Origin of the sequence: Paenibacillus sp. S02 (assembly GCF_019454065.1) — a bacterium.
GTDB lineage: Bacteria > Bacillota > Bacilli > Paenibacillales > Paenibacillaceae > Paenibacillus > Paenibacillus polymyxa_B.
Map to the genome: position 1 here is coordinate 5,387,844 of NZ_CP073682.1, position 115,343 is coordinate 5,503,186.

83 protein-coding genes (1 of these 83 only partly in view) are annotated in these 115,343 nt (G+C 45.2%); 11 read left to right on the forward strand and 72 right to left on the reverse strand.

The window, feature by feature from the left end:
* Nucleotides 1-114 precede the first annotated feature (114 nt).
* Nucleotides 115-1,524 (reverse strand): DNA-binding protein, encoded by a 1,410-nt coding sequence (locus tag KAI36_RS24035; RefSeq protein WP_220026195.1) that lies wholly within the window; start codon nucleotides 1,522-1,524, stop codon nucleotides 115-117.
* A 256-nt stretch (nucleotides 1,525-1,780) separates the two neighbouring features.
* Between KAI36_RS24035 and KAI36_RS24040 the strand changes: the two genes are divergently transcribed.
* A complete protein-coding gene (locus tag KAI36_RS24040) occupies nucleotides 1,781-2,164 on the forward strand; it encodes a helix-turn-helix domain-containing protein (RefSeq protein ID WP_220026196.1) in 384 nt (127 codons plus the stop codon).
* Between the two features lie 207 nt (nucleotides 2,165-2,371).
* Nucleotides 2,372-2,692 carry a DDE-type integrase/transposase/recombinase gene (locus KAI36_RS27760; RefSeq protein WP_258297603.1) on the forward strand — a complete coding sequence of 107 codons (321 nt, stop codon included), beginning with the start codon at nucleotides 2,372-2,374 and terminating at the stop codon, nucleotides 2,690-2,692.
* A 193-nt stretch (nucleotides 2,693-2,885) separates the two neighbouring features.
* Here KAI36_RS27760 and KAI36_RS24045 read toward each other — a convergent pair whose 3' ends face one another.
* The 8 genes from KAI36_RS24045 to ftsE form a co-directional block, all read right to left on the reverse strand.
* Entirely contained in the window at nucleotides 2,886-6,950 is a 4,065-nt protein-coding gene (locus tag KAI36_RS24045) for a glycosyl hydrolase (RefSeq protein WP_220026197.1), read from the reverse strand.
* Nucleotides 6,951-7,254: 304 nt separating this feature from the next.
* Nucleotides 7,255-7,638 (reverse strand): hypothetical protein, encoded by a 384-nt coding sequence (locus tag KAI36_RS24050; protein WP_220026198.1) that lies wholly within the window; start codon nucleotides 7,636-7,638, stop codon nucleotides 7,255-7,257.
* A 273-nt stretch (nucleotides 7,639-7,911) separates the two neighbouring features.
* On the reverse strand, nucleotides 7,912-8,469 hold the full coding sequence (locus KAI36_RS24055; protein WP_071643247.1) for a class I SAM-dependent methyltransferase: 558 nt from the start codon (nucleotides 8,467-8,469) through the stop codon (nucleotides 7,912-7,914).
* A gap of 177 nt (nucleotides 8,470-8,646) precedes the next feature.
* Nucleotides 8,647-9,963, reverse strand: coding sequence for a PDZ domain-containing protein (locus tag KAI36_RS24060; protein ID WP_220026199.1), 1,317 nt, complete (start codon nucleotides 9,961-9,963; stop codon nucleotides 8,647-8,649).
* Nucleotides 9,964-10,127: 164 nt separating this feature from the next.
* Nucleotides 10,128-11,594: a S41 family peptidase gene (locus KAI36_RS24065; RefSeq protein ID WP_220026200.1), complete on the reverse strand. Its 1,467-nt coding sequence runs from the start codon at nucleotides 11,592-11,594 to the stop codon at nucleotides 10,128-10,130.
* Between the two features lie 206 nt (nucleotides 11,595-11,800).
* Nucleotides 11,801-13,084 (reverse strand): M23 family metallopeptidase, encoded by a 1,284-nt coding sequence (locus tag KAI36_RS24070; protein WP_023990619.1) that lies wholly within the window; start codon nucleotides 13,082-13,084, stop codon nucleotides 11,801-11,803.
* Between the two features lie 86 nt (nucleotides 13,085-13,170).
* A complete protein-coding gene (gene ftsX, locus KAI36_RS24075; RefSeq protein ID WP_013312238.1) occupies nucleotides 13,171-14,088 on the reverse strand; it encodes a permease-like cell division protein FtsX in 918 nt (305 codons plus the stop codon).
* Complete coding sequence (ftsE, locus tag KAI36_RS24080; protein ID WP_023990620.1) at nucleotides 14,078-14,764, reverse strand: cell division ATP-binding protein FtsE; 687 nt, start codon at nucleotides 14,762-14,764, stop codon at nucleotides 14,078-14,080. Before ftsE ends, ftsX begins: the two co-directional genes overlap by 11 nt.
* A gap of 224 nt (nucleotides 14,765-14,988) precedes the next feature.
* Here ftsE and KAI36_RS24085 point away from each other — a divergent pair, with 224 nt between their 5' ends.
* Nucleotides 14,989-16,407: a VanW family protein gene (locus KAI36_RS24085; RefSeq protein ID WP_220026201.1), complete on the forward strand. Its 1,419-nt coding sequence runs from the start codon at nucleotides 14,989-14,991 to the stop codon at nucleotides 16,405-16,407.
* A 71-nt stretch (nucleotides 16,408-16,478) separates the two neighbouring features.
* Here KAI36_RS24085 and KAI36_RS24090 read toward each other — a convergent pair whose 3' ends face one another.
* On the reverse strand, nucleotides 16,479-17,630 hold the full coding sequence (locus KAI36_RS24090; RefSeq protein WP_220026202.1) for an S-layer homology domain-containing protein: 1,152 nt from the start codon (nucleotides 17,628-17,630) through the stop codon (nucleotides 16,479-16,481).
* Between the two features lie 266 nt (nucleotides 17,631-17,896).
* Here KAI36_RS24090 and KAI36_RS24095 point away from each other — a divergent pair, with 266 nt between their 5' ends.
* On the forward strand, nucleotides 17,897-18,685 hold the full coding sequence (locus KAI36_RS24095) for an alpha/beta hydrolase (RefSeq protein ID WP_220026203.1): 789 nt from the start codon (nucleotides 17,897-17,899) through the stop codon (nucleotides 18,683-18,685).
* Nucleotides 18,686-18,760: 75 nt separating this feature from the next.
* Here KAI36_RS24095 and KAI36_RS24100 read toward each other — a convergent pair whose 3' ends face one another.
* The 13 genes from KAI36_RS24100 to argC form a co-directional block, all read right to left on the reverse strand.
* Nucleotides 18,761-20,395 (reverse strand): glycosyltransferase family protein, encoded by a 1,635-nt coding sequence (locus tag KAI36_RS24100; RefSeq protein ID WP_220026204.1) that lies wholly within the window; start codon nucleotides 20,393-20,395, stop codon nucleotides 18,761-18,763.
* Nucleotides 20,396-20,498: 103 nt separating this feature from the next.
* Complete coding sequence (locus tag KAI36_RS24105; protein WP_220026205.1) at nucleotides 20,499-22,100, reverse strand: ArnT family glycosyltransferase; 1,602 nt, start codon at nucleotides 22,098-22,100, stop codon at nucleotides 20,499-20,501.
* Nucleotides 22,097-22,516, reverse strand: coding sequence for a GtrA family protein (locus KAI36_RS24110; RefSeq protein WP_023990626.1), 420 nt, complete (start codon nucleotides 22,514-22,516; stop codon nucleotides 22,097-22,099). The genes KAI36_RS24105 and KAI36_RS24110 overlap by 4 nt, the downstream gene beginning before the upstream one ends.
* Complete coding sequence (locus tag KAI36_RS24115) at nucleotides 22,479-23,486, reverse strand: glycosyltransferase family 2 protein (protein ID WP_023990627.1); 1,008 nt, start codon at nucleotides 23,484-23,486, stop codon at nucleotides 22,479-22,481. Before KAI36_RS24115 ends, KAI36_RS24110 begins: the two co-directional genes overlap by 38 nt.
* A 23-nt stretch (nucleotides 23,487-23,509) precedes the next feature.
* Nucleotides 23,510-25,969 (reverse strand): cyclic di-GMP-binding domain-containing protein, MshE-related, encoded by a 2,460-nt coding sequence (locus KAI36_RS24120; RefSeq protein ID WP_220026206.1) that lies wholly within the window; start codon nucleotides 25,967-25,969, stop codon nucleotides 23,510-23,512.
* Nucleotides 25,962-26,213 carry a hypothetical protein gene (locus KAI36_RS24125; RefSeq protein ID WP_023990629.1) on the reverse strand — a complete coding sequence of 84 codons (252 nt, stop codon included), beginning with the start codon at nucleotides 26,211-26,213 and terminating at the stop codon, nucleotides 25,962-25,964. Before KAI36_RS24125 ends, KAI36_RS24120 begins: the two co-directional genes overlap by 8 nt.
* Before the next feature lie 516 nt (nucleotides 26,214-26,729).
* Entirely contained in the window at nucleotides 26,730-28,142 is a 1,413-nt protein-coding gene (gene argH, locus KAI36_RS24130) for an argininosuccinate lyase (protein ID WP_220026207.1), read from the reverse strand.
* Between the two features lie 85 nt (nucleotides 28,143-28,227).
* Nucleotides 28,228-29,463, reverse strand: a complete 1,236-nt coding sequence (locus KAI36_RS24135) for an argininosuccinate synthase (RefSeq protein WP_013312249.1) — start codon at nucleotides 29,461-29,463, stop codon at nucleotides 28,228-28,230.
* A gap of 60 nt (nucleotides 29,464-29,523) precedes the next feature.
* On the reverse strand, nucleotides 29,524-30,480 hold the full coding sequence (gene argF, locus KAI36_RS24140; protein ID WP_220026208.1) for an ornithine carbamoyltransferase: 957 nt from the start codon (nucleotides 30,478-30,480) through the stop codon (nucleotides 29,524-29,526).
* 48 nt (nucleotides 30,481-30,528) lie between these two features.
* Nucleotides 30,529-31,791 (reverse strand): acetylornithine transaminase, encoded by a 1,263-nt coding sequence (locus KAI36_RS24145; protein WP_220026209.1) that lies wholly within the window; start codon nucleotides 31,789-31,791, stop codon nucleotides 30,529-30,531.
* A 53-nt stretch (nucleotides 31,792-31,844) separates the two neighbouring features.
* Nucleotides 31,845-32,684 (reverse strand): acetylglutamate kinase, encoded by an 840-nt coding sequence (gene argB, locus KAI36_RS24150; RefSeq protein ID WP_220026210.1) that lies wholly within the window; start codon nucleotides 32,682-32,684, stop codon nucleotides 31,845-31,847.
* Nucleotides 32,685-32,802: 118 nt separating this feature from the next.
* Entirely contained in the window at nucleotides 32,803-34,029 is a 1,227-nt protein-coding gene (gene argJ, locus KAI36_RS24155; RefSeq protein WP_220026211.1) for a bifunctional glutamate N-acetyltransferase/amino-acid acetyltransferase ArgJ, read from the reverse strand.
* A gap of 103 nt (nucleotides 34,030-34,132) precedes the next feature.
* Entirely contained in the window at nucleotides 34,133-35,182 is a 1,050-nt protein-coding gene (gene argC / locus KAI36_RS24160; RefSeq protein ID WP_220026212.1) for an N-acetyl-gamma-glutamyl-phosphate reductase, read from the reverse strand.
* A 417-nt stretch (nucleotides 35,183-35,599) separates the two neighbouring features.
* On the opposite strand from argC, the gene KAI36_RS24165 reads away from it, so the two are divergent.
* Nucleotides 35,600-36,517 carry an SMP-30/gluconolactonase/LRE family protein gene (locus tag KAI36_RS24165; protein WP_220026213.1) on the forward strand — a complete coding sequence of 306 codons (918 nt, stop codon included), beginning with the start codon at nucleotides 35,600-35,602 and terminating at the stop codon, nucleotides 36,515-36,517.
* Nucleotides 36,518-36,524: 7 nt separating this feature from the next.
* Here the strand turns inward: KAI36_RS24165 and KAI36_RS24170 are convergent.
* From KAI36_RS24170 to hpf, 5 genes are all read right to left on the reverse strand, one after another.
* Nucleotides 36,525-37,300 (reverse strand): IS5 family transposase gene (locus KAI36_RS24170; protein ID WP_220026214.1). Its coding sequence is split into 2 segments (ribosomal slippage): nucleotides 36,525-36,973 and nucleotides 36,973-37,300, totalling 777 coding nucleotides; the frame shifts between segments, so codons are not numbered across the junction.
* A 182-nt stretch (nucleotides 37,301-37,482) separates the two neighbouring features.
* Nucleotides 37,483-38,382 (reverse strand): YitT family protein, encoded by a 900-nt coding sequence (locus tag KAI36_RS24175; RefSeq protein ID WP_013312256.1) that lies wholly within the window; start codon nucleotides 38,380-38,382, stop codon nucleotides 37,483-37,485.
* A 97-nt stretch (nucleotides 38,383-38,479) separates the two neighbouring features.
* A protein-coding gene (prfB, locus tag KAI36_RS24180; protein ID WP_220026215.1) for a peptide chain release factor 2 occupies nucleotides 38,480-39,593 on the reverse strand; the annotation gives its coding sequence in 2 pieces (ribosomal slippage) (nucleotides 38,480-39,520 and nucleotides 39,522-39,593; 1,113 coding nt in all).
* Between the two features lie 518 nt (nucleotides 39,594-40,111).
* Nucleotides 40,112-42,562, reverse strand: a complete 2,451-nt coding sequence (gene secA / locus KAI36_RS24185; RefSeq protein ID WP_220026216.1) for a preprotein translocase subunit SecA — start codon at nucleotides 42,560-42,562, stop codon at nucleotides 40,112-40,114.
* 413 nt (nucleotides 42,563-42,975) lie between these two features.
* Complete coding sequence (hpf, locus tag KAI36_RS24190; RefSeq protein WP_023990642.1) at nucleotides 42,976-43,536, reverse strand: ribosome hibernation-promoting factor, HPF/YfiA family; 561 nt, start codon at nucleotides 43,534-43,536, stop codon at nucleotides 42,976-42,978.
* Nucleotides 43,537-43,969: 433 nt separating this feature from the next.
* Here hpf and KAI36_RS24195 point away from each other — a divergent pair, with 433 nt between their 5' ends.
* Entirely contained in the window at nucleotides 43,970-55,045 is an 11,076-nt protein-coding gene (locus KAI36_RS24195; protein WP_220026217.1) for a DUF7507 domain-containing protein, read from the forward strand.
* Nucleotides 55,046-55,204: 159 nt separating this feature from the next.
* Here KAI36_RS24195 and KAI36_RS24200 read toward each other — a convergent pair whose 3' ends face one another.
* From KAI36_RS24200 to KAI36_RS24265, 14 genes are all read right to left on the reverse strand, one after another.
* Nucleotides 55,205-55,402 carry a cold shock domain-containing protein gene (locus tag KAI36_RS24200; RefSeq protein ID WP_013312263.1) on the reverse strand — a complete coding sequence of 66 codons (198 nt, stop codon included), beginning with the start codon at nucleotides 55,400-55,402 and terminating at the stop codon, nucleotides 55,205-55,207.
* Nucleotides 55,403-55,685: 283 nt separating this feature from the next.
* On the reverse strand, nucleotides 55,686-56,870 hold the full coding sequence (gene pseC, locus KAI36_RS24205) for a UDP-4-amino-4,6-dideoxy-N-acetyl-beta-L-altrosamine transaminase (RefSeq protein WP_220026218.1): 1,185 nt from the start codon (nucleotides 56,868-56,870) through the stop codon (nucleotides 55,686-55,688).
* 30 nt (nucleotides 56,871-56,900) lie between these two features.
* A complete protein-coding gene (locus tag KAI36_RS24210; RefSeq protein ID WP_220026219.1) occupies nucleotides 56,901-57,848 on the reverse strand; it encodes a dTDP-glucose 4,6-dehydratase in 948 nt (315 codons plus the stop codon).
* A 26-nt stretch (nucleotides 57,849-57,874) separates the two neighbouring features.
* Nucleotides 57,875-58,906 (reverse strand): pseudaminic acid synthase, encoded by a 1,032-nt coding sequence (gene pseI / locus KAI36_RS24215; protein WP_220028199.1) that lies wholly within the window; start codon nucleotides 58,904-58,906, stop codon nucleotides 57,875-57,877.
* Nucleotides 58,907-58,910: 4 nt separating this feature from the next.
* Nucleotides 58,911-59,384, reverse strand: a complete 474-nt coding sequence (locus KAI36_RS24220; RefSeq protein WP_220026220.1) for a GNAT family N-acetyltransferase — start codon at nucleotides 59,382-59,384, stop codon at nucleotides 58,911-58,913.
* Nucleotides 59,385-59,399: 15 nt separating this feature from the next.
* A complete protein-coding gene (gene pseG, locus KAI36_RS24225) occupies nucleotides 59,400-60,443 on the reverse strand; it encodes a UDP-2,4-diacetamido-2,4,6-trideoxy-beta-L-altropyranose hydrolase (protein ID WP_220026221.1) in 1,044 nt (347 codons plus the stop codon).
* Nucleotides 60,440-61,174: a cytidylyltransferase domain-containing protein gene (locus KAI36_RS24230; protein WP_220026222.1), complete on the reverse strand. Its 735-nt coding sequence runs from the start codon at nucleotides 61,172-61,174 to the stop codon at nucleotides 60,440-60,442. The genes pseG and KAI36_RS24230 overlap by 4 nt, the downstream gene beginning before the upstream one ends.
* A 26-nt stretch (nucleotides 61,175-61,200) precedes the next feature.
* A complete protein-coding gene (locus KAI36_RS24235; RefSeq protein ID WP_220026223.1) occupies nucleotides 61,201-62,196 on the reverse strand; it encodes a UDP-N-acetylglucosamine 4,6-dehydratase family protein in 996 nt (331 codons plus the stop codon).
* A gap of 21 nt (nucleotides 62,197-62,217) precedes the next feature.
* On the reverse strand, nucleotides 62,218-64,020 hold the full coding sequence (locus tag KAI36_RS24240; protein ID WP_220026224.1) for a motility associated factor glycosyltransferase family protein: 1,803 nt from the start codon (nucleotides 64,018-64,020) through the stop codon (nucleotides 62,218-62,220).
* A gap of 102 nt (nucleotides 64,021-64,122) precedes the next feature.
* A complete protein-coding gene (locus tag KAI36_RS24245) occupies nucleotides 64,123-64,467 on the reverse strand; it encodes a hypothetical protein (RefSeq protein ID WP_220026225.1) in 345 nt (114 codons plus the stop codon).
* The gene (fliS, locus tag KAI36_RS24250) at nucleotides 64,467-64,850 is read right to left on the reverse strand and encodes a flagellar export chaperone FliS (RefSeq protein WP_160788496.1); all 384 of its coding nucleotides are present in this window, start codon (nucleotides 64,848-64,850) and stop codon (nucleotides 64,467-64,469) included. Before fliS ends, KAI36_RS24245 begins: the two co-directional genes overlap by 1 nt.
* A 17-nt stretch (nucleotides 64,851-64,867) precedes the next feature.
* On the reverse strand, nucleotides 64,868-66,382 hold the full coding sequence (gene fliD / locus KAI36_RS24255; RefSeq protein WP_160788495.1) for a flagellar filament capping protein FliD: 1,515 nt from the start codon (nucleotides 66,380-66,382) through the stop codon (nucleotides 64,868-64,870).
* A 12-nt stretch (nucleotides 66,383-66,394) separates the two neighbouring features.
* Complete coding sequence (locus KAI36_RS24260; RefSeq protein ID WP_220026226.1) at nucleotides 66,395-66,766, reverse strand: flagellar protein FlaG; 372 nt, start codon at nucleotides 66,764-66,766, stop codon at nucleotides 66,395-66,397.
* A gap of 179 nt (nucleotides 66,767-66,945) precedes the next feature.
* Nucleotides 66,946-67,713, reverse strand: coding sequence for a flagellin N-terminal helical domain-containing protein (locus tag KAI36_RS24265; protein ID WP_220026227.1), 768 nt, complete (start codon nucleotides 67,711-67,713; stop codon nucleotides 66,946-66,948).
* Nucleotides 67,714-67,985: 272 nt separating this feature from the next.
* Between KAI36_RS24265 and KAI36_RS24270 the strand changes: the two genes are divergently transcribed.
* Nucleotides 67,986-69,386 (forward strand): carboxypeptidase-like regulatory domain-containing protein, encoded by a 1,401-nt coding sequence (locus tag KAI36_RS24270; protein ID WP_220026228.1) that lies wholly within the window; start codon nucleotides 67,986-67,988, stop codon nucleotides 69,384-69,386.
* A 113-nt stretch (nucleotides 69,387-69,499) separates the two neighbouring features.
* Here the strand turns inward: KAI36_RS24270 and csrA are convergent, their stop codons facing one another.
* The 7 genes from csrA to KAI36_RS24305 all read right to left on the reverse strand — a co-directional run bounded on the left by csrA (nucleotide 69,500) and on the right by KAI36_RS24305 (nucleotide 74,189).
* Nucleotides 69,500-69,742: a carbon storage regulator CsrA gene (csrA, locus tag KAI36_RS24275; protein ID WP_220026229.1), complete on the reverse strand. Its 243-nt coding sequence runs from the start codon at nucleotides 69,740-69,742 to the stop codon at nucleotides 69,500-69,502.
* Nucleotides 69,742-70,191 carry a flagellar assembly protein FliW gene (gene fliW, locus KAI36_RS24280; protein ID WP_160788490.1) on the reverse strand — a complete coding sequence of 150 codons (450 nt, stop codon included), beginning with the start codon at nucleotides 70,189-70,191 and terminating at the stop codon, nucleotides 69,742-69,744. The genes csrA and fliW overlap by 1 nt, the downstream gene beginning before the upstream one ends.
* Nucleotides 70,192-70,270: 79 nt before the next feature.
* Nucleotides 70,271-71,179, reverse strand: coding sequence for a flagellar hook-associated protein FlgL (gene flgL / locus KAI36_RS24285; RefSeq protein ID WP_160788489.1), 909 nt, complete (start codon nucleotides 71,177-71,179; stop codon nucleotides 70,271-70,273).
* Between the two features lie 23 nt (nucleotides 71,180-71,202).
* Nucleotides 71,203-72,783 carry a flagellar hook-associated protein FlgK gene (flgK, locus tag KAI36_RS24290; protein ID WP_160788488.1) on the reverse strand — a complete coding sequence of 527 codons (1,581 nt, stop codon included), beginning with the start codon at nucleotides 72,781-72,783 and terminating at the stop codon, nucleotides 71,203-71,205.
* A 15-nt stretch (nucleotides 72,784-72,798) separates the two neighbouring features.
* Nucleotides 72,799-73,296, reverse strand: coding sequence for a flagellar protein FlgN (locus KAI36_RS24295; protein WP_160788487.1), 498 nt, complete (start codon nucleotides 73,294-73,296; stop codon nucleotides 72,799-72,801).
* A 10-nt stretch (nucleotides 73,297-73,306) separates the two neighbouring features.
* Nucleotides 73,307-73,582 carry a flagellar biosynthesis anti-sigma factor FlgM gene (flgM, locus tag KAI36_RS24300; RefSeq protein ID WP_220026230.1) on the reverse strand — a complete coding sequence of 92 codons (276 nt, stop codon included), beginning with the start codon at nucleotides 73,580-73,582 and terminating at the stop codon, nucleotides 73,307-73,309.
* Nucleotides 73,583-73,778: 196 nt separating this feature from the next.
* The gene (locus KAI36_RS24305; protein ID WP_023990675.1) at nucleotides 73,779-74,189 is read right to left on the reverse strand and encodes a TIGR03826 family flagellar region protein; all 411 of its coding nucleotides are present in this window, start codon (nucleotides 74,187-74,189) and stop codon (nucleotides 73,779-73,781) included.
* A 531-nt stretch (nucleotides 74,190-74,720) separates the two neighbouring features.
* Here KAI36_RS24305 and KAI36_RS24310 point away from each other — a divergent pair.
* The gene (locus KAI36_RS24310) at nucleotides 74,721-74,903 is read left to right on the forward strand and encodes a hypothetical protein (RefSeq protein ID WP_258382221.1); all 183 of its coding nucleotides are present in this window, start codon (nucleotides 74,721-74,723) and stop codon (nucleotides 74,901-74,903) included.
* A 33-nt stretch (nucleotides 74,904-74,936) separates the two neighbouring features.
* On the opposite strand, the gene KAI36_RS24315 is transcribed toward KAI36_RS24310, so the two are convergent.
* The 7 genes from KAI36_RS24315 to KAI36_RS24345 all read right to left on the reverse strand — a co-directional run bounded on the left by KAI36_RS24315 (nucleotide 74,937) and on the right by KAI36_RS24345 (nucleotide 84,276).
* Nucleotides 74,937-75,404 carry a LysM peptidoglycan-binding domain-containing protein gene (locus tag KAI36_RS24315; RefSeq protein WP_220026231.1) on the reverse strand — a complete coding sequence of 156 codons (468 nt, stop codon included), beginning with the start codon at nucleotides 75,402-75,404 and terminating at the stop codon, nucleotides 74,937-74,939.
* Between the two features lie 381 nt (nucleotides 75,405-75,785).
* Nucleotides 75,786-76,352, reverse strand: coding sequence for a ComF family protein (locus tag KAI36_RS24320; protein WP_220026232.1), 567 nt, complete (start codon nucleotides 76,350-76,352; stop codon nucleotides 75,786-75,788).
* 347 nt (nucleotides 76,353-76,699) lie between these two features.
* Complete coding sequence (locus KAI36_RS24325) at nucleotides 76,700-78,814, reverse strand: ATP-dependent helicase ComFA (protein WP_220026233.1); 2,115 nt, start codon at nucleotides 78,812-78,814, stop codon at nucleotides 76,700-76,702.
* A gap of 200 nt (nucleotides 78,815-79,014) precedes the next feature.
* Nucleotides 79,015-79,455 (reverse strand): hypothetical protein, encoded by a 441-nt coding sequence (locus tag KAI36_RS24330; protein ID WP_025719114.1) that lies wholly within the window; start codon nucleotides 79,453-79,455, stop codon nucleotides 79,015-79,017.
* Between the two features lie 168 nt (nucleotides 79,456-79,623).
* Nucleotides 79,624-80,346 (reverse strand): response regulator, encoded by a 723-nt coding sequence (locus tag KAI36_RS24335; RefSeq protein WP_007432713.1) that lies wholly within the window; start codon nucleotides 80,344-80,346, stop codon nucleotides 79,624-79,626.
* A gap of 4 nt (nucleotides 80,347-80,350) precedes the next feature.
* Nucleotides 80,351-81,511, reverse strand: a complete 1,161-nt coding sequence (locus tag KAI36_RS24340) for a sensor histidine kinase (RefSeq protein ID WP_013312293.1) — start codon at nucleotides 81,509-81,511, stop codon at nucleotides 80,351-80,353.
* A 47-nt stretch (nucleotides 81,512-81,558) separates the two neighbouring features.
* A complete protein-coding gene (locus tag KAI36_RS24345) occupies nucleotides 81,559-84,276 on the reverse strand; it encodes a stalk domain-containing protein (RefSeq protein WP_220026234.1) in 2,718 nt (905 codons plus the stop codon).
* A 267-nt stretch (nucleotides 84,277-84,543) separates the two neighbouring features.
* Between KAI36_RS24345 and KAI36_RS24350 the strand changes: the two genes are divergently transcribed.
* The 3 genes from KAI36_RS24350 to KAI36_RS24360 are packed head-to-tail and all read left to right on the forward strand — an operon-like array spanning nucleotide 84,544 to nucleotide 90,025.
* Nucleotides 84,544-85,953 (forward strand): efflux RND transporter periplasmic adaptor subunit, encoded by a 1,410-nt coding sequence (locus KAI36_RS24350; RefSeq protein WP_025722450.1) that lies wholly within the window; start codon nucleotides 84,544-84,546, stop codon nucleotides 85,951-85,953.
* On the forward strand, nucleotides 85,950-89,066 hold the full coding sequence (locus KAI36_RS24355; protein WP_220026235.1) for an efflux RND transporter permease subunit: 3,117 nt from the start codon (nucleotides 85,950-85,952) through the stop codon (nucleotides 89,064-89,066). Before KAI36_RS24350 ends, KAI36_RS24355 begins: the two co-directional genes overlap by 4 nt.
* Before the next feature lie 56 nt (nucleotides 89,067-89,122).
* The gene (locus KAI36_RS24360; protein WP_220026236.1) at nucleotides 89,123-90,025 is read left to right on the forward strand and encodes a TetR/AcrR family transcriptional regulator; all 903 of its coding nucleotides are present in this window, start codon (nucleotides 89,123-89,125) and stop codon (nucleotides 90,023-90,025) included.
* A gap of 129 nt (nucleotides 90,026-90,154) precedes the next feature.
* Here the strand turns inward: KAI36_RS24360 and metK are convergent, their stop codons facing one another.
* The 16 genes from metK to KAI36_RS24440 all read right to left on the reverse strand — a co-directional run.
* Nucleotides 90,155-91,357, reverse strand: a complete 1,203-nt coding sequence (metK, locus tag KAI36_RS24365; protein ID WP_013312298.1) for a methionine adenosyltransferase — start codon at nucleotides 91,355-91,357, stop codon at nucleotides 90,155-90,157.
* 333 nt (nucleotides 91,358-91,690) lie between these two features.
* Nucleotides 91,691-91,981 carry an alpha/beta-type small acid-soluble spore protein gene (locus KAI36_RS24370; RefSeq protein WP_071643325.1) on the reverse strand — a complete coding sequence of 97 codons (291 nt, stop codon included), beginning with the start codon at nucleotides 91,979-91,981 and terminating at the stop codon, nucleotides 91,691-91,693.
* Between the two features lie 141 nt (nucleotides 91,982-92,122).
* Entirely contained in the window at nucleotides 92,123-92,701 is a 579-nt protein-coding gene (locus KAI36_RS24375) for a hypothetical protein (protein ID WP_220026237.1), read from the reverse strand.
* A gap of 45 nt (nucleotides 92,702-92,746) precedes the next feature.
* Nucleotides 92,747-94,282: a stalk domain-containing protein gene (locus KAI36_RS24380; RefSeq protein ID WP_220026238.1), complete on the reverse strand. Its 1,536-nt coding sequence runs from the start codon at nucleotides 94,280-94,282 to the stop codon at nucleotides 92,747-92,749.
* Nucleotides 94,283-94,381: 99 nt separating this feature from the next.
* The gene (locus KAI36_RS24385) at nucleotides 94,382-96,754 is read right to left on the reverse strand and encodes a copper amine oxidase N-terminal domain-containing protein (RefSeq protein WP_220026239.1); all 2,373 of its coding nucleotides are present in this window, start codon (nucleotides 96,752-96,754) and stop codon (nucleotides 94,382-94,384) included.
* Nucleotides 96,755-97,297: 543 nt separating this feature from the next.
* On the reverse strand, nucleotides 97,298-98,644 hold the full coding sequence (locus KAI36_RS24390; protein WP_220026240.1) for an efflux RND transporter periplasmic adaptor subunit: 1,347 nt from the start codon (nucleotides 98,642-98,644) through the stop codon (nucleotides 97,298-97,300).
* Between the two features lie 19 nt (nucleotides 98,645-98,663).
* Nucleotides 98,664-101,801 (reverse strand): efflux RND transporter permease subunit, encoded by a 3,138-nt coding sequence (locus tag KAI36_RS24395; RefSeq protein WP_220026241.1) that lies wholly within the window; start codon nucleotides 101,799-101,801, stop codon nucleotides 98,664-98,666.
* A gap of 352 nt (nucleotides 101,802-102,153) precedes the next feature.
* On the reverse strand, nucleotides 102,154-106,173 hold the full coding sequence (locus KAI36_RS24400) for an S-layer homology domain-containing protein (protein ID WP_220026242.1): 4,020 nt from the start codon (nucleotides 106,171-106,173) through the stop codon (nucleotides 102,154-102,156).
* Between the two features lie 190 nt (nucleotides 106,174-106,363).
* A complete protein-coding gene (locus KAI36_RS24405) occupies nucleotides 106,364-107,494 on the reverse strand; it encodes a glycosyltransferase family 4 protein (protein WP_013312307.1) in 1,131 nt (376 codons plus the stop codon).
* A gap of 137 nt (nucleotides 107,495-107,631) precedes the next feature.
* On the reverse strand, nucleotides 107,632-108,393 hold the full coding sequence (locus tag KAI36_RS24410; protein ID WP_081047531.1) for a WecB/TagA/CpsF family glycosyltransferase: 762 nt from the start codon (nucleotides 108,391-108,393) through the stop codon (nucleotides 107,632-107,634).
* 8 nt (nucleotides 108,394-108,401) lie between these two features.
* Nucleotides 108,402-109,538 carry a polysaccharide pyruvyl transferase CsaB gene (csaB, locus tag KAI36_RS24415; RefSeq protein WP_220026243.1) on the reverse strand — a complete coding sequence of 379 codons (1,137 nt, stop codon included), beginning with the start codon at nucleotides 109,536-109,538 and terminating at the stop codon, nucleotides 108,402-108,404.
* On the reverse strand, nucleotides 109,514-111,529 hold the full coding sequence (locus KAI36_RS24420; protein WP_220026244.1) for a DUF5693 family protein: 2,016 nt from the start codon (nucleotides 111,527-111,529) through the stop codon (nucleotides 109,514-109,516). The genes csaB and KAI36_RS24420 overlap by 25 nt, the downstream gene beginning before the upstream one ends.
* 259 nt (nucleotides 111,530-111,788) lie before the next feature.
* Nucleotides 111,789-113,507, reverse strand: a complete 1,719-nt coding sequence (locus tag KAI36_RS24425; RefSeq protein ID WP_220026245.1) for a phospho-sugar mutase — start codon at nucleotides 113,505-113,507, stop codon at nucleotides 111,789-111,791.
* A 98-nt stretch (nucleotides 113,508-113,605) separates the two neighbouring features.
* Nucleotides 113,606-114,052, reverse strand: a complete 447-nt coding sequence (gene fabZ, locus KAI36_RS24430; RefSeq protein WP_013312312.1) for a 3-hydroxyacyl-ACP dehydratase FabZ — start codon at nucleotides 114,050-114,052, stop codon at nucleotides 113,606-113,608.
* A 901-nt stretch (nucleotides 114,053-114,953) separates the two neighbouring features.
* Nucleotides 114,954-115,166 (reverse strand): DNA-directed RNA polymerase subunit beta, encoded by a 213-nt coding sequence (locus KAI36_RS24435; RefSeq protein WP_028542171.1) that lies wholly within the window; start codon nucleotides 115,164-115,166, stop codon nucleotides 114,954-114,956.
* 10 nt (nucleotides 115,167-115,176) lie between these two features.
* Nucleotides 115,177-115,343: the end of a flagellar hook-basal body protein gene (locus KAI36_RS24440; RefSeq protein ID WP_220026246.1), read on the reverse strand. The gene runs 661 nt beyond the window's last position; 167 of the gene's 828 nt are visible here — the last part of the coding sequence; its start codon lies beyond the right edge, outside the window — the gene reads right to left on this strand; it ends in the stop codon at nucleotides 115,177-115,179.

Sequence of the window (115,343 nt, forward strand, 5' to 3'; positions counted from 1 at the left end):
TCCCTTTAACGGGATGAATCAAAAAACCAGCCTTACTGAGGCTGGTTTTTTGATAACTATTAAGCTCCAGTTCCATGTCCAAAAACAGTAATAGTATGGGACAATTCAAAGAAACTAAAAAGCCCTATAATTAGCATGTATTTCAGGTTTTTTACTTGCATTGATTAAAACCTCCTCCATGATACTTTCATATTCTGCTTTTTGGTCTTTCGTGGCCTCAAGTCTGAATCTTTCGAACAAAGCTGTACAGACCATACACTTTTCTTTGTTATTGATTTCCAGATATTTTCTTAAGCTTTTTAAAATATAATAAACACCTTTCTCATGGAAAAGGTTATTAAACATATATATGGCCAGTTGGTAACACAAATCAGCATAAGTGTCATAACTAAATGATTGCTTATAGTAACTCGTACCAACAGATAATTCAGTATTAAAGGACGTAAGTTCGTTAGAAAACTGCTGTAAAATATGTTCTATCAAAAAATCATACTTGTTAGCCGACTCTACTATCGTTAATAACCCCAATAAAATTTCGGGAGGGTTGCTTTTAAGAAATTGAATATACATTGGCAAACTACTTGTATCACCCATAAGAATATTCAAGTTAAGTTGATTAGCATTTGCCCAAAGTGTGAACCTTTGCACTTCTTGCTGCCCAATTTCCCCTAAATCTTCAAACCAACTCAAATCGGCATAGCCAGAAATAAACTGCATGGCCTCTTCATATTTCCCTTGTTTTTCCAAAGCATTTCCCTTCGTCAAGTAACCTTGACCATAGTAGACAACTAAATGTCTCTCAGTTTTCAATGTAGAATTCTTTTTATTAGTTTCTCTACTTTTACATACAATAGTTGCAAGCGCTCTTAATTCATCTGCATAACGCTCTGCTTCTTTCCAATGATGCAAGTTGTAATAAAGATTTGACAGTTTAAGCAGACCATCTAAATGATAATCTAAGGGTACCCGATTTCTAAAGGGTACGAATCTTAGTGCAGCTTCCAAATTTATCTTCATATGTTCACTAACAGATATTGAAAAAATTCTATAGTGACTGATAGCCAACCTCTCGGAATGTTGGTATTTCTCATTTTCAATGACACATTCATAGAAAGGAATTGCCTCTTTTAACTTCCCTTCTTCATAAAGCTCCTCTGCCAAAGCAAAGATTGTTGGAATGTGGTTAAGATCTTCCATTAAGCGTGAGAGCACTTTCTCCACGCATCGCAGATTTCCTACTTCAACACAACGAATCAGGAACGGCTTGACCCTTTTCCAATGTGGTCTTCCATCATAAAAACATTCATCCACATACAGGTCATACAACCAGCCTTCTGGATAATTAAACGCTTTGGTAATCAGGTCCATTTGTCTTACCGAGATAGGTTTAGGCGGATTGCCGTTAAGCATAGCACTAAAGATGCCCCGGTTAAGCCCCGTAGCTTGTCCAAAACTATTAAAAGTGTAGCCACCAAGTTTTAGTTCTTTTTCAATTTCCGAACGGATCGTGGTTGCATTTTCCAATAAAAACACCCCCGGCGTATTCAGATGATTTAAAAAAATCACCCTCCTCGACAATCAATTACAATATACTAGAAATTATATGAATAAATTGGATGACGGTCAACCCCTTTTCTACACTGATTTATTATATTATGGAATTTGATGTTTATTAAAATAGTTCTTACAAGAACTAAATATTGAATAATTAAGGCAATTTAATTACCTCCACGCTTAATCCAGCTTTGTCTACACTCTTACTATAGGAGTGTGGGTGTCTATGGAAACAACGAAACTATTAGGAACGAAAATCCGTCAATTTCGAAAATTGCGGGGTATTACACAAGAACAGTTAGCAGAAGCATCCGATTCAACAGGTTCCTATATCGGCAAGTTGGAGCGCGGTGAGGTCAATGTGCAGATCAAGACATTGGAGAAAATAGCAGAGGCACTAGACACAAACGTATTCGCATTTTTTGACTATAATCCATATGAAGAACTCAAAAGCCAGCCCTGGATTTGGGAATGCATTCATATACTTTCCCAGCAGAATGAAGCAGGGCAAAATAAAGCTTATCGCATATTGAAGGAACTGTTCACCTCTTCAGAGGGCGAGCTTTTAGACAAAAAATCAGATAAGTCGGATGAACATGGGAAATTTTAATTTGTCCCCGTTTGCTATGTACTTAAAGTAAAATCCCTACTTGGGACTGGGGGGATTGACCCCATAACGTGGGATACATCAAAACACTTTCAAGAGAATGTAACCCTGTCGTAAGCTTAGGAGGTAACCTTGGAGGTGTTTTTGCGTTGACAACTGGAGTGAGTTACCCCTTAGAAATAAAGATGAAAGCGGCAATTTTATGCAGAGATGCCCCTATGTAAGCTCGTCACGTGCATCATTTATTTACCTTCTGGCGGTAAAATCCTGTACTTCTCCAGTACCCTAAAACTGTACACTGGGGAAATTGCAGCTTACGGTATAGCGGACAAGCAAGATACTTCCTTTGTTTTGGTTACACTGAATCAACTTCCAGAACGAGCAAGTATTCCGTTCCACAGCGATCAAGACAGCGCATATACATCTCAGGTATACCCAGCTGTAGGAAAGGGAAAAGGCATTACCATGAGCATGTCCCGTAAAGGAGCGCCCACTGATCATCCCCCCATATCTCGAGAATCTCATGTGTAAAACGACTGCCAATCGTTGTATAGACCGTTCGAGGTTATATCACTTTCTGTAACTCAATTGGGATTCAAGCGAAACTAAATAACCAGTCACTGGTGGGTTTCCAGCGACTGGCTGCTCGCTACAACTGCTCTACGCACCGCGTTCCTTCTCCACACTTGTAAGAGATGCTCTCGCGGATTTCGTAAAATCCTCCTTAATTAGCTGTCGGTTCGGTTCCCCAAACAAGTACGCCATTATGATACAACGTAGCTTTCGTATGATCGGCATATGAAGTTTGCGTGCCTTTATACGAGTAATCGTCACTTTCATTATAGTTCGACCAGTCTGTTTTATGAATACGGGTTTGAATTTCGCCCGTGCTTCCTCCAGAGGCTAACACGCCTGCATCCGAGTTGAAGCTGACTTCCAAATAATAATCAGCACCGGTTGCAGCTTTATCCATTTTAACCAGCTTACCATTCAGCTTCGAGCAGCTCAGCGTCGCATAGTCGCAGTTGAATGTCTGCGCGCGGTCGCCGTCGATCGTGTAGTAGTAGCGAATTTTCAACTCGTTGATCGGTACAGATGCTGTGCCTTTGTTTACAATTTGGAAATGCGGGTTCAAGTGATTGTCGTTCACATTTGTATTCGCTGTGCGATACTGGAGCACCAGTCCCGTTGTTGGCTGCTGAGTATCCGCCTTCGGCGCTGCGCTAGCCGTGTTCGAAACCGTTTGACCTGCATCATTCTTCGCTACGACTTGGTAATAGTACATCGTGTCTGCTGTTACGGCTGTGTCGGTGTAGCTGCTTCCGTATACATCGCTCGCTACTGTGGCGAACGCGCCGTTTTCAGCCGTCGAACGCTTCACTTCATAGCTTGCTGCATTCGCTGATGCTGTCCAGCTCAGCTTTACTTTCGCCGTTTCGCCCGCTGCGTTCAGCGTGAAGCTGCCCGGTACTGATGGCTGCTCGGTAATGCCATACGTTTTTAAGTTAGTCGGGAGTTTTTCAAGCGTAATGACGTTCGGATGATTATACACTTTTTTCAGATGCTCAAGACTGTTTTGTTTGCCGTCTCTCAAGAAATCCCCATACCATGTAGCGAACCAGCTCCAATGGGCTTGATACGCCTTCATCAGGTCAGGATCCGGGATAGGTCCGTTTTCGCTCATGGCAACTAACTTTTTGTCCTTGCCTAATGTAACAAGGTCTTCATATTTTGCAATTTGCGGGCTGTAGTCGCCTGCTTGCGGATAAGAGTCGAAGCTCAAAATATCCACATACTCATCTCCCGGATACCAGTCGGGAGCAACAGAGTTCCAGACCCAGATCAGATTGTTCAATTTGTGCACTTTAGTCAAACGGTCATGCATTAAAATATACAATTTTTTAACAGGCTCAGGGCCTTTGGCGCCCCACCAGAACCATTTGCCCTCCGCTTCGTGCAAAGGACGGAACAGGACTGGAACTTTCGCATCCTGCAACTTCTTCAATTGCCCTGCAATCACATCGATGTCGCGAATAAGCAATTTATAATCTTCGGACTCTGGATGATTCATCGCAAATTCTATATCGAATGTAGTCGAATCGGCATAGAAGCCTCTCCACCATTCTTTTCCCTGCGTATCGATCAGACCTTTCGGCGCGTTCCAGTGCCATGCAAAGGTAACGATGCCCCCTTGCTTATCCCATTCAATCGCCTTTTCCGTCTCTGTGGAACTAAGACCGTGTTCTGCTCTGCTTGGCGAATAGTCGATTAGGTCAAGCGCTGCAATAGCCGGCTTTTTACCTACATTTGCTTGAAGCCAATCAATTTCGGGCATATCCTCTTGACCGGAGAGCATATTCTTGCCGTATTGATCAACCAGGTAGTTCATCAATGCTTTTGCTTCTACCGTCGCATTCGGATTGATGAGCGTTTTGGTTACCGCATGCGGTGGACGGTCAGCAGCTGGCTCCAGCTTGACATAGTCGATATCATACCAGCCCCAGCCTGTTTCAAAACCGATCGTATTCGCCCCTGCATTCAACAGAACCTTACCACCGGAAGTTTCTTTAAAATCAGCCGTTTTCCAAAGTACTAGCTCGCCAGACGCTTTCCCGTTTAAAGAGAAATTCGTGCGTTTGTCATCATAAGGAGAACGGTAGCCGATTGTAAGATTGTACAAGCCTGCCGCCTCTGCCTGAATCGTCATCGTCAGGGAATCCCCTGCATTGTGGAAATTAGTTACATAACCAGTACCGGAGAAGCCGGTCCCGCTGGATTCCACAATGGTTCCCTTCAGCGTGCCATCTTCGGCTTCATAGCGATCCTGTCCGTCTACAGGCGTTCGCGGAACCGCTTTCAAAACATTGGATTCGCTCGTTCCCGCCTTTGTTTTTGCGGTTATTTTATAATAATAAGAAGTGCCGTTCGTTACGTTAGTATCCGTATAAGACGTTTCGACCAAGTTGGATGCTACAGCAGCAAAAGGACCGTTTTCATATGTTGCCCGCTGTACACTGTAACTTACAACTTCGCTGGAAGCGTCCCAGGATAAATCGACTTTCCCATCGCCAGCCTCAGCCCTCAGCTCAAAGCTTTCAGGACCTTCCACAGGTGGCACAGACGTATCATTGCCAGCAGTCAACACGATGTGATAAGCCGTCAAAGGCGGTACTGTATAGGTAAAGCGGTTGCCTGAAATTTGCGTGATTGGCGCTGCTTCCTTAATTTGCGAGCTATTTTTGTCGAAGCCCCATACTTTACCGGAACCGTAAGTCGTCTCGCCGGAAAGATCAAATTGGGCGTCGAATGCACTGTCCATGCTTTTATTCATGACAACGAGGTGCAGTTCTTTGTAGGATGCATCCGTTACGGAAGCATGCACCGAGCTATTAACAATATCCGACGTTTGCGCATGAACGCTGATATCACCGAAAGTAGAGCTTTTTCCGTCATAATTGCGGTAAAGCTTGTAAGCGGCACTAACGTAGTTGTTGGCACCCTCCTTTAACTTCCAGTAGTTTGCCATATAAACGTCGTTTTTGCCCAAGATGCCCAGCACATCAGTCATAGCGATACCGCCGGAAATATCATTTTCGCCACCATAGCTATACTCAGTCAAAGCCAGCTTGGTTCCTGGGTAATACTTATCCACCGACTGCTTTAATCGAGGCAGTATAGGCAAGAATTCGCTGTTCCATTGAGCAATCCAGCTATCTTCCTTGTAGGTCGGATCCCACAAAGTACGAGGCGCTTGCATTCTGGCTTTCTTCGTTTCGTCGTTGCCTACCTCATTTGTAATTCGTATGCCTCCGCCCATCGCTTCAGGATACCAGTGTACATCGAAGACATCCAGCAATCTCTTGCCTTCTGCTTGCGAGCTGAGACGCATTTGATCCAGGTAATAGTCCACGAACCAGCTGTAGTTGCCTTTTACAGAGTTCCAATCAGGTGCAGTTTGAAGATCTTTATAGGCGCCAAAACCGTAAAGAACGGGTCCAAAAATTTCCGCACCCGCGTCAACTGCTTTAACAGCTTTGGATAAACTTACCGACCGGTCTACCAACTCTTTCGCTCCAACCTTTTCACCATGAATGCGCGGATGCGTATGCGACCAGAGAGCGGGTTCATTGTCGAGCGAGTATCCTTTCACACCTGTTTTTGTTGAAGCAGAGCCATACTTTTTCACTAAAAGGTTGACGAATTCATCCGCATAAACCTGATTGTCTTTCAGATCAGGCTGCAATTGAAACGGCGCATTTTTAGCGTTTACGACCTCATTCCACCGAGCGGAAGGAGCCTTTTCGCTTTCCTGCACACTTCCGTTTCCATCCTTGGCCACATAACCGGCCATCGGCAGTGTGACTAAAGAATATGTGCCCTGCTTCAGCGATTGATCGTGAAACGAGGTTGCCACCGCACCTGGCTTTTCACATTCGGCTTTTGTCAATCCGGCGTTGTCGCATAAATAGCTATCGCTGGACTGCATCCAGTCGCTTCCTGCATTGGACATATTGTTTTCCCAGTTATATCCGGTCATTCGATTGCCACCAAGTCGTCTGGCAGTCAGATTCTCATCGCCTGCCAACTCCTGATTCGTACCGTAAATATAAGGGCTAATAGGCTTACGATCCTTGGATGTATCGACTTTAATGGTAACAGTCTTTGCCGTTTGACCGTGAACTACAGTTGGAGTCGGTAGAGCACCCCCTACTATAATCGTGCATGCCATGACGACAGGCAGCCATTTGGAACGTTTGGACCAAATAGTACTACTATTTTTTGCCTTCATGCCGCTTTCCTCCCTTCAATTTAAAAAGAGCGGCACCCATACGAATGCCCCTCCTTGAGGCTTTAAGGCCCCTTCCCTGTCCCCAAACGAGCTTATCGTTCCGTTGCAGCATCATATCCGTGCTTGAAGTGTTCCAGCCGAAAACAACACCCTCTTTCTTTGAAACTGGATTTATAATATTACCTTAACACAAAGGTATATTGACATTTTTAACTATTGTTTTAATTTGCTAGTATTAATTTCTTAAATAACCATATAGTTTGAGGTATCCCACTAGCTCTTGCTCATCCACAACTCGTCTTCCCTAGCGCACTTTATGCTTTTGAATAAGCTTATAATAGATGCGTGCAGGCTCTGACTCTCCAGTGGATAAAATGTATTCTGCCAAAGGTGCGCACAGTTTTTGGAGATAGAAGGAGTATAGCAGCTCGGCCGTGTCAAAATGAAATTTCAACACTTGCTTCATCAAGCCTTCGAATTTGGAGTAATCCAGTTCTTCCGGGGTAATATCAAACGGGTACTCAGGAAAGGTTTTTTTCTGAATTTCAACAAACTGCTCCCTAAGCTTCGGTTGATTGCCTGAACGGGCAGCCGAGAAATTCATCATAAAAAAAGATACAAAATCCGTTTCACGGTCACTTAACTCATAGTACTCACACCAACGCATGAATATCAGCGGTTTTACCATATATAAATCTCCTTTAACAAAAGTTCAGATTTATCATGAATCTTACAAAAATCTAGCAGGTTCCATCTTATGTAATATATAGGTTAAGCCCCATTTTAAAATATGATTCCTTAAATGAATTTTGCTTTTTAACATATCCCCTTCTTATATATCCATAAAAGTGCACAACAAAAAAAGACCGTTTCAGCATCTCAATGACGCTGACCAAGTCTTCTCATAATCATCCGTATAATCGCATTCGTATTTATTCTAATCTTCTACATAGCTGCAAGGTTACAGGCTGCAAGTGAACACATAAGCGGGCGGGACATTGTAGTTTACCTTTTTAATCTGAATGTCAGCAAAAAAGGTGCGGAAAAAATTGTGTTTGACCTTGCTGTACTGGAACGTAATAAATTTGCCTTCCTGGCCCAAAACCTCAGCCGTTTGTCCCAAAATGAGGCTGGATAATGCAGCGGGCAAGCTGGTGAAAGGGAGCCCTGACACGATATAATCCACTTTTGGGACCTCATACTGTCGTATATACTGAGCTACATGCTCAGCCGATCCATGAATGATGTGTACCTTCTCCAAGTGTCCGTACTTGCTTTGTAGTGTTTTGTAAAACGATTCATTAGCTTCAATCACTAAAAGTAGCGTTTCTGGACGCTTGTTCAAAATCAGCTCTTGCGTAAACACACCGGTCCCTGCACCATATTCAATAATGCACGATGCTTTGTCAAAGTAAATCGGTGTGGCAATTTGTTTGGCCAACTGTCTTGAGCTGGGTATAACAGCGCCTACGCTACGTGGATGCCTGATGTACTCTCGAATAAAGTGAATCGCGTTCATCTTTTCCTCTCCCTGCTTGACACACATGATAGGCATTCGGTTCATCAATGCTTCTTATTACATATTCATTGTATACCGATCAGAATATTGATTTCAAGCAGGCTACTGTCGGCATATAAAAAGAGCGTAGCCTTATTCGACTCTAATCAAATAATGACTACCCTCTTGTTGTAACATCTATTTGTTCATGGTATCCAACTGTGTACCCTCTGCCTGCGATGCCTGTCCAGCTTTACGTCGTCGTGCGCCTATATGCATGGCAACAATCCGATAGATGGAGGCCGGCTGTATGGATACGGCCCAGCTCGCGTCTGCATCCGGTGCAAGCACGACCCCTAGCTGGTGATGATCGCCATCGTACATGCCTCGCTGCACAAACTTGCTCTCGCCTTGCAGATTGCGTACCTCCAGCTTGCAAAAAGCAGAGTTGATCCGCAAGGCCTGGTGTAGCTCGGCACGGGTATTCACAACAACTCCATTCACGCGATAAATGGCCTCGCCCGGCAGTATGCCCATGGCTGTCGCTGGACTGTCTGGCAGCACAGCGAGAACACGCATCCCTTGCTCCGGATGGACAAACATCGGGCTAAGACGACTTTCCTCTATATTACCATACCAGATCAGCGCCTCATGAGCCAGAAAGGAGAATAACGCTGCTAACAATATCAGCGGACTCCACCATGCAGCCAGCAAGCTCAGCAGAAGTAAAGCCACACTGTACAGGAGCAAACGGTTCGAAGTAAGTACCGCCTTCTGTCGTGGTAGCTGGCCTAGCGTCACGCTGCTGAAGCCCATCAGGACTGGCAAGGCTGCTAGCATATACCCGGCTCCGGCATCGCCACCGAACAAAGGTGTCCAGGGAAGCGTGAATCCTCCCTGAGTCGGTACCAACAACAACAACGGAATGGGCCAGAGGTCTTCCATACGATAACCGCCAACCAATCTTCCCCGTTTGCCCTCGACAAACAGCGGAGTGGCAGCTTTCCCCCCTTGCCAGCGAACCAACAGCGCCTCAGCCACATGCAGCACGGCGACCAACACCAACAGTGCTGGGATATCCAATCCGCGGATGGCTGCTACTGATGTTCCGAGCGCTCCTCCAGGTTGCCAGCCACTGGCCACGTTTAGGAAAAATTGAACCACACCTAGCAGACCTACCGAATAAGCGAGACACAGGTAACGGACGCGTACCAGCATGAGCAGTAATGTCGCTACCCACAGGCACACGATGGAAGCCGAGTTCAGATGCACACTGACGAACATTCCCAGAGCAGATAGCGCCATTCCAGCAAGCAAACCACTCCATACGACACGCCAGGTCTCTGCAGCCCAGCTATGCATTTTGGTATGAAATAGCTTGCGCTCCAGCAGCATTTGCCGACGATAACCAAGTGCGACAATGAGTATCGAGATATAATAAAACGGCTGCAAAAGCAGATACAAGCAAGCATTCAAGACGCTCCATCCCCATTGTAATGCCCATTCCAAGTCCATTCACACTCCTTATGCCCCTGGCCCGCTGTATAGCGGATCACGTACATTTCATATCCATTTATTCTATATGAAATTGCCAACGTAGGGAAGACAAACCGACAGACTGCAAATAAATCCCAATATAAAAGGAGGCTGTTTCCAGCCCCCTTGTTGTAGCCTCACTATTATTTCGCTACGCTTGTCTTCATTTCCTTCCGAATCTCTTCAATCCCCTGCTTGAGTTGATTATCATTTTTCGGATCACGAATTTTCTCAATCAGCTTGGCTTCCATCGCCGCTGCTGTCTTCGCATCAATGATGCCGCTAGCCGTCAGCTTCGCTTGTTTTTGGAAATCAATAACAGAGCTTTCCGTTACTTTGTCAAAATAGCCATCCTTGCGACCTGGTTTGTAACCCAAGCCTTGCAGAATGATTTGTGCATTTTTCACATCACTGCTATTCATATTGTATTTCAAGGACTTTTCCTTGTTCAATGGTGCTGCTGTAAAGTACTCAGGCTGTTCCACCGCAATATTCGGCTTAATCCCTTTTTTATGAATCCACGTACCATTTGGCGTTAACCATTTGGCAATCGTGATTTTGAGCAGGCTACCGTCACCCATTTGCTTGTCATAGCTGGTTTGTACAGTACCTTTACCAAAGGAATTTTCCCCGATCAACACAGCACCTGCTGATTGCTGGAGAGCACCTGCCAGAATTTCGGACGCACTTGCGCTACCTTTATTCATTAGCAAAGTCACAGGGTAATTTTTGCGTGAACCTTTGGATTTCTCTTCTTCACGCTTCTGATTCTTGTCTTCCACTTGTACAATCGTTTTGCCGGAAGGTACAAATTGCTGCGCAATCTCAATGACGACGGAAAGCACGCCGCCCGGGTTATTACGCACGTCAATGACGAGCCCTTTTAGCCCTTGTTTTTCGAGTTTCGCTAATTCTTCCTTGAAACGTTCTGCTGTATTCAAGGAGAACTGGGTGATCGTGATGACGCCTACACCGTCACTTTCCATATGAGCCGTTACAGTTTCCATATCAATGTTGTCACGGGTAATCGTATATTCGAGCGGATCAGGAGAGCCACTGCGCTGAATTTTGACTTTCGCCTGACTGCCTTTAGGTCCACGGATTTTGGAAACGGCCTTGTTTAGATCCAATCCGTCCAGTGTTTCACCATTAACAGACAAAATAATATCCTTAGAGCGTAACCCTGCCTTCTCTGCCGGGGAGCCTTTAATTGGCGTGACTACAACTACTTTCCCGTTTTCGGCCGCTACTTCGGCTCCGATACCGGTAAAAGAACCTTCAATGGATTGCTCGAACTGTTGTGCAGTTTCTTTACCCATATAAGAGGAGTACGGGTCGCCGAGCGACTCCATCATACCATTGATGGCGCCATCCACCAGCTTGGTACGATCCACATCCTGATAATATTGTCCCTGAATCAGATCCATCGCCGTCTCAATTTTGCGGATATCACTTCTGGAGGTAGAACTGCTACCTGTCACACTCGCCAGCAGTCCTTCGCCCAGAGCGCTGTTCCCTACTGTAGTCGTTCCAGTATAGGCAAAAGTGAGCAGACTGCCGCCAAGCAGCCCGATCACCATCAAGAGTATCGCTGTACTTTTTTTCAACATCTAATCGTCCACCGCCTTCTCATTATCTTGTATCCTATTGCCTTACAACGCATATCCATCCACGAAGTATACGTCTAGCTTGTACGGAATATGTTAATTGTATCCTACTCCGTGTCTCAATGCACATGTTCTTCATCGGATATTAACCATTACAGCAAAGCCCTATCTACAACCGTAATGGCTATAAATAGGGCTTACCTTATCTACTATAAATAGTTCATCGGATTTACAGGTTTGTTATTTTCTCGCACCTCAAAATGACAGTGAGGTCCTGTGGAATTGCCCGTCGAACCAACTTCTGCAATTTTTTGACCACGTTTCACAGTCTGCCCGGTATGAACCACCGTACCGCCATTGCGAATGTGTCCGTATAGGGTCCATAGCCCGTCTCCATGGTCAATCACAACCGTATTTCCATAGCCACTCCACCATTCGGCAACAATGACAACACCATCTTCGGCTGCATGAATATCGGTTCCCTGAGGAGCCGCCATATCAACACCTGTGTGGCCTTTAAGCTTACCGGTAATCGGATGTACCCGCATGCCAAAAGTAGATGAAAGTCGGTAATGGGATACAGGCGAAGCCAATGTGCCCGTTCCGCCTGTATACGTGCTGGCTGCCGCATGGCTGGAATTCGAGGCGGCACCTGAGGATGAAGATGCATATCGCTTGGCTTCAGCCGCACGTGCAGCCGCTCTAGCGCGTGCTGCTTTGGCAGCCTGCTCCGCTCTAAGCTTGTTCTTCTCCTGCACCAGACCCACACGTTTGTTAGCAAGTGCTACCAGCATGTCATTTTGCTCTTCGCTGATTTCATCTGACTCAGCAATATCATGATCGTAATTGGAAATCAGTCTTTGCTTCTCTTTTTCCTTCGAATTCAGTTCTGCTTTGGCGTCCTGCTTGAGCGCATACAGCTTCTTGGCATTTTTATATTCCGTGTCCAGCTGTTTCTTCTTGCTTACGACCAGTGCCTTGTCCTTTTTATGCTCGTCCAACAGGATTTGATCCTGCTCCACGATCGTTTTCAGGGAATCTACCCGGCTGAGAAAGTCACTAAAACTGGACGAAGACATAAGCACGTCCATATATGAGACGGTTCCATCCGTATACATCAAGCGCACACGAGTTTCCAGCATTTTTTCCCGTGACTGGATACGATCAATGGCCTCAGCTAAATCTTTTTTGGTCGCACGCAGATTATCTTCCGTTTGATCAATCTGAACCGCAACACGAGTCAGCTGATCACTGACGCTGTTAATCTGAGCAAGCACAATTTTCAGGTTTTGCACGGTTTTATTTTTGTAATGTTGAGCATACTGTTTATCTTGAGCAGCCTTTTCCTGTTGTTGCTTGGCAGATTGGGCCTGCTTTTCCAATTGGTTCAGCTGCGAATTGATTTCACTCATGCTTTTGGCATATCCGTCAGAAGGCTGGATTAGCAATGCGGCTACCAAGGTAGCGGCCAACACAGATCCTGTTTTTTTCAACTTGCACTCCCCATCCTTTATCGCAAAATAACACCGGGCTTCCCCGTTCTAATTGATATCGACCACGACGTCCAGCCAACGCTTCTTTATACTTTTAAGAACTTGCGCATGGACAGGGTACTGCCAACAATTCCGACCAGCATACCCAAAATAATCAGCAATGCACTCAACTGAATCCAAATGCCTTCAAGTGGCATAAGCTTCAACATATTCAGAGCTATATCGCCCTGAACGGCGGTCAGCAAACGCTGATAGCCAGTAAATAAAATACCCACGGTAATAAGGGAACCAATAAGACCAATAAGCGCGCCTTCAATAAAAAACGGCCAGCGTATAAAAAAGTTGGTCGCACCGACCAGCTTCATAATGCCAATCTCTCTGCGTCGTGCCAATATGGTCACGCGAATCGTATTCGAGATGAGGAACATGGACATGATCGCCAGTCCGGCGACGAATATAAAGCCTACATTACGAATGAGCTTCGTAATCGTAAAGAGCGTCTCTACGGTGCCTTTTCCATAACGAACCTTTAAAATCGGTTTCTCTGGATGCAACGTATTCAGCTTCTCAATCTTTTCGGCCACAAATGGAACCGTTGTTGGTTCAATAACCTCTACCACAATTTTGTCCGGGAGTGGATTGCTGTCCTTGTCAAAACCCTCCAGCAGCTCCTTGCCGCTGTCTCCCAAATCTTTGCGCAGCTCCTCCAAACCCTGAGCTTTAGTCACAAAGGTCGTTTTGCTGATTTCCGGCATAGCCGCAATTTCCTTTTGCAGCGTTTCACGCATATTCTGCTCTACATTTAGCTCCAGAAATACGTTAACCTCCACCTGACTATCTGCCTGATCAGCCAGGGAATTGACGTTGAGCACCAGCATGATAAATACGCCCAATATAAGTAATGACACAATAATCGAGGTGACGGATGCCACGGACATCCAGCCATTGCGGAATATGTTTTTGAAACCTTCCCGCACATGACGTAAGAAGGTGTTAAAAGTCATATCCGTACTCCCCTCTTACCTGATCCCTTACGATGTTGCCATTCTCAATGGCAATTACGCGTTTACGCATGGAGTTCACGATGTCCTTATTGTGGGTCGCCATCACAATGGTCGTACCCCGAAAATTAATTTCGTCCAGCAACTGCATGATCTCCCACGATGTTTCGGGGTCCAGATTTCCCGTAGGTTCATCGGCAATGATCACGGAAGGATTGTTTACGATGGCCCGAGCAATCGCTACACGCTGTTGCTCCCCACCGGAAAGCTGGGCAGGCTCACGATTCATTTTTGTTTTCAAGCCAACCAGTTCAAGCACTTCTGGTACCCGTTTGCGAATCAGCTTCTTGGGAGCTTCAATAACTTCCATAGCAAAAGCCACATTCTCATAAGCCGTCAAACGCGGCAAAAGCCGGAAATCCTGAAAAATGACTCCGATGTTACGACGAACGTAGGGAATTTTACGCTGCTTGAGCTTCCCGATATTAAAACCATTGACTGAAATTTGCCCCTTGGTAGGTACTTCTTCTCTATAAATAAGCTTCATAAAAGTCGATTTCCCCGCTCCAGACGGGCCGACTACGTATACAAATTCATTACGGTCAATTCTGACCGATACTCCTTGAAGTGCGTGGGTTCCGTTAGTATAGGTCTTCCACACATCCTGCATTTCAATCACTCGATCACTTCCCGCTGCTTAATCATATTACGCATAACCTAATACCCATTCGACATATTCCATGCATTTCCTTTAAAAACTTCTCTATTTCATCATACCGTTTATCATTGTAACAAATTTGTTACCTAAATAGTACCGAAAGTTTTCTGCTTTTGGCACATATATATGAATATTATGGCACACGAGTACGCTATCAAGCTTATCAGACAGGAGACATCTGCATTATGAAAAAAATTCATTTATCTGTCATTTGGATATGGTCTGGTGTTCTGGCGTTGGCCATGTTGTGGGGGGGACTTCATCTGTACGCCGACAGACAAACGCTGCCGGAGGGAGTGAGGGTCGGAGGAGTCAACGTAGGAAGCATGGATCACACAGCCGCTCTCCGGCTGGTGGATAAAAAGCTGGATGCATTAAAGCAACGCCCACTGCTTCTGACGGACAGTGACAGCAGTGCACAGGATATAAAAATTACACTTGGGGAAGCAGGGATTCGTTATAAAGCGGAGGCATTTCGGAATGCCGTGAAGGCGCTCAGCTCGGAGTATCTATGGACTCGTGTGCAGACACGTTTTAGCTTCGAAAAGGAATGGTCTATCGCATCTTTCCGACAGAAGGAGATATTGAAAGCCCAATTCGGAGCCGATTGGGAGGAACAACGATACGGCATGCCTATCAATGCTGTGCGTCAGATTGACGGGAATGATCAGGTTCGTTATATTCCGGGGCGCTCTGCGCGACGTCTGGATTGGCCCAAACTGGACGCCGCACTGGATAAAGCGCTGCCCAAGGATTTTACCGCTTCTGTGGAGCCGATACGAGTGGAATTACCGTTCCTTCAGCTGGAGCCGAAAATTTCGGTGGACAGCCTGCGTAACGAAGGGATTGAGCGCAAAATCGTCCAGTTCTCCACCAGTCTCGGCAGCAGCTCGGAAGGACGCGTGTATAACGTCAATTCAGCGGCAAGCACCGTTGATGGTTTAATTCTCAAGCCAGGCGACATATTCGACTACGGTCAATTGATTGCCAAGGCTGAGCGCACTCATGGCTTTCGTGAAGCTCCAGTGATCGTGAACGGTCAGTTGGAGTCCGGTATAGGCGGAGGGATTTGTCAGGTATCCAGCACGGTGTATAATGCAGCGCTGCGAGTTGGTTTGGACATTGTTGAGCGCCGCAACCATTCCTTGCCAGTCAGCTACCTACCCAAAGGTCAGGATGCGACTTTTGCTACAGGGTCCATTAATTTTCGTTTTAGAAACAATACAGGCAAGCATTTGTTACTTCGTGCGGCTGTCCAAAACCGAACGCTTACTGTAAAATTTTTTGGTACATTTCCGTCCAATGTTTCGTATGAACTGGAATCCCATACGGTTCGCGTACTTCCCATACCGGAGAAGAGACTCCGTAATGACTCACTTTCCCCCGGCTTCTATCAAGTACTTCGGCAAGGCAAAGAAGGGTATGTGGTTGAAACATTCCGGGTAAAAAAGGTAGACGGAAAAACCGTAGATCGCACCCGAATCAGCCGCGATACGTATCGAGCGCAGCAACGCATTATAGCTAGTTATGGCGGTGGTACATCGTCTGAGCCACAAACACGTGAACCCGAGAAGTCTATTGTCGAGGACGGTATAAGCGAATAAACGAAAAATCCCCCTTCCACTGTCGGCTGGACTTGTTCCAGACAGAGTGAAAGGGGGATTTTAGCTATAAATTACTCGCTGCGTTTACCCAAAACAGAAATTTCTACAGGCTCACTTTCGTTACCGTCTGCATCTTCAGCTTTGATTACCAGCCTAACCGTTGCTTTTTGAGTAAGCACACTGATACTAAATGTGCCATCACCTTTGGCTACTGCACTACCGATAGGCAGTTCATTGGAATAGGCGGTTACTGTGGAACCTGCTTTAGCTGTCCCCGTAATTGTACCTTCTCCGTCATACACATCGTTGACTTTCAGTGCTTCCGTAGTTGCAACCGCGTCAGTAACTGTGTCTGTAGTCGTATCCGTAGTTGTGTCTGTATCTGTGTTGGTATCTATTGTTGTAGAGTTGTCCGTAGTCGTGCTATCTGTGCTGGTACTTGTGCTGCTATCTTCTGTTTCACTGCCAGAAGTAGTCGACGTGTTACCATAAGTGGAATCTGTCACGTTGCCGTATGTGGAATCCGTCACCGTTCCACCAGGAGTCGTCGTCAGATTATCAACAGGGCTCAGGTTGTAACCGGACGCAGCGTCCAGAATAGCAATCGCCTCTGCACGAGTCAGCGACTTCAGTGGCTGGAATTTACCATCGGGATAACCGTTGATGATTTTTTGCTCCGCAGCTGCCGCTACACTTTTCTTCGCCCAAGATCCAATTTTGTCGGAGTCAATGAATTTAGTAACATCTGCTGCGTTACCCGCAGTCAGTCCAATAGCTTTGCCTACGATAGCCGCAGCCTCTTGACGTGTTACCTTACCATTTGGTTTGAGCTTGTTATCTGCATAGCCGCTTATGTAACCTGCATTCACGGCACTTGTCAGCTCGTTGTATGCCCAGTGAGAAGCTGGTACATCTGTGAACGTTCTGCCTCCATTACCGTTTACTTTTACACTGTCCGCATACGTTACGTCTGTCACAGCTGGAGTATCCTGCGTGAACGTACCCAAGCTGCGATTCAGAAGAACAATAAATTCTGCACGTGTGATCGCCGCATCCGGTTTCACCGCGCCATCCAATTGTCCTGTGGCTGACCAGCGTTGCACCTGATCTCCTGCCCAATGTCCACTTGTAGTTTGAGGAGCAGCTGCCGCTGCGCTGAATGCGCTAAGAATAAGACCTGTACTCAATACACCTGTAACTGTGTTTCTTAACTTTTTTCCCATGCTATAAATTCCTCCTCTGATTGGATTCATCATTCTTTTTTAAACACTTTACCAGAAATCAAACCCAAATAACCCCCAAATTAAAAAAATCGTCCCATATAACCATACCCCCTCCTAATGTAGGATAAATATGAAACGGGACTTAATGCCTAGTTATTCACTTGGATATGTATATTTAGACAGGCTAAGGTATACTGAATGAATACTCGGTCATATGCTGGAACACCGCAATGAGGTCACAAAACCCTAGGAAAAGAGGTCTTCTCATGGCTCTTATTCAATGTCAGTTTTATTCGGAAGTTCTTGGTCTGAGCACATCCATGAATGTTATTCTTCCTCAGGCAACCCGTTCGCAAATTGGACTGGAAGGTAAGCAAGGAACCGGGCCACATCCGACGCTGTATTTGCTGCATGGCCTATCGGACGATGATTCAACCTGGTTACGTCGAACCTCCATTGAACGCTATGTCGCCTCATTGGGCCTAGCTGTCGTCATGCCCCAAGTACATCGGAGTTTCTATACGAATATGGAGCAAGGCGCGGCTTATTGGACCTTTATCAGTGAAGAATTGCCGGCTTTGGCACGTTCATTCTTTCCTCTGTCCGACAAGCGTGAAGATAATTTTGTAGCCGGGCTTTCTATGGGTGGATATGGTGCTTTCAAACTGGCACTCCAGCATCCAGAGCGTTTTGCAGCCGCTGCCAGCCTTTCGGGAGTCATGGATTTACACGCATCACGCACCGATCCTATGCAAAATGCGATGAGTCCAGCGGAATGGCTTAACATTTTTGGTTCAGATGAAATACGTGGAACGGATCATGACTTGCTGGAACTGTTACAACGTCATGCTACCTTGGGGACCTCACTTCCCCGGCTCTACCAATGCTGCGGCACGGAGGATTTCCTATATAAGGGAAATCAGGCTTTTCGTAAAACATGTAGTACTACCGGAGTTCCGCTGACCTACGAAGAAGGTCCTGGAGCTCATGAATGGGGATACTGGGACGCGAAAATTCAGGATGTACTGGCATGGCTACCGCTCAAAGAGCACTAAACAGGTTAAAAAAAATCCCCGCAGCTTCCCTCATCGCACCATGGCGAAGGGATAGGCTTGGGGATTTTTATCACATTAGGGATTTGTCGTGGTCTCCGTCGATGGAGATCCTTTAGTTAGTGACTTGGGTAGCACCTTGTACAAGCGCCACTCACCGTTAAACTCACGTTCAAGCTGGACCCAAGGAGCGCCTTTTTCATATAAATTCGGATATACCATATTGATTTTACTCAGTGGCATGCCTGACATGATCTTAGGTACAAGGATATAATCCACATGGCTATCCTGAGGATAACTTAATGCCTTATTGAACGAATAATCACTGGTGATCAGGAAGCGTTTTGGATATTGGCTGTAGACAATCATGGTGTAGGCTGAAGCCGAATCGGTCATAATGGTAGACTTCGGCAGATGCTCATCCAACCAGACGGCAATCTTACGATCTGACTCCTGTCTCACATAGTTCACATTACCCGTTCGTGTGAGAAAGCTGTTCTCATCCGGTGCAATATCCGGGCGAGTCAACGCATAAGAGAGTAATCCAGCGGTAAGCAGCAGACTGACGGACACCAGGCCAAAGGCTGCCCTCCGCCATCGTCCCTGAAGCTGGCTCAGTTCATAGGGCAACCAGGCTACGGTAATTGGGAACACGTACATAAAATAACGAAACCACCCGTACGAAGATTGCTTCATCATGAGTAAAAATTGCAACCCTGGCACTGACAGGAACAGCAGCAAAATAATCAATGTTCCCCATCGGAACAAGCGTCCACTCAACAGACGAATGAACAGAATAGCAAACAACGGTACCGAATACCAGAGTGTTTTGGAAGCAATAAATTTCAAGGCCACCAGCGGATTGGAGAAAATCTCTACAAACTTATCATCATTCAGCAGCTCTGCCGATTGGGCTGTGTTCGAATACTCCGAATTCAGGAAATAAAAAGCATTCCCCATAATGAGATAGTTAAAGAAAATCCACAACAGCCCGGAAAAGACCACGGGGAGCAGAAGCAGTAACCAAGTTGCCTCGACCTTGTGCAGTTTTTCTCGCAAGGCCAGTTCACGTCTGCCCATGTTTCGATGAAGAAACATGATCGCCAATACCACTCCACCCGCCATTGCCACGCCCAGAGGAACCGCTTCATAGCGAGTCCAGAACGCCATGGCAAGCGCTAATCCAGAAACAATCAGACTTGCCGTCATGCGATCCTTGAGCCACAATGCAAACTCAATCACCGTCATCATAATGAAGTATATGTATAGCGAATCGCTCAGCCCATTGGCACCAAACAGTAAAATAAACGGATTCAGTGCATACAACAGTGCCAGCATGATGCTCATCCCTGAGCTAAGCCCTGTTCTGACCCCCGCCCGATACAGCAACATAGCGGTCAAAGCGGCAAAGGTAGCACTAAGAATGACAGCAGCCAATCCATAGGTGGCTAATGCCGGAAAGATTGGATACAGCAGTAGAATCACCATTTCCAGAAGACTGGGTAGTGGATTCCAGATAAATCCGATTGCGCCCAGATGCGGGTCACGGCTGTACAACACATAAAATGCATTAGCTACGCGACTGAGTGCGTCTGTGTGCATATATCCCAGAACATAGCTGAAATAGATGCCCGCAGACAGTTCCAATGCAAGTATAAATACAAACAGACCTATAGCCATCCATCTGCTTGCAGACCATTTGCGAAAGGACATTCCTCTCGTTCCCCCTCAAACTTCTTGCGGTGATACAACTGTAGCCTACTCACACCCTACAGCTGTATGCTTCCCTCCGCTACGATGCACTAAAATATAATAATTATTTCGATTCTTCATGCTCTATTTTGTACAGTCGCCACTGCCCGTCAAAGTCATGTACCAACGAGGCCCACGGCGCTCCCTTTTCGAACAAATCAGGATAGTTCCGGTTCACCTGATCCAGCGGTACCCCATCCACCAAGCGCGTGACCAAGACATAATCCACCTTGGAAGCAGGCAGATCCATTAAAGATTCCCCAAAGTCAAAATCACTCGTAATCATAAACTTCTTCGGGATTTTGCTGCTCAAAATGATCGGATAGGCGGCATAAGAATCTGTCAAAATGAGAGATGAACCATAATGCTCATCCAGCCACGGCGCTATTTTCCGCTCAATAATTTGACGTTCGTAGCTTTCATTACCACTATGCGTCAAATAGCTGTGTTCATCTGCTGCAATCGCGGGGTTCGTCAGTGCGTAGGATAACAAGCCTGCTGTTACCAACATTCCTGCTGTTACCAGTGAGATTCCGATCCCCCTCATTTTCCCCTTCAATAAACTTAGCTCATACGGCAACCAGGCAACTGTAATCGGGAATACATACATAAAATATCGGAACCAGCCAAAAGAAGACTGCTTGAGCATCAGCAAAAGCTGAAGTCCTGGCACCGATAAAAAAATGGCCAGTAGCGTTAACGTGCTCCAACTCAATAGACGTTTGTCCAATAGTCGTATGAGCAAAATGGCAATCAACGGAGCAGCATACCATAAGGTTCGTTGCCCGATAAACTTTAGCATCAGCACAGGGTGGGCAAACATGGCCACAAAGCGTTGATCCTCCAACAAAGCCGCTGATTGTGTGGAATTGGAATATTGCGAGCGTAAGAAGTAAAGCGGATCGCCCATGATAATCCAGTTAAAGAAGAGCCACAGCAGACCGGAAAAGACAAGTGGCAACAACAATAGAAGCCATGTCGCTTCCACCTTGTACAGGCGCTCTTTTAAAGACAATTCAGTTCTAACCCTCTCTCTGTTTGTACGCCACCGATGCAGAAAAAAGATCGTCAGCAGTACACCCACAGCCATCGCAACGCCAAGCGGGACCGCTTCATAGCGCACCCAAAATGCCAGTGCAAGCGCAAAACCGGATACGATCAAATTCGCCGCCTTGCGATCCTTCAACCACATACAAAATCGACTCACAGTCAACAGGATGAAAAAGATATATGGCGAGTCACTTAAGCCGTTGAAGCCAAACAGAAACATAAACGGATTCAGTGAAAATAATAGCGCAATCAGCAAGCTGGTTGCACCGTGAAGCCCCAACTGTTTGCCCGTCGTATACAATAATGCCGCGCTCGCCCCTGCAAACAGGCTGCTCACAATCACTGCCGCCAGCCCGTGGGAAGCTAGTACCGGAAATAAAAGATAAAACAACAGCACTATCAGTTCCATCAAACTGGGCAGCGGATTCCATACAAACCCGATAGCACCCAAGTGTGGGTCACGACTGTATAGCACATAAAATGCATTAGCCACTCGACTGAGCGCATCGGTATGCATATAGCCAAGATGCCATGCAAAATACACACCCACGGCCAGTTCAAGAGCAGTAATACAAGCAAACAATGATAGCAATTTTCCGTGTTTTCTTAAAATCATGAAACCTCTTTCTGACGCTGTTGCGGAACGGAGAAGATCCAGTAGCGGTTCCAGATATAATTATGAACAGGCACGATGATGGTAGTTAGTACTTCACCGATCAGATACGACCAACCGATCCAGTGAATGGTCACGTACATCAGAGCGGCATTTAAGAGCAAGCCACAGGTACAGACCAATAAATATTTAAGAAACTGGGTGCGGCTTCCCTCGCCGGTAGGCTCGAACGTCCAGTTTCGGTTCAGCACATACGAAACGAGCAATGTAACCACGAATCCGATTGTAGTAGCCGTTACTGCTGGTACCGTAAACAACTCCACCAGCAGCACAAGCACACCAACATGGATACCTGTGCCCAGCAGCCCTACAATACCGTATTTAATGATTGGATACTTTAGATATGAACGTCTGATCATGTTGATTAAACTCCCTGTCCACCCACAATCGGTCAGCATTCGCCCGTTTATCCGCTATCAGATAGCGAGGCCTAGCTTTGACTTCGTGATATATGGCGGCAATATATTCTCCTACCACACCAATTGACAGCATGAGTACACTGCCAATAATCAAGAGCAGCAAAATGACAGTGGTAAAACCGGTCACAGCATCACCCGTTAATTTGCGCATTAAGGTCTGAATCCCCAATACGACTGAAATCAGCATAAAAATGAGGCCCATCAGACTTACTACCCGCAATGGTACTGTCGAAAACGAAACGATCGCTTCTGCTGCCAGTCGAGTCAGCCCTAACGGACTCCAGCGGCTTGGCCCCTCTTCGCGTGGAGCCACCCGGAATGAAATCTGGGTTTTGCGGAAACCTAGCCAGGCCGTCATCCCGCGGAAAAACGGCATACGCTCTGGCATCGCCATCCAGGCATCCACCACTCGTCGATCCAGTAGCTTATAATCGGAGGCATCCTTGAGATTAAAGCCCGTCAAGCGGTTCAGGGTCGCGTAGAACAATGAAGCACCGAGCTTTTTGCCCACCGACTCTTCTCCCCGGAATTCTTTCACACATTCGACCAAATCATAACCTTCATTTTGCCATAAACGTACCATTTCCCCAATCATCTCAGGAGGATGCTGCAAATCACCGTCCATGACAATGATTGCATCGCCAGAGGCATTTTCCAGACCTGCGCACAATGCCAGCTCCTTACCGAAGTTCCGACTCAGCCGGAGCGCGAGCAAAGAGGGCATACGACGGGACAATTCAGACAGCTTAAGCCACGTATCGTCCTTGGAACCATCATCTACAATGATGAGCTCATAACGTGAGGTGACAACAGACAGTACCCCATCGATCACCTTAAGTGAACGCTCGAGATGTGAGCTTTCATTATACATGGGAATGACGACGGATAAAAAAGGTGTTTTTGTCTCCATTCTTGCTCCTTCTTTCTTCATATTCAGGAGGACTGTGCCGGGGTATCATCCAAGTCGTGCATATCAGTCAGACCATGTGTCGTCTTCTCCCAATAGAACGGCTTGGTAATGAGCTGCCAAGCTGCTTTCACCGCAGCTATACTCATAAGTACCCAATATAACGGCGAGAGTAGCCCATATTTGACCATCGCGTATGAAAATGTTCGTTCACCGCGCTCTTCCAGTTCCCCGATGACCCAATACATTCCGGCCACATTACTGAATACGAACAGAAAGTTACCGATATAAAATTCCGCGCTGGCCAGGTAATACACATAACCCGGGAATAGCTTGGGAATAAAGGACAACTCCCAGCCAAACCATAAAATAAGCAACCCCCAAAAAATCGGATTCAGCAACGGCAACATAGGAGTTGCCAGAATCATCACCTGAAAGCCGAAAAAGCCTTTCCAGCCCACTTCACGCACCAGCTTAACCGGATTGCGCATATGAACCAACCACGTCTGCATATATCCCTTGATCCAGCGTGACCGCTGACGAATCCAGTTGCCCACGCGGCTGTTAGCTTCCTCCCATGTGCGGGAATCGACAATAGCAGTTTTGTAGCCGCCTTTATACAAACGTATGCCCAGATCGGCATCCTCGGTTACATTATAGGGGTCCCACGCATTAATATCTTTTAATACAGATACCCGAAAATGATTGGATGTACCGCCTAAAGGAATTGGGGTATCTAACTGCATAATACCCGGCAGCAGTAGCTCGAACCACATACTGTATTCTTGAGTGAACCAGCGGGTCAGCAAATTTTGTGTACTATTAAAGTAGTTGAGCTTCGCTTGAATACACGCATAATGCTCAGGGAGTGAATCGAAAGCTGCAATGACCTTTTTAAGCTGATCAGCGTCGGGACGATCTTCAGCATCGTAAATCACGACAAATTCGCCACGTGCCCGAATCAGTCCATAATTACATGCCTTCGGCTTGGTTTTTGGCAAACCGTCTGGAACGACCAGTGTCGTGTAATAGGCCGGCAGCTTCATTTCCCGAAGTAGCTCGATCGTCTCAATGTCATCCTCTTCAATCAGCAGCCGCACATCCAGCTTGGACTTTGGATAATCCAGCTGCTCCAAATTCCGCAACAACATCGGAAGTACGCCCGCTTCCTTATACATAGGTACCAGAATGGTATAGATCGGCAGTTTCTTTTCATCCATGGCGTCAACCTCTTCCTTCGTGAAACGAAGCTGCGCCCCACGCCGGGAACCGAGATAAATAATGCCAAATTTAAATAGCGTCATCGCAAAATAAAACAGCTGAATCATCATATTGATGATCAACACCGTTTTCCAACTGTTCCACAAGAGGCCGAGCAGTGTAATCATACCCATGGCCGCGAACACCCAAAGTTGTCCCTTTGTAAAAGTCGTCCGCGCCGAATTGTGCGGTTCTTTTTCCAACAGCCCGGTCGTGCTCTCCTGCATCATTTCTTCACCGTAGATTTTACCCCAGAGCTGCTCCATCTCTTCCTTCGTAGCAAGCACCTGCTCTACCGGCATACCCAAAATTTCTTCCAGCTTCAAGCGTCGCTCTTCTGGCAGTGGATCGCTGACCGCCACAATATAACGGTTCATATATTGATGGATGACGACCACGCCATAAGCCATTGCCACTTGCTCGGGTAGTTTGTACGCCGCATCCAGCGCGAGCTCCTCACCAATACGCCCGATTCGGTTCTGTGTAGCAATCGCGCGGTACAAATCCGCAGGTTCTAGCATTTGCAATGACAGCAAGATGTCGCCCAGCAGCCCGCCGCTCTTCGCCTGGAACTCCAGTGCGCGCTCCAGTTGTTCCGGTAATATATAGCCGGAACGAACCAGCATATCGCCTAGACGCTCCTTGGACTCGTCGCCGCCAACCTGCTCCTGGAGCTGCTCGGCTGTAATGAAGCCCATCTCTACAAGAATATCGCCCAGCCTGCCACCGTAACGCTTCTGGTTGCGGATGGCATCTGTCAGCTGATCGCGGGTGATCATCCCGTTCTCCACCAGTTGATCCCCTAGACGGGCCTTGCCGTTTCGTCCGCTCTGCGTTCCTGTTGCGGCCTCTTCGCCTTCCGTACCAGGGATACTGGAAGCAGCGCCCATAGCAGCTCCTGCTGCTGTCTGTTCCTGCCCAGATGCATATTGGAATTGAGCCTCCTGCACCTGTCCATCCTGTATCCCTTCATCCAGCAATTGTTCCACAGCTGCTGCTGTATCATTGGCGTTCTGTATCGCCTGGATACGAAGTTCTGTATCCTGAAGTCGCCGTTCCAACTCTTCAATATGAAAATCAAGCTTGTACAGCACCGGGGCCTGCTCTGACCGCTGAGCCTCTAGCTGTTGTTGCAGTTGTTCGATTCGCTGACGCTCTTCTTTTATTCTTCTCTTGGTTTGGCGAATTGAAACTCCTCCAACCTGCCACCTAAGCTTGTCACCCATGAATTCCCGCCCTTTCAATCCAGCGCCGCTCTTCCGCAAGCGCATCCGCAAGCAGCTGCTTTAACTCCGCATCCCGCTGCTTTTTCCGTTCCAGCGCCGCGTGGAAAAGTTCCCGCTCCTCACGCAGTAACTCCTCCGCTTGCACCCGTTCCTCATGCAATGAAGATATCAGTTGATCGGCTTCAGAAGCGCGATAACCGAACCAAGCGCTCTTTAACTGACGCGCCGTCCTTTTAGTTCTCATAATACCTCCCTGGATCATCCCGACTCTGCCTTCATCTACGTCGCTACTTTAGAGCTTTTACTTGCCGTTCTCCCGAAACCAGGACATACCTATGTTCTCATTCAAGCCCTTCATTTACACATTTATGAAATTGACCTAATCAAAAGTGCCTCTAGTAACTTGACATATATTTATTGAATATAGTTCTTGTCCTATTGAATTGGTAATTCAATGAAAAACTTAGTGCTATTCTACCATAATCATCGTAGGCGTAGTATACAAAAATGTAAATTCTAGAAATTTTCACACTAGCGTATTAATAGGTATTTAGAACTATAAAATAAACACTATGAAAAATACCCTTCCAGGAAATCTATGCATTTCATGATCATTGGGATCATGAATAAAACAAATACCTCAAAAAGCACAAAAGACACCGCGAACGGTGCCTTTGAAACCTAGATTGCTAATTCCTTAAAATCTGATTTTACACAGCATCCCGCTACTGTGCAAGACAATAATATCTTTCTTTACTGATTAATTTTTCGGCTTGTGCCCTTCAAACCATGTTGATGTATTCGCCAAGAGCTGCTCACTGCGCCCAATGGCTGCCTGTACCTGCCCGGTAGCGGTTCCACCATATACATTCCGTGCATTAACTACCGCTTCTGGTTGAAGCACCTCATAGATGCGCTCGTCGAACAGATCCGAAAACCGCTGAAATTCGTCCAGTGTCAGATCAAGCAAATATTTTCCATGCTGGATGCAATACAGCACGGTCTTGCCAATGACCTCATGCGCCTGACGGAACGGAAGCCCTTTGCCGACCAAGAAGTCCGCAATATCAGTTGCGTTGGAAAAATCCTGATTGACCGCTTGACGCATACGTTCCTTGTTCACCTTCATCGTGGCGATCATCGGTGCGAACAGTTGCAAGGCTCCTTCCAGCGTGGCAACGGTATCGAACATCCCTTCCTTGTCCTCCTGCATGTCCTTGTTGTATGCTAGCGGCAAGGATTTCAGTACAGTCAACAAGCCTACGAGGTTTCCATAGACACGTCCGGTTTTACCACGTACCAGCTCGGGCACGTCCGGGTTTTTCTTCTGCGGCATAATGCTGCTGCCTGTGCAAAAAGCATCATCCAGCTCGACAAAACCAAACTCCGTGCTGCTCCATAGCACCAATTCTTCGCTCAGACGAGACAAATGCGTCATGATCAGCGAGGCGCCAGCCAGGAACTCTACGATAAAATCCCGGTCGCTGACGGCATCGAGGCTATTTTCATATACGCCATCAAATCCCAGTTGCTCGGCTACAAAATGACGGTCGATCGGAAAAGTGGTCCCGGCCAAAGCGCCAGCACCGAGCGGCAACACGTTAATCCGCTTGTAGCTGTCTTTGAGTCGGTCAATATCACGCTCCAGCATAGACACATACGCCAGCAGATGATGTGCAAATAAAATAGGCTGCGCTCGCTGCAAGTGTGTGTATCCAGGTACAATCGTGTCCAGATTATCCTTTGCCTGGCCGATTAATGCAGCTTGTACATCATGCAGCATACCCACCAGCGATACCACACGTCCGCGCAAATACAAGTGCATATCCGTTGCTACCTGATCGTTACGGCTGCGTCCAGTGTGCAGCTTACCCCCGACCGGACCAATGGCATCGATTAGATTTTTTTCGATATTCATGTGAATATCCTCATCCGAAACAGAAAATTCAATTTCCCCACGGCGGATACGCTCCAGGACCGTGTGCAGCCCTTCCTTGATCGTGTCTGCATCCTCCTGCGGAATAATTCCGCATTTCCCCAGCATGGCCACATGTGCCAAACTGCCTTGAATATCTTCTTCCGCCAACGCTTGATCAAACCCGATAGAAGCCGTATATTCCTCTACCAGCTTGTTCGTTTGCTTCGTAAACCGTCCGCCCCATAGCTTACTCATTGTATGATCCCCTCTCTGCAATACAAGCCGCCCTCGTCGTTTGGACAAGAACGGCCCGCATCCCGTACATTTTTAGGTTACATTATTATTTATGATTTTGTGTTACGCCCGCGTTGACCTTCAAACGCAGAGCATTCAAGCGGATAAAGCCTGTTGCATCGCCTTGATCGTAGGCTTGTGTCGGATCAGCTTCCATGGTCGCAATGTCCGGATTGTACAAGCTAACCGGACTTTTAACGCCTGCGCCGATAATGTTGCCTTTGTACAGCTTCACGCGCACGGTACCACTGACATTTTTCTGACTCTCATGAACCAGGGCCTGCAAAGCGACACGTTCCGGTGCGAACCAGAAACCGTTGTAAACCAAGGTAGCATAACGGGTAATCAGACTATCACGCAGATTCATAACCTCGCGATCCATCGTGATAGATTCCATTTTACGGTGAGCTGTGAACAGGATCGTACCGCCCGGCGTCTCATAGACTCCCCGACTCTTCATGCCAACAAAGCGGTTCTCCACCATATCCACACGTCCGATACCATGCTTGCCGCCCAGCTCATTCAGTTTTTCCATCACTTGCAGCGGATTTAGCTGTTCTCCGTTCAAAGCAACGCAGTTACCTGCTTCAAATTCCAACTCCAAATATTCTGCTTCATCAGGAGCGTCCTCAGGCGCGTTGCTGAGCAAGAACATTTCTTTATTTTCAGGAGCACTTGGATCAAACCAAGGGTCCTCCAGCACGCCGCTTTCATAGCTGATATGCAGCAGATTACGGTCCATGGAGTATGGCTTGGCTGCAGAAGCAGTTACCGGAATGTCGTGTTTTTCCGCATAGGCAATCATCTCTGCACGGCCCGGGAACTGATTGCGGAACTCTTCCAGCCGCCAAGGTGCGATCACCTTGATATCCGGCGTCAACGCCGCCGCGTTCAGCTCGAAGCGTACCTGATCGTTACCTTTGCCTGTTGCCCCGTGAGCAATGGCTGTTGCTCCCTCGGCAATCGCAATATCGACCATCCGCTTAGCGATCAATGGACGTGCAATACTCGTTCCGAGCAAATATTGTCCTTCATATAAAGCACCCGCCTGGAACATCGGATAGATAAAATCCTTGGCAAATTCATCACGCAGATCATCAATGTACACTTTGGAAGCCCCCGTAGCGAGTGCTTTTTCCTCCAAACCGTCCAGTTCTTCCTTTTGACCGATATCTGCGGTGAATGCGATGATTTCAGCATCATAAGTTTCTTTGAGCCATTTCAGAATGACCGACGTATCCAGACCGCCGGAATATGCGAGTACGATTTTTTCTTTTGCCATTGTTGAAGTCCTCCCCGAATGCTTACCTTTATCTTCTTTACCTATCAATACCTATCAATCTTATGCCATTAAAGCAACTAACAATGCTTTTTGCGCATGCAGACGATTCTCCGCTTCATCAAAAATGACCGAATTCGGACCATCGATTACGCCTGCGCTCACTTCTTCCCCACGATGTGCAGGGAGACAGTGCAGGAATAAATAATCCGGCTTCGCCAGCTTGACCAGCTCCTCATTCACCTGGAAGTCGGCAAAAGCAAGCTCCCGCTCCTTCTGCTCTTCCTCAAACCCCATGCTCGCCCACACATCTGTGTAGATCGCATCCGCATCTTGTACTGCTTCCTGCGGACTTTGGGTTATAACGATCTCACTACCCGTCTGTTTGGCAATTTCACGGGAAGCTGCGACTACACTCGGGTCTGGTTCGTATCCAGCTGGACTGGCAATGGACACATGCACTCCAAGCTTCGCTCCCCCAATCAAGAGAGAATGAGCCATATTGTTACCGTCTCCGATGTAAGCCAATTTGAGTCCTTTTAGCTTACCCTTTTGCTCATACAAGGTTTGATAATCAGCTAGCACTTGGCACGGATGCGCTAAATCACTCAATCCATTGATCACAGGAACAGACGCATAACGCGCCAACTCTACAACATTATCGTGCCCAAAGGTACGAATCATAATGCCATCCAGATAACGTGACATGACTTGAGCCATGTCTCTAATCGGTTCGCCGCGTCCCAGTTGAATGTCATTTTTGCTGAGGAAAAGAGCATGCCCACCCAATTGATACATACCGACTTCGAAAGATACCCGTGTACGTGTAGAGGATTTTTCGAAAATCAGTCCGAGCGTTTTCCCTTTTAGCGGCTGATAGGTTTCCCCGTTTTTGTGCTTACGCTTAATTTCAATGGCGAGATCAATTAAATACTGGATTTCCTCTGGAGAGTAATCGTCCAGCTCCAGGAAGTCCCGCCCCTTCAAATTCACCTGCTGCAGTGCGCCGCCCTGGCTCATGCTATCGTCTCCTTTTACACTCTAGTCTAGGATGATTTGACCTTTACACTAGGCCACATGCTCCCGGATCAATTCAGCAATCAATGTTACAGCCTCATCTATTTCGTCTTTCGTTACATACAAGTTAGGCAACAGACGAATCACGTTCGGTCCTGCTGTAATGAACAGAATGCCCTTCTTCTGTCCTGCCAAAACAAGCTCCGCTACCGGTTCCGCACACTCAATACCGACCATCAGACCTTTTCCACGGATATCCTTTACAAAAGGACTATCTCCAAGCTGCTTTTGCAGACTATGGAAAAGGTAATCTCCCATCTCAGCTGCACGTTCTGGTAGCTTGTCATCAATAATCGTTTCAATAGTAGCTTGAACCGCTGCCATAGCAAGTGGCGTACCTCCAAAGGTAGAACCATGACTGCCCGCTGTGAACGCTTCACGCAAATATCCTTTGCCTAGCATCGCACCCACAGAGAAACCGCTGCCCAGTCCTTTCGCCAATGTAAAGATATCCGGCTCTATACCATAATACTCAAAGGAAAACAGTTTGCCCGTCCGTCCCATACCCGTTTGTACCTCGTCAATGATCAGCAGCAAACCATGCTCGCGGCACAGCTTTGTGATCACATCTACGAAAGCAGGGTCTACCGGATACATGCCGCCTTCGGCCTGCACCATTTCCAGCATAATTGCCGCCGTATGCTCACTGATGGCTGCTTCAAGCGCCGTCTGATCATGAAGCGGAACACTTTTGAACCCGGCGGGAAGCGGTAAAAAGCCCTCTTTAACTTTGTCCTGACCCGTAGCGGTCAAGGTTGCCAGCGTCCGTCCGTGAAAGGATTGCGTGAACGTAATGATTTCGTAGCGGCCAGTCTGCTTTACCTTCTGGTGGTAACGACGCGCCAGCTTAATTGCAGCTTCGTTCGCTTCGGCCCCGCTATTGCAGAAGAACACGGCATCTGCGCTGCTATTGGCTGTCAGCAAGGCAGCGGCCCGTTCTTGTCCCGGAATATGAAACAGATTGGATACATGCCACAATTCATCGATCTGTTTTTTCAATCGTTCAGCTACAGCTTGAGGCGCATGGCCGAGATTGGTAACGGCAATGCCTGACATGAAATCCAGATAACGCTTGCCCTGATCATCCCACAGCCAGCTTCCTTGTCCTTTCACCAGTGTAAGCGGGTATCTTGCGTAGGTTGGAAAAAGGGAGCTTTCTGTCTGGGCTTTTGCCGACACCTTTTCCGTTTGTACTCCGCTTCCATCCGTACTTGGCATTTCCTCGCTCACCAGCGTATTCGGTTCCTTACTCATTATGTTCACGCTCCTTTATCGTTTGGTTATATAGGTCGAGCTATATATTGTAATTACTGCATACGCACGATGCGTGTTCCAATCGATTCTCCGCCCAGCACACGGCTTAGTACCTGCGGTTCGCTACCGTTCACAATGACGACTTCCTTCACTTTGCCGTGGATACAAGCAATAGCCGCTCTCACTTTCGGGATCATACCACCGTATATTTCACCTGTGCTGATCATATCCTCAATCTCCTGTACGGTGATAGAGTCCAGCACTCTCTTTTCTCCGCCATACTTCTTCAATATGCCTGGTACATCTGTAACGACGATCATCCGACTAACCCCCAGATGAGAGGCTACCGCACCCGCCGCTGTATCCGCATTAATGTTGTAACGCTGACCCGATCGATCAATCCCGATGGGTGCAATAACGGGCATATAGTCCATATCCAGTACACCTGTAATAATCGAGGCTTGAACGGATGTTACCTCTCCGACCCAACCGACCTCTGCGGCATTCGACACAGGCTTGGCTTCGATTAAATAGCCATCACTGCCTGACAACCCCAACGCTCGGCCCCCATGCATCCCTATTCTACGTACAATCTGCTTGTTAATGCTGCCCGCCAGTACCATTTCCACGACATCTAGTACGGGTTCAGTCGTTTTGCGTAATCCATGAATGAACTCTGTTTCGATCCCCAGCTTCGCCAAGTTGTCGGAAATCGCAGGGCCACCGCCATGTACAATGACAGGTTGAAGACCTTCCAACTGCAAACGGGCCAAATCTTCAAAAAAGGAATCAGGTAACGCAGCCAGCGTACTTCCTCCGCATTTCATCACAAAATTACGACGTGCCACTCCCGCATGATTCGCTTGATCCGCGTGTTCCACTGCCGATTGCATATCATCTCTCCTTTTCTTCTCTGCATATCCGTGCCATTTTTAAATGATGCTGGGCTTACATCCGCTCGTTGCTTCTATCAACTACTATCCTAATTCAATCGGTATTTTATTCTGGTACCTATGTCCGATAAGCAGCGTTAATCCGTACATAATCATAGGTTAGGTCACAACCCCACGCTGTAGCGGTTCCGTTCCCGTGATGCAAATCAACAATAATTTGCACCGTATCTCCCCGCAAATAGGCTAGCGCCTCTTCTTCGTCAAAAGCGACCGGACTTGATTGGCTTAGCACAACAATATCACCCAAGCGAATATCTACCGTATCTGGATTAACCGGCTCTCCGGCACGCCCTACGGCCGCAATAATCCGTCCCCAATTCGCATCTGCTCCGAAGACGGCTGACTTGACCAGACTGGACCCCACCACTGTCTTGGCTATCGCTTGAGCGGACGCATCGCTTACCGCTCCGCTTACAGACACCTCTACCAGCTTCGTAGCACCCTCTCCATCACGAGCAATTGCCTTCGCCAGCTCTCGGCAGATATAGGTGAACGCCTCGGCAAAAGCGTTCCAATCGGGATGCCCTACGTGCAATTCACGGTTGCCCGCCAGCCCGCTCGCCATGGCAATTAGCATATCGTTCGTGCTCGTATCCCCATCCACCGTAATCATATTAAAGCTGGTATCCGTTGCCTGCTTTAATAATTGATGAAGCGCCGTCTGTCCGATCACTGCATCACAGGTCATAAAAGCGAGCATCGTTGCCATATTCGGATGTATCATACCCGATCCCTTGGCCGCCCCGGCGATGTGCACGGTCACACCGTCCACTTCAACCGCCACACACGCTTCCTTTTTAACCAAATCCGTTGTCAGAATGGCTTGGGTAAATTGCTCCGCTCCATCGTTTGCCCCGTTCATACGGTCAGGTAAGGAGGATATTCCGCCAAGCACACGATCCATTTTCAAATGCTCGCCGATCACGCCCGTCGAGGCGACGGCTACATTGCTTTCGGCAACACCCAGTTCACGAGCCGCAGCCGAACGCATAGCGTAGGCATCTTGCTCTCCTTGTTGTCCCGTGCAGGCATTGGCGTTCCCGCTGTTCACCACTACTGCCTGCAATCGACCATCTGCCAAGCTCTCGCGGGTCACCTTCAGCGGTGCAGCCTGAAACACATTGGTGGTGTACACTGCAGCAGCTGTCGCCTCTACCTCACAACGAATCGCACCCATATCGTTGCGGTTCGTATTTTTTAGTCCGCAGTGTAATCCCCCGGCTGTAAAGCCACGCGGAGTTACGATGTTGCCCCCGTTTACTACTGTAAACTCTACTTTGCCCATAATTATGTGCCCTCGTTCGCAACATATTCAATGAATGACAGCTGCCTGTATTCGAAATTCCGCTCGCTGACGTTTCCTGCATCTTGTTGCGGTTACTTGCTACTTACGGATATACCGGTATGAAGCCCAGCCCGAGGTTCTCCTCCCATCCCATCATCAAATTCAAATTCTGAATCGCCTGTCCAGCGGCACCCTTCACAACATTATCAATGACAGAAATAATCGTAAGACGCCCGGTTCGGGCATCTGCTGCAAAACCGATGTCGCAGTAATTCGAACCCAATACTTCCTTCGTTGCTGGCCATATACCTTCGCCACGTACCCGGACAAAAGGATGCCCTTTATAATAATCCCGGTATAACCCGATAAGATCCTGATCTGTATGGTCACCCTTCAGCGTGACATAAATTGTACTCATAATTCCTCGGGTCATGGGAACAAGTTGTGTCGTAAACGTAATCGTAACGTCCTCGCCCGCAACATCACCTAGTACCTGTTCGATCTCAGGGATGTGCTGGTGCTTATTCACCTTATAAGCCTTGAAATTCTCGTTCATTTCCGCATAATGCGAAACGAGGCTTGTTCCCCTACCCGAGCCGGATACACCGGATTTGGCATCCACAATCAGCGACCGATGGTCAATCCAATCCGCTTTCAGCGCAGGAATAATGCCCAGCAATGTTGCGGTCGGATAACAGCCTGGATTTGAAATAAAAGAAACGCCCGCCAGCTTTTCTGCATACACCTCACTGAGTCCGTATACCGCTTGCTTGAGATACTCGGGTGAAGCCGCAGGCTTTTTATACCATGCTTCATACGTTTCCCCGCTTTGAAGCCTGAAGTCCCCGGAAAGGTCAATGACTTTCATTCCGGCATCAAGAAGCTGCGGCACTAACTTGGTACTAACGCCCGATGGCGTAGCAGTGAAAACCAGATCGGCCTTGGCAGCAATTTCGTGGACATCGACACCGTCCAAATCCTGCACCACAATGTCCGTCAGATGTGGAAACCCATCACTGATTGGGACACCCGCGCTGGACGAAGAAATAACAGATACGATCTCTACTTGCGGATGATGAACCAAAAAACGAATCAGCTCCACCCCGCCATACCCGGTGGAACCGACAATTGCCACTTTTAACTTGCTGCTCACAGACCTTCCTCCATTCCGTTCCTATGAAATATGTATTATTATACGACTCTATTCATATAAATACAACACCTCATGTCATGTTATTCCTCCGAATTTAAAATATGCGCTCTTGTCTATTCTTTTGACGGACAAGCTGTACGAGCTATAATAAAGGAAATAAAAAATAGACAGAGAGTCTCTTGAATACAGTCTGCCGTTTTGCATAAAGAAAAGGGGGGATATTCCCTTTAAATTATCTCATATATTGGTATTCATCTCGATTGGCCGTTTGCTGCACTTTATGAACTTGTTGAACATGAAGGGAGTACACGTAGCACTACACACAAGAGGAAATCACACGGGCTGCATCTAGTGAATCTGCGCAGAGGAGCCGCTGAAGCGGATAATTGGGGTCGAAAATAAACCTATACGTCAGGGGTGTTACACATCGAAACATATACAGCAAATATCGTTATAGATGCAAAAGCAAAGTTAGGCGAGGGTCCCAGCTGGGATCAGCAGTTTCAACGTTTATTTTGGGTCGATATTGAAGGTTTTCAATTGCATATCTATGATCCTTCTACGTGCACAGATCGTACAATAGAGGTTGGTGAACATATTGGTGCAGTTGTACCTTATCTCAAAAATAAAGTGATCGTAGCGCTGATTAGCGGTCTATATTGTTTGGATATTGAGACAGGGGCCAAAGTATTGATCCATGATCCTGAGGAAGGTAAACTAGGTAATCGTTTTAATGATGGAAAATGCGATCCTACAGGACGTTTTTTAGCAGGAACAATGAGCCTAAATGGCGAACACGCGCAAGGAGCATTGTATAGTCTGAGCACAAAAGGCAATGTCTCCTTACTGGTTGATAAAGCTTCCATATCTAATGGATTAGCCTGGAGCGCAGATCGTCGTACAATGTATTATATTGATACTCCAACATTGGAGGTCGTCTCCTTCGATTACGATGTGGCACAAGGCACGATTAGGAATAAGCAACTGGTGGCTAGATTGGATGAAAGTGAAGGGTATCCAGATGGCATGACAATCGATGCAGAGGGCATGTTGTGGGTCGCGCGATGGGGTGGTAAACGTGTCTCCCGTATCCATCCTGCTCATGGAGAAGTGATTGCTGAGGTGTCACTCCCCGTCAATTGTGTGACTTCGTGTGCTTTTGGCGGTGAACATCTGGATGAGTTATATATTACGACTGCTCAAGGTAATGATAGTGCCGATCAACCATTAGCAGGCGGTCTATTTATGGTTAAAACAGGGGTAAGAGGAACGCCAACCTCGTATTTCAATCAAGGACAACCGGCAAATTGGCTTGAACGATTAGAGCGTGTCTGAAAACTCATCACTGAGTCAATTTGAAAATGGCGGCTATGTATACAAATGACAAGAATGATTTTGCCAGTTTGTCATAACGAGTTGCCACGCGGCGAAAATGCTTGATTTTATTGAAAAAGCACTCAACCAAGTGGCGTTCTTTGTATCGATACCAATCAACTTTCCATGGATTTTGACTATTCGCCTTAGGCGGAATGGTGTAGGATGCCTGCTTAGCCGTAATCCAATTCCGAATCGCTTCTGAGCCATAGGCTTTGTCGCCAAGAATATGACTTCCTGTAATATCAAATCCTTCAAGTAAATCGATCGCTGGAACGGAATCATAGACTTGACCACCTGTCAGAAGAAAAGCGAGGGGATTCCCTAATCCATCGACGACTGTATGAAGTTTGGTTGTCTTTCCACCACGACTGACGCCGATATGCTGATTTACTGCGTGTCCTTCTGCGTTTTTTTAGCACCGGCACTGTGTTGATGGGCTTTAACCGACGTAGAATCGATGCTCAAGTTTTCAAAATCAGGCTCTACGTGAAGCGCTTGGAAGATGGCGACAAGTAATCCTGTGTCTCTCCATTTGCAGAAACGACTGTAGGTCGTTTTCCATGAACCGTAACGTTCTTCCGGTAGATCACGCCAGGCTGCACCACTTCGAGCGATCCATAGAATAGCATTAAACATGGTTCGATCACTTAATTTTGACGGACGTCTCGTTTTATATGATGGAAACATGCCCTTAATTTGTTCCCACTGCTCATCGCTTATTTCGTACCGTCTTTGAATCATGCTTGATGCTCCATTCGTTTTTCTCAAATCTTACCACATTATTCTTTAGTTTTCAGACACGTCCTAGTAAAAAGAATCTAGTAAAGCTATTCTAAAAGAGAGGAGCCTACTACATTAGTGGGCTCTCCTGCTCTCCTACATTAATTCAGTTAAGAGCATGCCTCCAGACATGCCCCTTTGTTTTAGCTTTCCTTCTTAAACCCTTCACCCAATACCTCACGAGTATTACTAATAATCACAAAAGCTTCAGGGTCTACCAAGCGGACGAGCGTCTTGAGGCGAGTTACCTCGTTTTGTCCGACTACAACCATAAGCACAGGACGTTCTTCGTTCGTGTAACCGCCCCGTCCTGCCAGCTCTGTCAATCCTCGGTCCAAATCCTGCAAAATAGCCTGCGTGATCGTTTCTTTCTGATTGGATATGATGTAAGCTACTTTGGAGTAGCTCAGTCCCATTTCCACAGCATCAATGACCTTGCCAGTTACAAACAAGCCAATCAACGCATACAGCGCACGTTCCGGCGAGAGGGTGAAACCAGCCAGTGTAATCACCGTGCCATCCATCAACATGACACAGAGAGAAAGACTAAAACCCGTATACTTTTGAATAATCTGCGCCAAAATAGCCAGTCCACCCGTCGAGCCCCTGCCCCGAAATACGGTGCCCAAACCCAACCCTACTCCGATTCCACCATATAGCGAAGCCAGCAACGGATTTGTTGTCGGAACTGCCCAGTCCTTCGTCACATAAACGAATAGCGGCAGCATAATACTTCCCAGCAGGGAACGCAACCCGTATTTTTTCCCTAACAGCAGGACCCCTGCTATAAATAACGGAATATTCATTCCCCACTGCGTATAGGCTGGTTCCAGGCCAAACAGGTCCTCACCCAAGATAGACAAGCCCGATACACCCCCGGATGCAATCCGGTTTGGAAGCAAGAACATGTTAAAGGTCAGCGCTGTAATGAAAGAGCCGAGTATAATCAGCAAAATGTCGGTCACGTTGCGTGCGGGTCCGCTGGCGGCAATCAGAGGCTTGCGGCGTCTTCGGCGGGCAGCGGGGGGATTCAATTGAGACATCATTCGTGTTCTCCTTTAGTTAAAAAATACCGTTACACAAAAATTCCTACAGTCCGCAGGCACATGGTCTGCAGACTGTAGGAAAACGTACAGGCTATTATTCTGCGTCCAGCTTAATTTGGCTGCGCAGGTAACCATCGATGAACGGATCGAGATCGCCATCCATGACAGCTCCTACGTTGCCAGTTTCCACGCTAGTACGATGATCCTTAACCATGCTGTATGGATGGAACACGTAGGAGCGAATTTGACTGCCCCATGCAATATCGGACTGTTCTCCGCGGATTTCGTCCAATTGCTGACGCTGCTCTTCGATCTTACGCTCGTAGAGCTTGGAACGGAGCATCGTCATTGCCTGCTCACGGTTCTTGATCTGGGAGCGCTCATTTTGACAAGTTACAACAATGCCGGAAGGAAGATGCGTAATTCGAACGGCTGAGTCGGTCGTATTAATATGCTGACCACCTGCACCGCTGGCCCGGTACGTATCAATTTTAAGATCCTCTGTGCGGATCTCAACGTCCACATCATCCGCAATTTCCGGTACGACATCACAGGATACGAACGACGTATGCCGACGACCCGAGGAATCAAATGGAGAAATGCGAACGAGACGATGCACGCCTTTTTCTGCTTTGAGGTAGCCGTAAGCATTATAGCCCTTGATCAGCAGCGTTACACTTTTGATCCCTGCTTCATCACCCGCAAGGTAATCCAGCGTTTCTACCTTAAAACCGCGTTTTTCTGCCCAGCGTGTATACATCCGTAGCAGCATTTGACCCCAGTCCTGCGACTCAGTTCCACCTGCCCCCGGATGCAGCTCCAAAATTGCATTAAGCTTGTCATATGGCTGATTCAAAAGCAATTGGAGTTCAAACTCTTGAAGCTTGCTCAGCAAGGATCTGATACTGTTTTCAATTTCTCCAGCCAGTGTTTCGTCGCCTTCCTCATCAGCTAGCTCAGCCATCATCCCCGCATCCTCATATTCCTGACGGAGCTGTTCATAGCTGTCTACAGAAGACTTAACCGCGTTCATTTCCGAGATCACAGCTTGAGCTTTATCGTTATCATCCCAAAAATCAGGCGCAGCCATCTTTTCCTCAAAGTTTGAGATCATTTCCTGTTTGAGATCTAAGTCAAAGAGACCCCCTAAGGTTTGTTAGTTTCTTGCCTATTTCTCTTAAATCATGTTTTACATTTGGATCTATCATGATGACATTCTCCTTTTAATATAGGGTTAGGGGGAGTAAAAGCGTTGTGAGTTACGGTTGGGTGAAGAGACGCTGCGCGAATGATTTGATCTTACGATCGCTGTTGCAGCGAGATGCCCTTGATTGGAATAACACATTCAAAGGTGGGCATCTCACTGCAAAGGCGAACGCTGGCGCTTCTCCAGATTCAAATCCTCCGCTTCGCTACCGACCGCCGTAAAATCAAACGACTTTTACATAACTGGCTCTGGTTATGTGAGCCAGATCAACTGCTGAATTAATTGACAAACAAGCAGGGACCTGCTTGTTTGTCATAATTGTTTAAAAACAATTGAGATCAATCTAGCCATTCATCAATATTCAAACTGATCCTCCAACAGAGACCTATAAGTTGAAAACATCAGTCTCACCCCTGTATGGCACAAAATGGCCGACGGTCAGTGGTTGAACTGCCGCCTGCCATTATATGCACTGCAGGGAATAGTGTATCTCAAGATGTCTCCCTTAATTTCAATCCGTTATTTTCTACGCGGACGCGAAGGAGCGGATTTCTTTTTAGGAGCCGCAGGTTCACCACTCGTCGAGATTTTGTCTTCGTCGATGACAGCCTGACGCTCTTGATTGGATTCAATTTGTGCTTTCATGATGTATGTCGCTACTTCCTCTTGGATGCTAGCAATCATAGCATGGAACATTTCGAAGCCTTCAAATTGATATTCGCGCAGCGGATCGGTACCGCCGTAAGCACGCAAGTGAATACCTTGACGCAATTGATCCATAGCATCAATATGGTCCATCCATTTGCTATCGACTGCACGCAGTACGATAACCTTCTCGAACTCGCGTACCATATCTTCGCCAATCATTTCTTCACGGCTGTGGTATCTGTTGGTAACTTTTTCGAAGATCATATCCACGATCTCCTCTTTTTCCTTGCCCCACATGTCGTCACGCGTAAGTGTATTTTCCTCAAGCAGGTTGTTGTTCACATACTCTGCTACTTCTTCAAGTTCCCAGTTTTCAGGAATGTCATCGCCGCAATGAGCTTCCACTACGCGCTCAATGACAGGCTTGATCATATCGAACACAATTTCCTTGATGTTCTCTGATTCCAGCACTTCACGGCGTTGTTTGTAAATAATAGCACGCTGCTGGTTCATTACATCATCATACTGAAGAACGACTTTACGCTGATCAAAGTTGTTGCCTTCGACGCGTTTTTGAGCTGATTCGATAGCACGTGTAATCATACGGCTCTCGATAGGTTGGTCTTCCTCGAAGCCCAAACGCTCCATCATATTCAGTACGTTGTCCGCACCAAAACGCTTCATTAACTCATCGCCCAACGATAAGTAAAACTGTGTGGAGCCCGGATCACCCTGACGTCCTGCACGTCCGCGAAGCTGATTATCAATACGACGGGATTCATGACGTTCTGTACCGATGATGTGCAAACCACCGAGTTCTGATACGCCTTCGCCCAGTACGATGTCAGTACCACGTCCAGCCATGTTGGTAGCGATGGTTACTGCGCCAGCCTCACCTGCACGGGAAATAATCTCAGCTTCCTCAGCATGATACTTGGCGTTAAGCACTTTGTGACGAACGCCTTTGCGTTTCAACATTTCAGAAAGAAGCTCCGAGTTTTCAATAGAAACCGTACCTACTAATATCGGCTGGTTCTTTTTGTTACGCTCCAGGATTTCATCCACCACTGCATGGAATTTGCCTTTTACACTCTTGTATACAACGTCAGGCATATCTACACGCTGGTTAGGCCGATTCGTTGGAATTTGAAGTACTTCCAGACCATATATTTTCTTAAATTCTTCTTCTTCTGTTTTAGCTGTACCCGTCATACCCGCCAATTTGCGGTACATACGGAAATAGTTTTGGAATGTAATCGTCGCCAGCGTCATGCTTTCATTTTGTACAATGATGTTTTCCTTCGCTTCAATAGCTTGATGCAGACCATCACTATAGCGGCGTCCAGCCATCAGACGACCTGTAAACTCATCGACAATCAGAACTTCACCGTCAGCTACGACATAGTCCACATCCAAACGCATAATAGCGTTAGCCTTCAATGCCTGTACAATGTGGTGATTGATTGTAACACTTTCCTGATCGTACAAGTTTTCAAGACCAAAGAAATTTTCAGCTTTGGATACGCCGTTTTCGGTCAAAGCAACCGACTTCACCTTAATATCCAGCGTGTAATCTTCTTCAACATTCAGGCTCTTCACAAAACGATCAGCCGCAAAATACAGCTCTGTCGATTTCTGAGCTTGTCCTGAAATAATCAATGGCGTACGGGCTTCATCGACGAGAATGGAATCCACTTCATCAATGATACAGAAGTACAACGGACGTTGTACCATCTGCTCTTTGTAAAGCACCATATTATCGCGCAGATAATCGAACCCGAACTCGTTGTTTGTACCGTACGTGATGTCACAAGCATAGGCTGCCTGCTTGGCGCCATGATCCATGTTGGCCAAATTCAGCCCTACAGACATTCCCAGGAAGTTATAAATTTGTCCCATTTCTCCGCTGTCACGTTGCGCCAAATAGTCATTGACCGTAACCACGTGCACACCCTTGCCCAACAGAGCATTCAAATAAACCGGCAGTGTTCCTACCAGTGTTTTACCTTCACCGGTTTTCATCTCGGCAATTTTACCTTCATGCAGCGCAATACCGCCGAGCATCTGTACGTCATAATGACGTTTACCCAGCACCCGCTTGGACGCTTCGCGAACCGTTGCAAAAGCTTCCGGCAAAATCTCTTCAGCCGTAGTCCCTTGTTCGACCCGAGCTTTAAATTCTGCCGTCTTCGCTTGCAACTCCTCATCCGAGAGCTTTTCGAAATCCGGCTCTATCTTATTGATCAGTTCAACCGTCTTCATTAAACGCTTGACGTCACGTTCATTGGTATCTCCGAAGATTTTCTTAACAATTCCTAGCATGGTTTACCCCTTTCGCGCAAAACAATTAATAGAATCAATTTCACAATAAGAAAGGGTCCATGATGAAATTGATTCCCGATATGTTTGACAGGCCCGGCTGTACCAGCCCATCGTGCGATGTTCTTTGCATAAATTGTAACAGTTTGTAGGACATGCCGCAACACAAGCAGCCTCCAGATTTGCATCCGGTTAAAGATACCAAAACAATTGACGCACGAAATACACAACTTAGTTACGCTTATCCAAATTGAAATTTCCTTACATTTACAAAAAAAACATATAAAAGAGCCCTATCCCGCCAGGTTCGCAAGGATAAGGCTCGTGTTGTTTTCATTTTCCTAATATCCATGAAGCATGCTTCAATCGAAATTGTTCTATTCATTTTAAAATGTGAAAAGTTCCTACTTCATAGGCTATTCCCGTTCGATCAGACCGTATTTACCATCATTGCGCTTGTAAACTACGTTAACTTCTTCGTTGTCAATATTGGAAAACACAAAGAAATTATGTCCAACCATGTTCATTTGAAGAATAGCTTCTTCCACATCCATAGGTTTCAATAAGAAACGCTTGGTGCGGACGACTTCCAGCTCATCCAGTTCTACATCCTCATCTTCAGCAACAGCCACGCCACCTGCCGGATCTTCCACAAAAAGGGTTTTCAAACTGCCTTCCTGACGGAATTTTCGGTTTAGCTTGGTTTTGTGCTTGCGAATTTGCCGTTCAAGCTTGTCTACCACGGCATCAATGGATGAATACATGTCATCGCTCTCGTCTTCGGCACGGAGTACAAGCCCCGGCAAAGGAATGGTTACTTCTACAGTGTGCAAATCTCTGGTTGTGCTTAACGTTACACTTCCATCAGACGTCGGGGGTGCATCGAAATACTTTTCAAGTCTGCTGAATTTCTTATCAACGTAGTCCTTCAAAGCGTCGGTAACCTCGATCTGTTGACCTCGTACTGTTAAGTTCATAGGGCACGCCTCCTTTGCTCCTTCAGTATAGCACATATGTTAACGCCAAGTAAAAAAAGAGACCAACATTCGAAGCTATTTTACAAAATTCTTCTTTTTTCGCTAAAACGCTTCCGATAACGTCATTCTTTGAAAACAGGTATGTTTAAAATTGACTTGCATACATATGTGAATAATGAGTGCATATATAAATATTGCCCGGCTGAAGTCATGCCAAACAACTATTTTGGGCTTCATGCTAAGCGATTTTATCGAAAAAGGGGGTGGGCTTTTCCCGCTGGATTAGGTACATGGGCTTGTGCGGTATGCAAGGCCTGGTTATAACGCAGGCAATTTATACGAAAGGATTATTACACCCAGCCTAGCTGGCTCTTCCTATACGGAGATCCTTAGATAACGGATTTGGAAGAGATGGAAAGTAGGAAGCTAATCCATGGCTTTTATTCAGCGTTACGTAACGAACCAGACGGGGGCTGTCACCTTTATAGGGAATACACTTGGGCTGGCACGCTCTAATTCGGTAGGAGTGCCGGGAACAGCGACCAGCATTGGCGCGTTCATCACAACTAATACAGCCTCTCGCTTCGGTACGTATCCATTTGGCACGACTTCTACCTTTACCAGTAACTCATCGACAGCATTCCTTGTGCTCCCTGCGGGCAGTACGGTGCTGTATGCTGAGCTTATTTGGGGAGGAAGTTATGCCAACGGCAGTACCAATGTATTGTCCAGCGCCAGCAACCCGGTCACATTTCAGACACCTGCTTTATCTACTACGGTCAGCCCTGAATCGGCAACATCAGTTAACGTCACCAGTCTCAGTACCTATGTGAGAACAGCGAATGTCACAAATCTGGTCATTCAAGGCGGTGCAGGGGCATACACGGTCGGAAATGTTACGGGCACCATCACGGTTCCCGATTCCACCAACACCAATCATGCCGGATGGACGCTGGCCGTGGTGTACAATAACCCGTCTCTGCCCTTCCGCAACCTGTCGCTACGTGTTGGTGGTGAAGGGGTCAGTACCGCTACAGGCTCGGTCAATGTGGTGGTGAGCGGCTTTGCCACGCCCGTACAGGGGACTTTGCGCGGTAGGGCGCTGATTAGCGCCCAAGAGGGTGATGTGGACATTACGGGTGACCGTGCGTTGTTTGGACCTACCACATCCAGTTTGACTGCGCTGTCTGGGCCTAATAATTTTTCGACTAATTTTTTCGCTTCCCAAATAAACGGAGACGACGGTACATTGGTCACGACCGGGACCTTCGGTACAACTAATGCCGTGAATGGGGCACCTGGAACGCAGGTGACGGGCGGACGGCAAGGTTGGGACATTACCAATGTCGATATTTCCTCCACGCTGCTCAACAGCCAAACCACAGGTGTCCTCCAGCTGACAACAAATGGCGACATTTATACTGTAAATGCCAATGCCATTCAAATTGATATCAATGCTCCGCTGGTGACCCTGACCAAAACTGCCAGCTCTACAGGCTTAGTTATTGGCGATACAGTGACCTATACGGTTAACATTTCGAATACGGGGCTCGTCAGTGCTTCCAACACAGTACTTACCGATACCATACCAGCCGGGGCTACCTTCGTACCCGGTAGTGTTGTTGTCGCGGGCACAGCCCAGCCAACAGCCAATCCCGCTACAGGTATCACAGTGGGCAGTGTAGCTCCTGCTTCCACGGTGACCATTACATTCCGTGCAACCGTTACTTCATTGCCAGCAAACACCCAGCTGGGCAATCAAGCATCGGCATCCTTTTCCTTTCAAACCGTGCCTGGAGGACCTGTCATTTCTGGCAACGTTCCGTCCAACACTGCCAGTACACCGATCTACCAACCTGTTATTGGGATTGTTAAAAGTGCCAATACAACGGCTGCTACAGTTGGAGATACGATTACGTACACGTTTCAGATATCCAACACGGGCAGCATTGCTGCAAATCTCAGCTTTTCGGAGAGCATTCCCGCCGGATCATCCTTCATACTGGGCAGTGTGACCATTGGTGGTTCTTCCGTGCCTGCTGCCAATCCCGCTACTGGTTTTTCAGTAGGAACGATTAATACAGGTGCTACTATACCCGTGACCTTCCAGGCCCTTGTCAACGCGGTTCCCGCCTCTGGTAATTTGACCGATCAGGCGGCTTACACGTATACCTTCACACCGCCTGACGGACGTGTATTGAACGGAAGCGGGACGTCCAACACGCTCACCATTCCCGTATCCTCACCAAATGTGACCGTGACAAAAGCCTCTTCCCTGGCGGCAGCCGCAGTCGGAGAGACTGTTCAATTTACCATAACCGCCACAAACAACGGAATCGCCAATGTGACCAATGTAGTCGTTACCGATCCGCTGCCAAGCGGAGTTGCCTTTGTACCTGGTAGCGTCACCGTGAACGGAACTGCTTCTGCGACTGCTACACCTGTGAATGGTATTCCGATCGGCACTTTAGCTCCAGGCGCATCGGTTACGGTTGTATTTCGAGCAGCCATTAATTCTCTGCCTTCTCCTGCACAGATCAACAATCGTGCAACTGTCAGCTTCACTTCCGGGGCCTTTACCGGATCATCTTTGTCCAATCTTGTAACCATACCTGTCGTTATTGCAGCGCCGACGATTACCAAAAGCGCCAGCTCCAACCGTGCCAGCGTTGGCGGGACGATTACTTATTCATTTCTCATCGCTAATACCGGAACTGCCGTATTAAACACGACCTTGACGGAAACTGTACCGACAGGCTCCACCTTTATTCCCGGAAGCGTCATTGTCGGCGGGTCCTCGGTGCCAGGCGCCAATCCTAATACGGGAATTTCAGTGGGCACCGTAAGCCCTGGTGCACAAATTACAGTCTCATTCCGGACAACAGTGGATTCCCTACCACCCGGGGGTGGATTAAACGATCAGGGCCTACTCCAATATTCATATCAGTTGCAAGACGGAAGAACCCTGTCGGGCTCGCTTCTCTCCAATATTGTTTCCGTATCGATTTCGCTTCCCAACGTAGCAGTAACCAAGTCTGCGGGATTCACATCCGTTAGTGTTGGCGAAACGCTGACCTACAGCGTGAACGCCGTTAATAACGGAATTGACCCCATCACAAACACCGTGATTACCGATCCACTCCCCGGCAGCGTGTCATTTGTACCCGGAAGCGTAACCGTCGGTGGTTCACCTGTGAGCACAGCCGACCCAAGAAGTGGCATTCCAGTCGGCACCATTGGCGCAGGCGCATCCGTGCAGGTGTCCTATGCTGTGCTGGTCAATGCCGTTCCATCCGTGCAGCCGCTGCAAAACACAGCCAGTGTCAGTTTCACTAGTGGTGCTTTTACCGGAACATCCCAGACAAATACCGTCTCTGTGCCGGTTTATCAGCCTCGCATCAGTGTGGCCAAATCTGCAAATACAACAGCAGCTACGATAGGCGACACGATTCTGTACACATTGTTAGTCACGAACAGCGGCAACTATAATGCTTCTGTAACGCTGACGGATGCTATTCCTGCCGGGTCCACATTTATGGAGAACAGCGTGGTAATTAATGGCGTTAGTCAGCCCGGAGCCAGTCCAGCAGCAGGTATTTTCATCGGAACCGTGTCGCCGCAAAGCCCTATCACACTGACATTCCAAACTGTAGTGGCTTCTCTTCCAACACCATCCCAACTGACAGACCAGGCCACCGCCGCCATTTCCTTTACGTTGCCCGATGGGCGAGTGCGAACAGATAGCACATCGTCCAACGTGTTATCCATTCCTGTGTCAGCGCCGAATGTGTCCATTTCGAAGACTGCAGACCGTTCCACCGCCATTCCGGGTGATTCGGTGTTATACACCCTGACTGTACTCAACAACGGAATTCAGACCGTGAGCAATGTGGTCGTTTCCGATCCTATCCCGGCCGGCTCTCAATTCACTGCGGGTAGCGTAACGCTGAATGGCTCCACAATAGCCAGTGGAGATCCTTCTTTAGGTATCGTAATTGGGAGCATTGCCGCTGGAGGGGGAGCTACGATCACTTTCAGGGTAACGGTATCCTCCCCATTACCAAGTCCGCCGCAGCTCACCAATCAATCGCGTGCCAGCTACACCAGCGGTGCTTTTACAGGCGTATCAGTATCTAACCCGGTGACGGTAGCCGTCAATGCCCCAGTGCTAACTGTCAGTAAAACTGTAGATCCCATACAGGCAACGGTTGGCGATATCGTAACGTATTCTGTGGCGGTGACCAACAATGGTAACATTGCTGCTGCTGCCACATTGACAGACAATATTCCCGCAGGCTCAACACTGGTACCGAACAGTGTGATCGTCAACGGTGTTCCTGTTCCCGGTGCCAGTCCCGAAGCAGGTCTGTCTATTGGCTCCATTGTACCTGGAGCCGCGACTCAAACAACTTTTCAGGTGGTGATTACTTCCGTGCCTTTACCTCCCCAACTCACCGACCAGGCGAATATCAGCTTTTCCTTTCAACCGCCGGATGGCCGGATTGTTAACGGCAATGTTTCGTCCAATATCGTCACAATCCCTGTATCGTCACCCAATGTACAGGTAAGCAAAAGCGCCTCGGTAGCTGATGCCGTTCCTGGGGATACGATAACCTATACCATTACAGCTACCAATAGTGGCATCGAAACCGTAACAAATGTTCGCGTAACCGATACCATTCCTACAGGCTCCACTTTTGTTCCTGGCTCGGTTATTGTAAATGGAACGACATTGCCGTCAGCCAGCCCCTTAACAGGGATCCCAATCGGTTCCATCGCTGCTGGAGCGTCAACAACCGTCACCTTTTCCGTGTCTGTCAACAGCCTGCCTGACCCACCTCAACTGAGTGATCAGGCTACAGTTTCTTTTACCAGCGGTACACTGAATTTCACATCACTCTCCAACACAGTTGTCATCCCTGTTTACCAGCCTATTGTCAGTCTTGTTAAAACTGCAAATACGAGTCAAGCAACGGTAGGCGACACCATAGTCTATACACTCACCGCCCAAAATACAGGTAATCTAGCAGCGGCCGCCACATTCACCGATGCCATTCCATCTGGTTCCTCCTTTATACCGAATAGTGTCACCGTGAACGGTCTGCCTGTTGCTGGAGCCAATCCCCAATCAGGAGTATTGGTCGGAAACATTGCAGCGGGAGCTTCTGTCGCTCTTACCTTTCAAGTGGTCATTAACGCTGTCCCTGCTGGACTGGGTCTATTAAATCAAGGTTCGGCCACATTCACCTTCCAGCCGCCTGACGGTAGGACATTAAATGGAAGCGTACAATCGAATCCGGTGTTCATTCCCGTATCCAATCCGAATGTCACCGTGACCAAAACGGTCAATCAGACCTCTGTTGCCTTCGGCGATACCATTACGTATACCATTAACGCAGCAAATAGCGGCATTACACCCGTAACAGGGACGGTCTTTATCGACCCGATTGCTGATGGCACTACTTTTATACCTAACTCCGTACAAGTCAATGGTGTCACTATACCGGGAGCCAACATCGCCACAGGCGTATCCGTAGGTACTATCCCTGCTGCCAGCTCAGTAACGGTCACCTTCCAGGCAACGGTAACATCCTTGCCGGCATCAGGTTTGTCAACAGATCAGGCGACTGTCTCCTTTAACTCGGGGGCTTTCGCAGGTCAATCCGCCTCTAATACGGTCAGCCTGCCTGTATTGCAGCCGATTTTGAATGTGACCAATACCCTCAGTGCGGATCGTGCTACCGTAGGGAATACACTTGGTTTTTTCATTACTGTAACCAATACCGGCAACGCGCCTGCTGAAACGGTCGTGCTTGATCTATTGTCCAGCTCGCTTAGCCTGAATCAAAATAGTGTACTGGTCAACGGTGCGCCTATTCCCGGAGCAGACCCGATTACAGGGATCAATATTGGTTCGGTTGCCCCAGGTGCGACGGTAACCGTGTCGTTTAGCGCCGTGGTCATATCGGTACCACCTGGCTCCATACTGACCAACCAGGCAACTGTGAACTACACGTTCCAATTGCCAGATGGACGAACGCTGAGCGGAAGCGGAGCGGCCCTGCCTGTATCCATTCCGATCTCGTCACCGAATGTAACAGTCACGAAGGCAGCTGATGTGGCTGTCGCTGTCGTGGGTGATTCTGTCCCATTTGTCATAACTGCGTTCAATAACGGACTCGATCCTGTTACTAGCGTAATCGTCACGGATACCATTCCTTTTGGAACCGCCTTTGTCCCGGGCAGCGTTACAATTAATGGTACTCCTGTTGTTACAGCCAACCCGCAAAATGGCATTCCTGTCGGAACGCTTGGAGCTGGCGGCGGAGCCACCATTCGCTTTTTGCTTAACGTACAATCACTGCCTTCGCCAGCGTCCATTACCAATGAAGCGACCGTCAGCTTTACTTCAGGTGCATTTAACGGATTTTCGGTATCCAATCCCGTTACCATCCCTGTGTATCAACCGATCGTCACTGTAACTAAAAGCGCGGGAACGGGAAGAGCTACGGTTGGAGATACGGTAACCTATACATTCTCCGTTACAAACTCTGGAAACATCGGTGCAGATACCGTCCTTAGTGATCCCATCCCGGCAGGGGCTGCCTTTATCCCTAATAGTGTAGTGATCAATGGCACCGCCGCACCTGGCTCAGATCCAAGTGTTGGGATTCCATTAGGTATCATAGGTGCAGCTACGACCGTCACTCTGACCTTTCAGGCAGTCATTACCTCACTGCCCGCATCAGGTACATTGGTCAATCAGGCGACTGCAGCTTACAGCTATCAACCTCCAGATGGTCGTGTCCTGACTGGAAGTGCAGTATCTCCGTCCGTGACCGTCTCGGTCTCTTCACCAGACGTGGACGTTATCAAAACAGCCTCCGCTACAGATGCCGTAGTCGGAGATACCATTACGTATACTGTGATTGCTACGAATAACGGAATCAGTCAAGTCATCAATGCCGTTGTATCTGATCAACTGCCGCCTGGCACCAGCTTTGTTCCGGGTAGCGTAACCGTGAATGGAACTTCGGTACCTGCTGCGTCGCCAAGCTCCGGTATCCCTGTGGGCACCATTGCTGTAGGTGGTTCGGCTGCAGTTACATTCCAGGTCTCCGTCGTTAGTCTGCCGCAACCGCCGCAAATAACCAATCAAGCGACCGTCAGCTTTACTTCAGGCGCGTTGACCTCGTCTTCGCAATCCGATCCGGTTACCTTGCCCGTTTATCAGCCGATCATCGGCCTGACCAAAACCGTCAATACCGTTAACACACAGATCGGATCAACATTGGTCTATACCCTGACGCTAACTAATACCGGAAATATTGCCGTTATACCTGTGCTGTCGGATAACATCCCCGCAGGTTCTGAACTACTGCCTAACAGCGTAGTCGTTAACGGCATCCTTGTCCCGGGGGCTTCGCCAGTTACAGGCATAACGCTCGGATCACTGGCCCCTTCAGGCAGTATTACAGTGAGTTTCCAAACCATCGTCTCGTCTCTGCCAACTCCGCCTATATTGACCGACCAAGGGCAAGCGGACTTTACCTACTCACCACCTGACGGTAGAGTACTGAGCGGTTCTGTCACATCGAATACAGTCAACATTGCTGTATCTGCACCTAATATTCAGGTGATTAAAACATCCAGCCTGGCAGCCGCTGTAGTCGGAGATACGATCAGATATACACTGAGCATCACGAATAGTGGCGTGGATTCAGTCACAGATACTGTTGTAACCGATACAATTCCTGCAGGTACCTCCTTCGTTCCGGGCAGTGTCCTAATCGACGGAGTAGCCTTCCCTAATGCCTCTCCGGTTGCTGGAATTGCCATCGGAAACGTCGCACCTGGAAATACATTCGTCGTCAGTTTCCAGACAACTGTCCAGTCTTTGCCGCAGCCACCACTGCTCACAGATATTGCAGCCGTCACGTTTACTAGCGGAACGTTCACTGGCACTGCCTTTTCCGATCCACTCATCGTACCTGTGTTCCAACCGTTAATTGCAATTACTAAAGCATCCAGCACTCTTAACGCCTCCGTCGGCGATACACTGACCTACACGATTACAGCCATGAATAGCGGCAATATTGCAGCAGCGCTTACCATCAGCGATAACATCCCGGCCGGATCGACTTTCCTTGCCAACAGTGTCAGCATTGCTGGCAGTCCGCAACCTGGGTTGTCCATCGAAACTGGCGTTCCAGTTGGATCCGTGTTGCCAGGCGGAACGGTATCCGTAACGTTCCAAACCATTATCAATACACTGCCTAATCCACAGGTGCTGGTCGATCAGGCATCAGGCTCATTCACTTTCCAACCACCAGATGGCAGAACTGTATCCGGATCTGCGGTATCCAATTCAGTTAGTATCTCTGTATCCTCACCAGACGTTAGCATCGTCAAAGGAACGGCAGCTACCGACGCCATTATTGGCGATATCATCACCTACACACTGGCTGTCTCCAACAATGGGATCAGTACAGCCAATAATATAGTGGTTTCAGATATGATTGCGGCGGGAAGCTCCTTTGTAAATGGCAGTGTTACCATAAACGGCACTTCCTTCCCTGATGGAAACCCTGGCTTTGGTATTGCCATCGGTACGCTCGCTCCAGGAGCTGTTACTACCGTTACGTTCCAGGTTCGAGTCGACTTCTTGCCAACACCAGCACAATTAACTAATCAGGCATCCGTTAGCTTTACCAGCGGAGTATTTACTGGCAGCTCAACATCTAATGTAGTAACCATTCCAGTCTTCCAGCCGATCCTGACAGCAGTCAAAACAAGCAGTACCAATAATGCCACAATCGGAGACATCATCACTTACACGATTGTCGTATCCAACACGGGTAACATTGCAGCCTCGACTACTGTAAGTGACAATATTCCGGACGGCTCTCTATTCCTTCCGAATACAGTGTCGATTAACGGTATTGCTGCTCCCGGTGCAAGCCCAGTTCCCGGCATCCCGACTCCCGCCATACCACCAGGACAATCGGCAACCGTCACTTTCCAAGTGCTGGTATCTTCCATCCCTGTAACCGTACTGCTGGTGGATCAGGCTGAGGTAGGCTATCGCTTTAATGCACCAGATGGCCGAGAGACAGGCGGTTTCCATTTATCCAACATCGTTGAGGTTGCCGTTTCATCCCTAGACATCACATTAAGTAAAAGCGTAAGCTCACCTTTCGCCACTACTGGCGATACCTTGACGTATGAACTCGTGATCCTCAACGAAGATACGAATACCGTACAAGATGCCCGTTTGCTGGATACTTTGCCAGAGGACATCGAGTTTATTACAGGCTCAGTTCAGATTAATGGATCTACGGTGGCAGAAAGCGATCCCGGCACTGGCATATCTTTGCCACCGTTAGAAGCGAATACCAAGACTGTCATATCCTTTGATGTCCGTATCACAGCGACAGAACAGCCAGGACCACGTACGAATCAGGCGCGCTTGTTACTCTCAAATGGTGAAGAAGCGAGTGCCGTTTTGTCCAACGCTGTCACCATTGCCTTACTTCAGCCTGTGGTGAAACTGACGAAAATAGCCAGCACGGAGAGCGTACAGCCAGGCCAAAGCATCACCTATTCCATCGTCGCAGAAAATACGGGAAATATCGGTGCCTTTAGCTTGTTGACGGACTCATTGCCATCGGAGCTTTCTTTTGTTGCTGGCTCTGTTTCGGTTAATGGAATCCCTCAATATGGGGTCAGTCCAGGGCAAGGCATTGCCCTAGGTAGCATCGCACCAGGAGAAAAAACGACTACCGTCTTCTCCGCGCTTGTCGTTCGTGCCTCCGAGTCTGGCACACTGGTGAATCAAGCTGCGCTAGCTTACTCCTACCAGCTGCCGGACGGACGAAGCACGAATCTGGTAACTGCTTCACCTTCTGTCTCGGTTAAAGTAGCCCCTACTGCTAAAGGAGCCTTGTCAGCTGTGCTACGCACAACAGTATCTACTGTCGCATTAGGCGATGCTGTGCCTTATCAGCTGACCCTTTTTAACGATGGAGGCTCAGTCATTACTGATGTAGTGTTAGCCGATTACGTACCGATTGGAACCATCATAAACCCGGACAGCTTGAAAATTAACGGTTCTCCACCTGCTTCTAGCAAGCCAGGTGAACCATTATTTATCGGCAGCTTACAGGCGGGACAGACAATTGATGTATCCTACAGCGTGAACGTTCAGTCTCTGCCTCTCGGAGGACGTCTAAACAATAGTGTACGGCTTCAATATGCTGGCAGTGACGGTGCGAGCGATGTCACCAGCAACACCGTGACTGTAGCCGTTTTCGATCCACAGCTTGCCGCAAGTATCTCTACGGAAAATACGGAGGCCATCGCAGGAGAAAGCCTTACTTATACGGTACTGCTCAACAACTTTGGCAACGTAACATCCGAAGTTACACTGCAAAATTTCATTCCTGCCGGGACTCTATTGATTCCTGACAGCATACAGTTGAACGGTCAATCACTGTCGGGAGCCGATCCTGCTGTTGGTGTTAGTCTGGGGTCTGTGGAACCTGGACAGTCATTGACACTGACTTATCAAGTGACCGTATCGGAGACGCCTCCATCTGGCTACGTCGTAAATCAAGCTGCCCTTGCCTACTCGTTTACGTTACCTGGAGGAAGAGTCGTATCAGGGACATTAACTACGAATACCGTTACCATCCCAGTTGTATTCCCACTGCTCGAATTAGTTAAAAAGGTGAATACCACGGATGCCTCTATAGGTGACACACTCACCTTCACCATACAGATTACAAACAAAGGAGGAATCCCAGCGCAGTATCCGCTGTTCACAGACCCGTTGCCGCATGGACTCATTTATGTACCCAACAGCCTTACTATCCAAGAAAAAGCACAGTCAGGCGCTAATCCCGCTGCAGGTATCACGCTCCCGGATATTGCACCAGGGGAGACGCTCACCCTTACGCTCCAGGCGCAAATTCGTGAAGCACCAGCAGAGGGAACATTCAGCAACCAAGCCACCATCGAATATACCTCACGTCGTAGTGGAGGAGAGACCATCCAGGAAACAACCCAAACCAACACCGTCGGCGTGACCGTTATTGCAGCCATCCCTAAACTTACACTTAGCTCCAGCGCTCTGCGTGTCGGCCAAGAAGACACCCTATCCTTCACCGTCCATGTGGAAAACATCGGCAATACTCCGCTGGAAGAGCTCTTGCTCACTGCACCATTCGCAGCCGAAGATTTCCTTGTACTGAGAACCGTCACCGTGAATTCTGTGCCGCTTCCGCATCCTAACCTGCTCCAAGGTATTCCGTTAGGTCGGCTTGACCCAGACCACAAAGCCGTCATCGTCTTTTCTTTCGACATCGAATCTGCGCTCCGCGCGTATCTGATCGCCCAGGTCATCCTGCGCTATCAATTCCGCTATCCAAACGGAAGCATAGAGAAACAATCTGCCTCTTCCAATACCATTTTTGTGGAGATGGCTGACTTTGATGGTTCTCTAGAGTAAAAGTTCTATTGTGTCGAGCTCCTTACCATCGGGTAAGGGGCCTTTTTATGTAATTAGAAAACATAAAAAAGCCCTGGAATATTTTCCAGGGCAGTTGCTAGCGCGTTATCCATTGCTAACCATCTTACCAATTATGTAGGTCGGCTATGCCGGGGATGATTATAATTTGGTTACGTTAGCGGCTTGTGGTCCACGTGCGCCTTCGACAATGTCGAACTCCACGTCTTGTCCTTCTTCAAGTGTTTTGAAGCCTTCTGTTTGAATTGCGGAAAAATGTACAAATACGTCGCCGCCGTCAGACGTTTCAATGAAACCATAACCTTTTTCTGCGTTAAACCATTTTACTTTACCTTGCATGCACTAACATTCCCTTCGTCATCAAATGAAGTGAAGCTCTCGCCCACATTTCCGACTATACCACCCAAAGTTATCCATTGTCAATTGGAATTGATAATGTTTTCATTCATTTTTTTACCACAAATTGTGGTTAGGTATTGACTTAGTCAAGGTAGTATATATAAAAATAAAGGAGCTTTTCAGCTCCTTTACCCTTTACAAATTAATTTGAATCAAAAAATTAAAATAAATTTTCCCTATAACTAAAGTAAAGGTCTCACTTTGTTACATTTTCTTCAGCAACCTATCTTGTGTATCTAGTCCATACCTTACGAACCGCCTGAATTACATCCTGTACATCCTGATCTGTCATCTTAGGAAAGAGAGGGAGTGTTAACGCTGTATGATAATACTCCTCTGCGTTCGGGCACAACCCCTCCTCGTATCCGAGGTGTTGGTAATAAGGTTGTAGATAAACAGGAATATAATGCACATTTACACCAATATTCTCAGACCGTAGGGCCTCAAATATCATTTTTCGGTCTGCATTAAAATGCTCCGGTTGCCAACGAATTACGTATAAATGCCAGCTGGAGTAACCCCCGGCAAGCTGCTCAGGAAGGACAATCCCAGTCAACTCACTCAAAGCTTCATTGTACGCCCGAGCAATCGTGCGACGCTTCTCTACAAATGCATCCAGCTTGTCCATCTGGGAATGACCTAATGCAGCCTGGATATCTGTCATACGATAGTTATATCCCAGTTCCTGCATTTCGTAATACCAAGGACCGTCGTTTTTTGTCAACTCCTGCGGATCGCGTGTCATACCATGACTACGGAACAGTAACAACTTTCGATAAAATTCCTCAGAATTCGTCGCAATGATGCCACCCTCGCCTGTCGTAATATGCTTGACTGGATGGAAACTGAACATGGTCATATCTGCCCATGAACCGACTTTGCTCCCTTGGTAATCTGCACCCAAAGAATGAGCCGCATCCTCAATGAATACCAGCCCATGATCTCGGCACAGCATCGATATCTTGTCGAGTTCAGCTGGCTGACCCGTAAAATCGACAGCAATGACCGCCCGAGTATGCTTGGTAATCCGCTCTGCAATCCGGTCCGCATCAATGTTGTAGGTATGCATATCAATGTCAGCAAACACCGGTGTTCCTCCTTGGTATAACACGCAGTTACTACTAGCGAGGAACGTAAGCGGCGTCGTGATGACCTCATCACCTTTTCCGATTCCTGCGGCAAAGCATGCCCCATGCAGTGCAGCAGTTCCGTTGGTGAACGCCACTGCATACTTGGCTCCTACATACTCAGCAACCTTGCTCTCAAACTGCTGAATCACAGGCCCCTGTGTAACAAACCCGCTACGGAGTACATCCACTACAGCTTGAATATCTTCATCGTCAATCCATTGCTGTCCATAGGGCAGCAGCGTATCACGCACAGGTCCAGATATTACATCATTGGACATCCTGTTAACCCCCTCTATACTTGAACCAAACTAGATCATGCCGCTCTCACGAATCCATACCGCCGTACGCCGGATACCTTCTTCCAAACTAATACGCGGTTCCCAACCAAGTAACTCCTTCGCCTTCGTCGAGTTACACAGAAGCTTTTGAATTTCACTTTGCGGATGGATATGCTCCACATGCTTGATACGCGACGAGTCCCCACTAATAAGCAACGCTAGATCATTCACAGAAATATCTTGCCCCAATCCCGCATTGACAATCTGACCGTTGACACGATCGCTAAAGCCTGTCTCTACAACGAAGCGAGCGCAATCCTCAACATACAGAAGATCACGGGTTTGTGTCCCTTCTCCATAGATATTAAGATTTTTACCTTCCAAGTGGTTTTTAATAAAAATCGCAACTACGCCACCTTCACCGCCTGTCTTTTGAAAAGGGCCGTACGTATTAAATGGACGAATAACCACGGTCGGTAAACCATAAGCGAAATAATAGGACAGTACCATATTCTCAGCAGCTACCTTTGCTCCTGCATAAGGAGAAGCAGGTTTGGTAGGATGTAGCTCATTAATACCTTGATCGTCGCTACAGCGGTCATATACCATACATGTACTCATAAAAACTACCTTGGTGTGGTGCTTGCGGCACTGCTCCAAGATTACGAAAGTTCCTACCGTATCATTATTAAAAGTAGTGCGTGGATCATCAATAGAATCCTGTACATTTATAGAAGCTCCCAAATGGTAGCAAATTTCAAACGAATGCTCTTCAAACAACTGTTCCAACAGCGCTTCATCCAAAATACTCCCTTTGATGAATGCCTTGAAGTTGCTATGTTCGACCAATTCCGACAAATTCTCCTCGCGTCCATTCGACAAATCGTCGACAATCCAAAGCTGATGCCCATCCTCCAGCAGACGCTTGCCGACCCAACGCCCAATGAAACCAGCGCCACCAGTGAGTAGAATATTCATACTTTATCCTCCTTTATTTTTTGAATTCATAAGATATCCCAACTGATAGGCGTCCCTTTTAATACATTCTTACGAACTGGTTTTCCTAATAACTGATCTATATATTTAGGCGGGAGACCATAACCTGGACGTATCGCCCTCACATTCTTATCTGTGAGAATATCTCCCGCCTGCAAGTCTTCAGAGATATATAATGATCTTCGGAATTGAAGAGAAGCTTTTTCTGCATCTGTCGCTCCATATGAGATACCTCCGAGAGATTGCCAAGCTCTTTCAGTTTCCATAACTAGTGACTTCATTTCTTCTGGTTCCAACGAAAACGTTGAATCCACTCCACCATCAGCTCTAGACAAAGTAAAATGCTTTTCAATTACAGTAGCACCTAACGCAACACTAGAAACGGCAACTCCCACTCCCATAGTGTGATCAGACAACCCTACTTGAGTATTAAATAAATCCTTTAAATGAGGAATCGTACGTATATTTGTATTTTTAGGTGATGCGGGATAAGTACTAGTGCATTTTAACAATACAATTTGATTATTCCCTGTTTCTCTCACCGCTTGAACCGTTTCCTCTAACTCCCCTACAGAAGCCATTCCAGTAGAAATGATCACGGGTTTACCGGTAGATGCTACTTTTTTTATTAATGGTATATCCGTATTTTCAAATGAAGCTATTTTATAAGCTGGAACATTAAGTGATTCTAAAAAGTCAACCGCTGTAGAATCAAAGGGAGTACTAAATCCTATAATCCCTAGTTCACTACATCTCTTGAAAATAGGTTCATGCCATTCCCACGGCGTATATGCTTCCTGATATAAATTATATAAGCTTTTACCTTCCCACAGACTATCTTCATCCTTAATATAAAACTCTCCTGAACTTATATTAAGAGTCATAGTCTCAGCGGTATAAGTTTGGATTTTGAGAGCATCTACTCCCGCCTCCGCTGCTGCTTCTACAATACGCAAGGCACGATCCAATGATTGATTATGATTTCCTGACATTTCCGCTATAATGAAGGGACGATTATTTGTGCTTATTTCCCTATTCATTATTTTAAATCCAGTCAAGACAGTCCCCCCTAAGTTCTTTATGCATTATTATTTCTTCCTTATTTTCCGAAACCATAGCATAACCGCTCTTATTAAACAATTTAATTGAAGCAATATTACTTGGTTTTATCAAAGCAGTCAGAATCTTTATTTCATTATTCCAAGAAGTTGTATAACTTTCAATTTCGCATAGTATTTTTTTAGCATATCCTTTTTGTCTAAGACTTGGATCAATATTTATGCTAATCACCGCTTCATTGTCATTCATTAAGTCTAACCTAATTACTCCTACTAAGACTTCATTTTCATAAGCAATGAGTATTTTTCTTGTTTTGGTATCTAATGACTTTTCAAACCAATGTTTATGCTCTTCATAGGGAATCTCGTCTGTGACAAATGAATTTTTTCTAGTGTCTAAATCATTTCTCAGATTAAAAATGATGAGCGAATCATTTAAGGTCGCGCTTCGAAGTTCCATATGATCCCCACTTATCTATATAGTAGCCTCCAAGTTTTTAATTACTTTCTCTACCCCTCTGCCGTCAACAATATTAAACGCTGTTAAGCTATTGTTCTTTAAGTCACCTTCATAATCCTTTAAATTGTTAACAATATCAAGATCGTGAACATCGGAGTGGAAACCCAAGAATCTGTCTATCCCTAACTTTTCTCCCATAATAGCATTATGAATCTGATTTTCAGCAACCGCTATAACCAAACCCGGAAGGCCCATACAATATCGTTCCCAAGTCAAGGTCCCCCCAGAGCAAATGGCTAAATCAGCTTTATTCATAATAGCTGCAACAGAATTGGATTGAATATGCAGACTCAACCTTTTTTTTGAATCAACAATCTTTCTCAATTCATTGAGATGAGCATATGATTGACCGACTAGTATATCAAAATCCAGATTGCTGTCCAGTAACCCTTCTTTATCTAACGCATACAGAGACTTCAGCGTCTCATTAGTAGGATCAGTCCCTCCAAAAGTGACCAATACCCGTCGAATGGCACCGCTTCTTGTTTTAACTTTCTGACGTTCCAGATGGAATTCATCTCTTAACAAAGCATAACTTGGTCCTATCAATTGTTTTGCATTATTCGTTAATTCATTATATCTTGAATCAGAAATTTCATATAAATTTTGGTCTAAAAGGATATTGCAGATGTGCGCTCGATTAGCTAAATCATCAATTACTAAAAGTTTCTTAGCAATCCGAGACATTTCTTTTTCCCATATATCACTGATTTGATAATGATCAATAATCATCCAATCAAAGCCATTCTGAAAAGCATTATTGACTTTTGAGCTTACATACACAGCATCCTCAATTGACCCTACCGGATATTTGCTGTTTAAATAGAACGGAATGCAACCAATCTGCTTAATTTGCTCAACTAAGTGATCAGGCATTTGTTGAAAGACAAAAACCACTTCTCTTCCTGAGATTATCAGTGATTTTGCTAAGGCTAAACAACGCATCACATGTCCTGTACCGATTGCAACAGAGGCATCCGCTCTAATCAAAAATTTCATTCTTCCCCCTTGAGCTTCTTCTGCTCCACATGCGAGTTAATAAGGGCAATTTCTGGGCGAGTCTCCATTAGTTCCACAATATCCTGCCAATTAAAGCTGTCCCAATCCTTAAAATAGGTATATATTTGCTGAATTAGCTCCCAATCTTCAGTTGTGTCCAAAGTCCAGCGATAATTAGAGTAATCTTTCGCACAAGTAACACTTAGCATAGAAAATCGATCTGGATTTTGGTAAATATAGGGTGTCACATGTTCTCTTTGCTCCGTACTCTTCGCCTCTAGATGTGCTTTTTCTAGAGAAGCAAAAGAAAACACTTCTGCATCCAATCCTCTTGGGTAAGAACGTTCAATTGTATTGCTGACATAGTCATAAGAACCCATAATATAATTTTTGATTAGCTCATCAATAATCACAGGATCTATAACAGGACAATCTGAAGTAATGCGGATGATCACATCCGCATTATATGTGACAGCCGCTTCATAGTAGCGTTTTAAAACATCACTTTCACTACCACGATATACTTCAACCTCTGCTTTATGAGCCAGATTTACTATTGTTTCATCTGCCGTTAAATCAGTAGTTGCCACTACAATTTTATTAATTTGTTTTACTTTCTTTATTCTTTCTACAACCCGCTCAAGTACTGTTACACCCAGTAAATCCAGGCTAACTTTCCCTGGTAGGCGAGTAGATCCCATTCTTGCTTGAATGATCGCTACAATATTCATAAGTCCCCATACTTTCTGTTGTATTCTTATATAAGACTTTCATCATATAACCAATCAACAACAACCGCTTTATTAATGGGATTCATCTCTAACTCAGTAATCTCTTTGTTTATAGATTGATTTTTCCCTTGAAAAGCAGATGGAATGATAAACATATTTTCCGATTCCAACGCAACTAGCTGTTCATCGATGGTCATTAATTCCTCATAACGTTTTTCTCCAGGACGGAGACCGATATATTTAATAACTACTTTATCATTTAGCTTGTATTTCTCCGACACCGTCTCTATAAGCGCTTCCGCTAGATCCGCAATTCGCACAACTGGCATCTTCAGGACAAATACCTCACCACCCTGGGCTGCTTCATTAGCCTGCAGGATTAACTCAATCGCCTGCGAAGGAGTCATCATATATCTCAACATCTCTGGATCGGTAATGGTAATTACTCCATTTTCTAAAATTTGTTTTTTAAATAGCGGGATAACGGAACCACGAGAACCCATCACGTTTCCGAACCGAACCGAAGAAAACACAGTAGACTTGGAACCCTTTTGATATTCAGAAGCCGAAATCAGGCGCTCCGCGGTTAATTTAGTCGCGCCATAAGTGTTGGTCGGAGAAATGGCCTTATCTGTACTTGTGAAAAGAACCTTTTTCACTCCATTCTCTAGTGCAGCCTGAATGACATTTTGTGTACCTATTACATTGGTTTGTACAGCCTCAAACGGATTATACTCACACGAAGGAACGTGCTTCATTGCGGCTAAATGGAAAACATAATCAATATCCTCCATTGCCCTCATTAATCTTTGCTGATCCCTCACATCACCAATCAGATAACGCAATTGATTAGAATGAGCCTGAAAATCGATATTCATTTCATACTGCTTATGCTCATCACGGCTGAAAATACGAATTACACTCGGCTCGTCTTTCAAAAGTCTCTGTACCAGTTGGCGCCCTATTGTCCCCGTTCCACCTGTGATTAATATCTTCTTCCCTTTGTAGGTTTTCTTCTGCATGTTGAACACGTCCCTTGTCCTTTAACTCTTTATATCATCTATTCTACGAATCGATTCTACAAACAACTCTTCAAGCATCGGAATTTTACTCACTACCTCATTCGCTAGCTTTCCTAAATGTTCATATATCATATCAGCTTTGCGAGAGAGATTTTGCTCTATAGCGATCAAAGGTTGTTGCTGGTCAAACAAACCAATTTCCAGTGGGAGTATGGTTTCTATAATAGGAACAAACCAATCTCTACTTACAATGCTGGTCCAACGTTGTTCAATTTCAACAATCGCATTATGACATTTCAGCGGCTTCATTCGGCTCCATTCTCTAATATTCCCAATCGTTTTCAACATGACTTTCAATTCTTCCCTGAATTGAGAAAAATCATTGAGCGTATGCTGTATTTTCCCTTTAACCTCTTCGATACGATTATCATTTATAGTAAAGGGTTGATTACGTTGAATATTGGCTATGGCATCGCGCTCAACATGTTCATCAGCAATCATGTCATATACTTCCTCAATAGGCTTCCATATGGTCCCCTCTAGCGCTGCCCCATTACGAGTCGTATTAATGAATTCAATATTGGATAAGATTACAAACAAATTCTCTAATGCGTCTTTCATAAACAAGAAGCTTTCGTTCGTTGCATTATATCCACCGTGCACGTTCAATACCTGCTGTGGTGCCTTCTCCACGATGGATGCATTGTGGGATGCTTCAATATGTCCTACTCCATCAGCGTAGAACTTATTACCTGGAAACGATAAATCCTGCCCCATCAGTACAACACGTCGGGCCCCCAACCATACAGCCGCTTGTATAGCAGAGCCTACAACGGTTGGTGTCGCCGTTATAGCCACCTGTGCGCGATCAATTCCTAAATAATGCTGCGAAATATGATCATTACTTAATATAAAATGAATGGTATCTTTCTGCTTGCGATCCGTAATACCATAATAAGAGGTAGACCCATATAATAGTGGTGCTTCCAGCGTTCCAGGCTGAGAAAACACCTTATCATTGATAATACCACCATCCAGCGTAACCGCTAAATGTGGCTGTATTCCCTCTTTAACTAGTGCTTGAATACTAGAGCCTGCTGCTATAACAAGCGCATGAGGTTGCACTCGCTTAACCCACTCAATATCTTGCTGAAGCGATGGCCCCGATGCAATAATAAACGCCGTGCTTCCAGGAAAAGAAAATTTAAAATCATCAATAGAGTACGAGGATAGCATTCCAGCCATCTGATACATACTGTTGCGAATCCAGTCCTGTCGAAAAAGATGAAGAGTAATTTGATTTGATTCATAGGTGTGATTGTATTCTTCCAATTTTTCTTTAACATCACGTAATACATCCATCTCAACCTCGAGATAATGACGGAGAGCTACGAAAGCTAGTTCACGCTGCATATGGACAGAAGCCATATAAAATAGTGAATTCAATTGCGACTCACCAATAGCCAGCCAGTACAAATTGGGGTGTTCTAAAAGGCTCCGCATATCATAACTGCTAATGGAGTTTAGAAACTGGTATTCATCAGGCTCATATACAAAAAGCAAGCGGTCAGGGTACATTTCAAGGATGTCAGCAATGCCAAGACCCTGTCCAAATCCATAAACAAAAACACATTCTATATTTTCTACCGATTGCTGAACCGCCTCTAGCCAAATATGATCTTTTTCTATAGGCTCATTATAAGTCTTGTGATCCTTGGTCCCAATTGGTTCAAGTGAGAGTATTGTACTAGCAACCTGCGGAAAACGATTCTGTATAGCAGTCAGATTTAATGATAAAATTGTCAAGACCATACCACCATTCATAATGATTCTTCTTAATTAGTATATCGGACTGTAGCATGAAGGATTGAACCTTCAAATAAAAAAATCCCTCCCAGTAATGCCTGAGAGAGATTATAACACCATTTACTTCCTGTGATCTATAAAAAGACTATCAACGGAATAAGCACGCTGGTAAGCATTTTGTTGAACACGAATGTTCCCTTTTTTCTCCATCCAACTACCCGCTTCATCTTTCAACTTATTCATGCGCATTAATATCGGTCCATCCATATCTAAGATCAGTCCAATTTCTTGTTTGTCTTCCTCAGTGAGTAAAGCACGATATTTCTCCATTGAATGCACAATTTCCTGTCTAAGATCGACAAAAGCGACCAACTCTTCCTCTTCTATGATTGAGAGCCGATTAGTTGTCTCTATTGTCATTTCTTTTAGTGCTTGAATGAGGTCTTGAATATTGTTACTGTCCATTAGCTACCTGTGACCGAGCTTGGAAGTTTGCTCACTTCGACCCAAGCCTCACGTAGATCTGTTAGATGTTCCTCTACTTCCTGGGCTTTAGACACATCTTTATGAACGTTAGATTCAATCAGACAATGCAACATATATTCATAAATTCTTAATAACTCCTGTGCAATCGGATAGTCAAAATTCAATGCAGATATTAATTCATGGATGATAGCTTGTGATTTACAAAGATTATAGTTCGCTTTCCCGAAATCTTTATCTAAAATCCCGTCTATACCTGCCCGAGTAAAACGGATTGCCCCATCATACAGCATAATCAGAAGTTTAGGCTTGGAGGCAGTCTGGGCTTGAGCCTGCTGGTACTTCTGGTAAGGGGATTGAATCAAATGTATGACCTCCTTATTTATCTAAAGCTGGACAGGCTAGAAGAAGTGCTATTATATTTATTAATTGCCGTCTCCATAGCTGTGAATTTTTTGTAGTAGTTCGTTTCCATCATATTCAATCGGGCTGTCATATCGGTAATCCTTCTGTCAATACCCGTTAGTTCTTGTCCCATCGTGCTGCTGATAATGAATGAAGCACTAAGATCAGTGCTTACCTTTGAAGTTCCTGCCTTGTCAGCTAACTTTTGCAGCGCAGTATTGGATATTTTTTTCATACGTGCAAAAATTCCGTCTTGATCTGTATATTTATTACTTTGTGCTGTAGCAGAATCCTGCTTGCTGAAAAAGTTGGTCACAATATCAGGATCTTTATCTAAAGCAGCTTTCAGCTTATCTGTATCTAAAACAAGTTTCCCTTTTGTCTGATACGTACCTGTAGTTATACCGAGCTGAGCAAGACTAATTGTTGTACCGTCATCCAGTTTAACTCCCTGAACCATTGCACTACGCATATCCGCTACTGCGCTCTGCAAAATACTGTCATTTTTAAGCATTCCACTTTTAGCTTTATCAGTCCATTGTTTAACTTCATCATCACTCATGTCCTTTTTTTGGGCAGTTGTTAAAGGTGCATATTTTTTGTATCGTTCTTCACTAACTTTATTATTCAACGTAGAGAGAACATCATTGTACGCATCAACAAACTTCTGAACCGATTCAACCAGCTTATCCGTATCTTTGGCCACCTCAATGCGTGTTGAAGTACTCCCACTGGCATTATTAAGCGTAAGTTCAACACCATTCATCGTGAAGGTATTGGAGGACCTTGTAATATCCAAACCATTTACAGTGAGTTTAGCATCTTCGCCACCTGTGATGGTACTCCCCAGCTTTAAAGCTGTGAATATATCTCCACTAAGTTCAATATCTTTGGCCCCAGTCGTTTTACTTGTTAAAGAAACCTTACCTGTGGCGGAATCATAGATGGCACTCACACCAGCTTGCTTATTTGAATTGATTTTTTCGACAAAGGAATCAATCGTTTCATTGACAGGATCAATTTCTATAGATGCTTCTGAGGCTCCTGAACCTATTTTGACTATTACTGGGACGGTTCCTGAAATTCCCGAATTTTTAATATCCTGTAGCTTAACAGTTCCCCAATCAGTCGGTGCAGAAGCATTGAGTTCAATAGCTGCAGAAGAAGTAGCGCTTGATGCTGTTGCCAACGAGGCCACTTTTACATCCAACACCCCACTGGCCGTTGAAGAAACACTTGCACTAACTGCACTCGTATTTCCGGTAACATTCGCCTTCTGAGCGCTAATCGAGCTACTCATGCCAAGCTTACTTAGTTCTTGTGAAAAGGTAACCAGTTTCACACTGGTCTCCCGATAGTTTTCACGCTTCCATTCCATGAGCTGTTTCTGTTGATTCAGCTTGTCGAGTGGAGCGCTCTCAGCTGTCATCAACTTTTTAACCATTGAATCTATATCCATACCAGATGCTAAACCAGTTATTCTCGTTACCATGAACGTTCCTCCCTATCCTTTTTTATCGACGATAATCCCGGTAATCTCCATCATTCTTGCTGCTACATCCAAAATTTTTTCTGGCGGAACTTCACGAATGAGATCACCTGTTTCCTTGTTCAAAACTTTAATCATAATGGTGTGGGTTTTTTCGTGCACAGATATTTCAAACATTTTTTGCGGACCTTGAATCGCATCAATTGCTTTTTGCAACTGCTGAATGGTTTGCTCGTGTGTCAGCTGTGTTTTTGCAGGAATTACAGACTGGACTACACCTTCTTCAGAAGTTATTGGAGGATCAGTAACTGTCTCCTCCTTTGGAGTTCCGGCAGAAAGGTGAATCGGTGTTATACCTCCTGCATTGGCCGATATCAACGGTTCCATAACATAACCCCTCGCTCATAAAATGGTATGTCGCACACTGTATCTCTTCTACTCATATTAGATGTCCTACTTTATATATCGGTTAATGATTTAGATTATTTATGAAAAATAATACAAAAAAACAAAAAAAGGCTCTGCAAGATGCAGAGCCTTTAATAATTAGCTTGCTTTCCAAAATCTTAACGAAGCAGGGAAAGTACGCCTTGTGGTGCAGAATTCGCTTGTGACAGCATGGATTGGGAAGCTTGCAGCAAGATGTTGTTCTTGGACAAAGTAACCATTTCTTTAGCCATGTCAGTATCACGAATACGAGATTCGGAAGCTGTCAGGTTCTCAACTGTAGTACCCAAGTTATTGGAAGTATATTCCAAACGGTTTTGAACAGCACCCAGTTTAGCACGTTGTGTAGCAACTTTTTCAATAGCATCACTTACGTTTGTCAATGTGGAAGCGTCTTTCAAGCCAGTAAATCCTAGTGTAGCAACACCACTAACTGTAATCGTGAAGGCTTTATCGTCAGCTTGTACTTTTACGTTAGAAGTGATTTTGATTCCATTAAATGTTGTGTTTTTCATGATGCTGTCGATTTGCGATCCCAGTGCGTTAAGCTCCATGTTGATGTTGCTCTTATCACTAGTAGAGTAAGTTCCGTTCAGCTTTTGAACGTTCAATTCTTTCATACGAGAAAGCATGGAGGATACTTCGTTCATTGCACCCTCAGCAGTTTGTGCAAAAGAAATACCGTCTTGAACGTTACGTTGGGATTGTTCCAAACCACGGATTTGTCCGCGCATTTTTTCGGAGATAGAGAGACCAGCAGCGTCATCAGCAGCACGGTTGATACGCAGACCGGAAGACAGTTTCTCCATGTTTTTGCTTGCTGCAGCATTATTCATACCCATGTTACGGTGAGTGTTTAATGCAGGAATATTGTGGTTGATAATCATTTTAAATTTCCTCCCTGAAATGGTTTAATTCCCACGTCCTTGTGGTATGAGCGTCTTCACAGGTCGGCCGCCCTGAAGAATTACCGCTCTAAATTATATATCGACACCTGCCACTGTATTGTTTATAGCATTTGAAAATTTTTAAAAATCTATTTCGGAAAACAATAAAAATCGTATTTTTTTTAATATCGTCCAATAATTGACACTTTTTAAACTCTATCTTATATTAAGCTTGTGGTAAAAAATATACTAATTGAAGGAGTGTTTCAATTATGCTTCGAAAAACTTTTCGTTTGCTATGCGCTTTGACTCTTGCGGTCGGTTGGTTCTCAGCTTCTTTTAATCAGGCACTTGCGGGTTCTTCTCAAGCCAAACCTATTCAGTTGCCAGCGCAATTTCTAAATTCCATGGTTAAGAAAGGCACAAACACACTTCTAAGTGATCTACATACACCGCTGACCCAATCTAAATCACTTTCAATCTCCAAGGAGGAAATTTTAAAATCTCCAAAGTTAAATGCATTGCCAGAGACTTCGTCTAACAGTAAATTTTCCGTCTCCACAGTCACATATGATGTTTATAACACTACACCCGATGGGGCAATCTTTATTAAATCAGGTAATTCCGCGCAAGGTTATATTACTGCGGAGGGTGAAAGCCGCTGGTTTTTCACACGTGTCGAAACTCCCAATAAGCTGACCGTATTTCTAAATCCAGGAGCATCCACAACTAATGATTACGATCTTCATCTATACAAGCTTGATGAAAGCACAGGAACGCTAAACAAAGTTTCATATTCCACAAAGGGGGCTGGTCAATATGAACAGGTCAGCTATGTAGCAGGGACCGGCTATTATTTCATACTCGTCCAATCATATAAGGGATTTGATGTCACCCAGCCATTTACCGTTCATTCTATTCAATCCGACAGCTATGACAGCATTGAACCAGATGACAATCCCTGGTTTGCTAAAGACCGTGGTTCAGCCACCTTTAGCAGCAGCCAAACGATCGACAATATCCTGGATGAGGATTGGAGTAAAATCAAGATTCCCTCTGATAGCACCGTCCGTCTCAACCTCAACAACACCTCAGCTTACGGCGAATATCGACTGGACCTATATGATTCTAATTTAATCAGTCTCGGATATCTTGGTCAGAACACTACCGCACAGTTGAAGCTGGCCGCAGGGGAATATTATATTCGTGTTATCGCACCGTCCAAATTCGATCTTACCACTCCATATACTTTGACAGTGAGTTATCAAAATGCTGATGTTGCAAGGGTGGTAACCTCCAACATTACAACAGACGGTGGAGTATACGGTTTTATAAACTATGGTTATGGACAAAAATGGAGAATAAAAAATAATATCACCATTAGCGGCAGAGCGTTCGATGCCCAAGGCAACCCTGTTGCAAATGCTATTGTCACCACCAGAATTATTGTGACAATAAACAATAAGGTCTTCACCGCAAGCGGAACAACTAATGAGCAAGGATTTTTTACGATTCCAGTAAATGGTTTGACCTCGGCTGCAGGTAAGTACTCTTTCTACAACGGCGTCAGCACTCATTATTTCGATATTATTCCAATCGATTTTTACAGTGGCGGCAAACTGCTCAACTCCGATATCAACAGCCTCTATCATTTCGCTTACCAAATTAGATAACATAATGCAGAGTGAACATTTTTAAAATCCATTTTTCATTTCAACCATAATAAATAATATAAAAAAAGCTGACCCTCGTTGGGTCAGCTTTTTTTATCAAATCTAACAGCGAGCTACTCTATGCCATCACTTTCCTTTCCCATCTCCAATATGGCGGTTTGAAGCGTTTTAAGATCCATTGCTGCGCTTTGATTATTATCCTGAATTGCGTCGAAAATCTCTTTACGATAAATATCTATATCCTTGGGGGCAGATATTCCAATCTTTACGTTATCTCCTTCAACGGAAAGCACCGTTAGAACAATATTATTCTGAATTACGACAGACTCGCCTTTCTTGCGCGATAATACCAGCATCAGGCTTCACCGCCTTGCTCTTCCGACTTTAAATTGGGCCACAATGTATGTTTGGTCGTATATTCCGAACTTTGCAGAACGATCTGCTTACCTTTTAGATCTTCCGTGTTAAAAATGATAGGGGCAATTAAGTTGACTGTTATTTTTTCTCTATTACTGTGCCAGGTTACAATACAACGTATTTCAATCTGATTTCGGTCCGTTACATCAATATCTGCAAGTGCATCGTTAGATAACTCAAATTCGTAATTATGGACAAAGTCAAAAGGGTTGATTGTTATAAAGGAGATCGCAGCTTCTTCTACAGCACTGAAAATACTAAACAACTCGTTATGCGCCTGTAACTTAAATTCACGTAAATGCTCGAAACCGGGTAATCCTTTAGGGAAAATAAAAATCGATTCTGCCTTATACTGTTCTTTTTCATCTATTATATGCTTTTGGTTCATACTTCATCCTCCTAAAAATAGTAACAAAAAAGCTACGGACCTACGTCCATAGCTTCAAAATGTCAAAGAAAACAAAATATCATCTCATAAAATCCATAAGAGATGGCTGCATGATCTGAGCCGATGATTTTAAAGCAGCTTGATATATAGTCTGGGCTGAGGTAGCCTGAATCATCAGGCTTGCAATATCTGCATCCTCAGTCTTAGACTGCAAATTTGTTAAATTTAAATTACGATCATCTAGACGCGATTGCACAAGCTCCACACGATTCGTGCGAGCTCCAACTTCGGACAGGCTGGATTGCATTTTGGTAAAACGAGATTCAATATTTGTAAGTTGGCTTGATATTGTCGTTTGGTTTCCACTTGCCAAAGCTGCACTCAAGTTATCCATAACTTTAAAAATATTATCCGCATCTATTGAAGCTCCAAAAAACTCGCTTCCAGAAGTATTCACCTGAAATGTGGATTGATCTCCAATTGCATAATTCACACTACCTTGATCTGTATCAACTTGGTCATAACTGGTGATTGTACCCGTAAGCTCATAAGGAGCTTGATCATACTTTTGACCATTAAAAATATACTTACCACGGATTTGGCTATTCCCGATATTGGTCATTTGCTCCTTAAGCTGATCTACCTCTAACTTAATGGCATCCAATCCAGATTGAGGAACAGTACCACTTGAGGCTTGAACCGTTAGCTCTTTTAGCCTTTTCATCACATCTCCAGCCTGCTGCATAGTGGAGTCCGTAAAATCCAACCAACTTACGGCTGCATCAGCATTGCTGGAATACTGCTCATTGGAGGCCAGCTCAGCTCTGTAACGAAGGGCATAAGTCACACCCACAGGATCATCTGAAGGTTTATTGAGCTTGCGTCCGGTTGTGATTTGATTTTCCATTTTACTCATATTGCTATAATTACGATTCAGGTTACTGAGCGTCTGCATACTCATCATCCCCGAGGTTACTCGAATCGCCATACGCTACCTCCTACTAATTTGAATTAGAGCCCTACACGGCCTGTACTATTAATCAACTTGTCCAGCAATTGATCGAATGTCGTCATAAAACGAGAAGCCGCACTATAAGCATGCTGAAACTTGATCAGATTGGACATCTCCTCATCCAACGATACTCCACTAACAGACTGTCTGCTTAAATCCACCTGCTCCGTCAGTAGCTGTGCATTCTTCGATTGACGTTCCGCTTCCTGAGTCTGAACCCCAAGCTGTCCGGCAATAGAGCTAAAGTAGTCATCTACTGACGTTGGAGTAGACAAAGCTGCTCCGAAATCAAACTTTATATTTTTCAAGTTAGCCATAGCCATAGCTAAGGCATTATTCCCAAGCACTACCTTTTCATCTGTCGTTCCCGTACCCTCTACCCGTAAAGAAGTTGCAATTTTATTAGGGTCATTTTGTATGTCGGGATTTAGGGTAATATTACCTGCTGTAATTGCTACTCCGTCTTTAGAGGTAAAAAAAGCGTCCCCTTTGGTAGGAGTTGTTCCACTAATTGTATAACCCAACTGGTGAAGTCCATTGATACCTTGGACAGTAACTTTCAAATCGCTTGTTAAAGTCCGGTTATTATTAGCATTAGAGTAAGTAACCGCTGTATTATTCGGCCCCGTATTCAATACTGTTCCTTCAGGAAGCACAGTTCCTTTAGGGAGGGTAACTTCAATATTTCCATTGGCCAGTGTGTTGGCCAATTGGTTCATCTGGTTTTTGTAATCCACAACATATCTGTCACGTGAGAATACCATCCCGTAAACTTCGCCGCCAGTCAAGGCACCACCTGTGAAAGCTGCCTGAAGACCATCTGCAGTTAAAGGTGTAACCACATTACCAGTTACAGCTATTTGTCCAGCTACTGTTACTTGATATCCATCATCCAGTTGAGTAACCTGCACATTAGCCAGTTTAGACAATTTATCGATCGCATAATCTCGCTGATCTCTCAAGTCATTTGGATTATCTCCCAATGACTCCAACTTGGTAATGTTCCCATTTAAATCGGCTACAGATTGTAATAGAGAATTCATCTCTGTTGTTTTTAATGTAATATTATTGGTTAAATCGGAATCTAGCGCATCAAGTTGCTTGCTTGCCTGATTCAATGCATCCGTCAATGCCAGCGTCGTTTCTTTTACGATTTTACGGTTAGTTACATCTTGGGGATCTTGACTTAAATCCGACCAAGCATTCCAAAAATTATCCATAACCTTGCGCATTCCTGTGTCAGATGGTTCGTTCATAATCGTTTCTAGTTTATCCAGAGTATCATAGCGGATACTCCATCCACCTAGAGAAGAGTTTTCATTACGATACTGATCATCCAGAAAAGTCTGACGTACCCGCTCAATTGCACTGAACTCGACCCCTGTCCCCAGTTGTCCCCTTACTACAGAACGATTCAAACCATACGCCTCCATAGATTCGGAAGCCTTCATACTAACAACTTGCCTTGAATAACCGGCTGTGTTAGCGTTAGCAATATTGTGCCCTGTCGTATTTAATGCTGCGGTTTGGGTATTTAAACTTCTTCTCGCTGTTTCTATTCCATGAAATGTCGAGGTCATATTTTCCTCCTGCAATTAGGCCCGAGTGTCGAATAACCCTGAGCGGATAGTAGAATTTTTTTCATCTGGGCGGTGATACGTTGTCTCAAATTCCTCGTAATAAGACATCGTCTCTACGGAAAAATCAATGTAAGAGAGCGCCTGTTCTATAAGCTGACGATTTAACTCATTAAGTTGCTTAAGTTCGTTCAACGTCTCCGAAAGCCGTGCTTGAATGCTTAACAACCTCTGCTTATCTTGAAGGTCGAACACAAGACGTGACAACTCTGAAATGGTTAAGTTCAACTTAGATTTAATTCCGCGTCCCTGCAAAAATTTATATGCAGAGGAAATACGTTGTTCCTCAAGTTCATCGATGAGTTTGGACATCTTCGATTCCTGGTTCATGACTAAAATGAGCTGATCTACCTTATTTGATATCAGTGCTTCTTTTTTTTGATTCCCTAATGTAATCAACTGCTCGTGAGCCTCTCTAAGCTGCTCCAGCACATCAATCAATCGATCTAAAGGCATATTCCTTCACCTAGCTTTCAGAAGACTGCTTGAAGTAAGGTAACAGCTTCTCTGCAATTTTATCGGCATCCACACTGTAGGTTCCAGAAGCTACTTGCTGCTTAAGCTCCTGAATTTTCTTAACGCGGTCTGCATCACTGCTGCGATTCAGCATTTCCATTGCTTCCGGAGAAATCGAAACCTCGTCCTTGCGGCGGGATTTCTTTTGCTCCTCTTGACGTCCTGTTTCAATATTTCGCTGATATGGATTAATAGCTCCGATGCGGTTGGTCTCGTTAATTTTCATAACTTCCACCTTCCTTAGTTATTTGATATGGTCAGAATGTATCAGACGACATAGCGTCGAACATGGTTCGTATTATGCCTCACTTCTTTATTTTGTGCATGGTTGCTAAAAATAAAAAAACCGATAAGCTCTATAAAGATTATCGGCGGTATTTGAAACTTTTTGAATAGCTGAATGCGTTTTTAATTCCCCTGTACTACTTTCCACGAAGTTTATCAATCGCGCTGTAGGTACCTGAGCCCATATTATTACTTTGATCCTGATTACTACTTTCGCGTACAGCCTGATGCAGGTCTTTAGTCAGACGTGTTCGACAAGAATCGCACATATGCCCTTCACGAATCGGTATCCCGCATACCTCGCAAGGATACGTCATATTGGGCGCATTAGCAATGGAAATACGTCCCTCACGTATAAATGTCGTGATTTGCTTTACGGATACCTCAGTAGCCTCTGAAAGCTCATGCATATGAATGCCCTTATTTTCACGTATATGTTTGACACAGCGTTCGTATTCAAATTCAATTTCTTTAATACAGTTCTGACAGATTCCCCTGACGTTCTTAATAAACAGCTTTCCACAGCGAGGACAGTTATCCAAATTCATCCTCTGTAGCGCCCCTTTCCAATTTCCGATCTTTAATTACTTTTATCCTTACATTAACTTATAATGAAGAGCCTCGTCTAGCAAATATTTCAAAAAAGATTTTCAGATTTTACACAATTGCACATCTTATAAGTTATCATATAAAAAGTATAAGAGAGAATGATCCATCATCAAAAGTTTGTCTACATCTATATGCATCAATATGCAGTGAAATAAAAAATAAAGAAAGCCCATGAAAGTTAATAGCTCAGCCTATTGCATGTGTTTATTTATCGTCAAACATTGCTCCATACTTTAGATAGAAATAAAATAAGCGCCATTCCAGTTATTTTCGGGAATAGCGCTTCATTATACAATTAAAATAGCTATATATGAATATGAGTAAATGTAGAAATTAAATATCAAGATGAGGGAAAAACCGGGCGAAACAATCCTCAGAAGAATTCATGTTCACCTGTGCCCCGAATGACATCAAGAAAGCCCTGTAAATCCGGGGGAACGGCGCCCATACGAATGCTCCGCACATGGAGTGTGGGTATTCATAAATCTCATGGACCTAACATCATCTCAACTTATAACCTATCTGAAATCAAGCTAGATGCACCAGTGGAAATTTGCAGCCCAAAAAAACAAGCTATTTCACAAATAATTATTCAAAAAAGCATTGTTTTAATAGAGGCCTTCCCGTATACTATAGTCAAACGCTTGGTTTAAAAAACACACTTCATTATTCATTTATAATGATAATTATTTATTTGTGTTTGCTTGCGGTACTTGCAATTCTTGACCTGCTTTAACCAGGTTGTTGATTTTAACCAGTTCTTCAACAGTTACACCGTATTTTTCAGCAATAGAAGCCAATGTGTCGCCCTCTTGAACATTTACAGTGATTGTATTTACAGTTGCTGGTGTTTCAGTTGTAGTCGTTGCTGGTTTTGTGGTTGTTGCTTGATTGTTGTTCTCAGTAGCTGGTTGAGCTGGTGTTGTAGTTGCTGCATTTTCAGTAGTTTCAGTTCCAAAAAGTTTTGCTTCAAATGCTTTTTGTGCTGCTTCTTGTTGTTGAATGATCAGTTGTTCTTCAGCTTGGTCTCTGTTGCTTTCTGTGTTCGATTTTGCCATTACTTGACCTGTTGCAAGTGGACTCAACAAAGATACTGCACCTAAACTAACTGCCAACATGCTAGATACTGCTACTTTTTTCATTACGTTTTTCATGATTTTTTCTCTCCTCTTTTTAGCTTTAAATTTTAATTAACTGCTTTACTACTGAGCGAGACACTCCCAATGTCCGCTCTTTAGTCATTAGCTAATCACTTATTACCAATCATGTTAGCTATCAACAGATAGAAATTGTACTCCTCTTTTCCAAAAAAATCAACCTCTAAATTGAAATATTCTGTTTTCATCCCTCACTTCCTTACTTTTTGTTTGTCTCTATATTTTTATTATATACCTCTCTCTAGCTCGTTGTCAAATCCTGCTGATTGTATGGTTTAAATGGCTTCTGCTCTATCATCTAATTCTTCCATTAAGGGAATTATACCCTTTTTTCATAGTTTCAAGCAAAATAATCATGAGAAATACTGGAGATTGGACTTATGATCTGGCTAAAGTCAGGCAAAAAATAGTCAAATGTATTCCTTGCTCTAATGCCTTTTCTCTCAATACACGTGCACACGCCTGCAATGTGCTCCCCGTTGTATAAATATCATCTACAAGCAAAACGGTAACGGAAAGCTTTTCCTTCGTAACACATTGAGATTCAGCTTTTAAAATAAAAGACTTCAGCAAATTTGTCATGTTGGGGTGGACAGAAAACGCATTATTCATTGTGTTCATGCGTTCCTTTTTTGATTTAAAGCTTTGTTTGCCTGTATCTTGTGGACGAGCAAGTAATGATAGGAAGAGGAGCTTATTCCGCCTAGCGATCTCTTCTGCCAATATCCGAGCCTGATTGAAGCCTCGCTCTGTCAGCCTCTTCTCACTTACTGGGACACAGGTCACTACATCCACACTCCACAAAGATCGCTTGAAACGAGAATGTTTAAGACTTGCAAACTCACACCTCATCGCCTGATAGGCTCGATTCGTGATCTCACCCAGCAGGGTACCATACTTTTCATTCCCGCGATATTTGAACTGTCCAATCCATTCTCTCATCATCGGCGTATAGCTGGTTGCACTCCGATTGCATACAAAGTAACGTACTAATCGGTCAAATTTTACGCAATCCGGGCAAAACGTCGGACGTCCGCAATGAACACAACGAATGTTGTAAACCCAAGGAATTTGAAGCGAACAAGAAGTACATATCCCAGAGAATTCAGAAAAACGTCCTGTGAAAGTGCCGCAAGCGATACATGTTTGGGACTGACGTTGGAATAACCAATTCAAAAATAGACGGGTTCTTGGAATCATCCCCATACCAGAATGCACCTTTCTTGGTAGTTTACGTACTGACATTGTTTCAGGTTTCACATTTCCAAAAAAACTTTTTTTATTTAATACATTTAGTGCTTCACCTCCTTCAGGTACCCTTTTTTCCGAGCCAGTGCATTCATTCGTTTAATTTGTCTAATCGCTCTCTTTTGGCCTCGAGTCCATTGGGGCGATGTAAAAATAACACCTCCACATGGATCATCCTTGGACCTTCCCGCGCGACCAGCCATTTGGACAAGAGAGGCTTCATCAAAAAGACTGCTGTCCGCGTCTAATACATACACGTCACTCCGTGGAACAGTCACCCCTCGCTCCAAAATAGTCGTTGTAACCAGAACTCGTATTTCAGTAGCTCGAAATAAGCGCACTTTAGCGGTTCTTTCTTCATCCTGTGAGGAGGTTCCAGCAATAGGTACATCAGGCAATTGTTTAATCAGCAGCTCCACAAGTCCCTGAATATGTGAAATTCGTGTCACAAACAGGAAAACCTGTGCTCCACGTTGTATGGATACGCGTAGGCGTTGAATAAAGGATGCGGGTAGCCGACCTTTTTGCAGCCAATGTTGCACTGAAGCAGTCCCCAGGCGAAATGGGACAGGTAGGGGATGACGATGAAAACGAACGGGAACCTTGGCGTGTGGCAGTAGACCGCGTGCAGCCTCTTTCTGCAAAGCATGGGGTGGTGTAGCAGACAAATAGATAAACTTTCCCTTCGGCTTACATACTGCTCGTGCAGCAAAAGCAAGCATAGGATCATTGTGATAAGGGAACGCGTCGATCTCGTCAATCACAACCAAGTCAAAGGCTTGACGATAACGCAATAGCTGATGTGTCGTTGCCAGTGTCAGCTGTCCCCTTTGCCAGCGTTCTGCGCTTCCCCCATAGAGCGTCACCATACTCACATCGGGAAAAGCAATGGCCAAACGAGGGGCTAGCTCCAGTACCACGTCGCGGCGCGGTGTTGCCACAAGCGCCGCTCCGCCGTGGTCCAACACATATTGCAAGAGCGGAAACATCATTTCCGTCTTGCCTGCGCCCGTTACGGCCCAGAGCAGAAAACGTTCTGCCACGGTAGTGGACCCTTGCCAATCAGCGATATGCCTCGCACCTTCGCCAGTTTTTGGCGAAGACTGCCTGCTGCGGGCAAGGGGGCTGCCCTGCGAAGCGGCAGCACCTGATCCCCGGCACGCAACCATGTCGCGCCGGAACAACGCCCGGAGCCCACGGCCTTCCGGGCGAAAACGTCCCCGCACTTCGCCGTGCGGTGCGGCCAAAAAGCGCAGCGCCGCTTCGGCGGCGGCACGCTGTGCAGGGCTCAACCCCCAGCGGTCGAGTTCCGTCGCCGGGGCTGTGTCTGCTGTGTGCGGCAGGGCGGGTTTCGCTGCACCGCGCAGCAGCAGCGAGCATTCACGGCTGCGCCCCAGCGCGAGACATGTCTCGCAGTAAGCGCACGCCTTACGTCCGCACGACGCACAGCTCGTGCGGTGCACTATCCCGCTGCCACAACGGTTGCAGCGGAGTTCATGCGTACGCGCGGCAGACCAGCGCGTACGTGGTGCTGGAGCGAGGCCAGCAGCAAAGCTGAGTCGGCCTTGCAGATATGCAAGCTGTGCAGCGGATCGCCAAGTACGCTCCAAACCTGGCGCTGCCTCTGCCAGTAGCGCTTCGACTTCCGGAACGAGTAACTGGCGTCCTGACAACAAATTAACCAACTCATTCGCTTGTCGTGTTAAACACTCCCTATCCAATCCATCAATTCCCGTGACGAGGCTCCTTTTTAGAATAGAACGTAAACCTCCGTTTGTTTCTCGTCCCTCATTCCTACTTTCTGTGCGAGAAGTCCACCCTTGTCCACCATCCCAAATACATATATTTTCTACTACTCCAGATAAAATCCGTTCTCCGTCGAAAGGCTCAGGAGCCAGTTCACTTTTTAGCTGTGCGAGAATATAAGCCCACCACTGCCGTTTTCCCCATCGCTCCATATCTGCTAATTCCTTAAATGTTTCGCACAGCTTTGTCCCCCAGGACAAGGGAAGCTCATCTCCTAATAACACCCATCTTTCGACAACATTCTCTTGCCCCTCATCTTGATTCATCCACCATGTCATATCTACTCGAATATCCACAGATAATCGGAGAGTCCAATTCCCTTTATACTTCACTGCATATACTGCAATTTTCACCTTCCCCTTCTCCTCCCATTCATGATTTTTGCGGTTCTTGTCACCCCAGAGAACAGCAAAAAAGCACACTCCTATGGCTAATAGCCTGAAGTGTGCTTCACATCAAGTAGATTTCAATGAAATCCCTGTCGTCTTGCCTATGCAACTGTTTATAAACATTTATATCCGATTTTGACCACGATGTCCACAATTCCCTGTCGCTAAGGAACAAGTGGGGCGTCCGCCAACGACTTGACCGTTCTAAGATCAATAACAACCTGCTTTTCACCGCCTGACTTCGGTAAGACCGGGTTCCCCGGTGAAAAACGACTTGAAATGACTGAAACATCCATATGACTATAGCGCACTAACCGTGTCAGAATCGGTAGCGTATCGTCCATAGATTCATCATCCAGTACTGTCACATGTAGCGGCCTCCGGTGTAGCCAGGCAAGTATGTTCAGCGAACGCATCACCCATTCCACACGATCTCCGTCATTGGACGTAATCACAATATAGCGAGTCGCACGATGACCCGGAGATATTGCGCGTGAATCTTCACCATTGTGATAAGCCTGAACCGCCTGTCGTATATACATAAGATGAACGACTGCGGCTCCCACACCGTATATAAGCAATATCCAAACCAAGTGAGCCGTCACGAGGGTTCCACCTCCTCCTATAGCGACAATATATGCCGTATAACAGGAAGAGGTGTCACGGTTATGTACTGGGTTTCCGTATGAGCTGACATATCGCTCCAAAAGAAAGGCGGTACAGCATTCAATCTATTAGCAGCTGCATCGTCTAATGCATGGAAAAACTACACTTTACAGCGTAACCCATCCATATTTGATTGAGTTAATAACTGCTTGTGTACGGTCATCAACCTCCATTTTTTGCAGAATACTGCTGACATGGTTTTTGACCGTTTTCTCACTAATGAATAAATATTCACCGATCATCTTGTTGCTCTTACCTTCAGCCATCAGACGCAGCACTTCAGCTTCACGACGGGTCAATGGATTATTTTCACCTGCGACAAACTTCACGCCGGCTTCCTTCGTATGACCTTCAGCCATAGCCCCTGTTTCGTTCAAGTAGGTCATCCGGCGAAGCTGCTGAATGAGTTTACCCGTTACCTTCGGATGGATAAACGCATATCCTTCATGAACCGAACGAATTGCATTAATGAGAGACTCGGCCTCCATATCTTTTAACAAATAACCATTGGCTCCCTTGCGCAACGTCTCGAATACATAGCTTTCATCATCATGAATGGATAAAATGATAACTTTGACATCTGGGAACATCTCACGCAGTTTTTCGGTTGCCTCTACACCATTTTCAATTGGCATATTAATGTCCATCAGAACAATATCCGGTTTCTCTACGTTACAGAATTCCAACACTTGAATACCGTCGCCACATTCTCCGATGACCTCAATGTCGTCCTCCATATTCAAAATACGTTTAAGTCCTTCACGGAACAACTGATGATCATCCGCTAAGAGAACTTTAATGGGTGCATTACTAATTTCCTGATTTTCCATGTTGTTACTCCTTTCCCTTTTCCACGTTGGTTGGGATATGAATCACTATCTTGGTGCCTTGATTCTCAGCTGATTCGATCTCCATTCTCCCCTCGAGCAGTTCAACCCTTTCCCGCATACCAATCAGACCAAAATGCCCATGATCTTTGCTTTTTTGCTGAAAAAGCTCTGGCTTGAAGCCCAAACCATTATCCTGCACCACGATTTTTACAAGCTGCGCCTGATAGGTAATCTCAACAAGCACATAGGTAGGATAAGCATGCTTGGCAGCGTTGGTCAAAGCTTCCTGGATCAGACGGTAAATGGCTGCTTCCATCGCGGAAGAGAGACGGTGTTCCTTGCCCCTTGTTTCAAAAAGCGATCTAATCTTCGTTTTTTCTTCAAAATCCTGCACATATTTCCGGAGCGTCGGAATAAGCCCCAGGTCATCCAGGGCCATAGGACGCAAATTGAAAATGACCTTTCGCATTTCCTCAAGACTGGAGCGAACCTGTTTCTTCAAGTCTACTATTTCGTCCTGAACCATCTTAAATTCCTGCTTGGCGATCATTCTTTCCACAATTTCCGTCCTAAGCACTAGATGCGCAAGGAGCTGCGCAGGCCCATCGTGAATTTCACGGGATATGCGTTTGCGCTCCTCTTCCTGAGCCAAAATAATTTTCAGACCAATAAACTGCCGGTTTTTGGCCGATTCGATGATCCGCGTCACTTGTCCCAATTCGCCCGACAAATATTCCAGCACGACCCCCATCTGCGAACCTATGGTTTCGGCGCGCTCGACAGAAGCCTCGACACTTTTGGCCCGCTTTTGAAGATCATCTCTTCTGGCTTTGAGATACATTTCCTTCTCACGGAAAATCATCACATCGAGTTGAAGCTGTGTTGCCTTCTCATAAGCCTGCTTGATATCCTCTTCCGAATAGCGAACGAAGTCACGGCTGACCTCAGTCAACCGAATGCGGGACCGCCGATAGTTCATTTCCAGCTGGTCCACCTTTTCGATCGTTTCTGCCGTTTCCTTCAAGACGCTCTGGAGCTCCTGATTTAACGTGACCAGCTCGGTCCGGGCCGTGTCCAATATTTCGAACATCTGATATTTGCTGTTCTCCATCACCTGGATGGCATTTTTAATGACTCGGTCTATGATATCGGCTTGAAAGTCCACAAATGTTCTACTCCAATCCTAGCATTTCAAGTATATATCATACCATATCATGACTGAAGGGTGATGGTCTTCGTTTCCTGTTCCCATTTTACAGTCATTCCTAACTGCTCAGACACGAGTCTTAACGGGACTAAAGTCCTACCTCCTAGCACAACGGGTGCAACATCAGTGCTTTGCCGCTTCCCGTTCAGAACAACTTCTTTTTTCCCTACGGTCAAATCCATCAGTACACCGCCGCGCATAATAGTGATCCGCTGATCGCCCGCATTCCATTTGGCTTGTCCACCAAATGCGTCCAGCACATACTTGATCGGAACATACGTTGAACCCTCGCGAGTCATCGGAGCGGCATCAATCGTGGTCGGCGTTCCGTTCACCGTCATTGATTTTTGCCCGATCGTCATTTGAGCTGTTCCTTTTTTGAGTCCTTCTGTACCGACCGTTCCCGGTGTATTAAAAGAAATATTATCAAAAGCAATTTTGCCTGTTTTAGCGCGCTCGTCCTGACCCTCTGCCACATTGACCACATAAAGACGCTTCAGCTTCGCCGGATACGAAATATTCAAACCGCTCATATCTGCGCTAATGGTTTTCCAGCCGTTCCAGTCGATCACTTTAGCGAGATCAATATATGCTGTTTTGCCTTGAGCATCCTCTAGCTCTGCGCGCAGCCAGTTCAGACTCTTATCCCCTCTGACATCAATCGAGATGGAAGTAGCCGCCTGTTCAAGCGTTTTCCCGGATGTGCCGTTCAATTGAGCGTAAGCATACATTTTACCACTGCCGTTCGTCATATCGTAGTTCAGCTCTAGTACTTTGGAATTGGAATGGTCGCCATCTCCTTGTACAACAGCCGCTGTGCCAGTAACACCTTCCACATTCGAAGTAAAATCAACCGGATACGAAACATTTTCGAAGTTCTCCCAGTTATTTGTACTTGCTCCGCCAGCAGACAGGAAGACGACAGCGCTGAAACCATCATAGCGACCGATGGCATAGCCCGTTTTTACGCCTGCATCCACCGTATTTACTGTAAGCTGATTGTCCTTGACACTGCCCTTAAAGCCGATGAACTCCCATTTGAGCGCATCTGACGTAATGCTGACACTCTGTCCATCTTTTGTCTTTGCCGTTACCGGTACAGCGATTTTAGCTCCAGCGGTAAGCGAGCCAGTTCCAGTGCCTGCGGTAAGTGATGAAATTTCATCTGCTCCAAGCACCGTGACCTTGGTTGTAGCGCTGGCTGAGCCACTGGATGCCGTTAAAGTAGCCGTTCCTGGTTTGGCTCCCTTTACAACGCCGCCGCTCACTGATACAACAGCCGGATTGCTGGATTTCCACGTCACTTGTACTTTCGAGGTATCAAATGGATTGTAGTAGTTGTCATACCCTTTGAAGGAATAGCTTCCGGTCTGTCCAATCAGCAGCGTTTTATTGCCCTTGATGGTGAAGCCTTTGAGCGTTCCTTTAGGAGCATTGGTATATACCCCTACTCCATTTACAATACTACGTTGCTCTGTACCATATTCTGTATTGAACGTAAGCCCCGCTGTCGTATCTCCCAAATCACGTGTCACCATGGTGGTAGAGCCGCCCCCGTCAAGGTTCATCCCCTTCCAGACGCCAATATCCTTCATCAGCGTTTGCAGCTCGCTCAGGGATACACCAACGCTGTTCCCATTCTTCTCAACGGCTATGACATAAGCGTAACGCTTGTCACGAGAATATCCCAGAGCTGTACGCGCACGCGTCCCGCCTATGCTTGTTGTGCTCCGGGAAAAAGAGGTTTTCTGACCGTCATTTACTAATATGGTATGTCCACCAATCATCATCTGAAGGTTAGAAGGATCTACTTCACTCCCTGTCGATTTAACACGAAGGTGATAGCTCGTTTCTACGGTTTGTCCCACGGTCAGATGCGCTTTGGCGTAGTCAGCAGCTTTACCATGAGTACGTAAAATATAGCCATCCTGCGGAACGGTCATATTCAACGTAGCATTGTCGGAGACTTGTGTAACTACACCATTTTGTACCAAGATCTCGGTGGGCGTTGTCGAACTGTTTTTGGGCCGCTCAATTGCTTTCCAAGCAGATGTATAAATATACATAGCATTAGAGTGACTATAGTTGCCCCCACTCGTCTCAGGCGAATACGAAGCCTTGTTCATCCCCGCCAAAGAGAAGGACGACCCATCTCCAGCTTTTACTGTACCTTCAAAAGTAAACTGCTCCACCATCGGAGAACCATCCTTGGTTACAGCAAAGGCATACATACCCGTTAAATCAGACGGAGTAGACATCAACACACCCTTGGATACTTGTCCACCGATCGGCGCTCCCTCGCTGGAGGTATTAAAATAATCCCCGTTTACACCAGCAACCGCCCCGGTCTCTTTTGCCATGCCACCTGTGCTCTGACGGGTCGTAAACTGTCCATTCTTCCCCGTCATGACATCCAGCTTAACGTACGGATTTTGCAAGTCCACTCGAATGATATCAGCCAGCGCTGTTCCTTTGGAACCTTTAAAACGATATTTCAATAATGTTGCACCCGAAGTAATGATCTCTTCGCCCAATTTGACAGTTGAACCAGAGGCTGCACTTGCGATTGGAGCAGACATCCAACCATTCAAGGGGATTAGAGCCCCAGTTCCAGCAACCGGACCGACCCATAATACCCCTGCCAGTGTTAACACGACCCATCTTTTAGCGATTCCTCTGCCATTAACTTTCACTTCACTCTGTTTCTTATTACTTAAAAACATTTGGATAATAGCTCCCATCTTCAATGTATTCAAACGGTTTTGTTCCGCGCGTGTACTCTATCAATAAACAAAAAAATCCTCTTATGTTAATAGACTTATTATATAGGCAAAAGTTACGAAAATCCCGTCAACTAATTCATAAAATCTAAAACGGTGAATTGACGAATGCAATATTGGCGCACTATAATACATTTGAACTAATAAGTTCAAATAATACTGATTAGTTCAAAACTCCAATTATGACCCTACTCGGAAGGATTGATAATCATGAATAAACAACGAGTCATCATCATATTCACTTTATCCCTGAGCATCGCAATCACCGGATGTTCTACAGAAAAAAAAGATGCCGCTCTAGGTTCATCTGCACAGCCAACCGTTGTGCGCACTGCAATCGTCAAATCCACGCCCCTTCATACAGCCTATAACTTGTCAGGCACTCTTCAAGCCTATGAGGAACGTACGCTGGCTTTTCAGAACGGTGGTATCGTCGCTAGCGCAGAAATCACTACCGGTACAGCTGTACAGAAAGGTACAACCATTGCCCGTCTAGATGACGCTGACTATAGACTGCAGGTTGCACAGGCGACAGCCTCTATTCAAGAGGCCTTGGCCGGTATAGATAACGCACAGGCTAACCTACAGGCAGCTGCCTCTGCGATTCAATCTGCCGATGCTGGTATCACGAGCGCTCGCGCAAATGTCAGCAAGATCAATAAGGGCGCACGTGCTCAGGAAAAACAACAAGCGCAAGCCACTGTAGATAAGGCGCAAAGCGCCTATATCAAGGCCAAGACAGATAGCGAGCGTACACAAAAGCTGTTTGAGGCGGGCGCAGCCACCGCGTCGGATAACGAGAATGCCCGCCTGAACGCAACCGCTGCTCTTAAAAATCTGGAACAAGCGAAAGACTCCCTGTCCCTTTTGCTAGAAGGGGCAACAGCCGAAGACCATCAATCGGTCCAGGCTTCCTTTCAGGATGCGCTTGCAGGTAGAACTAAAGCTCTTGCAGCCACTGAACAGGCTGAGGCTTCCAAGAAACAAGCCAGTGCTAACTACCAAAAAGCTCTTGTCGCCAAGGGTCAGGCAGAGCTGGCACTATCACGCACCCGTTTAACCTCTCCCGTGAACGGCGTAATCTTAGATAAAATCGTGAATACAGGTGATTTGGTCGCGTCAGGGCAAGCCGTCTATCGCATAGGCTCCATCGACCGTCTCAAAGTACTGCTTCCTGTACCAGACAGTGAAATTAAGGATTGGAAAAAGGGACAACAAGTGAAAGTTGTGCTCTATGAAGAAACTCGTCAAGGTACGGTGTCTAACGTCTATCCTTCAACCAGCACCGATACAGGAAGGGTTAACGTAGAAATTGTTATAAACAATCCACAGCGAGACTGGTTACCCGGCCAGGTCATTAAAGCTGCTCAACAGGTGACAGACAAGAATGGGATTCTCGTACCTGCCGAAGCGGTCATTAATACGGGAAGCAAGCCTTTTATTTTCAAAGATGTTCAAGGAAAAGCTGTTAAAATCCCTGTGGAGCTTGGTAATCAGGTTGTAGAAAATCAGTTGCAAATCGTATCGGGACTCCATGAAGGTGAACGTATTATCGTTAAAGGGGCAGAAAACCTGTTTGATGGAAATGCGATTCAGTCGGAGGAAGGCGGACGACCATGATTGAGTACATTGTAAAAAAACGAAAAATTACATTGCTGTTTTTTGTCATACTGATTTTGGTCGGAATCTTCGGCTTTTTCCAGTTACCACAGCAGGAAATGCCGGATGTCACCATACAGAATGCTATGGTAACAACAGTCTACCCTGGTGCTTCACCACAAAAAGTAGAACAAACCGTAACCAAAGAGCTAGAGAAACGCATTAAGGAAGTAGAAGGTGTTAAAACGATTAGTTCGACTTCTGGTAACGGATTCTCCTCTATTTTAATCGAATCCAAAAACGGAGTTGATCCTCAAACGGTTTGGGATAATATGCGTAAAAAAGTGCAGGATGCACAAGCTGATCTTCCTCAAGGCGCTGAAGTGCCTGTTGTAAATGACAAGCTAACCAGCTCTTTTATCGGCTCCTATGCCCTAACAGCTGACTCTTCCGCACCACTGTATAAACTAAATGATTTAACAACAACTTGGAAAGATCAGCTTAATACCATTTCTGGCGTATCTAGCGTCAAATTCAATGGTCTCCCTGATCAAGAAGTACGTGTCCATATTGACAACCAGAAGCTCCAGCAATACCAGCTGTCATGGGGACAAGTAGCTCAAGCGATCCAGTCTCAAATTGATCGGGTTCCTACCGGTAATATTGAATACAACGGACGTACCTATCAACTTATTGTTCGCGAGACCGAAAAAGCTGATGAATTGAATCAGGTTCTTTTGACACGCACCAAAGAAGGTAATCCTGTTTATTTGAGAGATGTCGGCACAACGGAGCTGGCACATCCTAATGCAGAATACTTTGCCTATGTAGAGGGTAAACCGGCCATTACGCTAAGTATTGGAGCAGAAACAGGCACAGACATCCCTTCTATGAGTGAAAAGGTCAATACCAAGCTCAAAGAACTGGAGAAAACACTCCCCGCAGGTGTTCACTTTCAAACTCTTTTTGCACAAAAGGATCAGGTAACTCATATCTTTGACGACTTAAAGCGTGAAACGATTCTTGCGATTGCGGCCGTTATTCTCGTTTGTATGTTGGGGCTGAATATGCTCACCTCTGCATTTGTCGCACTGGCAATTCCTATATCGGTTTCGATTGCCATTATCTTTTTGCCTATGTTCGGCATTACTCTAAATCAGATTTCCGTTGTCGGTCTGATCATCGTACTCGGCATACTCGTGGATGATGCCGTAGTTGTAAATGATAATATTGAGCGTAGACTTACGGAATTAGGAGAATCGCCCTCAGTCGCTGCTGTAAAAGGCACCAAAGAGGTCATGCTTTCTATATTGGTTGCAACTCTGGCCACCATCTCAGCTTTCGCGCCATTGTTGTTTCTGCCGGGAAATGTAGGGGCCTTTATTAGACCCATTCCCGCTATTGTCTCCCTGACCATGCTTGCCTCTATGATCATGTCGCTTACCATCATTCCTATTTTTCGAGAATGGTATGAGAAACGCAGACAGGCTCGTCACCCTCAGGGTAAGTCTAAACCAGCAGGCTTGCTCGGCCAGCAGATTCATTCTTTAAACAAGCTCTATTCACAAAAACTGATGCCTAAGGTCATTCAGCGTCCCTTGCTGACAGCCATGGTCGGACTCATGCTTGGAACAGCCGCCTATGGATTAGTTCCCTTTACCTCAGTTGAACTTTTTCCTGAGTCGGAAGATCCTCATGTTGCACTAAATGTAAAAATGCCTGTAGGCACTTCAATTGCGGAAACCGACCAGGTCGTTAAAGACCTTGCAGGCTGGGTGAAAAAGCAACCTGAAACTTCCAAGGTTGTCTACAGCGCTGGAGGGACTGCCCCACAACTGTTTAGTGACATTAATAGTTCGGGTGGAAATATTAGTTATAACGAAACGGTGGGGCAGATTGCTGTCGTCGGCAAAGAAAACGTATTCGATCTCAATACGACAGTGGATGCTTGGGAACAACATGTTAAGAAATCCTACCCTGGAGTTACAGTTACGATGTATGTTCCTCGTCTCGGGATTCCAGTGGGTAAGCCCGTTTCTATTCGTATCTCAGGTCAGGATCTGAATGAACTGCAAACTCTTGCCCAAAAAGCAAAGGAGCAGATCGCGACAGTAGAGGGCACAACAGGCATCGTGGATGATATAGGAATTGAACGATATGCACTGGAGCTTGAGGTCAACAAACAGGCGATGGATCAATACCTGGTAAGTTACACAGATTTGACTCGCACGCTGCTTCTATTAAAAGAAGGAGCCCAAGTCAGCCAATTTGATGCTGGAAATAGTCTGGTAGATATTAAAATGTATTTGAATCACAGTGACGAGGAGCCAAGTAAGCTTTTCCAACAATTAAGTGTAGTTAATGCAGCTGGTAAGCAAATACCATTAAACCAGCTCGTCCAGATTAAGCCGTCATTTGCTATTCAGCAAATCAAGCATTACAATATGGAGCGGACGATTACGGTGGAAGCCGACTTGAACGGACGAACTGCAAGCGAAGCGATGGTTGACGTTGAAAGTAAGCTGGCGCAAATGAAGTTCCCAGAAGGCTACAAATGGGAGGTTGGTGGGGAAACCTCTGACCAATCGACCATATTCAAGGACTTAGGACAGCTGGCGATCGTTGTAGTCTTGCTCATTTTACTCTTGATTACCATGCAATTTTATTCTCTCTCCATTCCTATTATTATTATGACGACCGTGTATCTGGCAGCAGCCGGCGGGATTATTGGTATTTTCTTGACCGGTATGCCTATCGGTTTTATGAGCATCATGGGAATTATTGCTCTCGCAGGCATTGTTGTGCGGAATGGGATTGTGTTAATTGAATTTATCGAGGATGCACGACATGAAGGAATGGAATTAAAGGAAGCCGTAATACAGGCAGCCGCTGCTCGCTTCAGACCTATTTTATTGACATCTTTGGCAGCAATTGTAGGTATGATTCCGTTAGCACTATTGGGAAGCCTGCTCTTTAAGCCACTGGCGTTTACCGTCATTTTCGGTTTGTTATTCTCGACCTTGTTAACCTTGTTTGTCGTGCCGTCCTTGTATATGATCATGGCCAAGTACAAGATGCGCCGTCAACTCAAAAAACAGCAGCACACAGTTATCACACGTGACCAACCTTTGTGAGGTATGAAGTGAATTCGCATGCTGTCGAGTTGGTCGGTCCCTAGGGGGAAGTATGTATGGAAAGTAAAAAAAATGATATTTTACAGGCGGCCATTCGGCTGTTCTCCAGAAAAGGCTATTATTCAACATCTGTTGAAGAAATCGCCAAAGAAAGTGGGATGGCGAAGGCATCCTTCTATAAATATTTTCAAGGAAAAGAAGAACTCCCTCTAGAAATGTGTATCATTCTGGAAAATAACATTGAACAAGACATCCGGGCTCTCTACAGTAAACCTGATCTTTCTAAGCACGATAAACTGCACGGTTTTATTGTACTTTACTTGAAAAATCTCGTTGAAAACAAAGTGTATCTCATGATGGATCTTCCTGAGCCTTCCATGCTTATTTTTCAGAATGAACAACTCAATTACGCGTTCGAGAATCATGAATACAAATTGTACAAATGGGTTCGCGACTGCCTGATTGATATTTTTGGACCGAGCATTGAAGATCATGCATGGGATATGACCTTTGTACTTAAAAGCATTGTGTTTGAATATATTCGCTTCTTTGCCGATCGGATGAATGATGAAACGATTGAACATCTAACACAGTTTATCATCTTCTTATCCAGTTCCTTGGCAACCAGCCTGAACAATGCTGATTCAGCTCCACATTTGTTCTGGAGCAAGCAAGGCTGGTTACCTGAAAGTGCTCTAAGTAATCCCTTTGACCAAGGCCGTCAAATTAACAGCCTTCTCCACTCCTTGGAAGACAGTATACTGCTGTCTTCGTGGAGTTCAGAGGAGAAACAGGAGTGTCAGCAAATCTACGCTCTTTTAAAGGAAGAGGCTCTGAAATCGAACCCTCAGAAAGGCCTCCTGAAAGCCCTTTTTGCGTATTTAGAGCAGTACAAGGAACTGCAAAAGGTTTGTCGTTTACTTAAAAATTTATTGGACCATGCACCGATATCCGAGTAGTCACTCAGCATTCGGTACATCGGAACAAATTCATACTTAACAGCGAAACACATCAAAAAAAGACTGTTCATGCAAAGCATGAAACAGTCTTTTTGGGTTATTGCTTTTATTTTGATAACATACGAGGAGTTACAGCCCCGCTTGTTCTTTTAGAATTTCAGCTTTATCTACGCTCTCCCATGGTACATCCAAATCTGTACGGCCAAAGTGACCGTAGGCAGCAGTTTGCTTATAAATTGGACGACGCAGATCCAACATGCGAATAATGCCTGTTGGGCGCAGATCAAAGTTATTTCGGATCAATTCAACCAGCTTCTCATCACTTACTTTACCCGTACCGTATGTATCGACGTTAATCGAAACAGGCGTAGCTACACCGATGGCATAAGCAAGCTGAATTTCCACTTTGTCTGCCAATCCAGCTGCTACGAGGTTTTTCGCTACATAACGAGCAGCGTAAGCAGCGGAACGGTCCACTTTGGTCGGATCTTTACCGGAGAATGCTCCCCCGCCGTGACGTGCATAACCACCATACGTATCCACAATAATTTTACGGCCTGTCAGACCTGCATCTCCTTGAGGGCCACCGATAACAAAGCGTCCTGTCGGATTAATGTAATACTTGGTTTGCTCATCCAATAATTCGGCAGGGACAACTGGCAAAATAACCTTTTCTTTGATGTCTGCTTGAATTTGCTCCAAAGTAGTATCCTCTGCATGCTGCGTAGAAACCACAATAGCATCAATACGAACAGGTTTACCATTTTCATACTCTACCGTTACTTGGGTTTTACCGTCTGGACGAAGGTAATTCAGTGTACCATCCTTACGTACTTCAGACAAGCGTCGTGCAATACGGTGAGACATAGCGATAGGCAAAGGCATCAACTCAGGTGTCTCGTTCGTAGCAAAACCAAACATCAATCCTTGATCCCCAGCCCCAATGTTTTCCGTTTCTTTATCTACTTCAGCAGGATCACGGCTTTCCAAGGCAGCATTAACTCCTTGAGCAATGTCCGGCGACTGTTCATTCAAAGAAGTCAATACAGCGCAAGTATTATAGTCGAAACCGTATTTCGCACGTGTATAGCCAATTTCCTTAATCGTATTACGTACAATGGATGGAATATCCACGTATTCCGATTTGGAGCTGATTTCACCAATGACGAGAACGAGACCAGTAGCTACCGATACTTCACATGCTACCCGTGCATTAGGGTCATTAGCCAGAAAGGCGTCCAATACAGCATCGGATATCTGATCACAGATTTTATCCGGATGGCCTTCTGTTACAGACTCGGACGTGAACAAATGACGGCCTTTTACAGACATGAATTTCAACCTCCCACAATTAAAATACATGAGGATTTATAAAAAAATCCTGACATGGCAATGGTATTATTCAGATACCTTCAAGCCAACAAATGGCGGGAGATATCTTGTTACACCTGATTAATAAAAAATGAACCTTTTCCGGTAGGAAAAGGTTGCGTACAAGCCTCAAATGCCATGATATCCTATTTAAAACAAGGTGTCAATTCATACAGCCCAATTACAACTTTCGAAATTGAGGTAAGTTTACATGCAAACCATTTTCGATTCACATGTAAATAACCCCAGTTTATACGCTACTATATGATCAAAAACTGTAGAAATTATTGCAATTTACAATGTGCCATATTCAGATAAGCTACGTTCAGCGGATTGTATCAATCGCTTAGTAATTTCACCACCAACAGAACCGTTCTGTCTTGAAGTTAAATCACGCCATGCTACATTTTCGACTCCTGCAAACTGTCCCAATTCTGCAGCAAACTCACTGTCGGCCTTAGGTTGTATATGTGTATATTGAGGATTATAAACAGGCAGCCCAAACTCAGCAGCGATCTCATACTTCAAATCATCTAACCTGGCACGGCTTTCAGGAATTAATCGTCTTTGACCTCTTGATGCCATCGTATACACCCTCCACTAAACGTATTGTCTTTCATGGGGTTAGTGTGCAGCGATTAGGTTCAACTTAGCCAAGAACAATTTGCTATCCCAAGCAGTATTTAAGAAAAAGAGCCACCGAAAGTAGCTTATATACAAAACAGTTTACTGAACAGTATAACCGCCTCGTACCATAACGACCAGACCAAACTTCTGACCTTCTTTTACTTGAATACCTCTTCCTTCTCTAGGAAACGATAATAAATGATTTTTCTCGACAGCCTGATTATGAACAATTTCCGTTCCAGAAGTAATATCAATAGCACCACTGGCATCCATACTATACACAACGGCATAACCATTACGTAAAATAAATTCCGAGCCTGCTTTGGCAATCAGTTTTTGACCAGGCTTTACATCAACAACCTTTAAAGCCTCTGTCTGCTCTGGTGTGGAAGTTTTTCCTGCACTAGAAGTTCCTGACGCCGTTGTGTTAGAAGTAGTGTTTGTTGCTGAAGCATTCGAACTAGTCGTTTTACTACTCGTGTTACTTGCTGGTACTCCACCTTTAATTGCCTGAGCAATTTTTTGGTCGACATAGCTTTTGGTTACGACTGGATCATCAGCTGTACCAGGTTGTCCAGAACTGGAGGCACCATTAACTGAATTGTTCATTAAGGAGCCAGCAACAATTCCTCCTCCAAGTAAAACAGCAGCCAACGATACTTTATAGCGTGATTTCATGAAGTCCTCCTACAGCAGGTTATAGCAAGTATAGTTAAGTTTTAATTATTGTGCGCTAGCTCCAGAAGAACCCTGCATAGCCCAAGGCTTATCAAAAGCCAACTTCAATGTATCAATATTTGTAACTATATCTTCGGCCTGTTGCTCAGCAGTAGTCACTTTCAAATTAGCTTCATAAACCTGAAGCTCCGTAGCCAACCCAACATCAAATTGCTTCTTAGCCATATCAGCCGCACTTCTAGCACTCACCAAACCAGCTTGAATCTGTGAATATTGACTTTCCAATGCTTTGATGTTGTTATAGATTGTTCTTACTGCTTCTTCGAGTTGTCTCTTTGTACCCTCTGTTGCATACTGAGCTTTCTCGACATTAAGTTGTTCAGCTTCGTAAGGTGTGTTTCCTGGCGTACTAAAATTGTAGAGCTTCAAGCTCAATTCAGCTAAATCCACTTTTTGCTCACTCAGCCAAATGGCCGTGCTGCTGGTAAGTACTTGGCTTACTTTAGTTTCCACATTATCTTTGAACTCAGAATATACAGGTTTATCCTTTAATTCATAACGTTGCTCTGGTTTGTAACCAATCACTTGGTTCAAAGATACATATGCACTATCTAGATCTTTTTTTGCTTTCTCTAAAGCAGCTTGATTTTGAGTCAACTGATTGGTTGCTTGCGTAACCTCATAATCACTCGACATTTGATTATCCCTCTTGATTTGCGCAACTTTTAGTTTGCGCTCCGCATCTTCGATATTCAAAGCAGCAAGCTTGACGGCATTCTGCTTTTGAAGGAGCTTGTTATAAAGATCCTTTACGTTATATTCAATACCTTCTTTGGTCATATCCAGGTTTTTCTTAGCAGCCTCATAATTAAGATTCGTTTGAGCATAGCCTTTAAAAGCTTTATCAGAAGCCTCATCACCTGCTTCTGCTGGAACAAAGTCAATATTCTTGCCTGCTTCTTTCATGATTTTGCCTGCTTGATCGATATTCGTTGCTGCTGTTTTAACTGTAGTACTATCAGCTATAGCCAGTTTAACGGCATCATCATAGGCCAACGAATCATTATAGTAGGTATCATAGGTAACCTTTGTCACAGGAGCTGTGAGAGGCTTACTGGACAAGCTATTGGCTTCGCCAGTTGTACTTCCATCTGCTTGGTTTGAAATAGTAATTGTACGTGTACTTTGATCCCAATTTACTTTGGCGCCTAATGATTGGCTCACAAAACGTAAAGGAACGAGTACTTGACCCTTTTGAATTTGAGTTGCTGCATCGAGCTGTACAGGATTACTATTTTTATAAGCAAGTTTAGAACCAACATTTAAAGTTAACGTATCGTCATTTTTAGATGCTGTCACTTTTTTAGCTTTGCTGTCCCAATCGACTTTCGCACCCAAGCTTTCAAAAACACCACGCAGAGGCACCAAGGTTGTATTTTGACTAACAACCGGTGACTGGGTATATTGCTGAGTTACACCGTTAATAATAATCTTTATATCACCTGGTTGAGCTCCTGCAAGACTGGCGAACGCAGAAGAAAGAACCAATGTGGACAGTACTGCCACTCCAAAACGTTTCATAATTTCTCTCCTTTGTCAATAAGACTAATAAAAGAAAAGGGCTCCAAAAGGAACCCTCTTCTAATCTAATTCAGTTAACTCAAAAGAGTTGCTCTTAAATTAGTTGTTGTTTTCAACAGTTACTGTTTTAGCAGTTGCATCATAGTTGATGGATGCATCCAGCGCTCTGCTCACCCAGAAGATAGGCAGTACAGTACGGTTTTTGTTAGTTACAGCTTTAACGTCCATACGAACCACAGAACCGTTAATAGTCAACAGGTTTGTGTTCAGTTTGATTTGAGCAACGCGGTCACCTTTAATCAGGGTAACTGTGGAAGTTGCTTTGTCAAACAGGATGTTTTGTGGGGATACACCCAAAGCTTCAGCTGCATAACGTACTGGCAAGTAAGTGCGTCCGTTTTCAGCATAAGCAGCTACATCAGAAGTTTTACTTTCGCCGTTCACAGTGTAGGAAGTGCTTCCCAGTGTGAAGACAGCTTTAGTTTTAGTAGCACCTGGAGCTGGAGTTCCAACAGTTGCGATTGCTACTTCAGCAGCTGCAGTGTTGTTATCTTTCCAGTTTTGTGTGTTGTCAGTTGCGCCTTTGTATGCAGTGTAAGAAACTGCGCTACCTTTCAGCTTAGCAACGATATCGCCTTGAGCTACAGTACGGTCAACAGTCAGCTTAGGAGCTGAAATTGTGATTGTACTTGGAGTAGCACTTTCGCTGTCGATGTAGAAGCTCAGACGGCCTTTGTTGCTTTCGCCGTAAGTATCAGTAGATACGCTCTTCACTTTAACGTCACCAGCTGTAACTTTTACTTCTGGAGTAGCAGCAAAACGTACGCCTGTTGGCAATTCCAAAATTACTTCACGGCTACCGTCTTTCTTAACGAAAGCTTCTTTAGCAGCTTCAGTGATTGTGATATCGCCAACTTGTTGATCGCCCAGACCGATTGTCAGGGTTGGTTTGGAAGCAGCAGCCAGAGTAACTGCTTGTTTCACAGTTGCAACCTTAACAGTGCCGCTCAGACCTTGGCTACCAGCAACATCAACGTTCAGATCGCCAGAGAAACCTGGTTGCGTAGCAACTTCAACGTTTTTCAATTTCAGACTACCAGCATCAGTTGTGCTGTTAGCGTTGTTGAAAGTCAATTTCAAAGTACGTTTGTCAGAGTCAGTATAGGAAACCTCTGCTCCACCCAAACCGTTAGTGTTCTCCATAGAACCGGAGAAGTTGCTTCCTGGGTTATTGCTTTCAAAAGTTGACTGCCAACGAGCACCTTCAGGCAAACGCAAAGTTACAGTACGTCCTTTTACGAAAGAACCAGCAACAGTTTCTTTAATTGTAACATCACCAATTTTTTGCTCATCATGACCAGCAAGAATTGTTGATGGAGTAGCAACGGAAACGCCACCACCGATTTGACCATAGCTACCAACTACGAGGGAGCTAACATCAGTTGTTGCATTACCAGAAATACTAACTGTAACGTCGCCTTCTTTTGCACTGTTTTCATCATCAACATAGAATCCTACAGGCAATTGGAAAGATGTTTGGTCGTCACTCACTTTTTTCAAAGACAAAGTAAGCGTATCGCCATCAGTAGAGTAGTTCACATCTGATGGTTGAATTGCTTTGTCTGTCTTAGAAGTAAACAAAATAGTAGCTGGGCTTTTAGGAGCGGAATCCCATTTGAAACCACTAGGCAATTTCAACTTAATGTTGCTATTACCCAAAGAACCAGCTGTTTCTTCTTTAACTTTCAAAGTTGCAGTAAAGTTCTCTTCACTGGAAACTGTATCAGCAGCAGACAAAGATACTTGACCGGAAGAAACTACGTTTGCAATTGTTGCTTCACCGCTAGTGAAACCACTTGCAGAAGCTGCATCAAAAGTAGCTTTTACAGGTCCATTGCTAGGTCCGTTAACATTAATTTTACCAAAGTTCAGGTAAAGATCAACGCTATCTTTAGAGTTAGTAAAGTTGAAAGTCACTCTTGCAGAGTTATTAGTGAGCTTCTCTACAGTCAAACCTTCACCCGGAACGTATCCAGTTTCTGCACGAGCTGCAGCATCATCATTGTTATCGCCTGGATCAATGTAAACACCCAAACCATAAGTAGAGTCAATAGCAGTAGGGACAACACCAGGGGCAGTAGCGAATTCAAAACCTTTAGGCAATGTAACTGTGAAAGATTCATTTTTGCCAACAGAAGCTTGGCTTACGTTAACTTTCACTCTACCCAGAGTAGTGTTAGTAGTTTGGCTCGAACCAATACTAGGAGTATTAACAGCAGAATAGCTAGAAGCTGCATGGATTGCAGTTGGTGCAGTCAATGCTGCGATTGGAGCTGCAACACCAGCAACCAATGTTGCTGTTGCCAGCACGTTGATCATTTTTTTGTTAAACTTTGTCATAACCTTTTTTTCTCCTCCTTGAATATAACCAGAAATATTATTTTTGTCTTTTTGTCGGATCTTGTCACTCATCAGTCGTTACACCTCCTTTCCGAGCTTTATGAGAACCCTTATAAAATGATATCTGTGACAATATCACAGAAGCTTGGAATCTAGTTGAAAGAAAGCGTCCATTTATGACGTACTCCAGTATTATACAATGTGATAACAATGCAGTAAAGATTTTTTTTAGCGAATTTTGTCTTTACGCTTTTGTACCCCTTTGTTTCATACTCACCCAATTAGACGTAGCATGGGTTCAAAAAGTTGCGTCTGTTTCAAAAAAAATTTTTTATTTTTTTTGATTATGTATTCCGCTTCCCACAGTAATAATTATACTATTGAACCTGTTCCTCCGTCATCCTACAACTTTTACCTTATCAACCTTAAATGTACAAGGATTATTTTCGTACATTTAAGTCGGTCTTTAATGGAGTATATTCGCTAAGAATTATCCATAGAATATATAAAGCACATAAAGTCTATAGATTCCCTTGAAATCTAATACTCTAATACACTTTAAGTAGTAGGAATGACGGAGTAACAGTGATTTACGATATATATAACCGAGACAAATTACTTCACTACATTAATCTTCGCGCCATCCGTAAGCAGACTAACACCCTTAACGACAACATTTTGTCCTTCAGCAAGCCCCTTGGTTACCTCAACCTGTTTGGCGCTTTCCTGGCCTGTCTGCACTTCCACCCGCTTAGCAACAGTTCCTTCCACTACATAAGCATACTTCTTCCCTGCCTGCTCGGTAATGGCATCCTGCGATACCAAAATGTTTTTAGGAGCTTCTGACTTCATAAATACAGTCACAACCATCCCTGATTTTAATTCACCTGAACCATTAGGAACCGAAATCTCGACAGGATATGCCTTGAGATCATTATCCATTACCGGATTGACGGCTGATACTCTGGCCTCAATTCGCTTATCTAAGGAGTCCACACCTACAGTCACAGATGAACCCACCTGCAACTTAAGAAGCTCAGATTCAGAAACGTTGACTTTAGCAATAATAGGATTGGTATTCGCAATTGTAGCAACTGCGGATTGTGCACTAACCATTTGCCCCTGGGTTCCTGTTACTACTGATATTGTGCCAGAAATCGGAGCTTTGACTACAGAATCCACCAATTGGCTACGTGCTGTGTCTAAACTGGACTTAGCTTGATTAACAGAAGCTCGGGCTACATCAATACCCGTTTTCTGTTGTGCAAGACGTAATGATTTTTGAGCATTATTATATGTTGTTTGCGCACTTTCCTTAGACGTTTGCGCATTATGAAGTGTGATCTGTGCATTCTCCACCGCAGTTAAGGCCCTTCTATGCGCTATTTGAGACTGCTCTAACTCGGATTGAGAAAGAGCACCCGCACTAAACAGCTGTTGGTTGCGATTAAGCGTATTTTGAGCATCACGCACGGAACTCTGAGCATCTACCAAACTGGTCTGAGCTTGGGTGATGGTGTTGTCTTGCTGGACAAGCGCACTTTTGGCTTGATCCACGCTGGATTCTGCCTGCTGCACCGATTGCGCTGCACCTGACTCTGCCTGCTTTAAATTGGCCAGGGCAACCTGGTACGACTCCTGGGATTGCTTAATTGAGTCCCGCAAGTCCTTTTGGTCTATAGTAAACAATGTGTCGCCCTTATTTACTTTTTGCCCCACTGTAAGGTTAATGCTTTGAATTTTGCCACTAATTTTCGGAGACACCTGAGCCGTCTCTTTGGGAGCAAAGCTTCCAATAATACCTGTTGAATCGCTAATACTACCTTTGGTCACTTTGGCCACTTGGACCGGAATGGCTTGCTGCGCCGCAGTTGGAGCGGCAGGGGCCTCCCCCCCACCGCAACCCGCTAATGCAACTGATAAAAGCAAAGTTGTAGCAATCAGAGCACTTTTTTTATTCATTATGTTTCTCCACCTCACCTTATATATGAACACTTTTTTGTAGTTTCGCTTCTTTTTTTAATTCTCTCTTCGCTTGTCTTTTTAATTTCCGATTCTTACGTTTTTGTATCATATTATCCATGATGACGTAGACTACCGGAATAAGAATCAATGTAATAACAGCTGCGAAGGATAACCCGAATACAACAACAACTGCCATCGGTGCTTGTGTTTCGTTACCCTCTCCTGTAGCGAATGCCATTGGGAGCAAAGCTAGTACAGTAGCCAGCGTGGTCATCAAAATCGGACGCAACCGCTCAGACGCTCCATGAATAATAGCTTCATCCCGATCTTGGCCGTCTTTTCGGAGCTGAATTATAAAGTCAATCATAACAATGGCATTGTTGACGACCAAACCGACGAGCATGATGTAACCCGTCAAAGCTGAAACGCTGAGACTCGCCCCGGTTACAGCTAAACCGATAAGCACACCAATTACCGTAGGTGGAACGGAAAACATAATAACAAACGGTGTGAGCAACGATTCGAACTGTCCTGCCATAACCATATAAATGAGCACGACAGATAGCAAAATAGCTATCGCTAAGTTCATGAAAGACTCCATCATTTGTTCATTTTGGCCGCCACCCGTATCTGCACTGTAGCCCTCTGGGAAGTGAGTAGTCTTCAAAAGAGCATCTATTTTTTGATTAATAGTAAGAATATCCCCTGTTCCGTCAATATCAGCTGTAATCTGCACTTGACGCGTTTGGTCTTCACGAGTAACAGTATCGGGTACAGTCCGTTTATCAATACTTACTACGGAAGACAAAGGTACATCAATACCTTGTGGAGTGGTAATCCGTAAGGCTTTTAGATTTGACAAATCATGGCGGTTTTGCTCTGGTAACGATATCTTCACATCAATCTGATCTTCACCTGTACGATAGCTTGTGGCGACTGACCCATTAAAAGAAGTATTCACTGCAGATAAGATTTGAGTCGCTGATAAGCCATATCGACTCGCAAGCTCCCTATTAACAGTAATCTCATATTCTTCACGAACCGCACTCAAGCTACTTTTCACATTAACGGTACCCGGTATCTTTTTCACATCTGCAACGAGATTGTCCGAGAGTTCTCTCAGGACGTCAATATCGTCACCTTTTAAGTTAATATTAACAGCCGCTCCGCTTGAAAGGCCTGTTGTAGACGCCATTGTAATCTCTGCATCCGGAATGCTATCAAATTTCTTACGAAGGCCCTCAACTACACCATCTGTTGGCTGATGTCCATCCTTCAGTGTTACACTTAGATCTGCTGAGTTGGTTGGAGCTGCCCCTGAATAACCAGAATTGCCACCAGAACCAACAGTCACTGTCATTTTATCTAGATCCGGAACTTTCAAAATTTCTTTTTCTATATCTTGAACAACCTTTTCCGTTTCTTCCAAGACCGTTCCATTAGGAAGTTTCACGTTAATTGTGAATTCCCCAGTATCGGATGCTGGGATAAATTCAGCCTTAACAAAAGGAACTAGAGCCCCAGCTGCCACAAACATTAATAAAGTAATAATTAACACAGATTTTCTATGGTTGATTCCCCACTTCAGTATACGGCGATACCCACCCTTAAATTTCTCGAAGCCAATATTAAACCACACAATAGGGTTAACGCCCTTATAAGTACCTGAAGAGTATATGGATTCATCCGGTACGGTAGGTAGCCAACGTGAACCGAGCATCGGCACAATCAGAAGGGATACGACCAAGGCTGCAATGTGAGAGAAAATAACTGTTAACGCCAACGGTTTAAATAGAACTCCCGCTATTCCATCAACAAAAACAACTGGTAAAAATACTACGATCTGCGCAAGTGCAGATGCCATAACGGCATTACCCACCTGCTTGGAGCCATCAATAGCCCCTTGTAGCATGCTTTTCCCTTCATGTCGCTGTCTAAAAATATTCTCAATAATAACAACGGCAAAGTCGACAAAGGATCCTAGCCCCAGAAGCAAACCGCTAAGTGAAATAATATTAATGGTTTGTCCGGTGAAATACATCATCATAAATGTTGCTACGAAGGAAATTGGAATAACGATAGTAGCAATAATGGTAGAACGTATACTATTCAAAAATAACAGCAACACAATAGCTGCGATAATAAGTCCCAATATAGCATGCTCTACTAATGAGTGTACGGAGTCGCTAATGGGTTTGGATGCATCTGTTACCATCTCCAATTGAGTTCCCGGAGGCAATTCCTTCCGTATCGAATCTAAACTATCCTTTACAGAATCGGCGATTGAAAGGGTATTCCCCCCTGTGGCTTTAGTAACAGAAATATTGATACTTGGCTTTCCGTTATAGGTAGAAATGGTTGTAACATCATCCAAGGAATCTTCAACTGTCGCGATGTCCTTTAGCTTAATGCTTCCCTTCCCTACTGGAATTGGCGTTTCACCCATTTCTGAAACAGCTTTGTATTCACCTTGAACCCGAAGTTGGATTTCTGTATTGCCTCGGTACACCGAACCAGCAGAACCCGCTACGTTATTAGACGATAGCGCTTGGCTGATTTGATCTAGCGTAATGCCATAGCTTTGAAGTTTGGCTTGGTCTACAGTAATCTTCACAAGCCGAGCTTGCCCACCTGACATGTTGGCTGCAGCTACTCCAGCAATTCTTTCAAGCCGCGGCTCAATAATATCTTCAGCAATAGGCTTCAACTTGTTAATATCCTGGTCTCCTGTAAGAGAGAGCGTAATAACCGGCGTTGCGTTGAGATCCACCTTAAGGACACGCGGCGAATTAGCCGCCTTGGGAAGAGACCCTTTAACCCCATCAACTTTATCTCGCATGTCGAGGGTTGCTTGATTGATATCTACTCCCCAGTTAAATTGAATCATGACCATAGATGTTCCTTCTGAAGACTCGGACATGATTGTGTCCACGTTCTCAATAGAAGCCAGACTTTTCTCAATAGGTTTAGTAACCAATTCCTCAACTTCTGTAGGCGTTGCATTTGGAATACTAGTCACCACTGCAGCGAATGGCAGCTTCATATCCGGCATTTGCTCTACAGGAAGTCTTAACGCAAAAATACCGCCCCCGATTAACAAAGCAATAATTAACATAAATACTGTTACAGGACGGCGTATTGAAAACTGAGACATCTCATCACTCCCCACTCACTTCTCTATGTAATATTTAAGCACACACATCCTCTACTACGATGAAATAGGCGTAAAGTTTCAGATAAATGTGCAAAAAAAACATATAGAAAAATAATAAACACATTTTGAGATAAATACTTAAAAAAAAGCAATTAATTACAGACGTTTAAGCCAAATCCAAAACCAAAAACGTTGTAAGGCTAATCCACAATTTTTACCTCATTGATATTATGGCATAGGCCCTTAATCCCAGTCAAATAGCTGATTTATAAAAAACATCCCTCTCATGTATATGAAAGGGAATTACCATTTCGCATGGAGGGATGTTTAATAATTTCAGGTGTTTTGTTGATTAGATTTTAGGAAGCAGCTTTTTATCAGCCATAACTTTAGCTACAATAATGGCTGCATCTCCGCGCAAGGTCAAGGAAGTAGGATTAAACATATATCCTTTTTTCAGATCACTTGCATCCACAGGTGACCCTGTGATAAAGCCTTTCTTGGCGATAGCCAATATAGATGCTTGCGCATAGTAATCAATCTTGTCCGCATCTTTAAAAGTCTTAGACAGGTTCTTCATGATCTTGTCATGATCTGTTTCCAGCTTCAAATTCAATGCCTTGGCAATAATGACTGCTGCATCTTGGCGTGTGATTACATCTTCCGGCATAAAGATTCTTGGTTGCGAACCTTTGACAATACCGGCGCGTGCAGCTGTTTCAATATAACGATAATCATAGAGCGCATCTGCTGATATCGTATTTGGAATAGACACGTCGTCAAAATGCTTCGCTCCGCTGAAATTAAGTGGAATTTGCAGACCTTTGACGATCATAGACGTAAATTCGCCTCTTTTAATGTAGCTGTCTGGTCCAAAGCTATTAATCGGATCCATTGGGTTCATAACACCTTTAGCCAAGATGGCTTCGATGTAATCTCTAGCGTATTTATGCTTAATGACATCACTATACGTTTCTCCAACTTTAGCAACTACATAGTAACCGAAACGATCAAACGGTACCTTAATGGTATGTTTTTTCGGATCCACCACACCACCAATGTTCTGCCAATCTTTAAGATCAGAATCAAAATAGAACACCGTCATTTGTTTCCCTGCATCCTGAGCGATACTGTTATCATACGTCAAAGTTAATGTTGCACGCTTGGATGGTACTAATTCATTAGAAGGATCACGCCAGTAGAAGTTTTTAATCTTGCTACTGTCATTTTGCGACTTGTTAGCCAATTGATAAGGATCGGCACCATAAGTTACCGGATCGTAATCGTCTGTTTTAATGTCATCTGCTGTACCTGGGTCAATCCAGAATACTGGACTTGACTTGGTAAAACGATTTGGGAATTCTCTGTTAAAGTATCTACTTCCATCTGCAATCAAGCTCTGCATATCCGACAATGCTTTTTCGGTTTCAAATTCATGACGATCGACCACACCATCTTCGCTATTTGCTATTGCAAAGTACAAAGTGTGACCAGAGAAAACCTGGTTTTTGAACTGTTGCGGTTGATCGTAATCCCGACGAATCAGACTCGTTCCCTTTGCAAAAGCAAGTGTAAGATTGCCATCGAACACTTTGTGCGATGTTTTCATCGCTTCCATGTACTGCTCACCAGGAATATTAGTAGGCACATATTTAACAGTAATGGTCTGTTTCAGTTTTTCTTTGCCTACAGTAACCACTACGTCAATTTTATTATCTTTGTTGGCTTTTAGACCTGTAACGATGGCTTTGTAAGTTGATGGATAATCAATGGTACCATCATAATCAGAGTCGAATCCCTCTTGAACTGCTGTTTCTTTACCTACCGTAACACTATCTGCATTACCTGCGTTTACAACAACTTGCACAAAGTTTTGATTCACGATTCTCTTTTCAGGGAGCGGACGCAAAATATCAAAAGATGTGGATTGACCGGATACTTGCAGTCGGAAAGTAGCAAATGGTCCACTCTTGCCGCTATTGTACAAGGTAATGTTATAAGCTACTGGTGTTCCATCTTGCGAAATAGTTTGGTTTTTCAACACAAAGCTGAAATACTTTTTGTCCGGATGGTAGTACACAAGCAGGTCTTTTAAATCTTTATTTGTAAATTTATCTGTAGTAGAACCGGAATTGTATGTTGTCTTAGCATCTTCTGCTGAGAAAAACTCGTTACTCAGCGTCCAGTTGACTTCACTGTCATCCGATCCCTTAATCTCCAAAATATATTGATCTTTATTAGCAATATCACTTAACGAACCATTTACCTGATCTGCTTTACCCAAATCAGCAATACTGAAAGTACCAAATACATTGATATTTTTCAGAGATGTATTGTAGTTAGTGTCATCCACTTTGGTGAAATTAGCATCTTTTGATTTCGGAGCAATTTCGCTATATTTCGGCGTATTGCTCAAGCCGCTAACTGGTGTGAAAGGGATGATCCCTTGTGTGTTTGGAACAGGAATTACTGGAATATTCGTCTGTGTAAAGTTTACTTTTACCGTATTGCTATACTCAATACCTGGCTTGTATACAAACTTGATTTCATTATTCCCGTTCGCCAAGGCATTGGCTGCAGCTGTCTCTGAGGAAGCAGCAAGCTTGAAGTCCGCTCCTGAACCATCCAGATCAACCAATACATTATTAACATACAGGAATACATTTCGGTTACTTCCAGTGTAATGAATATCTGCTGCGTTGCTCACATCAAGCAATTTACCTTTAAAGTAGCCCAGTTGAGTCAATTTATAGGTGTTCAAGTTTGAGCTGGATGTATTCAACGGAATTTGTTGCCCATCATAAATCGTATCGTATTTCATGAACGGACCCTGCAACAGATTCACCGTTGCTTTAATTAACTTGGTCGAGTCACCATTCAGATAAAAATTCAGTACATTTTGTCCTTCTTTAGGCAAAGTGTCTACATAAGCAACAATTTTCTTCACTTGCGTTGACTTACCATTGATTGTACGAATTACATCTTGAGGAGACCCTACAGTATGAACCGATACTCCGGAAAGCTCATTAATTGAAGAAGGTGCGCCATTAACAACGATAAACTCCATACCTACAGGTACAGATGCAGCATCTGTAGTCTTGTTCTTCATAGAGCTACCTGTTAATTTCATAGCTTCATCTAGAGCAGCTGCCTGATCAGACCCGCTTCCATTAATTCTGTTCAACAATTGAGTATTAAAATCAGGAAGATAGTTAACATCATCAATATACGGCTGAGTGCTACTGCGCAATGTAAATTGGACAGCCGATGGAGCTGGAGGTGTACTGCTATCCGTATAAGTTATGCCCAGGGATGCCCTGGTCAAATGATCAAGTACAGCTTCCGAAGGTACAGTCACCTGAAATGGATATACTTTATAGCCATTTGATGTAACTATATTTGCAGTATCGATTGTGGCATCAACCCCAGTCGCACTACCCACAGCACTACCATTGTTACTCACATCGGTAAAACGTGCATTGATTGTGGCCACTCCTGGATCGGTCGCACCAGCTGGTACCAAAACGTTACCTTTTAAAACCACACCACTTGTAGACGATACAGTAAAGTCAGGCGAAGTGGTCAGATCGGCAGAAACATTCCCATCCTTGTTCAAGGTCAAATCAGAGAATTCCGGTTTACCCGTATAAATCGTAATTTCACGTATAACTGTAAGAGCCTGAGTTCCGTTATTCACTTTAATAGTCACTATATTTTTACCCGGACTCAGTACAACACTACCTGTTAGTTTATAGCCAGTGTAAGAGGATACATTATACGTATTACTGCTTTTTGCAGACGTGAGCGTTACACTGTCAGCATTAGGAGCCGTACCTTGAATGACTACTTTTACATCATCCGTACCGCTATTGCGTGCGTCTGTCAGCACCGCTGTCTGATTCTCTAGCAACTGCTCGGTTGCACCATTCAGCGTAGCAGATAGATCATAAAGCTTAGGTCCATCCTGATACTCAATGTAAATGGAGTCCTTCATATCAGCCGAATTTTGGCTACTTTGAAATGTAATCCGGTTCAAACCAGGAAACAGTTTAATGTCTGTAACTTTAAGCGTAGAGCCGCTGACCGTAATTCCGCCTTTTTGACTCTCGTTCTTATTAACCACGTTAAGGTTTGTTCCATTTTTAGAGAGTTGGAATACACTATAAGATATAGTACTTCCGTTCACTCCGTTAATCGTACCGTTAACTGTAACTCGGTCAGTGTTTACCATTCTAGCCGAATCCACATCATATTTTTCACTTGGAAAAATAAAATAAGTTCCCGTCGCAGCATGAGCCGTACCTACCAGGGCCGCCGGCACCAAGCCAATGATGAGACCAACCGTCAGCAACATGGATAGCAATCGTTTCAAATCATTGTCCTCCTTTGATTCTGTCGCACCTTGGGGTACGTAATCATTCGATACTTTTTTTATCGGTAGTAAACATACAAAAAATTAGTAAATTCTCAAAAAAGGAGGGAGTTTTTTTACAGCAAACATCAAAAAAGCCTTCAAACCCGCGGTATACCGCCAAGCTTGAAGGCTTACTTTTAAATTAAAATTATAATTTCGAACGCGTTTGGGAATCTGGCTTAGCCAGCAACCGAATCAGTGTGTTAATAACTGGTCGTTTGGTTTTGCCAACAAGACCAATAACCTCTGCACCGATCTGTAGGAAGAACATCATAATACAAATCACGACAAAGGTGACCCAGTTCGCTTCATTAAGCGCAGCAGACGATTGAATCACGGCCAATACACCGAAAAATGCAGCAATCCCGTAGATAATCAACACCGTCTGTCTGTGACTGAAACCTAGTTCGCGTAAGCAGTGATGCAAATGACCTTTATCCGGAGAGAAAATCGGTTTTTTCTGCAACTTGCGACGAATGATAGCAAAGAATGTATCTGACAAAGGTACACCGATAATAATCAATGGCGTAATAAAAGATACGATAGCAATTTGCTTGAAACCAAGCATGGATAGCATGGCCAGACAGAAACCTAAAAATAATGACCCTGTATCACCCATGAATATTTTCGCAGGATGAAAGTTAAAAAATAAGAATCCGATAATACTGCCCAGCAGCACAAGACAAAGCATAGCTACCATGTAATTGCCCATCAATACCGACATCACAAAGATAGTTCCAATCGCAATTCCTGAGACACCTGCAGCCAGTCCATCCAGACCGTCAATCAAATTGATGGCATTCGTTACACCTACGATCCAGAAAATCGTAAGCGGAATGGAAATCCAGCTTTCCAAAGATGAGTATGCATCCTGAAAAGGTACATTTACAAAATCTACACGAATATCAAAAGCAAACACGACCATACACGCAACGGCAATTTGAGCCAAAAATTTCAATTTTGCATTGAGATCAAAACGATCATCGAGAGCACCAATCAGTGTAATCAGCGTACCGCCAATCAGAAAGGCTGCGATAAAGTTAATATCCCGAGAGGACAGCATTCCGTCAGGCACAAAAGGTAACACCGCCAATAAGGACAACAGAAATGCCAAGAAAATCCCCAGTCCGCCAAGACGCGGCATAATTCGGGTATGTACTTTTCGGGCATTCGGTACATCGACGGCTCCAACCTTCACAGCGAATTTCTTGACGAGCGGTGTCAGTAACAGCGCAAGTCCCAGTGCCATGATGAACCCAATAATATAGATCAATAACATTTGATCATTCGACCCCCAATTTTAAAGCAATCCCTTTTCAGATGTAACCGCATTGAATTATACTCTGATCAAAAATAAATACCAAGCTTCATATTCTGGCAAATTAGCGGGTTTTGAAGGCAGATTCAAGCTATTTATCACACTTTTGTGACGTTTTCTTTTTCGCGCATCACTTTCGCGGCGAATTTCGGCAGCGCAAGCATTCTTTTGTAACGGCTTGGCTCTTTGAGGAGTCTATATAACCATTCAGCCCGTAGCTTTTGAAACAATTTAGGTGCGCGTTTGGTTCTGCCTGATATAACATCGAAGCTACCGCCAACCCCCATCATCACCGGTACACCCAGCTGTTCCTTATATTTACCAATCCAGGGTTCCTGCGTGTCCGCTCCACGTGCTACAAACAACAAATCAGGATTTGCTTCACGAATGGCTGCAATCACGGCTTCATCCTCTTTAGGTCCAAAAAAACCATCACGCTTGCCACAAACCGTAATTGCGGGATAAAGCTCATGTACCCGCTTTGCGGTCGCTTGAATCACCTCAGATGTTGATCCCAGTAAATAAACCTTCCAATGATAGTTTTCTCCAGCTGCAAGTAATTCATGTAACAAGTCAAAGCCCGCTACCCGCTCAGGTACAGGATGTCCTACATAGTTTGCAGCCCAGACCACGCCAGTCCCATCCGGAACAATCAACTCTGCCTGTTTCATCACGTTCATGTACACTGGATCTTCCAATGCAGCCATTACCATAATCGGATTGGCAGTGATCACTTGATGGGGCTGGCGAGACTCCACTGCTTGAATTAATACATTTAATGTATCTTTCATATTAAGCCTTGATACCGGAACACCGAAAATCGGGACGGTAGGCACATTCGTAACCTTATCAACTGTCACTGTATCCATCATCCTTTGCGACACAAGTAATTAACGATATGCTGTGCCGGTAAGCGAGCCTCACTTTTTAACAAAGTAATGGCCGCTCCCTGGCTCTCGATCCATTGACTTCGCTGATCTAGCAACCGCATAGACTCATTAGCCAGTTTTTGTCCATCCAGTGCCTCTGTAGTGCCTACAGGCTGGCTACCGACACGGCTGAGGAAATGGTCAATTTTAGGATCGTAGGATATCCCCAACGGAGGCACCTGGTGGGATGCTGCATAGATCAAGCTGTGTAATCGCATCCCAATCATCAAACTGCAACGGCTGACTTCCAAAAGCATCTGTTGAGGATCGGTGACTTGATCGCACATGCTGACAAGGCTCCCCGTCCCCCTAATATCCCCCAACAAATCCATTACCATCCTTGAAGCCTGCTCGTCATCAGGCAGATGGAAAGGTAAAAAGCGTAAGTGTACACGGCGCTCAGCAGCTAATCTTTTTAAGCTGTCCGCAATAGCCGTTAAATCGCGACGTTCCTTATCCCAGTAACGTACAGATACGCCAACGATCGGAAGTTTATCCTTATCAGTCTCAAATGCTGCTTTATGCAGCTCGGAACCCAGGGGCAATGGAAGCCCCATTACCGGATCAGGAACAACTTCGACAACCGGGTGCTTCAGTTTCATAGTACCCAGCAGTGCGGCAGACTGCTCATCTCTTACAGAAACATATTCACAGCGCTGAAACACAGAACGGATCATAGAATAAAATATCTTCCGTTGTACCGGACCAATGCCCTGAGCATATACAAACGTCGGCTTTCCAGCCCATTGGGCCAGTTTCAGAATCGCCAGATAATATGGAATACTTTTAGGGCTTGTTGCATCCTGGAGCAAACTCCCGCCGCCACTTATTAGCCCATCGCTGTTTTTAATCGCTCTACGAACTTCCCCCAGACTCATCCGCGGTACAGCTTCTACTCCGTACATCTTCTGTGTCCAGGCGGGGTCAGAAGACAGAACAACAGGCTTGATTGTAATCCCCGCCTGACGACTCTCCTCCTCTAAAGCTGTCAAAATCGACTTGAGCACCGCCTCATCTCCACTATTGCGAAAGCCGTAATAACCCGAGATGATTATCGTTTGAGCTGTGGTGACCATTTCTTCCAACACCCTTCCAGCACTTGCCACACGACAATTGCGATGATTCCCAGCACCAGACCGAAACCCAATCCTAACAGCCCGCGACTAAGCGACAGTGCCGCTGGAGAGTGAATGTGAGCAAAGGTATCCACCATAGAGGCTTGGCCAATAGCAGCTATAATCAGCAAATAGATTGCTTTGCGATATTTCAAAGCCAGGAACGCCCCTGCAATAAACAGTGGGTGAGCCATCAAAAATTCCTTATTACGCGGACGTACACCAAACGCATTTTCAAGGAAGTTCCGGAAAACCAGCTCCGTGTTCGACACCGTACCCGCATTTCCGGTACGAGTCAAATAGTAATAGCCTGCGGCTGCGATAACAGCCAGTGCGATAACCCACAATACAGTAATCGGCGTACGTAGCAGCTTGGAAATTTCCTCTCGTATAGAAACGCCACGATAAAAGAAAATATATATCGCTGCTAAGAAGATCGGCAGAATGTGAAGCAAGCTTACACCTCTAAATTGGTTCAGCACAAGGCTGTAAGCAATACTATTCAACAGAGCAATAACAAAAGGCACTGCAGCCAGCGACAAAATCGCTGTCTGTACGTACAGTATAAGCGTTTGAATCAAACGCTGACCTACAGAAAGTTCGGACCCCTGTTCACGTTTAATTCTAATCGTACGCACGGCGATAATCATTGCAACCGTAGGTCCGCTAATCGCCGCGAGTAGGGCTAGACCTTGCTCCATCAAGCTGGAGTTCAAAACATAAAGTCCTGCTGAAGCTACCAAACCGAGTGCAAATGCCAGCAAAGTCAATGCCGGGACGAAATAGGACACCATAATGGAGAAGAATGCCAGTGCACCCAGTACGACAATCATTTTGAGATAGCGCTGAATGGACGAATCGACGACTTGGAACGATTCAGCTTGTCCAAGTTCAAACCCCTTTTTCTCCATCCGTTGTACAGCGTTACCCGGCTTGTCCAAGCTGTGGATTAGGTTATCCACCGAATCCTTCACCTTGGCTTCAGCAATACTACGGCTAGGCGCGGTATTCAGATACAACATGCGAATATTACGGTCCTTGGTGGCCAGTGCAAATCGATCGGCCAACGTCTCCACATCGAGCGTTGAATCTTTATCGCTCAATGAGTATAAACGCACAACGTTATAGTGGATATCGTAAGCGAGCTTATTGAAGCCTGCTTGCGGTTTTTTCAAGTTTTCGATAGCAGCTAGGCCAATATCGTATTTGTTCAGCAATTTAGCAAATGCCGCTAAGCTGTGCTCTTTCTCGTTATCGGTGAAGCCTTTGACTGAATCACCTTCAAACAAAATGCGTTTTACACCATTCTGCTGAAAGGAAGCAAGCATCTCTTCCGTCAACTCCTGGTTGTAAGGAAGACTGTCGCTCATCCGTGGAACAATAAAAAATCCTTTGCTCCGAAGCTGCTTCATCGCAATCGGGTCAGGCTGCATGGGCTTGAGATACGCATCCTCTGGAGATGTTTCCACAACTAAGCCTTCCTGCCCCTGATAAGTCCAAGGTTTTACATTGATGTCCAGGCTTGTAAACGTACGTAAAATTAACGGCTTTAATGCCTCGGCATTTTCTTTATCAGCGAAAACAATATACGTAAAATTCTCATTTGCAGGTGAAAGCCGTTTTTCCATATCGGCAACGTTCTGAGTCGTATAGGTTACGACGCGTCCCGCTTTACGGAAATCATCCAACGTACTTTCATACATCGCCATGCTGTTCACACCCGCTTGCTGTAAGCGGTCAAGTTGCTCATTCAGATAGTCCTGCGGGTGAGCCTGATACGAGGCTGCCTCCGTCAAATCCCGATAATCGAATACAATCTCTACTTTTTTACTCGAGGATTCTGTCTTCACACGATCGGCGATGACTGGAATGGAAGCCAGCAAGCCGACAGCCACCAAAATCCATAACCATTTTCGAGAAGCCGTATTCCAATACTGCCATTTCTGATACACCAAAGAACCTCCTTAATATTCGGGATTTTGCAAAATTCAATGCTGCCCACCTTGCCGTACTCAGCCTTTCGGTAGGTCACTCATTGAATTTTGCAAAATCCTCCGTTGCCGGAATAAGCCTATTTTCCCAAAGCCTCTTCCAGGTTATTCTGCAATACAGAAATGACCTCCACGGCGTACTGCCCTTTGCCGTGAGAGGTCACCGATTACTATATCTTATCCAATTACCTTAACCTATTCTATTATAAAGGGATTTTTCTCAAGCGTCTACGCGAGCCATAACAGCATCGACCAGGTGGCTGATTCTTTGCTCCGCGTCTGACAGCGAGGAACCGCGTACCGCAAAGTATACTTTGATTTTCGGCTCCGTTCCCGAAGGGCGCAGGCAAAACCACGAACCGTCCTCCAGTAAAAATTTGAGTACATTTTCCTGTGGAAGTCCGTCCAGACCTTGTGAGTAGTCCAGTACCTTGTCTACCTTCACGCCTGCAATCTCTTGAGGCGCGTTGCTACGCCAATCGGTCATTTTGCCCTGAATTTGTGCCACTCCATCCTTACCCTTAAGGGTACGAGACTCCAGCTTCTCAAGGAAGTAGCCAAACTGCTCATACAGCTCTTGTAAAACATCATAGAGCGTCTTACCTTGTGTGCTGTAATAAGCAGCAGCTTCAGCGATCAGCATAGCCGCCAAGACAGCATCCTTATCGCGAGCATAATTCCCTGCCAAATAACCATAGCTCTCTTCATAGCCAAACAGGTAGGTGTACTCGCCAGTTTCGTCAAACTGGTTCATTTTCTCGCCAATATACTTGAAGCCAGTTAGCGTGTTAAACACAGTTGCTCCAAAATGTTCGGCAATGACTGCGCCCATTTCGCTGGTTACGATGGTTTTGATAACCGCCCCATTATTCGGAAGCTTGCCTGTCTCTTTCAATTGATTCAACAAGTAGTAAACCATGATCGCGCCAGACTGATTACCGGACAATACCACATATTCGCCATCACGGTTTTTCACAACTGCACCCATACGGTCAGCATCAGGGTCTGTTCCGATCAACAGATCTGCACCAATTTTCTCACCCAGCGCAATTGCCAGCTTAAACGCATCACGTTCTTCCGGGTTTGGTGACTTAACAGTCGAAAATTCAGCATCTGGCAGCTCTTGCTCAGGCACAATATGCACCTGTTCAAAACCGATTTTCTCCAGTACACGACGAACCGGTACATTTCCAGTTCCATGGAGAGGTGTAAACACAACTTTGAAGTTTTTGCCTGGTCCGGCAGCAATCAGCTCACGGTTCACACTCACACTGGCTACCGTATCTACAAACGCTTCATCTTCATCTTCTCCAAGCCAAACCAATAATCCCTGTGCCTCTGCTTCTTCACGTGTCAGACTGCGAATGTCGGCAAAAGAAGGAACCTCACGGATATAACCAATTACCTGTTCAGCCTGATCAGGAACAAGCTGACCCCCTTCATCGTTGTAAACCTTGTATCCATTATACTCAGGAGGATTGTGACTCGCTGTTACAACGATCCCTCCACTGGCTCCCAAATGACGTACACTAAACGAAAGCTGTGGCGTTGGACGCAAGGAAGGGAACAACTTAGCCACGATACCATTGCCTGCTAGCACCAAAGCTGCATCCAGAGCAAACTCTGGTGAAAAATGACGCGAATCATGTGCAATGACAACCGAAGGTTTGCCTTCTTTACCAGCATGCTGTTCTAAAATATAGCGAGCCAGCCCTTGAGTCGCACGTCCAATGACGTAACGGTTCATCCGGTTACTTCCTGCCCCGATCACTCCACGCAGACCGCCTGTACCAAATTCCAGCTCTTTGTAAAAGCGATCCTCCAGTTCCTGCTCGTTGCCTTCCAATGCGCGCAACTCCTGTTTGGTTTCTTCATCAATATAAGGGTCTTGCAGCCAGCTCTCAATGCCTTCTAATGCTTTTTTACTCAACTGCGTCATACGGAATTTCCCCTCTCCATTTTTGGGTTGTCAAAACAGGATTTCTATGTACACATGCACTCAGTTCAGACGTCGTGCTTATGTCGGCAGAGCTTTATTTATTGGGGAGGGTCAGATAAAGCAAACATAATTTCGCCCTCAGCTACTACCGTATCGCCTACTTTAGCCGTAGCTTTCCCTTTGCCAAATGCGCCTTTGGAACGAGTGATTTCCACTTCAAGCGTCAGCGTATCCCCAGGAACCACCTGTCCACGGAAACGGAAACCATCTAACCCTGCCAAGAACCCAATTTTTCCACGATTGCTCTCTAGATGCAGTAATGCGACAGCCCCAACTTGAGCCAGTGCTTCGGTGATCAATACACCAGGCATAACGGGATACCCCGGAAAATGTCCAATGAAATGAGGCTCATTCATCGTTACATTTTTAATGCCTACTGCTCTTTTCCCTTCCTCCAGCTCAATAATACGATCCACCAATAAAAATGGCGCTCGATGTGGGATAATCTCCTGAATTTGATTAACATCCAATTGCAATTTGTCCATTTACCTTAATAACTCCTCCCGCTTGCAGGTTTGACTCTGTATCAGTTATGAGTTACTGCAAGCATAATATTACCCCGCCTGCACTGCATAAAAACAGCTCTTGGCGGTAACAATGTTAGATATCCTTCACCTACTGCAGAAGTGGAGGTTGAGATAAGGGGCTTTTTCCGCCGGTTATGCAACCTGAGGCGCGAAGAAGCCCTTTTGCCCGTGCTTGGTTTTACCCCGCAGTGTTATAAACTTCCCCATCATTATACAGTTATCAGATGCAAAAAGAAAATTACGCGGAAGTACCATATTGAGTGCTCCTATTATGGAGTGAAGCGGGAATTCATTTGGCTAAAGGGAAGGGCTGCGGGGATGGATCATTCTTCCGATCGCTGTTAACCTCGGATTTTTTCTTTATATAAGAAGAATTAAAGGGTAAAATCCGAGGTTAAAGGCGAACGCTATCGCTTCTTTAGAACGATTCCACCCCCTCCGCCGAGTTACTTTTGGCTCAGAAGGAAAGCCCCGCTTCAATAATGCTCGCTTGTCGTGAAGAGCAAACAAAACAACCGAAGGCCTCTGCGATTGTGTCCAATGGCTGCAAGCTGCCCGTCACTGCGTTTGAAGGCTCCTGCCTGAAGGCATAACAAAACCCTGCGCCACTGGCACAGGGTTTTGTTATTCTATACTCCCCACACAAATGGCGGGTGGTTTATTTTAATAAAAGTGGCCCTGATGGCGGGTAGCAACGGAGCGAAGGATTTGAATCTGGAGAAGCGCGAGCGTTCGCCTTTGCAACGGGATTTTTACATCTGAATAATTTATAAAATAAGAAAATCCCGCTGCAACAGCGATCGTAAGATCAAATCATTCGCGGAGCGACCTTTTCCCGCCCCCACTCATTTAAAGTAAACTAAGGCGCAAATATAAGATCAATCACATGCTGCCAGGTTTTCCATTCGAATACGCCTGACAACCCTTGCTTACCTACAATTACATATCCTGCAATTAAGCCGCCTAACAGCGAGAACAGGAGCAGCAACGGAACTACGAAATAACGAGCAGTACGCCAGCGGGACTTCGTCTTTTCAGGCACCGGACGGGAATCAGATTGTTCTTCTTTCATCACCAAATCCTTAAGCCCTCAGATTGTTGGCCAGGTTCATCATCGTATCACTAGAAGTTAATGCCCGTGCCGCCATTTGATACATCCGCTGAACTTGCATCATATCCGTCATTTCGCCCGCTAAATCCACATTAGATTCCTCAAGATAACCGGAACGCACAGATACGTCCGCTGGAA

Coding starts and splice junctions, on each gene's coding strand:
- KAI36_RS24135 (WP_013312249.1), bottom strand. CDS start 29,463: ATGGCAAAAGAAAAAATCGTACTCGCATATTCCGGCGGTCTGGATACG.
- KAI36_RS24390 (WP_220026240.1), bottom strand. CDS start 98,644: ATGAATAAAAAAAGTGCTCTGATTGCTACAACTTTGCTTTTATCAGTT.
- argJ (WP_220026211.1), bottom strand. CDS start 34,029: ATGGGCAAAGTAGAGTTTACAGTAGTAAACGGGGGCAACATCGTAACT.
- KAI36_RS27760 (WP_258297603.1), top strand. CDS start 2,372: ATGCCCCTATGTAAGCTCGTCACGTGCATCATTTATTTACCTTCTGGC.
- KAI36_RS24210 (WP_220026219.1), bottom strand. CDS start 57,848: ATGAATATTCTACTCACTGGTGGCGCTGGTTTCATTGGGCGTTGGGTC.
- metK (WP_013312298.1), bottom strand. CDS start 91,357: ATGTCTGTAAAAGGCCGTCATTTGTTCACGTCCGAGTCTGTAACAGAA.
- KAI36_RS24085 (WP_220026201.1), top strand. CDS start 14,989: ATGAAAAAAATTCATTTATCTGTCATTTGGATATGGTCTGGTGTTCTG.
- KAI36_RS24090 (WP_220026202.1), bottom strand. CDS start 17,630: ATGGGAAAAAAGTTAAGAAACACAGTTACAGGTGTATTGAGTACAGGT.
- ftsX (WP_013312238.1), bottom strand. CDS start 14,088: ATGACTTTTAACACCTTCTTACGTCATGTGCGGGAAGGTTTCAAAAAC.
- KAI36_RS24260 (WP_220026226.1), bottom strand. CDS start 66,766: ATGGAACCGTTGATATCGGCCAATGCAGGAGGTATAACACCGATTCAC.
- KAI36_RS24235 (WP_220026223.1), bottom strand. CDS start 62,196: ATGCAGAAGAAAACCTACAAAGGGAAGAAGATATTAATCACAGGTGGA.
- argH (WP_220026207.1), bottom strand. CDS start 28,142: ATGAGTAAGCTATGGGGCGGACGGTTTACGAAGCAAACGAACAAGCTG.
- KAI36_RS24320 (WP_220026232.1), bottom strand. CDS start 76,352: ATGATGAGAGAATGGATTGGACAGTTCAAATATCGCGGGAATGAAAAG.
- KAI36_RS24370 (WP_071643325.1), bottom strand. CDS start 91,981: ATGGCATCAAGAGGTCAAAGACGATTAATTCCTGAAAGCCGTGCCAGG.
- KAI36_RS24270 (WP_220026228.1), top strand. CDS start 67,986: ATGCTTCGAAAAACTTTTCGTTTGCTATGCGCTTTGACTCTTGCGGTC.
- secA (WP_220026216.1), bottom strand. CDS start 42,562: ATGCTAGGAATTGTTAAGAAAATCTTCGGAGATACCAATGAACGTGAC.
- KAI36_RS24125 (WP_023990629.1), bottom strand. CDS start 26,213: ATGAGAACTAAAAGGACGGCGCGTCAGTTAAAGAGCGCTTGGTTCGGT.
- KAI36_RS24245 (WP_220026225.1), bottom strand. CDS start 64,467: ATGGACAGTAACAATATTCAAGACCTCATTCAAGCACTAAAAGAAATG.
- KAI36_RS24355 (WP_220026235.1), top strand. CDS start 85,950: ATGATTGAGTACATTGTAAAAAAACGAAAAATTACATTGCTGTTTTTT.
- hpf (WP_023990642.1), bottom strand. CDS start 43,536: ATGAACTTAACAGTACGAGGTCAACAGATCGAGGTTACCGACGCTTTG.
- KAI36_RS24265 (WP_220026227.1), bottom strand. CDS start 67,713: ATGATTATCAACCACAATATTCCTGCATTAAACACTCACCGTAACATG.
- KAI36_RS24065 (WP_220026200.1), bottom strand. CDS start 11,594: ATGTTGAAAAAAAGTACAGCGATACTCTTGATGGTGATCGGGCTGCTT.
- KAI36_RS24220 (WP_220026220.1), bottom strand. CDS start 59,384: ATGGAACTTCGAAGCGCGACCTTAAATGATTCGCTCATCATTTTTAAT.
- KAI36_RS24360 (WP_220026236.1), top strand. CDS start 89,123: ATGGAAAGTAAAAAAAATGATATTTTACAGGCGGCCATTCGGCTGTTC.
- KAI36_RS24050 (WP_220026198.1), bottom strand. CDS start 7,638: ATGGTAAAACCGCTGATATTCATGCGTTGGTGTGAGTACTATGAGTTA.
- fabZ (WP_013312312.1), bottom strand. CDS start 114,052: ATGGACAAATTGCAATTGGATGTTAATCAAATTCAGGAGATTATCCCA.
- csaB (WP_220026243.1), bottom strand. CDS start 109,538: ATGGTCACCACAGCTCAAACGATAATCATCTCGGGTTATTACGGCTTT.
- KAI36_RS24100 (WP_220026204.1), bottom strand. CDS start 20,395: ATGTCCTTTCGCAAATGGTCTGCAAGCAGATGGATGGCTATAGGTCTG.
- KAI36_RS24045 (WP_220026197.1), bottom strand. CDS start 6,950: ATGAAGGCAAAAAATAGTAGTACTATTTGGTCCAAACGTTCCAAATGG.
- KAI36_RS24435 (WP_028542171.1), bottom strand. CDS start 115,166: ATGAAAGAAGAACAATCTGATTCCCGTCCGGTGCCTGAAAAGACGAAG.
- flgM (WP_220026230.1), bottom strand. CDS start 73,582: ATGAAAATTAACGAGACCAACCGCATCGGAGCTATTAATCCATATCAG.
- KAI36_RS24230 (WP_220026222.1), bottom strand. CDS start 61,174: ATGAATATTGTAGCGATCATTCAAGCAAGAATGGGATCTACTCGCCTA.
- KAI36_RS24175 (WP_013312256.1), bottom strand. CDS start 38,382: ATGTCTCAATTGAATCCCCCCGCTGCCCGCCGAAGACGCCGCAAGCCT.
- KAI36_RS24200 (WP_013312263.1), bottom strand. CDS start 55,402: ATGCAAGGTAAAGTAAAATGGTTTAACGCAGAAAAAGGTTATGGTTTC.
- pseG (WP_220026221.1), bottom strand. CDS start 60,443: ATGAAATTTTTGATTAGAGCGGATGCCTCTGTTGCAATCGGTACAGGA.
- KAI36_RS24380 (WP_220026238.1), bottom strand. CDS start 94,282: ATGAAACGTTTTGGAGTGGCAGTACTGTCCACATTGGTTCTTTCTTCT.
- KAI36_RS24195 (WP_220026217.1), top strand. CDS start 43,970: ATGGCTTTTATTCAGCGTTACGTAACGAACCAGACGGGGGCTGTCACC.
- KAI36_RS24375 (WP_220026237.1), bottom strand. CDS start 92,701: ATGAAATCACGCTATAAAGTATCGTTGGCTGCTGTTTTACTTGGAGGA.
- KAI36_RS24315 (WP_220026231.1), bottom strand. CDS start 75,404: ATGAAAAACGTAATGAAAAAAGTAGCAGTATCTAGCATGTTGGCAGTT.
- KAI36_RS24105 (WP_220026205.1), bottom strand. CDS start 22,100: ATGATTTTAAGAAAACACGGAAAATTGCTATCATTGTTTGCTTGTATT.
- csrA (WP_220026229.1), bottom strand. CDS start 69,742: ATGCTGGTATTATCGCGCAAGAAAGGCGAGTCTGTCGTAATTCAGAAT.
- argF (WP_220026208.1), bottom strand. CDS start 30,480: ATGAGCCAGGGCGGCGCACTGCAGCAGGTGAATTTGAAGGGGCGGGAC.
- KAI36_RS24055 (WP_071643247.1), bottom strand. CDS start 8,469: ATGAACGCGATTCACTTTATTCGAGAGTACATCAGGCATCCACGTAGC.
- KAI36_RS24305 (WP_023990675.1), bottom strand. CDS start 74,189: ATGAATTTGGATAACTGTCCTCGCTGTGGAAAGCTGTTTATTAAGAAC.
- KAI36_RS24425 (WP_220026245.1), bottom strand. CDS start 113,507: ATGACGCAGTTGAGTAAAAAAGCATTAGAAGGCATTGAGAGCTGGCTG.
- fliW (WP_160788490.1), bottom strand. CDS start 70,191: ATGAACCAAAAGCATATAATAGATGAAAAAGAACAGTATAAGGCAGAA.
- KAI36_RS24115 (WP_023990627.1), bottom strand. CDS start 23,486: ATGGAGACAAAAACACCTTTTTTATCCGTCGTCATTCCCATGTATAAT.
- pseI (WP_220028199.1), bottom strand. CDS start 58,906: ATGAATAGGGAAATAAGCACAAATAATCGTCCCTTCATTATAGCGGAA.
- KAI36_RS24240 (WP_220026224.1), bottom strand. CDS start 64,020: ATGAATGGTGGTATGGTCTTGACAATTTTATCATTAAATCTGACTGCT.
- fliD (WP_160788495.1), bottom strand. CDS start 66,382: ATGGTAACGAGAATAACTGGTTTAGCATCTGGTATGGATATAGATTCA.
- KAI36_RS24095 (WP_220026203.1), top strand. CDS start 17,897: ATGGCTCTTATTCAATGTCAGTTTTATTCGGAAGTTCTTGGTCTGAGC.
- KAI36_RS24395 (WP_220026241.1), bottom strand. CDS start 101,801: ATGTCTCAGTTTTCAATACGCCGTCCTGTAACAGTATTTATGTTAATT.
- KAI36_RS24040 (WP_220026196.1), top strand. CDS start 1,781: ATGGAAACAACGAAACTATTAGGAACGAAAATCCGTCAATTTCGAAAA.
- pseC (WP_220026218.1), bottom strand. CDS start 56,870: ATGTCCAATGATGTAATATCTGGACCTGTGCGTGATACGCTGCTGCCC.
- KAI36_RS24385 (WP_220026239.1), bottom strand. CDS start 96,754: ATGAGTGACAAGATCCGACAAAAAGACAAAAATAATATTTCTGGTTAT.
- flgK (WP_160788488.1), bottom strand. CDS start 72,783: ATGACCTCGACATTTCATGGAATAGAAACAGCGAGAAGAAGTTTAAAT.
- KAI36_RS24345 (WP_220026234.1), bottom strand. CDS start 84,276: ATGTTTTTAAGTAATAAGAAACAGAGTGAAGTGAAAGTTAATGGCAGA.
- KAI36_RS24110 (WP_023990626.1), bottom strand. CDS start 22,516: ATGATCAGACGTTCATATCTAAAGTATCCAATCATTAAATACGGTATT.
- KAI36_RS24405 (WP_013312307.1), bottom strand. CDS start 107,494: ATGTTATTGATCTATATTATTGGGTTCATCATGGCACTGGGACTTGCG.
- flgL (WP_160788489.1), bottom strand. CDS start 71,179: ATGGCGATTCGAGTAACCTCGGGGATGATGAGTATGCAGACGCTCAGT.
- KAI36_RS24145 (WP_220026209.1), bottom strand. CDS start 31,791: ATGAGTAAGGAACCGAATACGCTGGTGAGCGAGGAAATGCCAAGTACG.
- argB (WP_220026210.1), bottom strand. CDS start 32,684: ATGCAATCGGCAGTGGAACACGCGGATCAAGCGAATCATGCGGGAGTG.
- KAI36_RS24350 (WP_025722450.1), top strand. CDS start 84,544: ATGAATAAACAACGAGTCATCATCATATTCACTTTATCCCTGAGCATC.
- KAI36_RS24295 (WP_160788487.1), bottom strand. CDS start 73,296: ATGCCTTTAGATCGATTGATTGATGTGCTGGAGCAGCTTAGAGAGGCT.
- KAI36_RS24120 (WP_220026206.1), bottom strand. CDS start 25,969: ATGGGTGACAAGCTTAGGTGGCAGGTTGGAGGAGTTTCAATTCGCCAA.
- KAI36_RS24335 (WP_007432713.1), bottom strand. CDS start 80,346: ATGGAAAATCAGGAAATTAGTAATGCACCCATTAAAGTTCTCTTAGCG.
- KAI36_RS24060 (WP_220026199.1), bottom strand. CDS start 9,963: ATGGACTTGGAATGGGCATTACAATGGGGATGGAGCGTCTTGAATGCT.